The sequence below is a fragment of the Streptomyces sp. NBC_00286 genome, assembly GCF_036173125.1.
GTDB lineage: Bacteria > Actinomycetota > Actinomycetes > Streptomycetales > Streptomycetaceae > Streptomyces.
This window is the reverse complement of record NZ_CP108054.1, coordinates 2,976,273-3,091,615: the sequence shown is the minus strand read 5'-3', so window position 1 is coordinate 3,091,615 and position 115,343 is coordinate 2,976,273. Positions and strand designations below refer to the sequence as shown.

97 protein-coding genes and 2 riboswitches (1 of these 99 only partly in view) are annotated in these 115,343 nt (G+C 68.9%); of the genes, 50 read left to right on the top strand and 47 right to left on the bottom strand.

From position 1 onward, the window contains the following. Window positions 1-75: 75 nt before the first annotated feature. The gene (mce, locus tag OHT21_RS13785) at window positions 76-540 is read right to left on the bottom strand and encodes a methylmalonyl-CoA epimerase (protein ID WP_328768572.1); all 465 of its coding nucleotides are present in this window, start codon (window positions 538-540) and stop codon (window positions 76-78) included. Between the two features lie 146 nt (window positions 541-686). Here mce and OHT21_RS13780 point away from each other — a divergent pair, with 146 nt between their 5' ends. The 3 genes from OHT21_RS13780 to OHT21_RS13770 all read left to right on the top strand — a co-directional run bounded on the left by OHT21_RS13780 (window position 687) and on the right by OHT21_RS13770 (window position 3,679). Continuing rightward, window positions 687-1,889 carry an acetyl-CoA C-acetyltransferase gene (locus tag OHT21_RS13780; RefSeq protein WP_328768571.1) on the top strand — a complete coding sequence of 401 codons (1,203 nt, stop codon included), beginning with the start codon at window positions 687-689 and terminating at the stop codon, window positions 1,887-1,889. Between the two features lie 35 nt (window positions 1,890-1,924). After that, the gene (gene meaB, locus OHT21_RS13775; protein WP_165340632.1) at window positions 1,925-2,881 is read left to right on the top strand and encodes a methylmalonyl Co-A mutase-associated GTPase MeaB; all 957 of its coding nucleotides are present in this window, start codon (window positions 1,925-1,927) and stop codon (window positions 2,879-2,881) included. A gap of 111 nt (window positions 2,882-2,992) precedes the next feature. Next, window positions 2,993-3,679 carry a DUF4389 domain-containing protein gene (locus tag OHT21_RS13770; protein WP_328768570.1) on the top strand — a complete coding sequence of 229 codons (687 nt, stop codon included), beginning with the start codon at window positions 2,993-2,995 and terminating at the stop codon, window positions 3,677-3,679. 13 nt (window positions 3,680-3,692) lie between these two features. Here the strand turns inward: OHT21_RS13770 and OHT21_RS13765 are convergent, their stop codons facing one another. After that, the gene (locus OHT21_RS13765; protein WP_328768569.1) at window positions 3,693-3,986 is read right to left on the bottom strand and encodes an MTH1187 family thiamine-binding protein; all 294 of its coding nucleotides are present in this window, start codon (window positions 3,984-3,986) and stop codon (window positions 3,693-3,695) included. Then, window positions 3,983-4,327 carry a DUF3817 domain-containing protein gene (locus OHT21_RS13760; RefSeq protein WP_165340630.1) on the bottom strand — a complete coding sequence of 115 codons (345 nt, stop codon included), beginning with the start codon at window positions 4,325-4,327 and terminating at the stop codon, window positions 3,983-3,985. The genes OHT21_RS13765 and OHT21_RS13760 overlap by 4 nt, the downstream gene beginning before the upstream one ends. Window positions 4,328-4,578: 251 nt before the next feature. On the opposite strand from OHT21_RS13760, the gene OHT21_RS13755 reads away from it, so the two are divergent. From OHT21_RS13755 to OHT21_RS13740, 4 genes are all read left to right on the top strand, one after another. Next, window positions 4,579-5,211 carry an AIM24 family protein gene (locus OHT21_RS13755; RefSeq protein WP_328774076.1) on the top strand — a complete coding sequence of 211 codons (633 nt, stop codon included), beginning with the start codon at window positions 4,579-4,581 and terminating at the stop codon, window positions 5,209-5,211. Next, complete coding sequence (locus OHT21_RS13750) at window positions 5,211-5,861, top strand: AIM24 family protein (RefSeq protein ID WP_328768568.1); 651 nt, start codon at window positions 5,211-5,213, stop codon at window positions 5,859-5,861. Before OHT21_RS13755 ends, OHT21_RS13750 begins: the two co-directional genes overlap by 1 nt. Next, on the top strand, window positions 5,858-6,649 hold the full coding sequence (locus OHT21_RS13745) for an AIM24 family protein (RefSeq protein ID WP_328768567.1): 792 nt from the start codon (window positions 5,858-5,860) through the stop codon (window positions 6,647-6,649). The genes OHT21_RS13750 and OHT21_RS13745 overlap by 4 nt, the downstream gene beginning before the upstream one ends. A gap of 98 nt (window positions 6,650-6,747) precedes the next feature. Further along, a complete protein-coding gene (locus OHT21_RS13740; RefSeq protein ID WP_328768566.1) occupies window positions 6,748-7,224 on the top strand; it encodes a MarR family winged helix-turn-helix transcriptional regulator in 477 nt (158 codons plus the stop codon). 139 nt (window positions 7,225-7,363) lie between these two features. On the opposite strand, the gene OHT21_RS13735 is transcribed toward OHT21_RS13740, so the two are convergent. Beyond that, window positions 7,364-8,029, bottom strand: coding sequence for a response regulator transcription factor (locus tag OHT21_RS13735; protein WP_328768565.1), 666 nt, complete (start codon window positions 8,027-8,029; stop codon window positions 7,364-7,366). A gap of 124 nt (window positions 8,030-8,153) precedes the next feature. Between OHT21_RS13735 and OHT21_RS13730 the strand changes: the two genes are divergently transcribed. Then, window positions 8,154-9,068: a PepSY domain-containing protein gene (locus tag OHT21_RS13730; RefSeq protein ID WP_328768564.1), complete on the top strand. Its 915-nt coding sequence runs from the start codon at window positions 8,154-8,156 to the stop codon at window positions 9,066-9,068. Between the two features lie 52 nt (window positions 9,069-9,120). On the opposite strand, the gene OHT21_RS13725 is transcribed toward OHT21_RS13730, so the two are convergent. Then, window positions 9,121-10,347: an MFS transporter gene (locus OHT21_RS13725; protein ID WP_328768563.1), complete on the bottom strand. Its 1,227-nt coding sequence runs from the start codon at window positions 10,345-10,347 to the stop codon at window positions 9,121-9,123. Window positions 10,348-10,795: 448 nt separating this feature from the next. Between OHT21_RS13725 and OHT21_RS13720 the strand changes: the two genes are divergently transcribed. The 3 genes from OHT21_RS13720 to OHT21_RS13710 all read left to right on the top strand — a co-directional run bounded on the left by OHT21_RS13720 (window position 10,796) and on the right by OHT21_RS13710 (window position 13,486). After that, the gene (locus OHT21_RS13720) at window positions 10,796-11,305 is read left to right on the top strand and encodes a MarR family winged helix-turn-helix transcriptional regulator (RefSeq protein ID WP_328768562.1); all 510 of its coding nucleotides are present in this window, start codon (window positions 10,796-10,798) and stop codon (window positions 11,303-11,305) included. A gap of 66 nt (window positions 11,306-11,371) precedes the next feature. Further along, a complete protein-coding gene (locus OHT21_RS13715) occupies window positions 11,372-11,710 on the top strand; it encodes a DUF3817 domain-containing protein (RefSeq protein WP_328768561.1) in 339 nt (112 codons plus the stop codon). Window positions 11,711-11,785: 75 nt separating this feature from the next. Continuing rightward, the gene (locus OHT21_RS13710) at window positions 11,786-13,486 is read left to right on the top strand and encodes an acyl-CoA mutase large subunit family protein (RefSeq protein WP_328768560.1); all 1,701 of its coding nucleotides are present in this window, start codon (window positions 11,786-11,788) and stop codon (window positions 13,484-13,486) included. 305 nt (window positions 13,487-13,791) lie between these two features. On the opposite strand, the gene OHT21_RS13705 is transcribed toward OHT21_RS13710, so the two are convergent. Both OHT21_RS13705 and OHT21_RS13700 read right to left on the bottom strand, forming a co-directional pair. Next, a complete protein-coding gene (locus OHT21_RS13705) occupies window positions 13,792-13,926 on the bottom strand; it encodes a hypothetical protein (protein WP_328768559.1) in 135 nt (44 codons plus the stop codon). Window positions 13,927-14,360: 434 nt separating this feature from the next. Further along, window positions 14,361-14,990, bottom strand: coding sequence for a TetR/AcrR family transcriptional regulator (locus OHT21_RS13700; RefSeq protein WP_328768558.1), 630 nt, complete (start codon window positions 14,988-14,990; stop codon window positions 14,361-14,363). Between the two features lie 250 nt (window positions 14,991-15,240). Here OHT21_RS13700 and OHT21_RS13695 point away from each other — a divergent pair, with 250 nt between their 5' ends. The 4 genes from OHT21_RS13695 (at window position 15,241) to OHT21_RS13680 (ending at window position 19,649) form a co-directional block, all read left to right on the top strand. Further along, on the top strand, window positions 15,241-16,224 hold the full coding sequence (locus OHT21_RS13695) for a tetratricopeptide repeat protein (protein WP_328768557.1): 984 nt from the start codon (window positions 15,241-15,243) through the stop codon (window positions 16,222-16,224). Between the two features lie 641 nt (window positions 16,225-16,865). Next, the gene (locus OHT21_RS13690; protein ID WP_328768556.1) at window positions 16,866-17,498 is read left to right on the top strand and encodes a DUF6230 family protein; all 633 of its coding nucleotides are present in this window, start codon (window positions 16,866-16,868) and stop codon (window positions 17,496-17,498) included. A 218-nt stretch (window positions 17,499-17,716) separates the two neighbouring features. After that, a complete protein-coding gene (locus OHT21_RS13685) occupies window positions 17,717-18,253 on the top strand; it encodes a DUF6114 domain-containing protein (protein ID WP_328768555.1) in 537 nt (178 codons plus the stop codon). Further along, window positions 18,246-19,649 carry a hypothetical protein gene (locus OHT21_RS13680; protein ID WP_328768554.1) on the top strand — a complete coding sequence of 468 codons (1,404 nt, stop codon included), beginning with the start codon at window positions 18,246-18,248 and terminating at the stop codon, window positions 19,647-19,649. Before OHT21_RS13685 ends, OHT21_RS13680 begins: the two co-directional genes overlap by 8 nt. 347 nt (window positions 19,650-19,996) lie before the next feature. Here OHT21_RS13680 and pyk read toward each other — a convergent pair whose 3' ends face one another. The 3 genes from pyk to pta form a co-directional block, all read right to left on the bottom strand. Continuing rightward, complete coding sequence (gene pyk / locus OHT21_RS13675; RefSeq protein WP_328768553.1) at window positions 19,997-21,415, bottom strand: pyruvate kinase; 1,419 nt, start codon at window positions 21,413-21,415, stop codon at window positions 19,997-19,999. 107 nt (window positions 21,416-21,522) lie between these two features. Further along, complete coding sequence (locus OHT21_RS13670) at window positions 21,523-22,731, bottom strand: acetate kinase (RefSeq protein WP_328768552.1); 1,209 nt, start codon at window positions 22,729-22,731, stop codon at window positions 21,523-21,525. Then, window positions 22,728-24,851: a phosphate acetyltransferase gene (gene pta / locus OHT21_RS13665; RefSeq protein WP_328768551.1), complete on the bottom strand. Its 2,124-nt coding sequence runs from the start codon at window positions 24,849-24,851 to the stop codon at window positions 22,728-22,730. The genes OHT21_RS13670 and pta overlap by 4 nt, the downstream gene beginning before the upstream one ends. A 258-nt stretch (window positions 24,852-25,109) precedes the next feature. Here pta and OHT21_RS13660 point away from each other — a divergent pair, with 258 nt between their 5' ends. Further along, window positions 25,110-26,135 carry an ATP-dependent 6-phosphofructokinase gene (locus OHT21_RS13660; protein ID WP_328768550.1) on the top strand — a complete coding sequence of 342 codons (1,026 nt, stop codon included), beginning with the start codon at window positions 25,110-25,112 and terminating at the stop codon, window positions 26,133-26,135. A gap of 25 nt (window positions 26,136-26,160) precedes the next feature. Here the strand turns inward: OHT21_RS13660 and OHT21_RS13655 are convergent, their stop codons facing one another. Further along, window positions 26,161-26,787, bottom strand: coding sequence for a helix-turn-helix domain-containing protein (locus OHT21_RS13655; protein ID WP_443050362.1), 627 nt, complete (start codon window positions 26,785-26,787; stop codon window positions 26,161-26,163). 296 nt (window positions 26,788-27,083) lie between these two features. On the opposite strand from OHT21_RS13655, the gene OHT21_RS13650 reads away from it, so the two are divergent. The 4 genes from OHT21_RS13650 to OHT21_RS13635 all read left to right on the top strand — a co-directional run bounded on the left by OHT21_RS13650 (window position 27,084) and on the right by OHT21_RS13635 (window position 30,312). Further along, window positions 27,084-27,527, top strand: a complete 444-nt coding sequence (locus tag OHT21_RS13650; RefSeq protein WP_328768549.1) for a PPOX class F420-dependent oxidoreductase — start codon at window positions 27,084-27,086, stop codon at window positions 27,525-27,527. Window positions 27,528-27,771: 244 nt separating this feature from the next. Further along, entirely contained in the window at window positions 27,772-28,575 is an 804-nt protein-coding gene (locus OHT21_RS13645) for a hypothetical protein (RefSeq protein ID WP_328768548.1), read from the top strand. Window positions 28,576-28,742: 167 nt separating this feature from the next. After that, window positions 28,743-29,312: an RNA polymerase sigma factor gene (locus OHT21_RS13640; protein WP_328768547.1), complete on the top strand. Its 570-nt coding sequence runs from the start codon at window positions 28,743-28,745 to the stop codon at window positions 29,310-29,312. Then, window positions 29,305-30,312 carry a CU044_5270 family protein gene (locus tag OHT21_RS13635; RefSeq protein ID WP_328768546.1) on the top strand — a complete coding sequence of 336 codons (1,008 nt, stop codon included), beginning with the start codon at window positions 29,305-29,307 and terminating at the stop codon, window positions 30,310-30,312. Before OHT21_RS13640 ends, OHT21_RS13635 begins: the two co-directional genes overlap by 8 nt. 18 nt (window positions 30,313-30,330) lie before the next feature. On the opposite strand, the gene OHT21_RS13630 is transcribed toward OHT21_RS13635, so the two are convergent. The 6 genes from OHT21_RS13630 to OHT21_RS13605 all read right to left on the bottom strand — a co-directional run bounded on the left by OHT21_RS13630 (window position 30,331) and on the right by OHT21_RS13605 (window position 35,678). Beyond that, a complete protein-coding gene (locus OHT21_RS13630; protein WP_328768545.1) occupies window positions 30,331-30,486 on the bottom strand; it encodes a hypothetical protein in 156 nt (51 codons plus the stop codon). Further along, window positions 30,480-30,722, bottom strand: coding sequence for a hypothetical protein (locus tag OHT21_RS13625; RefSeq protein ID WP_328768544.1), 243 nt, complete (start codon window positions 30,720-30,722; stop codon window positions 30,480-30,482). Before OHT21_RS13625 ends, OHT21_RS13630 begins: the two co-directional genes overlap by 7 nt. Before the next feature lie 79 nt (window positions 30,723-30,801). Beyond that, a complete protein-coding gene (locus OHT21_RS13620; RefSeq protein ID WP_328768543.1) occupies window positions 30,802-30,993 on the bottom strand; it encodes a hypothetical protein in 192 nt (63 codons plus the stop codon). An 11-nt stretch (window positions 30,994-31,004) separates the two neighbouring features. After that, on the bottom strand, window positions 31,005-31,856 hold the full coding sequence (locus tag OHT21_RS13615) for a helix-turn-helix domain-containing protein (protein ID WP_328768542.1): 852 nt from the start codon (window positions 31,854-31,856) through the stop codon (window positions 31,005-31,007). 812 nt (window positions 31,857-32,668) lie between these two features. After that, a complete protein-coding gene (locus OHT21_RS13610; protein ID WP_328768541.1) occupies window positions 32,669-34,660 on the bottom strand; it encodes an ATP-binding protein in 1,992 nt (663 codons plus the stop codon). Window positions 34,661-34,778: 118 nt separating this feature from the next. Next, window positions 34,779-35,678 (bottom strand): 5'-methylthioadenosine/S-adenosylhomocysteine nucleosidase family protein, encoded by a 900-nt coding sequence (locus OHT21_RS13605; protein WP_328768540.1) that lies wholly within the window; start codon window positions 35,676-35,678, stop codon window positions 34,779-34,781. A 109-nt stretch (window positions 35,679-35,787) separates the two neighbouring features. On the opposite strand from OHT21_RS13605, the gene OHT21_RS13600 reads away from it, so the two are divergent. Next, entirely contained in the window at window positions 35,788-38,007 is a 2,220-nt protein-coding gene (locus OHT21_RS13600) for a tetratricopeptide repeat protein (protein ID WP_328768539.1), read from the top strand. Here OHT21_RS13600 and OHT21_RS13595 read toward each other — a convergent pair. The 3 genes from OHT21_RS13595 to OHT21_RS13585 form a co-directional block, all read right to left on the bottom strand. Continuing rightward, window positions 37,920-38,765: a carbohydrate ABC transporter permease gene (locus tag OHT21_RS13595; RefSeq protein WP_328768538.1), complete on the bottom strand. Its 846-nt coding sequence runs from the start codon at window positions 38,763-38,765 to the stop codon at window positions 37,920-37,922. The genes OHT21_RS13600 and OHT21_RS13595 overlap by 88 nt on opposite strands. 1 nt (window position 38,766) lies before the next feature. Continuing rightward, window positions 38,767-39,711 carry a carbohydrate ABC transporter permease gene (locus OHT21_RS13590; protein WP_328768537.1) on the bottom strand — a complete coding sequence of 315 codons (945 nt, stop codon included), beginning with the start codon at window positions 39,709-39,711 and terminating at the stop codon, window positions 38,767-38,769. Window positions 39,712-39,774: 63 nt separating this feature from the next. Continuing rightward, complete coding sequence (locus OHT21_RS13585; RefSeq protein ID WP_328768536.1) at window positions 39,775-41,154, bottom strand: extracellular solute-binding protein; 1,380 nt, start codon at window positions 41,152-41,154, stop codon at window positions 39,775-39,777. 212 nt (window positions 41,155-41,366) lie between these two features. On the opposite strand from OHT21_RS13585, the gene OHT21_RS13580 reads away from it, so the two are divergent. Next, window positions 41,367-41,906 (top strand): hypothetical protein, encoded by a 540-nt coding sequence (locus OHT21_RS13580; protein WP_328768535.1) that lies wholly within the window; start codon window positions 41,367-41,369, stop codon window positions 41,904-41,906. A gap of 78 nt (window positions 41,907-41,984) precedes the next feature. Here OHT21_RS13580 and OHT21_RS13575 read toward each other — a convergent pair whose 3' ends face one another. Together OHT21_RS13575 and OHT21_RS13570 are read right to left on the bottom strand one after the other, a co-directional pair. Continuing rightward, window positions 41,985-42,671 (bottom strand): response regulator, encoded by a 687-nt coding sequence (locus OHT21_RS13575; RefSeq protein ID WP_328768534.1) that lies wholly within the window; start codon window positions 42,669-42,671, stop codon window positions 41,985-41,987. A 16-nt stretch (window positions 42,672-42,687) separates the two neighbouring features. Next, entirely contained in the window at window positions 42,688-44,379 is a 1,692-nt protein-coding gene (locus OHT21_RS13570) for a sensor histidine kinase (protein ID WP_328768533.1), read from the bottom strand. 140 nt (window positions 44,380-44,519) lie between these two features. Between OHT21_RS13570 and OHT21_RS13565 the strand changes: the two genes are divergently transcribed. The 6 genes from OHT21_RS13565 to OHT21_RS13540 all read left to right on the top strand — a co-directional run bounded on the left by OHT21_RS13565 (window position 44,520) and on the right by OHT21_RS13540 (window position 52,589). Next, the gene (locus OHT21_RS13565) at window positions 44,520-45,890 is read left to right on the top strand and encodes a cation:dicarboxylate symporter family transporter (protein ID WP_328768532.1); all 1,371 of its coding nucleotides are present in this window, start codon (window positions 44,520-44,522) and stop codon (window positions 45,888-45,890) included. A gap of 378 nt (window positions 45,891-46,268) precedes the next feature. Continuing rightward, window positions 46,269-47,738, top strand: a complete 1,470-nt coding sequence (locus tag OHT21_RS13560) for an ATP-binding protein (RefSeq protein ID WP_328768531.1) — start codon at window positions 46,269-46,271, stop codon at window positions 47,736-47,738. Window positions 47,739-47,886: 148 nt separating this feature from the next. Continuing rightward, on the top strand, window positions 47,887-48,315 hold the full coding sequence (locus OHT21_RS13555; protein ID WP_328768530.1) for a MerR family transcriptional regulator: 429 nt from the start codon (window positions 47,887-47,889) through the stop codon (window positions 48,313-48,315). Next, window positions 48,312-48,644 carry a thioredoxin gene (trxA, locus tag OHT21_RS13550; protein WP_328768529.1) on the top strand — a complete coding sequence of 111 codons (333 nt, stop codon included), beginning with the start codon at window positions 48,312-48,314 and terminating at the stop codon, window positions 48,642-48,644. The genes OHT21_RS13555 and trxA overlap by 4 nt, the downstream gene beginning before the upstream one ends. Window positions 48,645-48,794: 150 nt before the next feature. Beyond that, complete coding sequence (locus tag OHT21_RS13545) at window positions 48,795-51,053, top strand: HelD family protein (RefSeq protein WP_328768528.1); 2,259 nt, start codon at window positions 48,795-48,797, stop codon at window positions 51,051-51,053. A gap of 111 nt (window positions 51,054-51,164) precedes the next feature. Beyond that, window positions 51,165-52,589: a cytochrome gene (locus OHT21_RS13540; RefSeq protein WP_328768527.1), complete on the top strand. Its 1,425-nt coding sequence runs from the start codon at window positions 51,165-51,167 to the stop codon at window positions 52,587-52,589. A gap of 494 nt (window positions 52,590-53,083) precedes the next feature. Here OHT21_RS13540 and glgB read toward each other — a convergent pair whose 3' ends face one another. The 5 genes from glgB to OHT21_RS13515 all read right to left on the bottom strand — a co-directional run bounded on the left by glgB (window position 53,084) and on the right by OHT21_RS13515 (window position 62,787). After that, on the bottom strand, window positions 53,084-55,420 hold the full coding sequence (glgB, locus tag OHT21_RS13535; RefSeq protein ID WP_328774074.1) for a 1,4-alpha-glucan branching enzyme: 2,337 nt from the start codon (window positions 55,418-55,420) through the stop codon (window positions 53,084-53,086). A 93-nt stretch (window positions 55,421-55,513) separates the two neighbouring features. Then, window positions 55,514-56,911 carry a maltokinase N-terminal cap-like domain-containing protein gene (locus OHT21_RS13530; RefSeq protein WP_328768526.1) on the bottom strand — a complete coding sequence of 466 codons (1,398 nt, stop codon included), beginning with the start codon at window positions 56,909-56,911 and terminating at the stop codon, window positions 55,514-55,516. A gap of 211 nt (window positions 56,912-57,122) precedes the next feature. Further along, window positions 57,123-58,823, bottom strand: a complete 1,701-nt coding sequence (treS, locus tag OHT21_RS13525) for a maltose alpha-D-glucosyltransferase (protein ID WP_328768525.1) — start codon at window positions 58,821-58,823, stop codon at window positions 57,123-57,125. Further along, window positions 58,820-60,811 (bottom strand): alpha-1,4-glucan--maltose-1-phosphate maltosyltransferase, encoded by a 1,992-nt coding sequence (locus OHT21_RS13520; RefSeq protein WP_328774073.1) that lies wholly within the window; start codon window positions 60,809-60,811, stop codon window positions 58,820-58,822. Before OHT21_RS13520 ends, treS begins: the two co-directional genes overlap by 4 nt. A gap of 776 nt (window positions 60,812-61,587) precedes the next feature. After that, the gene (locus OHT21_RS13515; RefSeq protein WP_328768524.1) at window positions 61,588-62,787 is read right to left on the bottom strand and encodes a S8 family peptidase; all 1,200 of its coding nucleotides are present in this window, start codon (window positions 62,785-62,787) and stop codon (window positions 61,588-61,590) included. 458 nt (window positions 62,788-63,245) lie between these two features. Here OHT21_RS13515 and glgP point away from each other — a divergent pair, with 458 nt between their 5' ends. After that, complete coding sequence (glgP, locus tag OHT21_RS13510; protein ID WP_328768523.1) at window positions 63,246-65,873, top strand: alpha-glucan family phosphorylase; 2,628 nt, start codon at window positions 63,246-63,248, stop codon at window positions 65,871-65,873. 193 nt (window positions 65,874-66,066) lie between these two features. On the opposite strand, the gene OHT21_RS13505 is transcribed toward glgP, so the two are convergent. The 8 genes from OHT21_RS13505 to OHT21_RS13470 all read right to left on the bottom strand — a co-directional run bounded on the left by OHT21_RS13505 (window position 66,067) and on the right by OHT21_RS13470 (window position 73,193). Beyond that, window positions 66,067-66,438 (bottom strand): DUF6188 family protein, encoded by a 372-nt coding sequence (locus OHT21_RS13505; protein WP_328768522.1) that lies wholly within the window; start codon window positions 66,436-66,438, stop codon window positions 66,067-66,069. A gap of 65 nt (window positions 66,439-66,503) precedes the next feature. Beyond that, the gene (locus OHT21_RS13500) at window positions 66,504-66,902 is read right to left on the bottom strand and encodes a DUF4440 domain-containing protein (RefSeq protein ID WP_328768521.1); all 399 of its coding nucleotides are present in this window, start codon (window positions 66,900-66,902) and stop codon (window positions 66,504-66,506) included. A gap of 65 nt (window positions 66,903-66,967) precedes the next feature. Continuing rightward, a complete protein-coding gene (locus OHT21_RS13495) occupies window positions 66,968-67,486 on the bottom strand; it encodes a DUF1990 family protein (protein ID WP_328768520.1) in 519 nt (172 codons plus the stop codon). A gap of 75 nt (window positions 67,487-67,561) precedes the next feature. After that, window positions 67,562-69,217 carry a M4 family metallopeptidase gene (locus OHT21_RS13490; RefSeq protein ID WP_328768518.1) on the bottom strand — a complete coding sequence of 552 codons (1,656 nt, stop codon included), beginning with the start codon at window positions 69,215-69,217 and terminating at the stop codon, window positions 67,562-67,564. A gap of 399 nt (window positions 69,218-69,616) precedes the next feature. Further along, on the bottom strand, window positions 69,617-70,252 hold the full coding sequence (locus OHT21_RS13485) for a response regulator transcription factor (RefSeq protein WP_328768517.1): 636 nt from the start codon (window positions 70,250-70,252) through the stop codon (window positions 69,617-69,619). Then, window positions 70,242-71,489, bottom strand: a complete 1,248-nt coding sequence (locus OHT21_RS13480) for a sensor histidine kinase (RefSeq protein WP_328774072.1) — start codon at window positions 71,487-71,489, stop codon at window positions 70,242-70,244. The genes OHT21_RS13485 and OHT21_RS13480 overlap by 11 nt, the downstream gene beginning before the upstream one ends. Before the next feature lie 19 nt (window positions 71,490-71,508). Continuing rightward, on the bottom strand, window positions 71,509-72,246 hold the full coding sequence (locus OHT21_RS13475; protein WP_328768516.1) for an ABC transporter permease: 738 nt from the start codon (window positions 72,244-72,246) through the stop codon (window positions 71,509-71,511). After that, window positions 72,243-73,193, bottom strand: coding sequence for an ABC transporter ATP-binding protein (locus OHT21_RS13470; RefSeq protein ID WP_443050361.1), 951 nt, complete (start codon window positions 73,191-73,193; stop codon window positions 72,243-72,245). The genes OHT21_RS13475 and OHT21_RS13470 overlap by 4 nt, the downstream gene beginning before the upstream one ends. A gap of 149 nt (window positions 73,194-73,342) precedes the next feature. Between OHT21_RS13470 and OHT21_RS13465 the strand changes: the two genes are divergently transcribed. From OHT21_RS13465 to OHT21_RS13450, 4 genes are all read left to right on the top strand, one after another. Further along, on the top strand, window positions 73,343-75,451 hold the full coding sequence (locus tag OHT21_RS13465; protein WP_328768514.1) for an ABC transporter ATP-binding protein: 2,109 nt from the start codon (window positions 73,343-73,345) through the stop codon (window positions 75,449-75,451). Then, window positions 75,448-77,352, top strand: a complete 1,905-nt coding sequence (locus OHT21_RS13460) for an ABC transporter ATP-binding protein (RefSeq protein ID WP_328768513.1) — start codon at window positions 75,448-75,450, stop codon at window positions 77,350-77,352. Before OHT21_RS13465 ends, OHT21_RS13460 begins: the two co-directional genes overlap by 4 nt. 253 nt (window positions 77,353-77,605) lie before the next feature. After that, the gene (locus tag OHT21_RS13455) at window positions 77,606-79,396 is read left to right on the top strand and encodes an ABC transporter ATP-binding protein (RefSeq protein WP_328768511.1); all 1,791 of its coding nucleotides are present in this window, start codon (window positions 77,606-77,608) and stop codon (window positions 79,394-79,396) included. Beyond that, window positions 79,393-81,189 carry an ABC transporter ATP-binding protein gene (locus OHT21_RS13450; protein ID WP_328768510.1) on the top strand — a complete coding sequence of 599 codons (1,797 nt, stop codon included), beginning with the start codon at window positions 79,393-79,395 and terminating at the stop codon, window positions 81,187-81,189. The genes OHT21_RS13455 and OHT21_RS13450 overlap by 4 nt, the downstream gene beginning before the upstream one ends. A 580-nt stretch (window positions 81,190-81,769) precedes the next feature. Here OHT21_RS13450 and glgX read toward each other — a convergent pair. Continuing rightward, the gene (gene glgX / locus OHT21_RS13445) at window positions 81,770-84,091 is read right to left on the bottom strand and encodes a glycogen debranching protein GlgX (RefSeq protein ID WP_443050360.1); all 2,322 of its coding nucleotides are present in this window, start codon (window positions 84,089-84,091) and stop codon (window positions 81,770-81,772) included. Window positions 84,092-84,247: 156 nt separating this feature from the next. Here glgX and OHT21_RS13440 point away from each other — a divergent pair, with 156 nt between their 5' ends. The 4 genes from OHT21_RS13440 (at window position 84,248) to OHT21_RS13425 (ending at window position 88,659) form a co-directional block, all read left to right on the top strand. Then, window positions 84,248-85,483: an Ig-like domain-containing protein gene (locus tag OHT21_RS13440; RefSeq protein ID WP_443050359.1), complete on the top strand. Its 1,236-nt coding sequence runs from the start codon at window positions 84,248-84,250 to the stop codon at window positions 85,481-85,483. Between the two features lie 197 nt (window positions 85,484-85,680). Continuing rightward, window positions 85,681-86,934 carry a L,D-transpeptidase gene (locus OHT21_RS13435; RefSeq protein ID WP_443050633.1) on the top strand — a complete coding sequence of 418 codons (1,254 nt, stop codon included), beginning with the start codon at window positions 85,681-85,683 and terminating at the stop codon, window positions 86,932-86,934. Between the two features lie 153 nt (window positions 86,935-87,087). Further along, the gene (locus tag OHT21_RS13430; RefSeq protein WP_328768506.1) at window positions 87,088-87,855 is read left to right on the top strand and encodes an enoyl-CoA hydratase/isomerase family protein; all 768 of its coding nucleotides are present in this window, start codon (window positions 87,088-87,090) and stop codon (window positions 87,853-87,855) included. A gap of 294 nt (window positions 87,856-88,149) precedes the next feature. Then, a complete protein-coding gene (locus tag OHT21_RS13425) occupies window positions 88,150-88,659 on the top strand; it encodes an ATP-binding protein (protein WP_328768505.1) in 510 nt (169 codons plus the stop codon). Window positions 88,660-88,792: 133 nt separating this feature from the next. Here the strand turns inward: OHT21_RS13425 and OHT21_RS13420 are convergent, their stop codons facing one another. Then, window positions 88,793-89,440: a GNAT family N-acetyltransferase gene (locus tag OHT21_RS13420; protein WP_328768504.1), complete on the bottom strand. Its 648-nt coding sequence runs from the start codon at window positions 89,438-89,440 to the stop codon at window positions 88,793-88,795. Window positions 89,441-89,590: 150 nt separating this feature from the next. Here OHT21_RS13420 and OHT21_RS13415 point away from each other — a divergent pair, with 150 nt between their 5' ends. Further along, window positions 89,591-89,803 carry an EF-hand domain-containing protein gene (locus OHT21_RS13415; RefSeq protein WP_165339153.1) on the top strand — a complete coding sequence of 71 codons (213 nt, stop codon included), beginning with the start codon at window positions 89,591-89,593 and terminating at the stop codon, window positions 89,801-89,803. A gap of 148 nt (window positions 89,804-89,951) precedes the next feature. On the opposite strand, the gene OHT21_RS13410 is transcribed toward OHT21_RS13415, so the two are convergent. Together OHT21_RS13410 and OHT21_RS13405 are read right to left on the bottom strand one after the other, a co-directional pair. Beyond that, entirely contained in the window at window positions 89,952-91,379 is a 1,428-nt protein-coding gene (locus tag OHT21_RS13410; RefSeq protein ID WP_328768503.1) for a non-reducing end alpha-L-arabinofuranosidase family hydrolase, read from the bottom strand. A gap of 276 nt (window positions 91,380-91,655) precedes the next feature. Continuing rightward, the gene (locus OHT21_RS13405; protein ID WP_328768502.1) at window positions 91,656-92,306 is read right to left on the bottom strand and encodes a TetR/AcrR family transcriptional regulator; all 651 of its coding nucleotides are present in this window, start codon (window positions 92,304-92,306) and stop codon (window positions 91,656-91,658) included. Between the two features lie 110 nt (window positions 92,307-92,416). On the opposite strand from OHT21_RS13405, the gene OHT21_RS13400 reads away from it, so the two are divergent. Further along, the gene (locus OHT21_RS13400) at window positions 92,417-94,618 is read left to right on the top strand and encodes an MMPL family transporter (protein WP_328768501.1); all 2,202 of its coding nucleotides are present in this window, start codon (window positions 92,417-92,419) and stop codon (window positions 94,616-94,618) included. A gap of 139 nt (window positions 94,619-94,757) precedes the next feature. On the opposite strand, the gene OHT21_RS13395 is transcribed toward OHT21_RS13400, so the two are convergent. Then, window positions 94,758-95,315 carry a glycoside hydrolase family 25 protein gene (locus OHT21_RS13395; RefSeq protein ID WP_328768500.1) on the bottom strand — a complete coding sequence of 186 codons (558 nt, stop codon included), beginning with the start codon at window positions 95,313-95,315 and terminating at the stop codon, window positions 94,758-94,760. Window positions 95,316-95,481: 166 nt separating this feature from the next. Between OHT21_RS13395 and OHT21_RS13390 the strand changes: the two genes are divergently transcribed. Beyond that, window positions 95,482-96,015 (top strand): NUDIX domain-containing protein, encoded by a 534-nt coding sequence (locus OHT21_RS13390; RefSeq protein ID WP_328768499.1) that lies wholly within the window; start codon window positions 95,482-95,484, stop codon window positions 96,013-96,015. Here OHT21_RS13390 and OHT21_RS13385 read toward each other — a convergent pair. From OHT21_RS13385 to gcvT, 4 genes are all read right to left on the bottom strand, one after another. After that, window positions 96,002-97,369, bottom strand: a complete 1,368-nt coding sequence (locus tag OHT21_RS13385; RefSeq protein ID WP_328768498.1) for an L-serine ammonia-lyase — start codon at window positions 97,367-97,369, stop codon at window positions 96,002-96,004. The two genes, OHT21_RS13390 and OHT21_RS13385, sit on opposite strands and share 14 nt — an antisense overlap. A 126-nt stretch (window positions 97,370-97,495) precedes the next feature. After that, entirely contained in the window at window positions 97,496-98,773 is a 1,278-nt protein-coding gene (glyA, locus tag OHT21_RS13380) for a serine hydroxymethyltransferase (protein WP_328768497.1), read from the bottom strand. A 14-nt stretch (window positions 98,774-98,787) separates the two neighbouring features. Then, entirely contained in the window at window positions 98,788-99,177 is a 390-nt protein-coding gene (gcvH, locus tag OHT21_RS13375) for a glycine cleavage system protein GcvH (protein ID WP_328768496.1), read from the bottom strand. Between the two features lie 151 nt (window positions 99,178-99,328). After that, window positions 99,329-100,507, bottom strand: a complete 1,179-nt coding sequence (gene gcvT, locus OHT21_RS13370; RefSeq protein ID WP_328768495.1) for a glycine cleavage system aminomethyltransferase GcvT — start codon at window positions 100,505-100,507, stop codon at window positions 99,329-99,331. Window positions 100,508-100,541: 34 nt separating this feature from the next. Beyond that, window positions 100,542-100,660, bottom strand: a riboswitch (glycine riboswitch). Next, window positions 100,661-100,775, bottom strand: a riboswitch (glycine riboswitch). It lies immediately after the preceding riboswitch. 208 nt (window positions 100,776-100,983) lie between these two features. On the opposite strand from gcvT, the gene OHT21_RS13365 reads away from it, so the two are divergent. The 3 genes from OHT21_RS13365 (at window position 100,984) to OHT21_RS13355 (ending at window position 103,694) form a co-directional block, all read left to right on the top strand. Continuing rightward, window positions 100,984-101,676, top strand: coding sequence for an AAA family ATPase (locus OHT21_RS13365; RefSeq protein WP_328768494.1), 693 nt, complete (start codon window positions 100,984-100,986; stop codon window positions 101,674-101,676). A gap of 271 nt (window positions 101,677-101,947) precedes the next feature. Then, the gene (locus OHT21_RS13360) at window positions 101,948-102,724 is read left to right on the top strand and encodes an enhanced serine sensitivity protein SseB (RefSeq protein WP_328768493.1); all 777 of its coding nucleotides are present in this window, start codon (window positions 101,948-101,950) and stop codon (window positions 102,722-102,724) included. 181 nt (window positions 102,725-102,905) lie between these two features. Then, the gene (locus OHT21_RS13355; protein ID WP_328768492.1) at window positions 102,906-103,694 is read left to right on the top strand and encodes an enhanced serine sensitivity protein SseB C-terminal domain-containing protein; all 789 of its coding nucleotides are present in this window, start codon (window positions 102,906-102,908) and stop codon (window positions 103,692-103,694) included. 128 nt (window positions 103,695-103,822) lie between these two features. On the opposite strand, the gene OHT21_RS13350 is transcribed toward OHT21_RS13355, so the two are convergent. Further along, the gene (locus OHT21_RS13350) at window positions 103,823-104,197 is read right to left on the bottom strand and encodes a hypothetical protein (protein ID WP_328768491.1); all 375 of its coding nucleotides are present in this window, start codon (window positions 104,195-104,197) and stop codon (window positions 103,823-103,825) included. 315 nt (window positions 104,198-104,512) lie between these two features. Beyond that, the gene (locus OHT21_RS13345) at window positions 104,513-105,067 is read right to left on the bottom strand and encodes a hypothetical protein (protein ID WP_328768490.1); all 555 of its coding nucleotides are present in this window, start codon (window positions 105,065-105,067) and stop codon (window positions 104,513-104,515) included. Window positions 105,068-107,076: 2,009 nt separating this feature from the next. Here OHT21_RS13345 and OHT21_RS13340 point away from each other — a divergent pair. The 6 genes from OHT21_RS13340 (at window position 107,077) to OHT21_RS13315 (ending at window position 114,285) form a co-directional block, all read left to right on the top strand. Continuing rightward, on the top strand, window positions 107,077-108,075 hold the full coding sequence (locus OHT21_RS13340; protein WP_328768489.1) for an ABC transporter permease: 999 nt from the start codon (window positions 107,077-107,079) through the stop codon (window positions 108,073-108,075). Window positions 108,076-108,134: 59 nt separating this feature from the next. Then, the gene (locus tag OHT21_RS13335) at window positions 108,135-109,883 is read left to right on the top strand and encodes an ABC transporter substrate-binding protein (RefSeq protein WP_443050358.1); all 1,749 of its coding nucleotides are present in this window, start codon (window positions 108,135-108,137) and stop codon (window positions 109,881-109,883) included. 68 nt (window positions 109,884-109,951) lie between these two features. After that, window positions 109,952-110,959, top strand: a complete 1,008-nt coding sequence (locus OHT21_RS13330) for an ABC transporter permease (RefSeq protein WP_328768486.1) — start codon at window positions 109,952-109,954, stop codon at window positions 110,957-110,959. After that, window positions 110,956-112,053 carry an ABC transporter ATP-binding protein gene (locus OHT21_RS13325; protein ID WP_328768485.1) on the top strand — a complete coding sequence of 366 codons (1,098 nt, stop codon included), beginning with the start codon at window positions 110,956-110,958 and terminating at the stop codon, window positions 112,051-112,053. The genes OHT21_RS13330 and OHT21_RS13325 overlap by 4 nt, the downstream gene beginning before the upstream one ends. Next, a complete protein-coding gene (locus OHT21_RS13320) occupies window positions 112,050-113,312 on the top strand; it encodes an ABC transporter ATP-binding protein (RefSeq protein WP_328768484.1) in 1,263 nt (420 codons plus the stop codon). The genes OHT21_RS13325 and OHT21_RS13320 overlap by 4 nt, the downstream gene beginning before the upstream one ends. Window positions 113,313-113,436: 124 nt before the next feature. Next, entirely contained in the window at window positions 113,437-114,285 is an 849-nt protein-coding gene (locus tag OHT21_RS13315) for a thioesterase family protein (protein ID WP_328768482.1), read from the top strand. 124 nt (window positions 114,286-114,409) lie between these two features. Here OHT21_RS13315 and OHT21_RS13310 read toward each other — a convergent pair whose 3' ends face one another. After that, window positions 114,410-115,027, bottom strand: a complete 618-nt coding sequence (locus OHT21_RS13310; protein WP_328768481.1) for a TetR family transcriptional regulator — start codon at window positions 115,025-115,027, stop codon at window positions 114,410-114,412. 125 nt (window positions 115,028-115,152) lie between these two features. Between OHT21_RS13310 and OHT21_RS13305 the strand changes: the two genes are divergently transcribed. After that, window positions 115,153-115,343: the 5' portion of a hypothetical protein gene (locus OHT21_RS13305; protein ID WP_328774460.1), read on the top strand. It continues 4 nt past the right edge of the window; the window shows 191 of its 195 coding nt (coding positions 1-191); the start codon lies at window positions 115,153-115,155; the stop codon falls past the right edge of the window.

Here is a 115,343-nt window from a genome sequence, read left to right as displayed (position 1 = left end):
GCTTTTCCGGCCGGGGGATCCGGGGTCCGAGGCACAGTGGCCGACGGAAAGTCCCCAGACCATGACTTACGGACTTCAGTGCCCGGACGACTCAACGGCCCCCTCACCAGTGGACTCCTTGGGCGCGGACGTCACCAGTTCGGTCAGTACGCCGTGGCAGTCCTTGGGGTGCAGGAAGGTGATGCGCGACCCCATCGTGCCCCTCCGAGGCTCGTCATAGAGCACGCGTACGCCCTTGTCCCTGGCGTCGGCCGCGTCCGCGTCGACGTCCGGGGTGCCGAAGGCGATGTGGTGCACGCCCTCGCCGTTCTTGGCCAGCCATTTCGCGACGGTGGAGTCCTCGCGGGTCGGCTCCAGGAGCTGGAGGTAGGTGGCGCCGCCGTCGGAGGTCTCGTTGATCTTGAGCATGGCCTCGCGTACGCCCTGCTCTTCGTTGACCTCGGAGTGGAAGACCTCGAAGCCGTACGTGGCACGGTAGAACTCGACGGTCTTGTCCAGGTCGAAACAGGCGATCCCGATGTGGTCGATTCGCGTCAGCATGGTGTTAGTGCAACGCTCCGCGCCCGGTTACGCAACGTGCGCGCGATCACACGCCCCGCCGGATGACGGTTGGCCTACCGCTCAGTACATTTTAGTAAACCCTCGTTCACTCCTCAGCTGTGCAAGCTGGAAGGGGATCGCTCCTCATGACTGGAACGAACAGCACCACCTCCGTGATCGTCGCGGGTGCCCGCACCCCGATGGGACGGCTGCTCGGCTCCCTGAAGTCCTTCTCGGGAGCCGACCTCGGTGGATTCGCGATCAAGGCCGCCCTGGACCGTGCGGGGATCAGCGGCGACCAGGTGCAGTACGTGATCATGGGCCAGGTTCTGCAGGCCGGGGCGGGGCAGATCCCGGCGCGGCAGGCCGCGGTCAAGGCCGGCATCCCGATGAACGTCCCGGCGCTCACCGTCAACAAGGTCTGCCTCTCGGGCCTGGACGCGATCGCGCTCGCGGACCAGTTGATCCGGGCCGGCGAGTTCGACGTCATCGTGGCCGGCGGCCAGGAGTCCATGACGAACGCGCCGCATCTGCTGCCGAAGTCCCGTGAGGGCTTCAAGTACGGCGCGATCGAGATGCTCGACGCGATGGCGTACGACGGCCTGACCGACCCGTGGGAGAACGTCCCCATGGGCCAGTCGACCGAGAAGCACAACACGAAGCTGGGCATCGCGCGCCCCGAGCAGGACGAGATCGCCGCCCTGTCCCACCAGCGCGCCGCGGCCGCCCAGAAGAACGGCGTCTTCGAGGCGGAGATCACCCCGATCGAGATCCCGCAGCGCAAGGGTGAGCCGGTCGTCTTCAGCAAGGACGAGGGCATCCGCGCCGAGACGACGACCGAGTCGCTGGGCAAGCTGCGCCCGGCGTTCGCCAAGGACGGCACGATCACGGCCGGTTCGGCCTCGCAGATCTCCGACGGTGCGGCGGCCGTCGTGGTCATGAGCAAGGCCAAGGCACAGGAACTGGGCCTCGAGTGGCTCGCGGAGATCGGCGCCCACGGGAACGTGGCCGGTCCCGACAACTCCCTCCAGTCCCAGCCCTCGAACGCCATCCAGCACGCCCTGAAGAAGGAGGGCATGGATGTCTCGGATCTTGACCTCATCGAGATCAACGAGGCCTTCGCGGCCGTCGCGGTCCAGTCAATGAAGGACCTCGGGGTGTCCACGGAAAAGGTGAATGTCAACGGCGGCGCGATCGCCCTCGGCCACCCGATCGGCATGTCCGGCGCCCGTCTCGTACTCCACCTCGCCCTGGAACTGAAGCGGCGCGGCGGCGGAGTGGGCGCGGCAGCCCTGTGCGGCGGTGGCGGCCAGGGTGACGCGCTGATCGTGCGGGTACCCAAGAGCTGAAGCCCTTCCTGTCCCATCCCAGAACGGAGCTGTTCATGCAGGACGTCCCCACACTGGTGGCCCAGGCCAGGGAAGGCCGGCCGCGGGCCGTGGCCCGGCTGATCTCCCTTGTGGAGGGGGCGTCCGAGCAGCTCCGCGAGGTCATGGCGGCGCTGGCACCGCTCGCCGGGAACGCGTATGTCGTCGGGCTCACGGGTTCGCCGGGCGTGGGCAAGTCCACGTCCACGTCCGCGCTCGTGACCGCGTACCGGCGGCAGGGCAAGCGGGTCGGCGTCCTCGCCGTCGACCCGTCCTCGCCGTTCTCCGGCGGAGCACTGCTCGGCGACCGCGTACGGATGTCCGAGCACGCCTCCGACTCCGGCGTCTACATCCGTTCCATGGCCACCCGCGGCCACCTCGGCGGACTCGCCTGGGCGGCGCCCCAGGCGATCCGGGTACTGGACGCGGCGGGCTGCGACGTGGTCCTCGTCGAGACGGTGGGCGTGGGCCAGTCCGAGGTCGAGATAGCGTCCGAAGCCGATACGTCGGTGGTGCTCCTGGCCCCCGGAATGGGCGACGGAATCCAGGCGGCGAAGGCGGGAATCCTGGAGATCGGCGACGTATACGTCGTCAACAAGGCCGACCGCGACGGCGCTGACGCCACGGCCCGCGAACTGAACCACATGCTCGGCCTTGGCGAATCCCGCGCCCCCGGCGACTGGCGCCCTCCGATCGTCAAGACGGTCGCCGCGCGCGGCGAAGGCATCGACGAGGTAGTCGAGGCCCTGGAGAAGCACCGCGCCTGGATGGAGGAGCGAGGAGTCCTCGCCGAACGCCGCCTCGCCCGCGCCGCCCACGAGGTCGAGACGATCGCCGTCACGGCCCTCCGGGAGCGCATCGGCGACCTGCACGGTGACCGCCGCCTGGGCGCTCTCGCGGAGCGGATCGTGGCGGGGGAGCTGGATCCGTACCGGGCGGCGGATGAGCTGGTGGCGGGCATTACGGAGGGCTGAGGGGCATCCTCAGGGGGCGGCGGCCACGAGTCGCAGGCTTCCGTGCCGCGTGCGAGCCTGAGTTCCTGACGGTGATCATCTCGACCGGGGGGACCGGAAGGAGCCCGCCACGTGACCGCGCCCCCTGCCCCCGCGTCGCCTGTCCGTCTCGAAGCCTCGCTCGATCCCCGGCTGTCCCGATGGCTGTGGCTGGTGAAGTGGCTTCTCGCCATCCCGCACTACATCGTGCTGTTCTTCCTGGGGATCGCGTTCGTGCTCGTGACGATCGTCGCGTTCTTCGCCATCCTGTTCACCGCCCGGTACCCGCGGTCCCTCTTCGACTTCAACGTCGGCGTGATGCGCTGGAACTGGCGCGTGACCTACTACGCCCACACCGCACTCGGCACCGACCGGTACCCGCCGTTCACTCTCGCGGACGTACCCGACTACCCGGCGCATTTCGACGTCGCCTATCCCGAGCGGCTCTCCCGCGGCCTTGTCCTGGTGAAGTGGTGGCTGCTGGCGATCCCGCAGTACATCGTCGTCGGGTTCCTGGCCGGCGGCTGGGGTTCGGGGGAGCACGGCTGGCGGGGCGGCGGCCTCATGCCGTTCCTGTCCCTGGTGGCGGTGGTCATCCTCGCGTTCACCGCCCGCTACCCGGGACACCTCTACGACTTCCTGCTCGGCCTCGCCCGCTGGACCGCCCGCGTCATGGCTTACGCCGCGCTGATGACCGACCAGTACCCGCCGTTCCGGCTCGACATGGGCGGGCAGGAGCCGTCGACGGCGAAGGTCCCGGCGCCCGACTTGAGCAAGTGACGGAAAGAACGCCTCAGGCGGACAGGTGCCGTTCGACCGTCTCCACCTTGGACGTGAGGCCGTCCGTCACGCCGGGACGGACGTCCGCCTTGAGGACGAGCGAGACACGCGGCGCGCGTTCCTCGACCGCCGCGACGGCGCGCTTGACGACGTCCATGACCTCGTCCCACTCGCCTTCCACGGACGTGAACATCGCGTCGGTACGGTTCGGCAGCCCCGACTCGCGTACGACGCGCACCGCGTCGGCCACGTACTCGCCCACGTCGTCGCCGACGCCCAGCGGCGTCACGGAGAAGGCGACGATCATGCGTTGACGATCCCTTCCTGGCGGGCGCGCGACGCGATGACCGCGTTCTCGGCCTCGCGCTTCAGCTTGCGCTCGGCGACGAAGCCGCCGGCCGGGAGGACGGAGAGGATGAAGTACAGGGCCGCCGTCTTCAGGGACCACTTCGTACGGTTCCACGCGTCGGCCCAGAAGAGCACGTACAGGATGAAGAGGACGCCGTGGATCATGCCCATCACGGGCACCGCGTTGAAGTCCGTGGTCCGCTTCAGCACCGAACAGACGAGCAGCAGCAGGAACGAGATCGCCTCGGGTGCGGAGACCAGACGGAGGCGGCGGAGGGCGGAGGCGGTCTTGATGTCCACGAGTCACCTTCGATGGCAGTGGCGGTAGAGGGTCACGCTTTGCGGCGGTTTGTGAACGTACGCACAAGCGGCTCCCATTGTGGCATCCGACGCCGACACGGACCGGCGTGGGGGGCCGAACCGCGTTCAGGGGTTCGACCACGCGTCCCGCACGGGTCGCCCAGCGGTGCGATCAGGGTGGGTTCAGGGTCGGGATCATCCCGGAGGATCTGTCACCGGCCGCGCCCGGCGGCTACCTTCACACCGTGGCGATGTTCCGACTCCAGGGCAGCAAGGTGCTGGCCGTCGACATGACCGGCGATGCCGTGAAGGCGAAGAACGGCTCGATGGTGGCGTACGACGGGCAGATGGACTTCAAGAAGATGAGCGGCGGCGGGGAGGGGATACGGGGGATGGTGACCCGGCGCCTCACCGGCGAGCAGATGACGCTGATGGAGGTGAAAGGGCACGGGACCTGCTGGTTCGCGGACCGGGCGAGCGAGATCAACCTCGTGACCCTCCAGGGCGACAAGCTCTTCGTCGAGTCGAGCAATCTGCTCGCGACGGACTCGGCGCTGCGTACGGGCACGTCCTTCACGGGCATGCGCGGCGCCTCGCAGGGCAACGGCCTCTTCACGACGACCATCGAGGGTCACGGCCAGGCGGCGATCATGTCCGACGGTCCCGCGGTGGTGCTGCGAGTGAGCTCGCAGTATCCGCTGACCGTCGACCCCGGGGCGTACATCGCCCACCAGGGCAATCTGCGGCAGTCGTTCCAGTCAGGTGTGACGTTCCGCACCTTCATGGGCGAGGGCGGCGGCGAGGCCTTCCAGATCCGCTTCGAGGGCGACGGGCTCGTGTACGTACAGCCCAGCGAGCGCAACACCATCGGCGGGGAGGTCTGATGCCGTTCCGCGAGGTCAACTCGAAGGTGATCGAGGCCACGGTCGCGCCGGGGCAGCGGCTGTTCAGCCAGCGCGGCGCGATGCTCGCGTACAAGGGCGAGGTCTCCTTCACCCCGAACATGCAGGGCGGCCAGGGCGGCGTCATGTCGATGATCGGCCGCCGGGCCGCGGGCGAGGCGGCGCCACTGATGACGGTGGAGGGCTCGGGCACCGTCCTGTTCGGACACGGCGGCCACCACGTCGAAGTGATCAACCTCACAGGCGACACCTTGTACGTGGAGGCGGACCGGCTGCTGGCCTTCGACGGGACGCTGGAGCAGGGCACGATGTTCATGGGCTCGCAGGGCGGGGTCATGGGCATGGTGCGCGGCCAGGTCACCGGCCAGGGCCTGTTCACGACGACCCTGAAGGGCCACGGCGCGGTTGCCGTCATGGCGCACGGCGGGATCATCGAGGTGCCGATCACTCCGCAGCGCCCCGTCCACGTCGACCCGCAGGCGTACGTGGCGCATCACGGCGACGTACGCAACAAGCTGTCCACCGCGCTCGGCTGGCGCGACATGGTGGGCCGCGGCTCGGGCGAGGCCTTCCAGCTGGAGCTGAGCGGCAGCGGCGCGGTGTTCGTCCAGGCCTCGGAGGAGAAGCTGTGACCGCCTACCCGGGGACGGGCCCCGTGATCCACGACCCGATGACGCTGCCGTCCGACGACAACGTCAACAACTACACCTTCTGTGTGGAGCTCAAGGGGAGCGAGTGGTTCCTGCAGAAGGGCAAGATGATCGCGTACTACGGCTCGATGGAGTTCAACGGCATCGGGCACGGGCGACTGGACCGTCTTGTCCGGACGTCATTTCATTCGCCGTTGCACGCAAGCGACTGGGTCGTGGCCTCGGGCTCGGGCAAGATGCTGCTCGCCGACCGGGCCTTCGACGTGAATTCGTACGATCTGGACGAGGGCAACCTGACCATTCGCTCAGGCAACCTCCTAGCTTTTCAGCCAAGTCTCGCGCTCAAGCAGTCGATCGTGCCGGGCTTTCTGACGCTCATCGGGACGGGCAAGTTCGTGGCCGCCTCGAACGGTCCGGTGGTGTTCATGGAGCCGCCGATCCGGGTGGATCCGCAGGCCCTCGTCGGCTGGGCGGACTGCCCCTCGCCGTGCCATCACTACGACCACGGCTATATGACAGGCCTGATGGGCGGTCTACGTGCCCTGACGGGCATGGGCGGGGCCTCGGGGGAGGAGCATCAGTTCGAGTTCGTGGGCGCCGGCACGGTGTTGCTGCAGTCCAGCGAGACGCTGATGGCCGAGCAGGTGACGGGGCTGACTCCGAACGAGCCGGGGGTACCCGGTGGTGGCGGGGCACACGGTGGGCAACCGTCCGGATCACCGCGCCTTCCCGGACAGCTGGGAGATCTACAGCGTCGCTTCGGGCTGTGAGCGGTAGTCTGCGGAGTGTGACATCGAACGCGTGCGCACCGACAGCTGAATAAAACCCTCATAAGTTCACCTTTCAACATCTTAGGTAGAATCCATTCATGGAGACCGAAACGGCCACGCCCTGGCTGACCGATGCGGAGCAGTGCGCCTGGCGCACCCACCTGGAGGTCAACAGGTTGTTGACGTACCAGCTCGAAAGGGACCTCCAGCCGTTCGGCCTGACAATGAACGACTACGAGATCCTGGTGAACCTCTCGGAATCGGAGGGCCTGCGGATGCGGATGAGCGACCTCGCGGCCGCCACCCTCCAGTCCAAGAGCCGCCTCTCGCACCAGATCACGCGTATGGAGAACGCGGACCTGGTGCGGCGGGAGAACTGCGAGTCCGACCGCCGTGGGCTGTACGCCGTGCTTACGGACCACGGCATGGACACGATGAAGAAGGTCGCGCCACACCATGTGGCGTCTGTGCGGCGGCACTTCATCGACCTCATCCCGCCGGAGGAACTGGAAGCACTCCACAAGTCCCTGACGCCGATCGCGGGACATCTGCGGGGGCAACGGGGTCGACCGTGACGGCGAGGCGCTGAGCGCTTGGCTGGGATGGTGTTCGAAGCTGCGGGTCCGGTTGTGGCTGGTCGCGCCCACGCGGCGGAGCCGCAAATGTCACAGCCCCGCGCCCCTAAGAGGCCTGCGGCCTCCTTAGGGGCGCGCCTCACCTCGCCTCCAGGCGGTAACCGGCCCCCCGTACGGTCCGGATCAGCGAGGCGCCCAGTTTGCGGCGCAGGGTGCTGATGTACACCTCGACGATGTTGGGGTCGCCCTCGTAGGCGAAGTCCCAGACGTGCTCCAGGATCTCGGACTTGGAGACGACTTCGCCGGCCCGCACCACGAGCTGCTCGAGGACCGAGAACTCCTTTGCGGTGAGGGCGATTTCTTCCTCCTCGCCCCGGAAGACGCGCCGCGCGGCGGTGTCCACCCTGAACTCACCGATCACATGCACGGGGGACGCGCCCGCGGATCCGCGCCGCCGGAGCAGCGCCTTCACACGGGCCACCAGGACGACGTACGAGAACGGCTTGGTGAGGTAGTCGTCGGCGCCCGTGTCGAGGCCCTCCGCCTCGTCGTACTCGCCGTCCTTGGCGGTGAGCATGAGTATGGGCACGTCGTGACCGGCGGCGCGCAGGGCGGCGCACACCCGGTACCCGTTCATGCCGGGCAGCATGATGTCGAGGATGACGAGGTCGTACGCGCCCTCGCCGGCCTGGTGCAGGCCGGCCCGGCCGTCATGGACGACGTCCACGGCGAAGCCCTCGGCTGTCAGTCCCTTGGCGAGGGACAGGGCGAGCCGCTTTTCGTCTTCCACGATCAACAGGCGCATGGGGTCAGCTTCGCAGGGCGAACCTGAAACGGTCTTCAGGGTGCTTCAGCTTCGCTTCAGCGGGCCTTCGGCAGATTGGTCCACGTCGAACACGGCGTAGCAGACCAACTCGGGAGGAAACCCCATGAAGCGCAACATCGTCATCGCCACCATCGCCGCCGCGGCCCTCGTGGGAGGCGGCACGGCGACGGCACTCGCGGTCACGAGCGACGACGGGGCGGCGACGACGAAGCCGTCGAGCGTGCGGCCGGCCGGGGACGGTCGCGATGACGACGGCCGTGACGAGGACGCGGGCGACACCGACGGCCGTGACGTGGACGGGCGTGACGCGGACGACGGTGGCACCGACGCCCGTGACGCCGACGACGGCCGTGACGCCGACGATGGCCGTGGCGACGACGAAGGTGGCACCGACGCCCGTGACGCCGACGACGGCCGTGACGATGACGGCCGTGACGCCGACGACGGCCAGGCCGGCGCCGGCCGGTCCGACGACGCCGCTCAGGGCGCGTCCGGCAAGGTCACAGCGGCCGAGGCCATCAGCTCCGCCCTCCGCCACACGCCCGGCACCGCGGTCTCGGCCGACCTGGACGGCCCGGACGACGGTGGCCCGGCGGCCTGGGACGTCGACGTCCTCGCCAAGGGCGGCACCTGGCACAGCATCCAGATAGACCCGGCGACCGGCAAGGTCCTCGGCTCGCACGTCGAGCAGGAGGACGGCGCCGACACCGCGCAGGTCCGCGCCGCCCTGAAGGGCTCGTCCGTCTCCGCGGAGGAGGCCGCGAAGGCCGCCGCCGCGAGGGGCACGGTCACGTCGGTCGACCTGGACGAGGACGGCAAGTCCAAGGCCTGGGACGCCGAGACGCGCGCCTCGGGCGGCACGGAGCGCGAGTGGAACGTAGACCTGAAGACCGCCAAGGTCACGGCGGACAAGTCCGGTGACCAGGACTCCGCCGACGCCGACGCCGACGCCGACGCCGACGCCGACGCGGACGCTGACGACGCGCACGACGCTGACGACGACGGCTCGGACAGCTGAGTCAGCCGACACGACGGGCTCAGCTGCCCTCTACCGACTCAGCGTCTGAACGTCAGCGGGAGACTTCCACAGCCTCCCCGGTGTGCACCGCCGGGGAGGCTTTGCCGCGCCAGGACGCGAGCGCCGCGACCAGCGCGGCACCGCCGGACGCGGCGAAGCACAGGGCGAGCGGCAGCTGTCCGACCAGCAGTCCCACCGCGGCGGCACCGGCCGAAGAGCCGGCGTTCACGGCGGTGTTGACCCACGCACCGGCCTGGGTGCGAAAGCCCGGCGGCGCGGCTTCGTCGGCGAGCAGGTACGAGGTGGTGAGTGCCGGTGCGACGAACAGCCCCGCCACAGCCATGGCGGCGGAGAGCGTCAAGAGGCCCGGTGCCCAACCGGCCGCGCCCAGGGCGAGGGCCAGGCCGACCGCGAGCAGCGGAAGCCGAACGCGGGCGGACACACGCCAGTTGACGGCACCGTTCAGGAGCCCGCCCACCGCACTGCCCGCCGACAGGGCGGCAAGTACCCAGGCGATGGCGTCGTCCCCGTGATGCCGCTGCTCGGCGAAGGCCAGCACCAGGAGTTCGACGGCTCCCAGCGCGAGCCCCACTCCTCCGGCGACCACGACGGGTTGGAGCAGCCCACGCCAACCCCGCATCCGCAGGCGTACGCGCGAGGCCCGTACGGTCACGCCTCGCACGGCCGGAGACATGGCGAACCCGAGGGTCCCGACCCCCACCAGCACGGCGCTGACGGCGACCCCGGCGGCGGGAGGCGCGAACCCGACGACCAGCCCCACCAGCAGCGGCCCGGTCACAAACGTCAGCTCCTCGGCGACCCCGTCCAGGCTGTAGGCACGCTGCAACAGCCGCCGGTCCGCGATGAGTTCACCCCATACGGCACGCATGGCGGCTCCGAGCGGCGGCGTACAGCTCCCGGCGGCGACGGCGACCACCCCCAACAGCACGGGCGGCGCCCCCGGCCGCCAGCTCACCGCGGCCAGCACGCCGAGCATCCCCGCGTACAGCCCGGCCATGGGCGGCAACGCCCGGCGCGGACCATGCCGGTCGATCAGGGCCGCCCGCAGGGGCGTCAGAACCACACTGGCGGCGCCGAAGAGCGCCATCACGGTGCCGGCCACGGCGTACGACCCGGTGGCCCGGCTCACCGCCAGCATCACGGCCAGCGAGACCATCCCGTACGAGAGTCGGCCGACGACGGCGGCGGTGAAGGTGCGCTTGGCATAGGGCATGCGCAGAACCGCGGCATACGAAGGCCGCGCTGAAGACGCAGCCATGCGAAGAGTTCCTCAAGAAGAGGGCGCCGAGACGGGCGCCCGGGCAAACAGGGACGCCTGATCCCCGCGACGGCGGCGTCGACACGCTGCCGATCGCGGGCCGGGTCGGGCCCTATGCCAAGAGGAGGAACACGCGGTCAACGTAACAGCGGGTGCCGGGAGTTGACCACCAGGGCCCTCGGGCCCCCGCGCAGCCAGCCGGGCGTGAATGCCATCGACGCGGCCGCCGGTGCCAGGTGCCGACGGCCGCCGGCCTCCAGGCCCGTCGAGCGCGGTCAGCACGGTGGTGGCTCAGTCGGGGTGCTCGGCACCGTCTGCTGCGTACTGCTGGCGCTGGAGGTGCGGCGTACGGGACGTACGGCGGGTGTCGGGGATCGATCCCGGGCGTCGGGGACCGATCCGCGAGACGGGGCTGACCAGGATATGACTGGCCGGTAGGGTCTTTGCCGTGCCGAAGCCGCTCAGTCTTCCTTTCGATCCCATCGCCCGCGCCGACGAACTCTGGAAGCAGCGCTGGGGGTCCGTGCCGTCCATGGCCGCGATCACCTCGATCATGCGCGCGCACCAGATCCTGCTGGCCGAGGTCGACGCGGTCGTCAAGCCGTACGGGCTGACGTTCGCGCGCTACGAGGCACTCGTGCTGCTCAACTTCTCCAAAGCCGGCGAACTGCCGATGTCCAAGATCGGCGAACGGCTCATGGTGCACCCCACGTCGGTGACGAACACCATCGACCGGCTGGTCAGGTCGGGTCTGGTGGACAAACGCCCCAACCCCAACGACGGTCGTGGCACGCTCGCCTCCATCACCGACAAGGGCCGCGAGGTCGTCGAGGCGGCCACCCGCGACCTGATGGCGATGGACTTCGGCCTCGGGGTGTACGACGCGGAGGAGTGCGCCGAGATCTTCGCGATGCTGAGGCCGCTGCGCATCGCCGCGCACGACTTCGAAGAGGCGTAGCAGCAGGGCGTACGGGGCCCGGGGGCGCCCGAAGATCGTACGAAACCGCCGGTTACGCTCGTACGCATGAAAAAAAGCGTGCTGACCCGCTACCGCGTCATGGCCTACGTCACCGGTGTCCTGCTGGTCCTGCTGGTGATCGGGATGGTCGGCAAGTACGTGCTCGACGTGGACGGCGCCGCGGACTTCACGCGCGTGGTCAGCATCGCGCACGGCTGGCTGTATGTCGTCTACCTGGTGTTCGCCTTCGACATGGGCTCCAAGGCGAAGTGGCCGGTGCCGAAGCTGCTGTGGGTGCTGCTCGCGGGTACGGTGCCGACGGCCGCCTTCTTCGTGGAGCGCAAGGTCACCCGCGAGCTGGAGGCCAAGGTCGTGGACGACCCGGCCGCGGTCGCGAAGGCCTGACCCATCACCGCCGTGGCGTAGTCCACGGCGGTCTCCCATCGACATTTACTTGGACGTCCTAGTAAATTCGAAGGTATGGACGCTGACGCCATCGAAGAGGGCCGCCGACGCTGGCAGGCCCGGTACGACGCTTCACGCAAGCGTGAGGCCGACTTCACGACGCTTTCCGGCGATCCGGTGGAGCCGGTGTACGGGCCGAGGCCCGGAGACACGTACGACGGGTTCGAGCGGATCGGCTGGCCGGGGGAGTACCCCTACACACGGGGGCTCTACGCGACCGGCTACCGAGGGCGGACGTGGACCATCCGGCAGTTCGCCGGGTTCGGGAACGCCGAGCAGACCAACGAGCGCTACAAGTCGATCCTCGCCAACGGCGGCGGTGGTCTGTCCGTGGCTTTCGACATGCCCACGCTCATGGGGCGCGACTCCGACGATCCGCGTGCGCTCGGCGAGGTCGGGCACTGCGGGGTCGCGATCGACTCCGCCGCGGACATGGAGGTCCTGTTCAAGGACATCCCGCTGGGTGATGTCACGACGTCGATGACGATCAGCGGGCCGGCCGTACCGGTCTTCTGTATGTACCTGGTCGCCGCCGAGCGTCAGGGCATCGACCCGGCCGTCCTGAACGGCACGCTCCAGACGGACATCTTCAAGGAGTACATCGCGCAGAAGGAGTGGCTCTTCCAGCCCGAGCCGCATCTGCGCCTCATCGGCGACCTGATGGAGCACTGCGCGTCGAAGATCCCCGCGTACAAGCCGCTGTCCGTCTCCGGCTATCACATCCGTGAGGCCGGCTCGACGGCCGCGCAGGAGCTGGCGTACACCCTTGCCGACGGCTTCGGTTACGTGGAACTGGGCCTGTCCCGCGGCATGGACGTGGACGTCTTCGCCCCCGGCCTGTCCTTCTTCTTCGACGCACACGTCGATTTCTTCGAGGAGATCGCCAAGTTCCGGGCGGCGCGGCGGATTTGGGCGCGGTGGATGCGGGACGTGTACGGCGCGAAGTCCGAGAAGGCGCAGTGGCTGCGCTTCCACACGCAGACCGCCGGTGTCTCGCTGACGGCACAGCAGCCGTACAACAACGTGGTGCGTACGGCGGTCGAGGCCCTCGCGGCGGTCCTCGGCGGTACCAACTCCCTGCACACCAACGCCCTGGACGAGACCCTGGCGCTGCCGTCCGAGCAGGCGGCCGAGATCGCCCTTCGTACGCAGCAGGTGCTGATGGAGGAGACCGGGGTCGCCAACGTGGCGGATCCGCTGGGTGGTTCGTGGTTCGTCGAGCAGTTGACCGACCGGATCGAGGCCGAAGCCGAGAAGATCTTCGAGCAGATCAAGGAGCGGGGGCTCAGGGCCCACCCGGACGGGCAGCACCCCATCGGCCCCATCACCTCCGGGATCCTGCGGGGCATCGAGGACGGCTGGTTCACCGGCGAGATCGCCGAGTCCGCCTTCCAGTACCAGCAGGCCCTGGAGAAGGGGGACAAGCGGGTGGTCGGGGTGAACGTCCACCACGGCTCCGTGACCGGTGACCTGGAGATCCTGCGGGTCAGCCACGAGGTGGAGCGGGAGCAGGTACGGGTGCTCGCCGACCGCAGGTCGGGCCGCGACGAGGCGGCCGTCCGCGGCGCCCTGGCCGCCATGCTGGCCGCCGCGCGGGACGGTTCGAACATGATCGAGCCGATGCTGGACGCGGTACGGGCGGAGGCGACCCTGGGCGAGATCTGCGACGCCCTCCGGGAGGAGTGGGGGGTTTATACGGAGCCGGCGGGGTTCTAGCGTCGGCGGTGCTGTCCGCTGAGGGCGGCGAGGGGTTGTTGTCCCCTCGCCGCCCTTTGTGTTCCGTGCCGACTTGATGCGTGGCTTGCTGCGTGATCCGTCCGGACGTTGCGCACGGATGGTGAAGTAGCCGTCACAGCAGGTGAGTTCGGGGCGGTAGACTTCAAGCCCGTGACGTGCCCGATGGGGCGCGTCCTCCCTTCACTCCGGGCCCCTTGCTTCCTCGGGGCCCGGCCCGACGAGTGCGGTCCCGGCACCGTGACTGGCCGCCTCACGTCGAAGGGAGGACGCCTCCGCATGGGCTGTCACGAGGAGCAGAAACCGACTCTCGTCATGCGGCTGATCCGGCTCTTGTCGGAGCGAGTGGCGAAGCACGCGAGGAGGTGGCTGCTCTGGTGGCTCACCAGGTAGCCGGATATCCCCACTCGGTCTGGGGACATCCGACTGGCTCCTGGTGAGCCGGGGCCTCGCTTGGAGTTGCTGCTCCGAGCGGGGCCCTCCTTCTCTGGTGGCTCAGCAGATAGTCGGATGTCCCCATACTAGGTAGGGACATCCGACAGGCTCCTGTGGAGCCGGGCCCCTCTCGGAGTACCCGCTCCGAGTGGGGCCCACCTGGTGGCTCAGCAGCTAGCCGGATATTCCCAACCAGGATGGGGACATCCGACGGGCTCCTGGTGAGCTTGGGCATCCGCTTGACTAAAGCATCACTGTCCTCAGGCGGCGCCCTCTCCGCATCCAAGTACAGCACACCAGCCCCCCGCCCAGCCCACGATCAGCCACCGTTCACGCAACCGCCCGCCGCGCGGACACGTCGCCGGCCACACCCAGGCCGAGGTGTTCGAACTGGGCGGCGGGATCCACTAGTCGAGCGGTCTCAGGTCGCCGCCGACGCCGTCAAGCCGTTCAGCAAGAGCCTCGTGAAGCTCCGCGTCCAGGCCGCGTCGACGGGCTCCGCGCTTACCAGGGCCCGATGTATCACCGCGCCCGCGATGACGTCGAAGATGAGGTCCGCGGTGCGGGCCGCGGCTTCGGGGTCGTTCTCCTCCGGGAGTTCGCCGCGTTGCTGAGCGCGGGCGCGGCCCTCCAGGACGAGGAGTTTCTGGCGTTCCACGATCGACGAGCGGATGCGGTCGCGTAGTGCGTCGTCGCGGATCGACTCCGCTACCACCGCCATCAGGCCGCTCTTCGCCTCGGGGCGGGCCAGGATCGCCGCGAACTGGAGGACGACGCCCTCGACGTCCGCCGCGAGGTTGCCGCGGTCGGGGAGTTCGAGTTCGTCGAAGAGGGCGGCCACCGCGTCCACGACCAGTTCGTTCTTGCCGGACCAGCGGCGGTAGAGGGTCGTTTTCGCGACGCCCGCGCGCATCGCCACATCGCCCAACGTCAGCTTGGACCAGCCCAGTTCGACCAGTGCCGCCCGCGTCGCCGCGAGGATCGCGGCGTCCGCGGCGGCGCTGCGCGGGCGGCCTCCTGTGGCGCGTGGGGCGCAAGTGCGGTTCTGCATCCGGTGACCATATCGGGCTGCTCCTGGGACTTGAGAAGGGCGGACAAGGTGAGGGAGATCACCGGGAGTTGGTTCCGTGGGGGTTCCCCGTCCAGTTACGCTACGGGTCGTAGCGAAAGCCTGCTTACGAGCGACGACCGCAGCGACGACCACGCGGCGCCAGGTGGGGACCCGGCGTCGAGCGCCTCGCGGCAGGCCCGGCTTTCACCGTGCTTTTCCGGTACGTACGCGGAAGGGGGAAGATGAACTCATGCAGCCACGGAACATGTCCATGAGCGGAGTCGTCGACCTCGCCGCGGTGAAGGCGGCCCAGGAGGCCAAGGCGAAGGCGGAGCAGTCGCGCGCCGAAGCGGCGAAGCAGGGCGGGGGAGGCGCTGTCGCCGCAACGAGCCTTGTCATCGACGTAGACGAGGCGGGTTTTGAGCGGGACGTCCTGCAGCGCTCCACCGAGGTGCCCGTCGTCATCGACTTCTGGGCCGAGTGGTGCGAGCCGTGCAAGCAGCTGAGCCCGCTCCTGGAGCGGCTCGCCGTCGAGTACAACGGCCGGTTCGTCCTCGCCAAGATCGACGTCGACGCCAATCAGATGTTGATGCAGCAGTTCGGGATCCAGGGGATCCCGGCCGTTTTCGCGGTGGTGGCCGGACAGGCCCTGCCGCTCTTCCAGGGCGCCGCCCCCGAGCAGCAGATCCGGGGCACCCTGGACCAGCTCATCCAGGTCGCCGAGCAGCGCTTCGGTCTGACCGGCCTCACGGTCGACGCGGACGCCGAGGCCGGGCCGGGCAGCGAGGCCGAGGCGGCTCCCACGGTGCCGGCCGGTCCGTACGACGCGCTGCTCGAAGCCGCCGTACAGGCCCTGGACGCGGGGGACTTGGGCGGTGCGGTGCAGGCGTACAAGAACGTGCTGAGTGACGACCCGGGTAATACGGAGGCCAAACTGGGCCTCGCCCAGGCCGAGTTGCTCCAGCGCGTGCAGAACGCCGATGCGCAGCAGGTGCGTAAGGACGCAGCCGAGAAGCCGGCTGACGTGCAGGCGCAAATCGCCGCCGCCGACCTGGACTTGGTGGGTGGTCATGTCGAGGACGCGTTCGGGCGGCTCGTCGACACCGTGGCGCGTACGGTCGGTGACGACCGGGACGCCGCGCGTGTACGGCTGTTGGAGCTGTTCGAGGTCGTCGGCAGTGACGATCCACGAGTGACCGCCGCACGCAGAGCACTTGCCCGTGCTTTGTTCTGACCGGTCCTGATCTGCGCATGATCCACCGGGGTAACCACTGTGACCCCTGTTGCGTGAGTGAGAGATTTGTCGACTGAGCGACCCCGCGGCCGCGTTTTACCAAATCTTGGTAAACGCGGCCGCTGTTACTTGGAGTAAGTGACGGGCGGTGATCTGTCGGATTCCGTCCAAGGATCAATGGTTTTGGTACTCACCTCGGGGGCACCCTGCGTCGTCGGCCGATACCGGCGGGTCGTTGAAGGGTTATCCGGCCGTTACTAGCCAGTAACGAACCCCCTTGCGGCGGCGGCGCGAATGGACCACGATCGGCCACGCTCGGTCCATTCCCGTTCCCGACAGCCAATCGGGGCAACGGGTTTCACTGGGTCCCCACCGAGTAGGAGCGGCGGCAGTGGCGTCACTCCTTGGACAGGGGGGTCTCTGCTTGCGAGCGGAGCCTGTCCGGCAGGTTGTGCGTGAAGTGTTCAGGCGCGACCAGTGGTTGTCGCTCGGGGGTGATCGCTTGTGTTGGGGCGCCCTTCGCGTCTCTGAGTACGGGCGCTCTCCTTCCCGAGGACGTAGCACTTCTCCCATCCCTGCCCGACTGAGCCGCCGACCGGGGGCCGTCAGGGCCGGAGATGTACGTCCGAGAAGGAGGAAATATGGAGTCCCATGTGCGTGGCGGGACGAGATGGAAGCGGTTCGCCGTGGTCATGGTGCCCAGCGTGGCCGCGACCGCCGCGATAGGCATGGCCCTGGCCAACAGCGCTCTCGCCGCGTCGTTCAGTGTGTCGGGTCAGTCGTTCAAGGTGACGACCGATCAGCTTGATGGCCAAGGCTTTTCGCAGTACGGCGCCATCGACGAGGGGTACACCCTCTCCGGCAAGAAGTCGATGCACCCCGTCGCCGTCTCGGCGTTCAAGACGGCGACGATCAAGAACCTGTGCCAGTCCGTCGTCACGCCGAACATCCCGGTGCTCGGCAATGTCAGCCTCGTCCTCAGGGCCGGTGCCGGTGAAACGCCGGTCGAGGCGGAGAACCTGTACATCGACGTCGCCGACCTGGAGGCCGACGCCGAGTTCCGCAACATCGACATCGGTGTGGCCGCCGGAGACGCCAACAAGGGTCCCGGCATCGCCAAGGGCGACAAGGCGAACCCGTACGGTTTCGCGCAGCAGGCTGACTCGGTCCAGCTCAAGGACGTGAAGCAGACGGCGTGGGCGACCACTGCCGGAACCTTCAAGCTGAGCGGGCTGACGATGAAGCTGTCCCCGGGCGTCAAGGAGTGCTACTAGGCACTCCGTGACGGGTGGGGGAGTCCCGCTTCCCCGCCCGTCACACCTCCTTCTCGTCTTTGAAGTCCGTATGTGAAGTCCGTACGCAGGTCCGTCGGATGTCGTCATTCGGCGTCCGTCCGGCGCCACCCGGTCCGTACACTCGCCACCCCCCCACATTCACACCACGCCCCAGCTTTCACCTCTCACAGCAACGCCGTTCCAGGGAGCTGTTTTCCATGAGCGCCGACACTCCAGCCACGCGCAGCCAGTTCACCGATAGGCGGCTGCAGTTCCGCGCCTGGAGGGGCACCCGGCCATTCTGGGCTGGGCTGTTCATCCTGCTCGGCGGGATCCCGATCATGTACTTCCCGTACGCGAATCTCCAGATAGGTCATCTGACCCTGGCGATGGCCACGACCGCGGGCGCGGGTTCCCTGATCATCGGCGTGCTGCTGATCGTGCTCGGGATCAGCCTGTGGTTCCAGAAGCATGTACGGGTTTTCGCCGGCGTGGCGGCGATCCTGCTGGCGCTGGTGTCCATCCCGGTGTCCAACCTCGGCGGGTTCCTCGTCGGCTTCCTGCTCGCGTTGTTCGGCGGCGCCATGGCCGTGTCCTGGGCGCCCGGCGAGGAGCCCGCGGCGGAGCCGGCCAAGACGGATCGTACGGACGAAGGAGGCGCTCCCGCGGCCATGACGCCGGGCGGAGCGAGCGAGCCGAACGATCTGTCAGGAACGAGCCCGAGCAACGGGGCGAATGGGAGGCACCGTGCCTGAGGAGGTCCACCGCGTGGAGTCGGGAGAGCTCCGGGCGAGAACCGGGCCGCGGCATGCAGCCCCCAAGAAGCCCTTGCTGACGAGGCTGCAGATGCCCGCGGGCAAGGCGATAGCCATCGCGTCGATGCCCACGGCGATCCTCATGGGCATGGGGATCACGCCCCTCGCCCGGGCTGATGACAAGCCGTCGCCGAAGAACCTGACGATCGACGAGTACAAGGAGTGCGTCGACGCGATCGAGGAGTCCGAGGAAGGCAAGGACGCCTCGCCCTCGCCGTCCCCCTCCACGAGCGACCCCGCGTCCGACGACAAGAAGGAGCAAGAGCCAGAGCAGGGCTCCTCAGGTGAGGGCGCTTCGGGCGACAACTCCGCGGGCGGCAACTCCACGGGCAACGGCTCGTCGGACAACGGCTCTTCGTCGGATTCAGGTTCCGACGACAAGCCCGAGACCGAGCCCGAGCCCGCCGAACCGGCTCCCGAGAAGCCGGACGAAGAGGAGCCGGCACCGTCTCCTTCTCCGTCCGAGAGCAACCACCCGCTCGACCCGCTGGGCCTCGGCAAGGCGCTGGAGGACCTCTTCACGCCCGACGACAAGGAGAAGGCGGAAGAGGAGGCGGCTGCCAGCCCGTCGCCCACTCCCTCTCCGTCGGCGAACGAGGACAAGGCGGACGACGAGACCGAGAAGGCCGAGGGTGCTGCCGGGGACGCCGCGGACAAGGCGACCGACACCGTCGGGGACGCCGCCAAGGACGTCACGGACACTGCGGGCGACGCGGCAGGGAAGGCCGAGGACGCGGCAAAGGACGTAACGGACAAGGCGTCCGAGGCGGCCGAGGACACCGCGGAGAAGGCGGAGGAGGCGGCCGGTGAGGCCACCCCGTCCCCCAGCCCGTCCGAGAGCGCGGCCCCCGAGAACTGCCCGACCGCCACGGAGGACGAGGGCGGCCTCGAGAAGGGCATCCCGCCGCTGGCCGACGACCCCTGGCAGCTGGAGGCCAGCTCACTGCTGCTCAAGGGCGCCGACTACCAGGGCGTCGTCAAGGTGAAGACCGCCAACGGCTCGGTCAAGGAGGTCCTCAAGTACGTGATCTCCGACGGCACCGACATTGGCGATCTGCACCAGACCGTCGACGACAAGCGGGCCGGCGCCAAGCACCATGTGCAGGCGGGCAAGGGCACCACGTCCACCATCCGTGACGGCAAGACGGTCATGTACACGGAGAGCATCTCCGGCAACCTGCTCGGTCTGATACCGGTCACGTTCAGCCCGGAGCACCCTCCGCCGCTGAACATCCCGCTGATCTACTTCACCAATGTGAAGGTGGTCCAGGCCGCCCAGTTCGGCGGAACGCTGACCGTCCCCGGCCTGCAGCAGTTCAGCACGCCGCTCGGCTAGGTCCTGTCTCTCCGATCTTCGCGGATCAGCGCGCGGCGTCTGGTGCTGGGGGCACCTCCCACGCCCTTCAGGCAGTGGGGGAGCATCGGTGTGCGGCCGCATCGCCCTCGTACTGGACGTACTTGGGTGATGCGGCCGTGCGGCGGTGGGGGCACCGCCCGCGCGAGCGAAGCCGAGCGTGGGGGAGCCGTGCCAGGCGTCGTGCGCCCGCGAAGATCGGGGAGACCGGGCCTAGTCCCGAAGGGCTCTCCGGGAGCCGCACACACCCTGAGGGCGCCCCCTGCGCGGCGGGGGGCGCCCTCAGTGGCGTACTCGCTTCGGATACGTATCCGGGAACGCGACCGGAGTCAGCCGCCCAGGTGGTGCACCCGCACCATGTTCGTGGTGCCGGCCACGCCGGGAGGCGAACCCGCCGTGATGATCACCGTGTCGCCGTCGTTGAACTGCCCCAGCCTGACCATCTCCTGGTCGACCAGGTCGACCATCGCGTCCGTGCTGTTCACGAACGGCACGACGTGCGGCTCGACGCCCCAGCTCAGCGTCAGCTGGTTGCGGGTGGACTCGTCCGTCGTGAAGGCCAGGATCGGCTGGACCGCGCGATAGCGGCACAGCCGACGGGCGGTGTCGCCGGACTGGGTGAAGGCCACCAGGCCCTTTCCGCCCAGGAAGTCCGCGATCTCACACGCGGCACGGGCCACCGAACCGCCTTGCGTACGCGGCTTCTTGCCCGGTACGAGCGGCTGCAGGCCCTTGGAGAGCAGTTCCTGCTCGGCGGCCTGGACGATCTTCGACATCGTCTTCACGGTCTCGAGGGGGTACGCGCCCACACTCGACTCGGCGGACAGCATGACCGCGTCCGCGCCGTCCAGGATCGCGTTGGCCACATCGGAGGCCTCGGCGCGCGTGGGGCGGGAGTTGGTGATCATCGACTCCATCATCTGGGTCGCGACGATCACCGGCTTGGCGTTGCGGCGGCACAGCTCGATCAGGCGCTTCTGCACCATGGGGACCTTCTCGAGCGGGTACTCGACGGCCAGGTCGCCGCGGGCGACCATGACGCCGTCGAACGCCATCACGACGTCCTCCATGTTCTCCACCGCCTGCGGCTTCTCCACCTTGGCGATGACGGGGACCCGGCGGCCCTCCTCGTCCATGATCTTGTGTACGTCGTTCACGTCGTCGGCGTCGCGCACGAACGACAGCGCCACCAGGTCGCAGCCCATGCGCAGCGCGAAGCGCAGGTCCTCGACGTCCTTTTCGGACAGCGCGGGCACGTTCACGGCCGTGCCGGGCAGGTTGATGCCCTTGTGGTCCGAGATGACGCCGCCCTCGATGACGACCGTACGGACCCGGGGGCCCTCGACCTCGAGGACCTTCAGCTCGACGTTGCCGTCGTTGATCAGGACCTGGTCGCCCTCGGCGACGTCGCCCGGCAGGCCCTTGTAGGTCGTGCCGCAGATCGACTTGTCGCCCGGTACGTCCTCGGTGGTGATGGTGAACTCGTCACCGCGCTCCAGCTCGACGGGACCCTCGGCGAAGGTCTCGAGGCGGATCTTCGGGCCCTGGAGGTCGGCGAGGACGCCGATCGCGCGGCCCGTCTCCTCGGCAGCGGCCCGGACACGGTCGTACCGCCCCTGGTGCTCGGCGTGCGAGCCGTGGCTGAAATTGAAGCGGGCCACGTTCATGCCGGCCTCGATGAGCGAGACGAGCTGCTCGTGGGAGTCGACGGCTGGGCCCAGAGTGCAGACGATTTTGGAACGGCGCATGGGGGGATCCTAACGGTTTGTTTCACTGCGGAATATTCCGTCTGGTGGAATGTACAAAGGGGCGGAATGCCGCTCAGTTGAGGGCCTGAATACCGCCCACGGGCGCCTCAGAGGCTGCCCACAAGTGCGTACGTCTGAGTCGCGATCTCCAGTTCCTCGTCGGTCGGTACGACGGCCACCGCGACCCTCGCCCCCTCCGGCGAGACCAGCCGCGGCTCGTCGGACCGGGCGGCATTGCGCTCGGCGTCGACCGCCAGGCCCAGCCCCTCCAGGCCCGCGACCGCAGCTTCGCGCACCGGGGCCGCGTTCTCACCGACCCCCGCCGTGAAGGCGATCGCGTCCACCCGGCCGAGCACCGCGTAATAGGCGCCGATGTATTTCCGCAGGCGGTGGATGTAGATGTCGAAGGCGAGCCGCGCCCGCTCGTCCCCTTCGTCGACGCGGCGACGGATCTCCCGCATGTCGTTGTCGCCGCACAGGCCGATCAGGCCGCTCTTCTTGTTCAGCAAAGTGTCGATGTCATCCATGGACATCCCGCCAACACGCGCCAAATGAAAGATGACCGCCGGATCCAAGTCTCCGGACCGCGTACCCATCACCAGCCCCTCCAAAGGCGTCAGCCCCATGGACGTGTCCACGCACCTGCCCGCCCGGACGGCCGAGGCCGAGGCTCCGTTGCCCAGGTGCAGCACGATGACGTTGACCTCGGAAGGGTCCTTGCCGAGGAGCCGGGCCGTCGCCCGCGAGACATACGCGTGTGAGGTGCCGTGGAAGCCGTAGCGGCGGATGCGGTGTTCATCGGCGAGCTCGACGTCGATCGCGTAGCGGGCCGCGGACTCCGGCATCGTCGTGTGGAACGCCGTGTCGAAGACGGCCACCTGCGGGAGGTCAGGGCGCAGTGTCTGTGCCGTACGAATGCCCGTCAGATTGGCCGGGTTGTGCAGGGGCGCCACCGGGATCAGCCGCTCGATCTCCGCGAGGACCCGCTCGTCGATGACCGTCGGCTCGGTGAACTGCCGGCCGCCGTGCACGACCCGGTGCCCGATCGCCGCCAACTCGGGGGAGTCCAGGCCGAGTCCGTCCTTGGCCAGCTCTTCGGCGACGGCCTTCAGAGCGGCCTCGTGGTCGGCGATCGGGCCGCTCTGCTCACGTGCCTGGCCGCCGTCGGTCAGCGGGGTGTGCTTCAGGCGAGACGTCTCCTCGCCGATGCGCTCGACGAGGCCCACGGCCAGACGGCTGCTGTCACGCATGTCGAGCAGCTGGTACTTCACCGACGACGAGCCGGAGTTGAGGACGAGGACGCGGGTGCCGGTCACAGGGCGGAAACCTTCGGGGTCGGAGCCGGGGTCGTGGGCGATGGGTTGGGAGTCTGGGCCTGGGCCTGGATCGCCGTGATGGCGACGGTGTTCACGATGTCCCCGACGAGCGCGCCGCGGGACAGGTCGTTGACCGGCTTGCGCAGGCCCTGCAGAACCGGGCCGACGGCGATCGCGCCGGCCGAACGCTGCACGGCCTTGTACGTGTTGTTGCCGGTGTTGAGGTCCGGGAAGATCAGCACGGACGCCTGCCCGGCGACCTCGGAACCCGGCAGCTTGGTCGCCGCGACCGACGGTTCCACGGCGGCGTCGTACTGGATCGGTCCCTCGATCTTCAGATCGTCGCGGCTCGCGCGGACCAGCTCGGTGGCCCGGCGCACCTTGTCCACTTCCGCGCCCGAGCCGGACGTCCCGGTCGAGTACGAGAGCATCGCGATCCGCGGCTCGACACCGAACTGCCGGGCGGTGGCGGCCGACTGGACCGCGATGTCGGCCAACTGCTCGGCGTTCGGATCGGGATTGACCGCGCAGTCCCCGTACACCAGGACCTTGTCTGCCAGGCACATGAAGAAGACCGACGAGACGATCGACGCGTCCGGCTTCGTCTTGATGATCTCGAAAGCGGGCCGGATCGTCGCCGCCGTGGAGTGCACGGACCCCGACACCATGCCGTCGGCCAGCCCCTCCTCGACCATCAGGGTGCCGAAGTAGTTCACGTCCGAGACCACGTCGTACGCCAGCTCCACGGACACGCCCCTGTGGGCGCGCAGCGCGGCGTACCGCTCGGCGAAACGCTCGCGCAGCTCGGAGGTCGCCGGGTCAATCAGCTGGGCCTTGACGAGGTCGATGCCGAGGTCCGCGGCCTTCTTGCGGATCTGGTCCACCGGGCCGAGCAGTGTCAGGTCGCAGACACCGCGCCGCAACAGCACCTCGGCGGCGTGCAGTACGCGCTCCTCGGTGCCCTCGGGCAGCACGACGCGACGCTTGTCCGAGCGGGCCTGCTCCAGCAGCTTGTGCTCGAACATCATCGGCGTGACGCGGTCGCTGCTCGGGGCCGAGACCCGGCCGAGGAGGCCGCCGGTGTCCACGTACCTCTCGAAGAGGCCGAGGGCGGTCTCCGCCTTACGGGGCGTCGCCGCGTTCAACTTGCCTTCCATGCCGAAGAGTTCGGCCGCCGTCGGAAAGCTGTTGCCGGCCACCGAGACGACCGGGGTGCCGGGGGCGAGCCGGGCGGCCAGCGTGAGGACGTCGTCGCTGGGGCGCTCGTCCAGGGTGAGCAGGACGCCCGCGATGGGCGGGGTGCCGGCGCTGTGCGCGGCGAGGGCGCCCACGACGAGGTCGGCGCGGTCGCCGGGGGTGACGACCAGGCAGCCCGGGGTCAGGGCGCCGAGGAAGTTCGGCAGCATCGCGCCGCCGAACACGAAGTTCAGCGCGTCGCGCGCGAGCCCCGAGTCGTCGCCGAGCAGCACCTTGCCGCCGAGCGCGTGGGTGATCTGGGCGACCGTCGGCGCGGCCAGCGCGGGCTCGTCCGGCAGCACGTAACAGGGCACCGGGAGACGGGAGTCGAGGCCCGCGTGGATCTCCGCGCGGTCCAGCGGGGCCACTCGGTTCACCACCATCGCGAGGACGTCACAGCCCAGGTGGTCGTACGCCCGGAACGCGTTGCGGGTCTCCGCCTGCACCGATTCCGCGGTCTGCTCGCGGCCGCCCACGACGGGGAGGACGGAGGCGCCGAACTCGTTCGCCAGCCGGGCGTTGAGGGACAGCTCGTCCGGGAACTGCGTGTCCGCGTAGTCGGTGCCCAGGACGAGCACCACGTCGTAGTCGCGCGCCACCCGGTGGAAGCGGTCCACCAGCTCCGAGACCAGCTCGTCGGTGCCCTGCTCGGCCTGGAGCGTGGACGCCTCGTGGTAGTCCATGCCGTAGACCGTCGCCGGGTCCTGGGCGAGCCGGTAGCGGGCCCGCAGCAGTTCGAAGAGGCGGTCGGGATTGTCATGGACCAGCGGGCGGAACACCCCCACGCGGTCGACCTGGCGGGTCAGGAGTTCCATCACTCCCAGCTCGACGACCTGCCGCCCGTCGCCCCGGTCGATCCCGGTCACGTACACGCTGCGCGTCACGTGTGCTCTCCGTTTCCTCACTGGTCGAAATCAGCCGCTATCGTGGGGGCCGTGCGTGCCCTCTTGACAATACCTCTGAGCATGGTTAGGGCACCCGTCCCGGCGGGGCGGGAAATCGCTGTCCGGCAACCGGCCGGCAAGGGCCACTCAGGTCCCCCGTGAAACAATCGGACCGGCTCACACGTACCGACAGCGCACGACAGTTCACAAGCACCGACAGCCCTTACGTACCAAGCAGCGAGCAGGAGAAACAGCACGATGCGTATCGGAGTTCTCACCGCAGGCGGCGACTGCCCGGGGCTGAACGCAGTGATCCGGTCGGTCGTGCACCGAGCCGTCGCGCACTACGGCGACGAGGTGATCGGCTTCGAGGACGGTTACGCGGGACTGCTCGACGGCCGCTTCCGCAACCTCGACCTGGACGCGGTCAGCGGCATCCTCGCCCGCGGCGGCACCATCCTCGGCTCCTCCCGCCTCCAGCGCGACCGGCTGCGCGAGGCCTGCGAGGGGGCCGAGGACGAGATGCGCGAGTTCGGCATCGACGCGCTCATCCCCATCGGCGGCGAGGGCACGCTCACGGCCGCCCGGATGCTCTCGGACGTCGGCCTGCCGGTCGTCGGCGTACCGAAGACGATCGACAACGACATCTCGTCCACCGACCGCACCTTCGGCTTCGACACCGCGGTCGGCGTCGCCACGGAGGCGATGGACCGGCTCAAGACCACCGCCGAGTCGCACCAGCGCGTCATGGTCGTCGAGGTCATGGGCCGCCACGCCGGCTGGATCGCGCTCGAGTCCGGCATGGCCGCGGGCGCCCACGGCATCTGCCTGCCCGAGCGGGCCTTCGACCCCGGCGACCTGGTCAAGATGGTCGAGGAGCGCTTCGCCCGCGGCAAGAAGTTCGCGGTCCTGTGCGTGGCCGAGGGCGCCCACCCCGCCGAGGGCACCATGGACTACGGCCACGGCGAGATCGACCAGTTCGGCCACGAGCGCTTCCAGGGCATCGGCACGGCACTCGCGTACGAACTGGAGCGGCGGCTCGGCAAGGAGGCCAAGCCGGTCATTCTCGGCCACGTCCAGCGCGGCGGCACACCGACGGCGTACGACCGCGTGCTCGCCACCCGCTTCGGCTGGCATGCCGTCGAAGCCGCCCACCGGGGCGAGTTCGGGCGGATGACGGCGCTGCGCGGCACGGAGATCGAGATGGTGCCGCTGGCGGAGGCGGTCACGGAGCTGAAGAGGGTGCCGAAGGACCGGATGGACGAGGCGGAGTCGGTGTTCTAGAGCGGGGTTCTGGAGCGGGCTCTGCTCATGGGGCGTGGCGCTGGACGGCGGACCAGAAGTGGTCGACGACCTGGTCCAGGTAGTCCCGGGCCGCGCCCGCTTCAACCGCGACCGTCCCGTTGCCCCAGCTCATGGTGGGCGCCATCTGCAGCTGGTACTCCATGTACAGCGACTCGAGTACGTCCTCCACGAGCCGCCGGTCCAGCGGTAACAGCTTGCTGACGGGACGTACGTACGCCTGCCAGCGTGTGGAGCACGCGTTGCGCAGCAGCTCGGCGAGCTTCGGGCGGCGTCCGCTGACGGTGACGAGATCCGGCAGCGCGAGGCCGAGCACCTCGGCGAGGGCCGCGGACGCACGCTCGTTGCCGCGCCACTCGTTTCTCTCCTCCATCCGCAGATACACGGCGAGTTCGAGCCCGACGGCCTGCGCGACATCCTCCGCCGGGATACCGCGCGCGAGCCGGAACTCCCGCAACGTCTGTGGCGCGCCGATGAGTTCGGCAGGCGAACACCACAACACGCCCGCGAGCGCGACGAGTTCGGCGTTGCCGGGCGCCGCGACGCCTCTCTCCCAGGCGGCGACGAGGTCGGGTGTCACGTAGGGCAGTCCGTACGAGGTCTGCATCCCGTACGCGACATGCTCTGGTCCCATACCGAGCGCGGTGCGGAGTCTGCGGGCGGCGGGAGCGTTGAAAGGGGGAATGGGTTCAGGGGGTGGCGACTGGTGCACGTGCACAACGTAGGGGTGCGGGACTGCGGTGACTACGGTCTGTTCGGCCAGGATCACGGATCGTCGGATTCTACGGTTTCGGAAGTCCGTCCGATCCTGTCCGATACGTGTCCGAGCTGGCCGAAGATCATCTGGCGAGCGCTTGCTCCCGGCCAGGAGGATGGCGCCGTACGTGCCCGTGCTCGCGGGCAGCGCAAGCGTGAAGGGACGGCACCGGTATGAGCAGCATCGACGGCCACATTCGCGAGCGGCTCCTGGCGCCGAACTTCTGGCATCTGGCGACGGTCGCACCGGACGGCACACCGCAGGTTTCGCCCATGTGGGCGGATATCGAGGACTCGTACGTCATGGTCAACACGTCGATCGGCCGCGTAAAGATCGACAACTTGCGGCGCAATCCGTACGTTTCGCTGTCCCATCATGACGCCGAGAACCCCTACGACCGGGTGGAGATCCGGGGGCGGGTCGTACGTTTCGTCGAGGGCGAGGTGGCTGAGCGGGCCATGGACCGGCTGGCCCAGAAGTACATCGGCGAGGACCGCTATCCGTGGCTGCTTCCCGGGGAGCAGCGGGTGATGCTGCTGATCGAGCCGACGCGGGTGCGGCATGTGGTGGGGGTGGAGAGGTTCCGGCCTGGGGTGCTGCCGGAGGGCTCCGCTTGAGGGCTGGTTGGGCGCGCGTCAGAGGGTTGTGGTCGGCCCGGAGCATGCGCCATGCGCCATGCGCCATGCGGCGCGGAAGTGATCGCCGGACTGCGCTCGGCTCACGAACCACCGACGACGAATCGTCGACGACGAACCACTGATGGCAGGACTCCTGAGTACAACCCTGGCCCGGCCACGCGGGTCTTGTTCGCGTGGACTCTGCGCCGCACCCAGGCGCAGGGCGTTGATCAGGAGATGCACCATGCGAGTCACTGCCATTCGTCGTACCGTCCTGACCGCTTCCGCGGTCTCCTTAGCGCTTCTGGTCACCGCCTGCGGTGGCAGCGAGCAGGGCGGTGAGGACAAGGAGGCGAAGGGCGGCGCCAAGTCCGAGAAGCCGGCGGCGAAGGCGCTCGCCGCCGCCGAGCTGGAGAAGCTCGTGGTCGCCAAGGGCGACGTCGAGGGCCACGAGATCACGGAGCCGGGGAAGGACGACGTTTTCGAACCCGACGCCCTCTCCTCCGTCGAAAAAGCCGAGTGCAAGCCCGTCGCTCAGGTGCTGTCCGCCCTGCCTGCGGGCGAGCCGGCGGCGACCGCCCAGCGGCTCGTCGTCCAGGAGCCCGAGGGGGCCAAGAAGGACATGCCCTCGACGGAGGAGCTCGCGGACATGACGGAGAAGGAGGCCGAGGAGGCGATGCTCGACTCGCTCGACGTCACCAAGACGATGACCTCCCTCTGGTCCTACGACGCCGACGGCGCCGAGCAGACCCTCGCCACACTGCGGGAGGCCGGCAAGAAGTGCGCCGGGGGCTTCACCATGACGATCGACGGGGAGAAGCAGCAGGTCACCAAGGTCAGCGAGGAAAAGCTCTCCGCCGGCGAGGACGCCGTCGCCTGGACCGTGGGTACGAAGCAGAGCGCCGCCGCCGACACCAAGGTCGTCGTCTTCCGGCAGGGCACCACGCTCGCAGGGTTCTCGTCCTTCAACATCGCGGCGATCACCCGAGGCGAGGCGTTCGAGCTGCCGACCGCCGTCATTGACGCGCAGGCGGCCAAGCTCGGCTGATCCGTACACCTGCTGAGCGGAGCGGGGTCGGGGACTGGAAACGGGGCGCAAGTCACTGCGCCAGCCTCGACCCTGCTCGCAGTAGGTGGTCCGGCCTTTCCGGAATCATCTGCCGTCCCGTGTGTAAGAAGCGTCCGCTGCCGGACACAGACACGGGTGGAGGGGATGTGGACACCAACGCAGACGAGCAGCGCTTCACCGAGTTGTACACCCGGCATCGCACTGCCGTGGAGCGCTACATACGCCGCCGGGTGGTGCCGGACGAGGTTGCCGACGTCCTGTCAGAGGTGTTCCTCGCAGCGTGGCGCCGACTCGATGAGATACCGCATGCCAAAGCCCTGCCATGGTTGTACGGCACAGCCCGGCGGACTCTCGCCAACGCCCACCGTGCCGACCGGCGTCGCGGCAGCCTGGTTGAGCTACTGGCATCCCAGCCGTGGCAGCACCCCCATGATCATGCCGAGTCGCAGAGTGAGCGCATGGCTCTGGCTCTGGCCTTCGAGGCACTCAGCGACTCCGATCAGGAGATCCTGCGTCTTTCCGTATGGGAGGCGTTGCCATCTCGTGAGGCCGCAGTAGTTCTTGGCTGCTCCCCCGCAACCTTCCACGTGCGCCTCCACCGGGCGCGATCCCGGCTGCGGCAGCGATTGGTGGACGTGCGGACCGCCGAACAGAACGACGGGGATCCGCCCGCGCAGCGAAGCACTCGGACGAGCATCGGGAGAGCAGATGCGTGACATGAAGGAAGCGCTGCGTGCACTGGATCCGGCCGGACTGGCGGGTGCGGACGAGACCGCCAGTCAGGCGCAGGCCCGACTGGAAGCGATCGTTGGTACACCGCGCCCGGTACTCGCAGCCCGTACTCGTGACCGCCGGTCGAGGCGCTGGGTGCTTGCCGGGGTCTCTGTGGCCGCCTCTGTGGCCATCGGGTTGGTCGTGGCCGACCCGTTCGGCTCAACAGCCCAGCCTGCCTACGCTGTTACACCACGGCCGCTGTCGTACCAGCCTGCCGACAGGCCAGCCGATCAGGTCCTCGAAGAGATCGCTCTTCGTGTCGCGAGCCTCCCGGACGACCGGCCCGCTACCTGGTCGGTCGAGCGCTTCGTCCAGGAGAGTTGGTCACTGTCCACTCGCGTCGATGGCCTGCAGGTCACCTCTGCGGTGATCCCGGAGTACCGAGTGACGTGGGAGAAGCCGGATGGCTCCAGCCGTTGGACCGTGAAGACGCTGCCACCGCAATTCCAGAACACCGAACAGCGGAAAACCTGGGAGGCTGCTGGCGCAGTCGGCGATGCCCCCGAGGAATCGTCCGGCAGCGCACCGTCCACGACACCAGCCGGTGAGCCGCCCTCCACTCCGGGGGGCATGCAGAAATGGCTGGCCACGGGGCAGACTTTATTGACCCCTGGCCTCGCGTTCGAGGTCGTGCCCGAGCGGTTCATGGATCACGTGTTCTCCCCTGCCCAGCGGGCCGCCCTGCTGCGTGTCCTCAAGAACATGGATGGAATCGTCTACGCAGGCGTGGTGCGGGACCGAGCAGGCAGGGAGGGGCAGGCCTTCTCCCTGACAAGCGACTTCGGCGGTCTCCCAAACAAGCGGACGCTGGTATTCGACCCCTCCACCGGATCTCTCCTCGCTTACGAGGAAGAGCTGACCAGCGATCCAGGCGCCCTCAACGTGAAGACGCCGGCAGTCATCGACTATTCGACGTTTCTGACAGCCGAGCGTCTCCCTTGAGCGCAGCCCGGCACTCGGTCAGACGGTTATCAGGCCGATCGTGGGCTCCCGCGGAAGATCCAGAGCCGCGGCGTGCCCGTCCTCGTCACCGTCGACGTGCAGGGACAGCCCCTGCGCGTCCAGCATGAGAGTGCCTCCGCTCTTGCCCTTGACCTTGAGGCGCTTGCTTACCACTCGGCCTCTGCAGGTCGCAGAGCCTCATCGCCCACCGGACCGAACTCGCGCTCGTCGGCCTCGATGACCTCGCGGAGCTTGGCCATCGCCAGCCACTGCTCCAGAGCCTCGGAGACAACGGCTGAGAAGCCGGTCTTCCCGGTGCGATCCTCGACCTCTTTTATCAACGACTGTGGCAGGGAGACGGACCGCTTGCCTGCCCGCTCCGGAATGGGGGGAACGGCTTGAGTGCTCACACGCAAAATGTAACGCCACTGGTAGGAAAGGAACTTGGGCATAACGGGGCGCGAGCCACCGCGCCAGCCCCGACCCTGCTCACAGTAGGTGGTCGGCCTTTCCGGCCTTGATGTCCCGGATGAGGGTGCGGAGGGCTTCGCGGGTGTCGGTGAGGTAGTGGTCTTCTTGGCCGGCCAGGGCTATGTAGGCGTTGCCTTGGGGGTCTGTGCCTATGCGGAAGCAGTTGTTTCCTTCGGCGCAGAAGGGCTCTTCCCAGGTGATCTCGGGCATGGTGGCTCTCCTCAGAGTTGGCGGACGATGGTCTGGATGAGGTCGCGCGAGTCCTTCGGGCTCAGCGTGTGAGCATGCCACCAGTCCATGTGAGCCCGGTACTTGGCGAGTTGGGCCTCGGAGTGGGTGAACTCGCCGCCGTGCGCGGAGTCCAGGTGGACGGTGTCCAGTTGGGGTACGGCGCCCTCGGCGTACAGCACCGCGTGCCCAGCACCGGGGAACGCCCCGGCCTCGACGGGAAGTACGCGCAACTCGACGTTCTCCCGCTCGGATGCCTCGCACACGTGCAGCAGCTGCTCGCGAGTCGCTCGGCGCCCGCCGAACTGCATTCGCAGGGCCCACTCGTGCACGTACGCGACGTACTCGACGGGCTGGTCGTTGTCGAGTACCTGCTGCCGTCGCATGCGCTGTACGACGCGGAGTTCGACCTCTGACTTGGGTAGCGGCGGCAGCGCGGCGGCGAAGATGGCGCGGGCGTACTCGCCGAGTTGCAGCAGCCCGGGGATGTGCACGGTCTGATAGCTCCGCAGTCGTGGGGCGAACCACTCCAACTCGGCGACGTCCAGCAGCCCTTGGGGGAGTGAACCCCTGAATTGCTCCCACCAGCCCCGCTTGCGTACGTCGGCCATGGCGACCAGCGCGTCGACGTACGCCTTGTCCGCGCAGTCGTAGTTGCTGGCGAGTATCCGGATCCGTTCGGGCGAGGTAGCACGGATACCCGACTCCATGTTGGACACCTTCGTGCGGTCCAGCCCGAGTAGCCCTGCGGCGTACTCCGTGGTCCGGCCGGCCGCGAGCCGCATCTTGCGCAGCTCGGCACCCAGCCGCTTCTGACGTTCCGTCGGCGCTGGCCGTGTCGGCATCGACACCTTCCTCCCCGATTGGTCGGGCTCAGTCTGCACCTTGCGCTGCGTACCGGTCCACTTCAGGAGGGGCAATGATTCCAAGCATGTGGCACGCGTACCACTGAAAGCTCTACAGTCGGTGACGCATCGCTTACGGCCTGACGCGGTCGGAGGTGCGTCGCGCGAGCCTGCCCAGGTTCTCCTTCCCTGGGAGGGGTGGGCTTGCGTCAGGGAGGCAGGCCACCGGTCGGGTCGAGACGTCGACGTCCGTCAATTCACCGAGTTCTCAAGGGAGTTCCGTATGCCCGCAACAGCTGTTTCGGTCTGTTCCGTCGTCGACGACGTGTCGGTGGCAACCCCGTCACCGTCACCCGACGCCCTCGCGTACAGCCTCACGCTTCCCGCCGATCTGACCAGCCCTCGCATCGCTCGGGCGACGACCAGGGCGGTCCTCCAGTTGCATCGGCTGGAGGACGTGACGGATGCGGCGGTTCAGGTGGTGGGTGAATTGGCCGCGTGTGCTTGCCGGTTCACGTCGGGGGCCGAGGTGTATCTGTCGCTGCGTTGCCGGGAGGAGGCGTTGCGGGTGATCTTCTACGACGGGCATCCACGGCATACGCATCCTCGGCTGGCGGCGGCTTGTGATGTGCGGCGGAGGGCGGCGTTGCGGGTGTTGGGGTGCGTGGTGCGGGCTTGTGAGGGGGAGTGGGGGTTCGGGGAGGCGCGGGAGCCTGGGGGCGGGACTCGGATGTGGGCGGTTTTGCCTTGGCGGGGGGCTCGGGGTTATGCGGGGGTGGGGGGTGAGGTGGGGTGAGATGCGAGCCGGGGCGCTATTCCTGATCTTCGGCCCAGATGCGGGCTTGGGTGGCTCGGTCGGGGGCGTCGGCGCGGGTGAAGGCTTCGGCGGCCTGGAGGTAGCAGGCGCGGGCGTCGGCGGGACGCTGGGCAACCTGGTGGGCGAGGGCCAGGTTGTGGAGGGTCTGGCCTGCCCCGTACCAGTCCTCGAACTCCCGGAAGATCTCCAGGGCCCTGCCGTGCGCCTCGACCGCCTCCTCCACCCGGCCCGCCTGCCGCAGGGCGAGGCCGAGGTTGTTCCACGCGATGCCCTCGCCGTGGCGGTCCCCGGCCGCCCGATACAGGTCGCGGGCGCGGGTGTGGGCGTCGACTGCCTCCTCCACCCGGCCCGCCATCCGCAGGGCGAGGCCGAGGTTGTTCCACGCGGCGGCCTCGCGGTGGCGGTCCCCGGTGGCCCGGTGCAGGTCGCGGGCGCGGGTGTGGGCGTCGATCGCCTCCCCCGCCCGGCCCGCCTCCTGCAGGGCAATGCCGAGGTTGTCCCACGCGCCGGCCTCGCGGTGGCGGTGCCCGGTGCCCCGGTACAGGTCGCGGGCGCGGGTGTGGGCGTCGATCGCCTCCCCCGCCCGGCCCGCCTCCCGCAGGGCGGCGCCGAGGTTGTTCCACCCGACCGCCTCGGCGAGGCGGTCCCCGGCGCGGTGGGCGGCCTCCCGGGCGGCACGGCCGACGGTGATCCAGTCGTCGAAGGACCGCCGCCAGGACAGGTACTCCGCCAGGCTTGCGGCCAGCCGCACCGCCGCATCCGCGTACCGCTCCTCCCCCGCCCACTGCACCGCCGCCACCAGCCCGGCCCGCTCCCCGTCCAGCCAGCCCAGCGCCTGCGCCCGGTCCGCGAACCGCTCCGGCTCCGGCATCCCCGGCAGCCACCGCAACCGGCCGTCGGCGGCTTTCGCCCATCGGTAGTAGAACTTCAGCACCCGGTCCCGCGCCGCCTCCCCCTCCTCCACCAACTCCGCATCCCCTGCCACCACACCCGCGCCGAACGCCCGCACCAAGTCATGCAACCGCCACCGCACACCGGAAGCCGAGCCCTCGCCGCCCTGGACCGGCGTAACCAGATGGGTGGCGGCGAGATCCTCCAGCAGGCCCAGGGCGGCCTCCATGTCGAGGTCGGCCAGGGCAGCCACGGCCTCCGCGCCCGTCTCCGTACCGGGGGCGAGGGCGAGCAGGCGCAGCAGCCGGGCCTGGTCGGGTGGGAGACGGCGGTACGACGTTTCCAGGACGGGGCGGAGCACGAGCGAACGGCCGTACAGGTCGGTGCCGCGACTGCCGTTGTCGAGTACGGCGGTGGGGTCGGCGGCCTCCTTGATCTCGGTCACCAGCGAGGCGATGTCGCGATGGCGGCGCCGGCGCAGCATGGCGGCGGCGATCTGGAGGGCGAGGGGCAAGTGGCCGCAGAGGGAGGTCAGTTCGCGGAGGGCGTCCTGTTCCCGGGACGGGCGGTCGTCGCGTTCGTCGGCGTTGTGGAGGGCGCGGGTCACGAGGGCGGCGGAGTCGTCCGGGGCGAGTGTTTCGAGGTCGATGAGGCGTACGGGGAGGGCGTCCGGGCGGTCTCGGGAGGTGATCAACACCCGGTGGTCGTTCGTCCGGGGCAGCAGGGGGAGGAACTGGGACGGGTCCGAGGTGTTGTCCAGGATCAGCAGCGTCCGATCCTGTCGCTCGGCGAGGAGGGCGTGGTACGTGTCGTACTGGCGTGCCGTCGTCTGTGGCAGATCCGGGCCACGTACGCCGAGGGCGTCGAGGAGGGCGAGGACGGCTTGGTCGGCGGTGACGGGGGCGTCGTCGTAGCCGCGCAGGTCGACGAAGAGCGTGCCGCCGGGGAACCAGCCCTTCGTGCAGGCCTGGTGGGCGGCCTCCACCGCCAGTGCCGTCTTGCCGATGCCGCCCATGCCGGTGACGGCGAAGATGAGGAGAGGGAGCGCGGGGGCTCCGTCCGGGGCGGGTTCGAGGCGGGGGAGCAGGCGGCCCATTTCCGCCGATCGGCCGGTGAAGCCGAGGGGGCGGGGCGGGAGGGTGGTGGTCGCGGTGGGTACCGGGCCGTGGGACTGCTGCGGCGTACCGGTTCCGTGGTGCGGGCCTTCGCCTGGGTTACTGTCCGTCGCCGTGCGGTGGTTGGCCGACCGACTTGGCGGTGAAGGGGCCGGGGAAGGTGCTCCCCCGGAAGTCGATGTGGTCTCCGCTGTACGTGGGGGCGTCCGTGGAGCTGCGAAAAGGGCGCTCCTGGGAGGCGGAGTCATGAGGCTGCGGGGCAGTCGGCTTCGGTTGCAGCTCGTGGAGTACGGCGACCGCCGCCCTGGCCGCGTTCGCGGCGGCCCGGGGCTGTGAACCCCCGGCGTCCGCACGGGACTTGTCCGCGTCGGCCTTGTCGCTGATGCCCCGGATGATCAACGCGCCCCCCTCACCTGCGAGGTGAACCGCGTGGGCGACGCCGGAGCTTTCCATCTCGATGGCGACGGCGTCGTTGTAGCTCGCCCTGATGCGTTGGGCGAGTTCGGAGTCGCTGTCCGCGAGGACGACGTCCCCGACCGCGATCGGCTTGAAGTGGACCTTCCCGTTGAAGTGGGCCTTCCCGCGCAACGCCTCCTTGGCCGCCTGCTCCAGACGGAACGAGGCGCGCCATGCCTCCGGCCGGTCGAGGAAGCCGTCGGGCGTCTGCTTGCCGCCGTGGATGGCGTACACCTTGGTCGCGACCACGACGTCGCCGATGCCGATGTCGTCCTTCAACCCGCCGGCGACGCCCACGAAGAGCACGGCCTCGGGGGTGAGCCACGTCATCACCCGCTCGGTGATCGTGGCGGCCGTGAGCGTGCCCTCGCCGATGTCGACCAGGGCGACGTGCCAGGGGGTGCCGGGGAGCTTCCCTCGCCTGGCCCGCGTGCCGGTGCGCTCATGCGTGAGCTTCTCGACATCCGTGAGGTGGTCGAGTACGGCGTCGTATTCGAGGGACAGCGCGGTGAGGATCGCTACGGTGGGCATTGTCTCCGGCACGCTCTCAACGGTACTGCCAAGTTGCGTGTCCAGAGCGTGTGTTGGACGGGGAGGGCGCGGCGTACCGTGATGTCACGCGAGGTTCGAAGGCGGCACGGGGGACGGCGCGATGACGAACGGGTACGACGGGGACCACCTCGACTTCCGGGGAGTCAAGGTCACCGGTCCCTTCACCGCGAAGGCGGAGTACCACCAACACGGGCCCGCGCCCACCGCGCTGGACGCCCTGCCCGCGAGAGCGGTCGGCTTCACCGGCCGGGATGGCGAACTGCGTGCGCTGCTGGACGCGTTCGACCCGTCCGCGCCCGAGCGGCCGGCTGCCGTGCTGGTCGCGGCGGTGTCCGGGCTCGGCGGCATCGGCAAGACGGCGCTCGCGGTGGAGGCGGCGCACGAGGCGTGCGAGCGAGGGTGGTTTCCCGGCGGGGTGCTCTTTGTCGACCTGCACGGATACGACGATGATCCCGTTACGGCGGATCAGGCTCTTCAGGCCTTGCTGCGGGCCCTGGGCATCGAGCCCGAGCACATTCCGGCCACGGCGGATGAGCGGGCTGCGCTCTATCGTTCGACGCTCGCCCAGCGTGCCCAGGAGCGCGGGTCCGTGCTGGTCCTTGCCGATAACGCGTCCTCGCCGGCGCAGATACGTCCGCTCCTCCCTGGGCGCGGCGAACGGCACCGTGTTCTCGTCACCTCCCGTGACCGGTTGCCCCAACTGGGCGCGAGGCTCCTGCCGTTGGACGAGCTGACGCCGGAGGAGGCGTACGACCTACTCGACCTCGCCTTGCGAATCGCCAACCCCGATGACAGCCGATGCGCGGACGAAGCCGAGGTGGTCTCGACTCTCGCCGAACGCTGCGGCCATCTTCCGCTGGCCCTGCAGATCGCCGCCGCGCTGCTGGTGGCCGAGCGGGACAAGCCTGTTGCGGAGCTCGTCGCCGAACTGACCGAGTTTCGCGACAGACTCGATCACCTCGACGACGGCGAGCGCAGTGTTCGCGCGGCCTTCGACCTTTCGTATCGCCGTCTGCCGCCCGATCAGGCTCGCCTGCTGCGGCTGCTGGCGCTTGCACCGGGCTCGGACACGAGCGCTGAGGCGGTCACGGCTCTCGCTGCGACGAATGTGTTTCCAGCGCGCGCCCTGGAAGCCTTGGCCCGTGCGCATCTCGTGGAGAGGGGAAGTGGTCGGCGGCGGTGGCGGCTGCACGGACTGGTGCGGGCGTATGGCGCGAGTGTGGTGGCCGGAGATCCGGATTTGACGGAGGAGGGGGAGGCGGCGAGGGAGTGGTTGCTGGAGTTCTACTGGCGGTGTGCGGATGCCGCCGACGACCATCTGCGATGGTTGCCGGGAATGCCGGAGCCGGGGCGTTTCGCGGGGCGGGCGGAGGCGTTGGCGTGGCTGGACGCGGAGCGGGCGGGGTTGATTGCGGCGGTGCAGTGGGGGGTGGAGGAGCGGTACGCGTTCACCGCCGTGATGCTGGCCGAGTGTCTGGTGAATTACCTGGAGTGGCGGCGTTACTTCGACGACTGGATCACCGTCGGCCGTGTCGGTCAAGAAATCACCCACCGTGCGGGGGACCGTCTCCGGGAGGCCGTGGCGTGGAACAGCCTGGGTATCGCCCTGTGGGCGGCGGGCCGGGTGGCGGAGGCCATTGACGCCCTTACATGTGCTCGCGACCTGTTTCAGGCCACCAAGGACCGCCGTCGCGAGGCCGAGGCGTGGAACAACCTCGGCGGCGCCTTCCGGGAAGCGGGTCGGGTGGCCGAGGCGATCGACGCCCTTACACGCGCCCGCGACCTGCACGAGGCCGTCGGGGACCGCCACGGCGAGGCGTTCACCTGGAACAACCTCGGCCTGACTCTGCAGGGGGCGGGCCGGGTGGCGGAGGCCATTGATGCCCATACCCGCGCCCGTGACTTGTACCAGGCCGCCGAAGATCGCCGCCGCGAGGCTGCCGCATGGAACAACCTCGGCTGCGCCCTGCGGAAGGCGGGGCGTGTGGCGGAGGCCATCAGGGCATTCGGCCAGGCCATGGAGATCCACCGGGAGTTCGGGGACTGGTACGGGGCGGGCCAGACCTTCGAAAACCTTGCCCTCGCCCACGCATCGGCCCACCGCCCGACCGAGGTCCGCACCGCCTACCTTCAAGCCGCCGACGCCTACACCCGGGCCGAGGCCCTGGACGAAGCCGACCGAGCACGCGTCCGCGCGGAGGCGACAGACCCCAGGCCCGCCTCCTCCAATTCTCACCCCTTAACAGCCCCACCCAAAGCAAACCCCCCACCCAACCTCCGCGCGACGAGCACATACAACAAAATCACCGGCGTCGAGTAAATAACCGAAAACGCAGCCAACTGCCCATAAACCACCGTCCCCCGATTCCCGAAGAAATCATTGATGCTCACCGAAGCCGGCATCTGATCCGGACTCAGCAGCAGCATGAACGGCACAAAGAAGTTCCCCCACATCATCACGAACGAGAAGACCGTCACCACTCCCACACCCGGCCCCATCAGCGGCAGCACAATCCGCAGCAACGACTGGAAGCTGGACGCCCCGTCCGTCCAGGCCGCCTCTTCCAACTCCTTCGGCACCCCGTCCATGAAATTTTTCATCAGCCAAATGGCAAAAGGCAGTTGAGAAGCCGCGAAGAAGAAGATCGTGCCCTGCATGGTGTCGATCAGGTCCACCTGTACGAACAACGCGTACACCGGAACCATGATCGCCGTGATCGGCAGACTCGTGGCGAAGAGAATCGTCAGCAGGAACGGCCGGTTGAGCCGGGACCGGAACCGTGACAGCGGGTACGCCGCCAGAGCCGCGCAGACGACCGTCAGCAGGGTCGCCCCGCCGCACAGGATCAGGCTGTTGAGCAGGGGCGTGAAGGTGATGTCGGGTTCGAGTACGGCGTCGAAGTTGTCCAGGGTGACGCCGTCGGGGATCTTCACCTGCAGGCCGGCGTCCGGGTCCAGGGCGGAGAGGACCACCCAGGCCAGTGGCAGGACGAAGGCGGCCGCTACGACGAGGAGGCCGGCGTCGGCGGCGTAACGGCGGTTGGCGCGGCGGGACTTGAGGGTCGGAGGCACGGGCATCTCAGACCTCCGTCCGCAGCAGTCGCAGATAGACGACCGAGAACAGCGAACCGACCACGAGAAGCAAGAGCGCCACGGCAGTCCCGTACCCGATCATGCTCTTCTGGAAGGCCTGTTCGTACATGAAGAGGGGGAGGGTCTGGCTGCGGTTTCCCGGGCCTCCTCTCGTCATGACCCAGATCAGGCCGAAGACCGACAGCGTCTGCAGCGTGTTGAGCATCAGGTTCGTACCGATGGAACGTCTGATCATCGGGAGCGTGATGTGCCACATGCGGCGCCAGCCGCCCGCCCCGTCGACCTCCGCGGCTTCCGTGATCTCCTTCGGGATCTCATTCAGCGCCGCCGAGTACACCAGCATCGAGAAAGCCGTGCCCCGCCATACGTTGGCGAAGGAGACGGCCAGGATCGGGAGCGTGAACAGCCAGTTCTGGGACGGGAGATGCAGCCAGTCCAGAATGGCGTTCAACGTGCCTTCGCCGCGGAAGAAGGCGTACAGGAGGAAGCCTGCTACGACTTCCGGTAGTACCCAGGCCGTGATCACGATGCCGCCCGTGAGCGTGCGAACGGGCTTTGACGCGCGCTGCATCAGCGAGGCGAGGGCCAGGCCCAGGGTGTTCTGGCCGATGAGGGAGCTGAGGACGGTGAACACCAGCGTCAGCCATACGGCGTTGAGGAACGCCGCGTCCTGGAAGGCCTCGCGGAAGTTGTCGAAGCCGACGAACGACGACTCGGCCTGGCCGGTGAGCTGGAGGTCCGTGAAGGCGATGTAGGCGCAGTACGCGATGGGGCCCGCGAGGAAGAGGACCAGGAGGACGACGGCGGGGGAGACGGGGAGCGCACGGGTGAGTGCGTGGCGCAGGGAGCGGCTCTTCGGCGTGGGCGGTGGTGCGGTCGGTCCCGGCGCGGTCTTGGCGACGCCGGGACCGGCCGGGGGCGCGGCGGTCATGAACGGCTGCTCACTTCTCGCTCGACCTTCTCGCTCAACTCCCGCTTCTCGCTCACTTCTCGCTCACTTCTTGATCACTTGGTTGTCCGTGGCCGACTTGAGTTCCTCGTCGTAGCCGCTCGCCGCCTCCTCGACCGAGCTGTCGCCCGTCGTCACACCCTCCATGGCCTCCTGGATCGCCGTCGAGACCTTCGGATACGCGGGGTAGGCGGGACGGTAGTGCGTACTGGACACCAGGTCCGTGAAGAACTTGATGCCGGGCTGCGCCTTCACGTACTCCGGGTCCTCGGCGACGTCCTTCCGCACCGCGATACCGGAGTTGGCGATGTACCACTTCTGGGCGTTCGCCTTCGTCTGCATCGTCTCGATGAACTTGAAGGCGAGGTCGGGATTGGCCGCCTTGGAGGGGATCGACCAGGTCCAGCCGCCGGACATGCTCACCTTGCCGGGGGCCTGGCCGTTCTGGGTCGGCATGGCCGCGAGGCCCAGCTTCTCCGACCACTCCGGCCATTCGTGACCGCTGCCCTCCAGCCAGTCCTGCGGGAGCCAGGAGCCGTCGAGGTTGATGCCGAGCTTGCCCTCGGGGAGGAACTCGCCGCGGACCCGGGTCGCGATGTTCGGGTCGAGGGCGTCCGACACGTCGGGGCCGAGCTTCTCCTTGTAGACGGTCTCCACGAAGGTGAGGGCGTCCTTGAAGGCCTGGCTGCCGGTGATCCACTTCTTGGACGCGGTGTCGTAGAGGGGGTCTTCGTCTTTGCTCGCCGAGTTGCCCGTCCCGTACAGGAGCATTTCGAAGCCCTGCATGGCGGAGGCTTCGCCAGCCGGTTTGCCCGTGTAGACGTTGAGCGGGATGACACCGGGGACCTTCTGCTTGATGGTCCGGGCGGCTTCGAGGACGTCGTCCCATGTCTTCGGCTGCCAGTTCTCCGGTAGGCCCGCCTTCTTGAAGATGCCCTTGTCGAACCAGAGGCCCCGAGTGTCGGTCCCGTCCGGTACGCCGTACGTCTTGCCGTCCTCGGCCTTGGCCGCCGCCTTGGCCGTGTCGATGAACTGGTCCCAGTCCTTCCACTTCTCCAGGTACGGGTCCAGGGGCTTCAAGTACCCGCTCGTGATGTCCGAGTTGATGAGGAACGTGTCCTCGTACACCAGGTCCGGGGCCGTCTTGGGGGAGCGGAGCATCTGCTGGAGCTTCGTGTAGTACTCCGAGTCCGGGGCCTTGATCGGGACGAGCTTGACCTTCTTGCCCGGATTCGCCTTCTCGAACTGCTTCTTCATGTCGGCTAAGTAGGTGTCCAGGACCTTGATCGAGTTGTCCGTGGACTGTTTGAAGGAGACCTCGAGGGTGTCCGGATCGCTTCCGGAGCCGCCGCCGCAGGCGGAGAGCGTGGTGGCGGCGAGCAGAGTTGCGAGGAGGAGAGGAGCGGCGGTGGGGCGCACGGGCACGACCTCCTACTGGCCGACGTCGTTGTGGCCGAGTTTGGCTGCATCGTGAACGTAAGAGCGGTGGTCCGGCCAGGTCAATGACCTTGCAGCGGCTTGGGGTTGGGCTTGGCACGGACATTCCCGCGGTGTCTCCCGCCCGCGGCACACGCTTAAGGTACTGCCGAGTCGCCTGACCAGCAGGGACGTTGGGCGCCGAGAAGGGGGACAGAGACGTGCCGGGACAAGACGTCACCACAGGCCAGTTGCTGATCGCCGAGTACGAGAGCGTGAAGGACGAGCAGAAGGCGCGGATCGGGTTCCGGGACAACCTGCTGTACGTCACCCTCGCGGTCGTCGCCGCCGTCATCGCCGCGGCCGCCCAGGCCGAGCAGGCATCGATGCTGCTCGCGCTGCCGCCGGTGTGTGTCGTTCTCGGGTGGACCTACCTCGTGAACGACGAGAAGATCTCGGCGATCGGAGCCTACGTACGGGGCGAGTTGGGGCCCCGGCTGGCCCAACTCGCTGGTACTGAAGGCGCCTTCGGCTGGGAGACCGCCCACCGCGTTGACTCCCGAAGGGCCTCCCGCAAAGCCATCCAGTGCGGGATCGATCTACTCGCCTTCTGCGTCGTGCCGTTGGCGGGGCTCGTCGTGTACTGGGCCGGTGGTCAGGTCACTGGGGGCCTGCTGGCGGTGTCCGTGATGGAGGCGCTCGCTGTCGCGGGGCTGGGTGCCCAATTCCTGGTGTACGCAGGGGTGTTCAACTCTGCTTGACGGTACGTCGATGGCCTTCGGGCGATCCGGGAGCGATCCGGACCGGGGGCCGCAGCCGTGCCCACCGCCCCTCGCCGCCTACCCCTTGATCCATCGATACTGCAACTCCGGTCTCCCCACCTGCCCGTACTGAGGATTCCGTCCCGCCCGTCCCGCATCCACCAGATGTTCCAGATACCGCCGGGCGGTGATCCGCGATATCCCGACCGCCTCCGCCACGCCCGCCGCGGTCAGCCCTTCCGTGGAGTCCCGCAGCGCCCGGGTCACCCGCTCCAGCGTCGGCCCGCTCAGCCCTTTGGGCAGCTCCGCGGGTCCCGGTGCGCGCAGGGTCGCGAGCGCCCGGTCCACCTCGTCCTGGCCGCTGGCCTCGCCGGCCGCCGCGTGGAACTCCGCGTACCGTACGAGCCGGTCCCGCAGAGTTGCGAACGTGAACGGCTTCAGGACGTACTGCACGACGCCCAGCGAGACGCCCTCCCGTACGACCGTGAGATCGCGCGCGGAGGTGACCGCGATGACGTCCGCGTGATAGCCGGCGGCGCGGAGCGAGCGCGCGAGCTGCAGTCCGTGCGCGTCCGGGAGATGGAGATCGAGGAGCAGCAGGTCCACCGGCATCCGGTCCAGCGCCCGCCGTGCCTCCGCCCCGGTGTGCGCTTTGCCCACCGCGATGAAACCGGGCACGCGTCCCACGTACATGACATGTGCGTCGGCCGCGACAGGGTCGTCCTCGACGACCAGGACGCGGATGTCCTTGGAGGGCGTGCTCATACGGTGCCTCCGTGGCTCATACGGTGCCTCCGTGCGGAGTGGGCTGAGGAATCGGCTCTGGCTCGGCGTGGACCTTATCCCCCTTGTCCGAAATCCGCCCCTCCGGAGCCTGCCCCACTTCCGCCGTCGGCAGCGGCAGCCGCACCTCGAACTCCGCCCCGCCCCCCTCCGCATCCGTCACGGTCAGCGTCCCGTCATGACGGCTGACGGCCTGCCGTACGAGTGCCAGTCCGAGCCCCCGGCCCCCCGGACCCGCCGGTTTTGTGGACCAGCCGCGCTCGAAGACCGCCTCCGCGTGGGCCGGGTCCACGCCGTCCCCGGTGTCGGTGACCCGCAGGACCAGAACCGCCTCGTCGGCGAGCGCGGTGACCGTGACACGGGCGCCGACCGAACCCTGTGCAGCGTCCACCGCGTTGTCGATCAGGTTGCCGAGCACCGTGACCAGGTCGCGTGCGGGGAGCGAGTCCGGGAGCAGGCCGTCGTCGATGCTGCTGTCCTCGGAGACGACCAGCTCGACGCCCCGCTCGTTCGCCTGCGCCGCCTTGCCCAGCAGCAGGGCCGCGAGCACCGGCTCGCTCACCGCCGCGACCACCTGGTCCGTCAGCGCCTGGGCCAGTTCCAGCTCGGCCGTGGCGAAGTCGACCGCCTCCTCCGCGCGGCCCAGCTCGATCAGGGAAACCACCGTGTGCAGGCGGTTCGCGGCCTCGTGTGCCTGCGAGCGGAGTGCCTGAGTGAAGCCGCGCTCCGAGTCCAACTCGCCCATCAGGGACTGGAGTTCGGTCACATCGCGCAGGGTTACGACCGTGCCGCGGCGTTCGCCGCCCGACACCGGCGAGGTGTTCATCACGAGCACCCGCGAGGCGGTGAGATGCACTTCGTCCACGCGTGGCTCCGTCGACAGCAGCGCCCCCGTCAGCTGGGCGGGCAGCCCGAGGTCCGCCACCGAGCGGCCGACCACATCGCCGGTCACCCCGAGCAGTTCGCGCCCGCCGTCGTTGATCAACGCCACCTTGAACTGCCCGTCGAGCATCAGCAGCCCCTCGCGCACGGCATGCAGCGCGGCCTGGTGGTAGTCGTGCATCCGGCTGAGCTCGCCCGCGTTCATCCCGTGCGTGGAGCGCCGCAGCCGGGCATTGATCACGTACGTACCTACGCCGCCCAGCGCCAGCGCGCCCACCGCGACGCCGAACAGCGCCGTCACCTGGTCCTGCACCCGCTCGCTTATGGCGTCGACCCGGATGCCCGCGCTGACCAGGCCGACGATGCGGCCTCCGTCGTAGATCGGCGTGACGGCCCGTACGGACGGGCCGAGCGTGCCCGTGTACACCTCCGTGAACGGCTCGCCCTTGAGGGCAAGCTCCGTGTGCCCGAGGAAGGGCCGGCCGATCTGGTTCTTGTCGGGGTGCGTCCAGCGGATGGCCTTGGTGTTCATGATCGTGACGAAGTCGACCTGGGCATGGCGCCGCACCTCGTTCGCATACGGCTGGAGGGTCGCCGACGGATCGGGAGTGCGGATAGCCTCCCGTACGGAAGGGGAGTCCGCTACGGAACTGGCCACGCCCAGGGCCTGACGGCGCGCCGCGTCCTCGGCCTGCCTGCGGTCGCTGACGTACGTGAACAGGGCGCAACCGGCCACCACGACGGCTACGAGGACTGCCTGCATGGCGAAGAGCTGGCCCGCCAGGCTGCGGGGCCGGGGGATACGCATGGAATCAGTCTGCATCGTTGCGTCCACGTGAACTCAATGAACGGAAGGGTGACCGGCCTCACAGCCCACGGGATAGTCACCGCAACCCCCGGACGTGAGCCGCACGCCGGTGATGCGACGATGACGTCAAGGAGGCAGCCGTGACGAGTACGGCAGCTACCAAGCCCGCCGGCAAGCGGGACCGCACCCACTATCTCTACATCGCGGTGATCATCTCGGTGGTGCTCGGCATCACCGTCGGACTGGTCACCCCCGACTTCGCGGTCCAGCTGAAGCCGATCGGCACCGGCTTCGTGAACCTGATCAAGATGATGATCTCGCCGATCATCTTCTGCACCATCGTGCTGGGCATCGGCTCGGTACGGAAGGCCGCGAAGGTCGGCGCGGTAGGTGGCATCGCACTCGCCTACTTCACGGTGATGTCGCTGGTCGCGCTCGGTATCGGCCTGGTCGTCGGCAACATCATCGACCCGGGTACGGGCCTCGCGGTCACCGACTCGGTCAAGGAGACCGGTCAGGCGCAGGTCACCGAGGCCAAGAGCACCGAGGAGTTCCTGCTCGGCATCATCCCGACCACGATCGTCTCCGCCTTCACCGGCGGCGAGGTCCTGCAGACCCTCCTGATCGCCCTGCTCGCGGGCTTCGCGCTGCAGGCCATGGGCGACGCCGGCCAGCCGATCCTGCGCGGTGTCGAGCACATCCAGCGTCTCGTCTTCCGCATCCTCGCCATGGTGATGTGGGCCGCCCCGATCGGTGCCTTCGGTGCCATCGCCGCGGTCACCGGCTCCGCGGGTCTTGACGCGCTCAAGAGCCTCGCCGTGCTGATGCTCGGCTTCTACACCACCTGCTTCCTCTTCGTGTTCATCGTGCTGGCCGCGCTGCTGCGCGTGGTGTCGGGCCTGAACATCTTCACGTTCTTCAAGTACCTGGGCCGTGAGTTCCTGCTGATCCTGTCCACCTCCTCCTCCGAGTCCGCGCTGCCGCGACTCATCGCGAAGATGGAGCACATGGGCGTCAGCAAGCCCGTCGTCGGCATCACCGTCCCGACCGGCTACTCCTTCAACCTCGACGGCACCATGATCTACATGACCATGGCGTCCCTCTTCATCGCCGACGCCATGGGTACGCCGATGTCGATCGGCGAGCAGATTCCGCTGCTGCTGTTCCTGCTGGTCGCTTCTAAGGGTGCGGCCGGCGTCACCGGTGCGGGTCTCGCCACCCTGGCCGGCGGTCTCTCCTCTCACAAGCCTGCGCTGGTCGACGGCATCGGTCTGATCGTCGGTATCGACCGCTTCATGAGCGAGGCGCGTGCGCTGACGAACTTCGCGGGTAACGCGGTGGCCACGGTGCTGATCGGTACGTGGACGAAGGAGATCGACCGAGGGCGGGTCGATCAGGTGCTGGCCGGCCGGCTGCCGTTCGATGAGAAGACGCTTCTCGACGACGCCCCTGCCGGGGAGGGGGCCGACTCTTCTCCCGAGGGTTCGGAGAAGGAGCTCGCCAAGGCGTAGTCGCTCCGCGGGTTCGCCGCCGTAGGGCTGAGGGCTGGCACCCGGCTGCGGGTTCGTTGTGGCTGGTCGCGCCCACGCGGCGGAGCCGCAAATTGATACAGCCCCGCGCCCCTGAAAGAAGGCCTGCGGCCTATTTCAGGGGCGTCGGGGCCCCTCGAAAAGCCACAAGGGCCCGCGATCGACCCCCGGGCGGCTGAATGTCTCCCCCTCGCCAGCCGTCCGGTTCACAAGCTCAGCCCGACCATCCCCCCCGGGTGGCCGGGCTGAGCCCTTGTTGTCACTGGCTCAACTCACTTCGCCGGAAAAGCCTTTGACCCCTCCCTTCTCAAGTCCCAGGCTGGGAAGCCGCAAATGCTGCGGGACTGTACGGAGGTACGCATGGGGGACGACTCGATGGTTGTCGGTACGGAGGACGCGGAGGAGCCGTACTCGTTGGACGAGATCGGCGGTCTCTTCCACGAGTTCCTGCTGGCGGTCGCTCGGCCCAAGCGCCGGGAGGGCTACCGTGATCTGACCAAGCGGCTCCGGGCGCATCTGGGTACGACCCCTGGGGATCAGCCGGTGGTCAAGGCCGCTTATCCCCCGTACGAACTGCCGAATGTCCATCTGGCACTGGAGCGCTGGTTCGCCGTCGAGGGGCGGACGCACGAGCTGATCGGGATGACCGGCTCGGAGAGCCGCGGCGACCTCACTCTGGGCGAGATCCTCGAATCGGCGAACCTGTACGACCGGTTCGTGGTCGGAGCCGTCGACTACGCGCATCTGCCGGTCTCCCCGGACGACGAACTCGCCTGTGTCTCCTTCGGTTTCTACCTCGGGCAGGAGGGTGAGGAGCGGTTCGCGCTGCTGCTGCGCGGCCCGGCGGACGAGTACGGACGCAACAAGGTCGAGCTCGAAGTCCTCGCCCCCGACAAGGCGTTCGCGGACCGGCTGCTCGCCGACATCGACGCGCTGATGCTCGAGCACAACATCTTCCGCGGGCAGATCCTCTCCTTCGACGGCTCGGAGTTCGACAACGGCCTCGGACCGTTCCGCTTCCACCGCAGGCCCGCGCTGACGCGCGAGGAGATCGTGCTGCCGCCCGGTCTTCTGGAGCGGGTGGAGCGGCAGGTCGTCGGGGTGGCCCGGCGCCGCGAGCGGCTGCGCGTGGCGGGTCAGCATCTGCGCCGAGGACTGCTCCTGTACGGGCCGCCCGGCACCGGCAAGACCCACACCATCCGTTACCTGCTCTCCCACCTGCCGGCGTTCACGGTCGTCGTCCTCTCCGGTACGAGCATGGGCGCGATCGGCCCCGCGTGCCGGCTCGCCCGGATGCTCCAGCCCGCGCTGGTGGTCCTCGAGGACGTCGACCTGGTCGCCGAGGCGCGCGACCTGGACGGTGGCGTGCAGCCCCTGCTCTTCCAGGTGCTGAACGAGATGGACGGCCTCGGCGACGACGCCGACGTGGCCTTCCTGCTCACCACCAACCGGGCCGACCTCCTCGAACCGGCCCTCGTCCAGCGCCCCGGCCGCGTCGACCTCGCCGTCGAGATCCCTCTGCCGGACGCCGACGGGCGCGCCCGGCTCCTCAGCCTGTACGGAGCCGGCCTCGACCTCGGCAAGGACATCACCGAGGAGATCGTCACCCGCACCGAGGGTGTGACGGCCTCCTTCACCAAGGAGCTCATACGCCGCGCCGTACTGATCTCGGCGGAGCGGGACGCGGACCACACGGAAACGGCCGACCTCCGGCAAGCGGTCGACGAACTCCTCTCCGACCGCGACCGCCTGACCCGCCGCCTCCTGGGTGTGAAGCACCCGGATGACGAGACCGACGAGGACTGGCTGACCGAGGAGAGCGACGACTAACCCGGACTTGCCGAAGTCCGCTGCGGTGCCGCGCCCCGTCAGGGGCGCGGGGAACTGCGCGACCAGCCACGAGGGACCCGCAGCTTCAAACCGCATCTCCAGCGCAGCGTCTTGCTTTGACGTCGGCGTCAAGGATTACCGTCGCAGCATGCGAATCGGCGAGCTGGCCGCACGGGCCGGGACCACGACGCGGACGCTGCGTTACTACGAGTCGCGTGGGCTGCTGCCCGCGCGGCGTGGCAGCAACGGATACCGGACGTACGACGAGGACGACCTGAAGCTGCTTCGGCAGATCAGGACCTTGCAGGACTTCGGGTTCGAGCTGGAGGAGACACGGCCCTTCGTGGAGTGTCTGCGGGCCGGGCACCCGGAAGGTGACCTGTGCCCCGCATCGCTCGCCGTGTACCGGCGCAAGCTCGGTGAACTGGACGCGCTGATCGGCGAGTTGCAGGCCGTACGGGCGCAGGTCGGATGGCAGCTGGTGAAGGCGGAGGCGGCGCGCGACGAGCTGGCGGCCGGCGCGGAGGTTCCGGGCGGCCCGGAACCCGTATGCGAACTGGGAGGGCGGACGCGGTGATCAAGGCAGACGGTGTGGCCGAAGTAACCGACGCGGACTTCGAGGCGGAGGTGATCGGGGCGGAGCTGCCCGTACTGGTGGAGTTCACGGCCGACTGGTGCCCGCCGTGCCGGCAGATCGCGCCGGTACTGAGCGCCGTCGCCTCCGAGGAGGGCGACCGGTTCAAGGTGGTCCAGCTGGACGTGGACACGAACCCGGAGATCACGAACGCGTACGGCGTGCTGTCGATGCCCACGCTCATGGTGTTCCGGGGCGGCGAGCCGGTGAAGTCCATGGTGGGAGCCAGGTCGAAGCGACGGCTCCTGGAGGAGCTGTCCGACGTGCTGTAACCAGCAGGCGAACAAGACAGGCGAACAAGAAATCCCCCGCGGGAATTGCCCGCAGGGGATTTCTTTGCGTATATTGAATGGTTCGCGACTTCACTCGAATTAGGTCGCGAAGAAGTTCAGTAGGCACAGTATATCGGGCCGGGAGTGGAATTGTCAAACAACGATTTTCCGGACGATGAATTCCGCCGAGAGCAGGAATTCATCGACGGGTTGTACGCGCGCGTCGACGCCCTGCGCGGCGGCACCGAGTCCGCCGTGGCGGACGCGCTCGCGCAGGGCAGTACGCCGATGCAGGCGCGCCTGGAGCGGGACATCCTGGTCGCCGAGCGCTCGGGGCTGCTCGCCGCGCTGAACGCGGTGGACGGTTCCCTCTGCTTCGGCCGAATCGACCTCACCAACGGAATCCACCACCACATCGGCCGAATCGGAATCCGCGCCGACGACACCGAACACACCCCGATTCTGATCGACTGGCGGGCCCCGGTCGCCCGCCCGTTCTACCTCGCCACCGGCCATATGCCCATGGGCCTGCGCCGCCGCCGGCACATCACGACCGAGGGCCGTGCCGTCACCGCCCTGCACGACGAGATCCTCGACCTGGGGGACCAGGAGCGCACCGGGCACGAGGACCCGAGCGGTGACGCCGTGTTGCTCGCCGCCCTCAACTCCGCGCGCACCGGCCGTATGGGCGACATCGTGCGGACCATCCAGGCCGAGCAGGACCGCATCATCCGCGCTCCGCACCGCGGGGTCCTCGTGGTCGAGGGCGGCCCGGGTACGGGCAAGACGGCCGTGGCGCTGCATCGCGCCGCGTATCTCCTGTACGAACACCGGGAGTTGCTCGCCAAGCGGGCCGTCCTGATCGTGGGCCCGAACCCGGCGTTCCTCGGCTACATCGGCGAGGTCCTGCCCTCGCTCGGCGAGACGGGCGTGCTGCTCTCGACGGTCGGCGAGCTGTTCCCCGGCGTGCACGCGACCGCGACCGACACCTCCGAGGCCGCCGCCGTGAAGGGCCGCGCCGACATGGCGGACGTTCTGGCCGCCGTCGTACGCGACCGTGAGGCGCTGCCCGACCCGGTGATCGGCATCGAGCACGACCGGGACATCCTGCTGCTCGACGACGGTCTCGTACGCGTCGCCCGTGAGCGCACCCGTGAGGCGCTGCTGCCGCACAACGCCGCCCGCGAGACCTTCGAGGGCCACATCCTCAACATCCTCACCGACATGGTCGCCGAGCGGATCGGCACGGATCCGTACGACGGCTCGAACCTGCTCGACGTCAGCGACATCACCCAGATCCGCGACGAGCTGGCCGAGAACCCCGAAGTCTGGTCGGCCATCGACCAGTTGTGGCCGCGCCTCACCCCGCAGCGGCTCGTCGCGGACTTCCTCGCGGAGCCCGACGGTTATGTCTCCGAGGCGGATGCCGACGCCATCCGGCGCCCGGTGACGCGCGCCTGGACCACCTCCGACGTCCCCCTCCTCGACGAGGCCGCCGAACTCCTCGGCGAGGACGACCGGCCGGCGCGGGCCGCGGCCGAGAGGGAACGCGAGGAGCAAGTGGCGTACGCGCAGAGCGTGCTGGACATCTCCTACGCCTCACGGACGTACGAGTTCGAGGACAAGGAGGAGGACGACCCCGAGGCGGGTGAGGTCCTCTCCGCGCACGACATCATCGACGCCGAGCGGATGGCCGAGCGGCATGAGGAGGACGACCACCGCAGCGCCGCCGAGCGCGCCGCGGCCGACCGGACCTGGGCCTTTGGGCACATCATCGTGGACGAGGCGCAGGAGCTGTCGCCGATGGCGTGGCGGCTGCTGATGCGGCGCAGTCCGACGCGGTCGATGACGCTGGTCGGGGATCCGGCGCAGACGGCCGACGCGGCGGGCGTCGGCTCCTGGTCCGGCATCCTCGACCCCTACGTCCAGGACCGCTGGGAGCACACCCGGCTCGCCGTCAACTACCGCACCCCGTCCGAGGTCATGGACGTCGCGGCGGCCGTGGTGCGCGCCGAGGATCCCGGCTTCGAGCCGCCGAGTTCGGTGCGGTCGACGGGCGTACGGCCCTGGGTGCGGGCCACCGACGACCTGCCGGGAGCCGTGGCGAAGGCGGTCGCGGAACTGACCCCGGAGGAGGGGCGGTTGGCGGTGATCGCGCCCCGCGATCTCCACCGGGCGCTGGCCGCACGGCTCGACGGCGTCACGGCGGGCGAGGAACCCGACCTGACGCGGTCCGTCGTACTCCTCGATGCACGTCAGGCCAAGGGCCTGGAGTTCGACTCGGTGCTGGTGGTGGAGCCGTCGCGGTACGGCACGAGCGATCTGTACGTGGCGCTCACCCGGGCCACGCAGACACTCGGAGTCGTCCACACGGGGGAGCTGCCGCAGGCGCTGGCGACGGCCTTCTGAACGGCCCGGCTTTGCGGGTCTAATCCGGCATCTGCGGCATACATCACCGAGTCGTAACAGTTGGCGTCATGGTCACAGCTTGTGTACGCGCGGTGCGGTATGCGTGTTCGCATGAACCCTCAACCATCCGCCGCGGCCCCGGACGGGGCGCCCCCGCTCGAGTCGCTGCGCGTCGAGCCGTTGCTGACGTCGGCGTTCGACACGGACCCGGCCGGCGTGTACGCGCACCTGCGGCGTACGTACGGTCCGGTGGCGCCCGTCGGTCTCATGGGCGTACCGGTGTGGCTGGTCCTCGACTACCGCGAGGTCCTGGAGGTGCTCCGCAAGGAGAGCCTGTGGCGGCGGGACATCCGGTACTGGCGGGCGCGGGCCGAGGGGCGGCTGCCGCAGGACTGGCCGCTGCTCGCCGGGTACGAGGTGCGGCAGACGATGTTCATGGACGACGAGGAGCATCTGGCCGCGCGGCAGACCTATCACTCGGCGCTCGGTCCGTTCCAGGACGCCCGTACGCCGCAGGGGTGGGAGCTGCGCTCGGCCGTCGTGTCGTACGCGGACGAGCTCGTCGCCATGCTGGCTGCGGAGTCCGGTACCGCGGGGTTCATGGACCTGGCCGCGCAGTACACCAGGCCGCTGCTGCTGATGGTCACGACCCGGTTGTTCGGCTGTCCCGTCGAGCTCGGGGACGAGCTGGTCATAGACATGTGGCGGATGCTCGACGGCGGAGCCGACGCGGGGCCCGCCACCGGGCGGGCGCTCGCGGCCATGACCAGGCTCGCCGCGCATCGGCGGGCCGTGCCCGGCGACGACCTCACGTCCTACATGCTCCTCGCCGATCCCTCTCTGTCCGACGAGCAGCTCGGGCGGGAGCTGTTCATGAACGCGGTGTACCTCAACGACATCACCGGCAACATGGTGTGCAACACGTTGCTGGAGGTGTTGCGCGGCAACGCCACGGTCCGGCGGAGCCTGTCGGCCGGGCTGATCGGCGAGACCGTCAACCGGGCCGCGCTCGCCAACGCGCCCGTGGCCAACATGTGCTTCCGCTTCGCGGCGCATGATGTGCGCCTCGGCAACTTCTGGATCCGGGCGGGTGATGTGGTCTCGCCGTCCGCGGCGGCGGCGCATCAGGATCTGATGGCGATCGGGTCGCACCTCGTGGACTCCACGGTGAGTACGCGGGCGCATCTGGGGTGGGGGGCCGGGCCGCACCAGTGCCCGAGCGCTGCCCGCGAGCTGGCGGGTGCGGTGGTCGCCACGGCGGTCGGCCGAATCTTCGACCACTTCACGAAGGTGGAACTTACGCTGCCTGCCGATCAGTTGCCTTGGCGGTCGGGGCCGGTGGTGCGGGGGTTGCGGCTGCTGCCGGTCCGGTACGAGCTTGGCGCCGGGCATCCCGTCGCCGGGCAGGCGCCGGCGCCGCGGGCCGCCGCGAACGGGGCGCCGCGGGCGGACGCCTCGCAGGCGTCCCGGAACCATGCGCGGGGGTTGCTGTCGGCGCTGCGGAATCTGATGTGGGGTACGCGGAAGGGGGGTTGAGGGGGTTGTTTCGCCCCCGCCGCCCTTACCCGTCCCATACCAAGGGGCTCCGCCCCTGGACCCCGCTGGGGGCTGCGCCCCCAGACCCCCACCAGGGCTGCGCCCCGGACCCACCAGGGCTGCGCCCCCAGACCCCCACCAGGGCTGCGCCCCGGATCTACCAGGGCTGCGCCCCGGACCCCGTTTCGGGGGCCAGCCCCCGGGCCCCCGCTCCTCAATCGCCGGAGGGGCTGAATTGCGCGGCCATCGCCCGAGGGCTGATTTGGCGCGCCCGAACTTCATCAGCGCAGGCCCGCATCAATCAGCCCGTCTGGGGGCACCCCCAGAGGTAGCTGGGGGAGGTAGCTGGGGGAGTTTGAGGACGAGGCCGCCAGGCCCATAGCGGGGTCTGGGGCGCAGCCCCAGCGGGGTCCAGGGGCGGAGCCCCTGGTGGGGTTCGGGGCAACGCCCCGAGGATGGGACGGGTAGGGGCGGCGGGGGCGAAACCATCCCCCCTACGCCGGCCGCAGCCACACCGTAGAAAGCGGCGGCAGCGTAAGCCGGATGCTCGCCGGGCGCCCGTGCCAGCCCTGGGCGTCCGGCTTGAGCGGGTCGGGGGTGGTGACGTCGCTGCCGCCGTACGCAGCGGCGTCCGTGTTCAGGCACTCGTGCCAAGCAGGGACGTCGGCCGGAACCCCGACCCGGTACTCGCGCCGGACCACCGGCGAGAAGTGGGACACCACCAGCAACGGCGAACCCGCCGCGTCGAAGCGCAGGAACGCGAACACGTTGTCCTCCGCCGCGTCACCCGTGACCCAGGAGAACCCGGTCGGATCCGTATCGAGCTCCCAGAGGGCCGGAGTCCGCCGGTAGACCGAGTTCAGGTCGCGCACCAGGTCCCGTACACCTCGGTGGTCCGCCTCCGCCCCGTACGCCGGATCCAGCAGCCACCAGTCCGGCCCATGCGCCTCCGACCACTCCGCCCCTTGCGCGAACTCCTGCCCCATGAAGAGGAGTTGCTTGCCGGGGTGCGCCCACATGAAGCCCAGATACGCCCGATGGTTCGCCCGCTGCTGCCACCAGTCACCCGGCATCTTCGACACCAACGACCGCTTGCCGTGCACGACCTCGTCGTGCGAGATCGGCAGCACGTAGTTCTCGCTGTAGGCGTACACCATCGAGAACGTCATCTCGTTGTGGTGGTACTTCCGGTGCACCGGCTCCTTCGAGACATAGCCGAGCGAGTCGTGCATCCAGCCCATGTTCCACTTCAGCCCGAAGCCGAGGCCGCCGAAGCCGCCGGGCCCGATGTGGTCGGTGGCGCGCGTGACGCCGTCCCAGGCCGTGGATTCCTCGGCGATGGTGACGACGCCGGGCACCCGCCGGTACACGGTGGCGTTCATCTCCTGGAGGAAGGCGACGGCGTCGAGGTTCTCGCGGCCGCCGTGCACGTTGGGCGTCCACTGGCCGTGCTCGCGGGAGTAGTCCAGGTACAGCATGGAGGCGACGGCGTCGACGCGCAGGCCGTCGATGTGGAACTCCTCGCACCAGTACACGGCGTTGGCGACCAGGAAGTTACGTACCTCGCGGCGGCCGTAGTCGAACTCCAGGGTGCCCCAGTCGGGGTGCGCGGCCCGCAGGGGGTCCTCGTGCTCGTACAGGGGGCGGCCGTCGAATTCGGCCAGGGCCCAGTCGTCGCGCGGGAAGTGCGCGGGCACCCAGTCCATGATCACGCCGATGCCGGCCTGGTGCAGGGCGTCGACGAGGTATTTGAAGTCGTCGGGGGTGCCCAGGCGGGCGGTGGGTGCGTAGAAGCCGGTGACCTGGTAGCCCCAGGAGCCGCCGAAGGGGTGCTCGGCGACCGGCATCAGCTCGACGTGGGTGAAGCCCAACTCGGAGACGTAGGCGGGGAGTTGCTCGGCGAGCTGGCGATACGTCAGCCCGGGGCGCCAGGACGCGAGATGGACCTCGTACACCGACATCGGCGACTCATGGGCGGGCCTGGCCGCCCGGCGGGACAGCCACTCCTCGTCCTGCCACTCGTGGTGCGAGGCGGTGACGACGGAGGACGTCTTGGGCGGTTCCTCGGTACGCCGCGCCATCGGATCAGCCCGCATCGTCTTCGAACCGTCGGGCCGCGTGATCTCGAACTTGTAGAGCTCGCCCTCGCCGAGCCCCGGCACGAACAGCTCCCACACCCCGGACGAGCCCAGCGACCGCATGGGGTAAGCCGTGCCGTCCCAGAAGTTGAACGATCCGGCCAGCCGCACTCCGCGCGCGTTCGGCGCCCAGACCGTGAAGCGGGTGCCACTCACCCCGTGGTGCTCCATCGGCTCCGCGCCGAGCGCTTTCCACAACTGCTCATGGCGCCCCTCACCGAACAGATGCAGATCAAGGTCGCCGATGGCGGGCAGGAAACGGTACGGGTCCTCGACGTCCTGGACGGTGTCCTCGTACTCCACCAGCAGCCGGTACGCCGGCACCTCCCGCAGCGGCAGCACGGCGGAGAAGAAGCCCTCCCCGTCGTCGTGCAGCTCGGACCGCAGCTCGTCCGTCACCACGGTCACCGAGCGCGCGTACGGGCGCAGCGCCCGGAAGACCACACCGTCCGCCACCGGATGCGCCCCGAGCACGGAATGCGGATCATGATGCGCCCCGCCCAGCAGCCGCTCCCGGTCACCGCGATCGAGTACGGCCAGGGGGCGCACCTCGGCACCGGGCGGCACCGCGGCCGCCGCACCGGGCTGCACCGTGGCCGCCGCGTCGGACGGCTCGGTCGGGGCCCCCGCGGGCCGCACGTCCTCCCCCGGGGCGGACTGAGGGCTGACACCTGGCTTGGGTACCTCGTTCATGGCCTTGGCCTTCGTGCTCTTCGGCTGCTGGTCGGCTGGGTCCGGGCGGGATGTCACAGGCGGTGTCTCCTCGGCGGGGTGAGGTGGGGCGGTTCAGGGAGCCGCGAGACCGCCGGCCAGTCGGTGCACCGCGGCCAGCGGTACGGGCAGCCAGTCGGGCCGGTGCCGGGCCTCGTACACGACCTCGTAGATCGCCTTGTCCGTCTCGTACGCCCGCAGCAGTACGGGCTCGGAGCGCGGGTCACGCCCGCTGACCTCGGCGTATCCGGCGCAGTACGCGGACCGGCAGCGATCGGCCCAGTCGGAGACGAGCGGCTCGTGGGAGTGCGCGGCATAGTCGAAGGACCGGAGCATGCCCGCGACGTCGCGTGCGGTCGGCTGGGGCAGCCGGCGCTCGGTGAGCGGCTTCGACGGCTCGCCCTCGAAGTCGATCAGCGACCAGTCTCCGGCCGGGGCCCGCAGGCACTGCCCGAGGTGCAGATCGCCGTGTATCCGCTGTGCGGTCCAGGTTTCGCCCTCCGCCGCCAGCTCGGCGAGCGCCGCGAACGCGGACCGCAGCCCGGGTGCGTGCGGACGCAGCGCGGGCACCGCCTGGACCGCCGCCTCCAGCCGCTCGATCATGCCGTCGACGAGTGTCTCCATCTGGGTGTGGCCCAGCGTGACCGTCGGCAGCGCACGGGCCAGCGCCGTGTGCACCTCGGCGGTGGCCCGCCCCAGCGCCCGCGCCTCGCCGGTGAAGTCCTCGCCCTTGGCCAACTCACGCAGCGCGAGATCCCAGCCGTCCGTGGCCCCGCGCACAAAGCGCTGCAGCACACCCAGGACGTACGTATCGCCGTCCAGGTCCCCGATCATCCAGCCGGCCGGCGCGGGCACCCGCGGGCAGTGCTCGCGGGCCAGCGCCATCGGCAGCTCCAGATCGGGGTTGACGCCGGGCAGGATGCGGCGCAGCAGCTTCAGAATGAACGTATCTCCGTAGACGATCGAGGAGTTGGACTGCTCGGCCGTCACCACCCGTGGCACCAGATCGTCCCGGAGCTCCTGCCGGGTGTCGCGCTCGAAGCGCAGCGCACCGACCTGCGTCCTCGTCCGCAGCGCCTCGAGGAGCAGATCGGCGGCGCGCGGGTCGTGCAGCGCCTCGTACACCGTCCGCCCGGCCAGTGGCCCCTCTTCGGGGTGGCCGATCAGCGCGGGCGCCAGCCGTGGCGGCAGCGTCTCGCGGACGCCGATCAGAAGCTGGTAGCAGTCGCTTGGATGTGGCTGGGTGCCGTGGGAGGCAGTGAGCGGCTGATGGGCCCGTACGAGCAGATGCAGCAGCCCGAGTCTCGCGTTCCACGGCAGCAGCTCGACCGCCGCGACCTGCGAGAAACCGGTGACCGGTCGCCCTTTGCCCGCGAACCACCGCTGTCTCGGCAGCCACTCCCGCAACAATGGATCCAGGGACGCGAGGAGACCCGGGCTCGTGGTGGCGGGGCGGGTGACGGCTTCCGACATGGCGTCGCGTCCTTTCCCCTGTTTCTTCGGGTCGCCTCCGGGGCGCGCCGGTGCGCGGGGTGTTACTGATGCGTGCCCAGGGCGGGGCGGTGAAAACCGCCCCCGCCTGTCGTTTTCGCGCAGTTCCCCGCGCCTCTCGCGGACTCCGGTGGTGGGGTCCGCGCGGGGCACGGGTCTACGTTTCTACGCCATCTGTTCTACGTCCTCTGTTCTACGCCATGTCCTTGCGCAGGCGGAACCAGTAGAAGCCGTGGCCCGCGAGGGTGAGGAGGTAGGGCAGGTCGCCGATGGCGGGGAAGCGGACGCCGCCGATGAGTTCGACGGGGTGGCGGCCGTTGAAGGCTTGCAGGTCGAGTTCGGTGGGCTGGGCGAAGCGGGAGAAGTTGTGCACGCACAGCACCAGGTCGTCTTTGTATTCGCGCAGGAAGGCGATGACGGCGGGGTTGGTGGAGGGCAGTTCGGTGTAGGAGCCCAGGCCGAAGGCGGGGTTCTGTTTGCGGATCTCGATCATGCGGCGGGTCCAGTGCAGCAGCGACGAGGGGCTGCTCATGGAGGCTTCGACGTTGGTGACCTGGTAGCCGTAGACCGGGTCCATGATCGTGGGCAGGTACAGCCGTCCGGGGTCGCAGGAGGAGAAGCCGGCGTTGCGGTCGGGGGTCCACTGCATGGGGGTGCGGACCGCGTCGCGGTCGCCGAGCCAGATGTTGTCGCCCATGCCGATCTCGTCGCCGTAGTACAGGATCGGCGAGCCGGGCAGCGACAGCAGCAGCGCGGTGAACAGTTCGATCTGGTTGCGGTCGTTGTCCAGCAGGGGGGCCAGGCGGCGGCGGATGCCGATGTTGGCGCGCATGCGGGGGTCTTTGGCGTATTCGGCCCACATGTAGTCGCGTTCTTCGTCGGTGACCATCTCCAGGGTGAGTTCGTCGTGGTTGCGCAGGAAGATGCCCCACTGGCAGCCCGACGGGATGGCGGGGGTCTTGGCGAGGATCTCGGAGACGGGGTAGCGGGACTCGCGGCGCACGGCCATGAAGATCCGCGGCATGACGGGGAAGTGGAAGGCCATGTGGCATTCGTCGCCGCCGACGCTGTAGTCGCCGAAGTAGTCGACGACGTCCTCGGGCCACTGGTTCGCCTCGGCCAGGACCACTGTGTCCGGATAGTGCTCGTCGATCTCCTTGCGCACCCGCTTGAGGAACTCATGGGTCTGCGGGAGGTTCTCGCAGTTGGTGCCCTCCTGCTGGTACAGGTACGGCACCGCGTCCAGGCGGAAGCCGTCGATGCCCAGGTCCAGCCAGAACCTGAGCGCGGAGATCATCTCCTCCTGGACCGCCGGGTTCTCGTAGTTGAGGTCCGGCTGGTGCGAGAAGAAGCGGTGCCAGTAGTACTGCTTGCGGACCGGGTCGAAGGTCCAGTTGGAGGCCTCCGTATCGACGAAGATGATCCGCGCGTCCTGGTACTGCTTGTCGTCGTCCGCCCATACGTAGTAGTCGCCGTACGGGCCGTCGGGGTTGCTCCTCGACTCCTGGAACCACGGGTGCTGGTCGCTGGTGTGGTTCATGACGAAGTCGATGATCACGCGCATGCCCCGCTGGTGCGTGGCGTCCACGAACTCGACGAAGTCGGCCAGGTCCCCGAAGTCGGGCAGCACGGCGGTGTAGTCGGAGACGTCGTAGCCGCCGTCCCTGAGGGGTGATTTGAAGAAGGGCGGCAGCCAGAGGCAGTCGACGCCGAGCCACTGCAGATAGTCCAGCTTGGCGGTGATGCCTTTGAGGTCGCCGATGCCGTCGCCGTTGCTGTCCTGGAAGGAGCGGACGAGGACTTCGTAGAACACCGCGCGTTTGAACCACTCCGGGTCGCGGTCCTTGGCGGGGGTGTCTTCGAAGGTGTCCTGAACGGGCTCGTTGACGATCATGGTGTGGGTGACCCTCCGATCGGTGAGGACGGTCGCAGAACCTTGAAGATGTGCGCCGGCTGCCTGCCGGGCTCGAGGCGCACATAGTTGGCCCTGCCCCAGTGGTAGGTGGCGCCGGTGAGCTCGTCGCGCACCGGCACGGTCTCGTGCCAGTCCAGGCCGAGTCGCGGCATGTCCAACGAGACCGTGGCCTCCTGGGTGTGGTGCGGATCCAGGTTCGCCACCACGAGCACGATGTCCGTCCCCGCCCGTTTGCTGAACACCAGCACCTCCTCCTTGTCCGCCTGGTGGAAGTGGAGATCCCGCAGCTGGCGCAGGGCCGGGCTGGCACGCCGGATCTCGTTGAGCCGGGTGATGAGGGGGCTGATGCTACGGCCCTCGCGCTCCGCCAACTCCCAGTCTCGCGGACGCAGTTGGTACTTCTCCGAGTTCAGGTACTCTTCGCTGCCCTCCCGCACCGGGGTGTTCTCGCACAGCTCGAAGCCGCTGTAGATGCCCCAGGTGGGGGAGAGGGTGGCGGCCAGCACCGCCCGCACCTCGAACGCCGGCCGGCCGCCGTGCTGCAGATAGGCGTGCAGGATGTCCGGGGTGTTCGCGAAGAAGTTCGGCCGCATGTAGGAGGCGGCCTCGCCGGACAGTTCGGTCAGGTAGTCGGTCAGCTCCTGTTTGGTGTTGCGCCAGGTGAAGTAGGTGTACGACTGCTGGAAGCCGATCTGGGCGAGGGTGTGCATCATCGCCGGCCTCGTGAACGCCTCCGCCAGGAAGATCACATCCGGGTCGGTGCGGCCGATGTCCGCGAGCACTCGCTCCCAGAAGACGACCGGTTTGGTGTGCGGATTGTCCACGCGGAAGATCCGTACCCCGTGGGCCATCCAGAACCGCAGCACCCGCAGCGTCTCGGCGATCAGGCCGTCCATGTCGGCGTCGAAGGCGATGGGGTAGATGTCCTGGTACTTCTTCGGCGGGTTCTCCGCGTACGCGATGGTGCCGTCCGGGCGGTGATGGAACCACTGCGGGTGCTTGTCCACCCAGGGGTGGTCCGGGGAGCACTGCAGCGCGAAGTCCAGCGCGATCTCCATCCCCAGCTCGCCGGCCGTCGCCACGAAGGCGTCGAAGTCGTCCAGGGTGCCCAGGTCGGGGTGGACGGCGTCGTGGCCGCCCGCCGGGGAGCCGATCGCCCACGGCACGCCCACGTCGTGCGGGCCGGCGTTCAGGGTGTTGTTGGGGCCCTTGCGGAAGGTGGTGCCGATCGGGTGGATGGGCGGCAGGTAGACCACGTCGAAGCCCATCGCGGCGATCGCCGGCAGCCGCCGGGCGGCCGTTTGGAAGGTGCCGCTGACCGTCGGCTTGCCGGTCTCGACGATGGCGCCTTCCGAGCGCGGGAAGAACTCGTACCACGAGCCGTACAACGCCCGCTCCCGCTCCACCAACAACGGCAACTGCTCGGAGGACGAGACGAATTCGCGCAGCGGGTGGCGGGCCAGGACATGGTCCACGTCCGGGGTCAGGGCGGCGGCGAGGCGGGCCGCGGCGGGGCGAGCGGTGTCGCGCAGGGCTGCCGCGGCGGCGAGGATCGTGTCACGGCGGCCCCGGCTCTCCGGAACTCCGGCGGCGGCCCGCTCGTACAGCTGCGCGCCCTCCTCCAGGACCAGCTCGGTGTCCATCCCCGCCGGGATCTTGATCTGCGCGTGATGACGCCACGTGCTGATCGGGTCGCCCCAGGCCTCCACGGTGTAGGTCCAGCGGCCCTCCTTCGATGCGGAGACGGTGGCGCCCCATCGGTCCGTACCGGGCGTCAGCTCCCGCATGGGGGTCCAGGGACCGGCCTGGCCCTCCGGGTCCCGCAGTACGACGTTGGCGGCGACCGCGTCGTGGCCCTCCCGGAACACCGTCGCCGAGATCTCGAACGCCTCGCCCACGACGGCTTTGGCGGGGCGGCGCCCGCAGGCCAGTAGGGGGCGGACGTCCAGGACGGGGATACGGCCGATGAGGGCGCCGTCGCCGAGTGGTGCGGCGTTCGGTGCGGTGACGTTCGGTGGCGCGGTGTTCGGTGTCGTGACGTCCGGTACCGAGGCGTCTGGTGCCGTGGTGTCCAGTGGCGTGGCTTCTGTGGGTTCGGCCTGGGCCAAAGGCTCGGCTTGTGGCGACTCGGGTTTCGGCGGCGCGGTCTTCGCCGATTTGGCCTTCGCTGATTTGGCCTTCGCCGTCGTGGCCTTGGCGGTCTTCGCTGCTTTCGCAGGCTTGGCAGCCTTGGCAGCTTTCGTAGCCTTCGTGGCTTTGGCGGGTGTGGCCTTGGTGGGTGTGGCTTTCGCCCGTTTGGCTGCCGCCTTCTTCGCGGGTGTGGCTTTGGCTGTCTTCACCGGTTTGGCCGCTGCCTTCTTCGTGGGTGAGGCCTCCGCCGCCTTCGCGGGGGAGGGCTCGGCCGTGGCGGGCTTTTCGGCCGCTGCCTGGTCCGGCTTCTCGGCCGCCGCCTGCTGCGGAGGACCGGCATTCGCCCCGTTTGCGGGAGGCGTGGTGGCGCTGTGCGTCGGAGGTGATGACGAGTGGTGCGTGGCGGGCATGACCGCTCCTGTCCGCGTCAACGTTGGTGGGCGGATGGGGGTGTGGGGAGGTGGGTCCTGCTGGGCGTACGGGGGAGCCTTCCCACCCTAATCGGGTGGGCAATCCGGCACGTTGTTAACTACTCGCGCGTATCTCCGCGCACACGAACGGCCCCGTCCAGTGATACATGGCGGACGAGGCCGGTCGGTGAATGCACAACTACTTAGGGGTTGCTGACCTGCAAGAGCTTGTTCGGCGAGCCGAGGCCGGCGGTGGATATCTTCCCGGACGCCGCCTGCGAGACAAGCGCCTTGCTCACGTCGGCCGGACTCGCCGTGGCGTGATCGGCGAGGTACAGTGCCGCCGCGCCCGCGGCGTGGGGCGACGCCATCGACGTACCGGAGAAGGTGGCTTTCGCCGTGTCGCTCGCGTTCGACGCGGAGGTGACGTCCACGCCGGGCGCGAACAGGTCGAGCCGTGCGCCCCAGTTCGAGAAGCTCGCCCGCGCGTCCGCCGGGTCGCTCGCGCCGACCGTGACGGCTTCCTGGACCCGGGCCGGCGAGTACAGGCTGGCCGGAAGTCCGTCGTTGCCGGCCGCGACCGCGTACGTCACGCCGGACGCGATGGAGTTGCGTACGGCGGCGTCGAGTTGGGCGTTCGCGAAGCCGCCCAGGCTCATGTTGGCGACGGCGGGCTTCTGGGCGTTCTTGGTCACCCAGTCGATGCCCGCGATCACCTGGGCCGTGGTGCCCGCACCCTCGTTGTCGAGTACGCGGACCCCGACGACCTTCGCCTTCTTCGCGACGCCGTACGTCGTGCCGGCGATCGTGCCCGCCACATGTGTGCCGTGGCCCTGGCCGTCCTGCGCGGTGGCGTCGTTGTCGACGAAGTCCCAGCCGGAGCTCGCCCGGCCGCCGAAGTCCTGGTGCGTGGTGCGGATTCCGGTGTCGATGACGTACGCCGTCACACCCTGCCCCGCGGACTCCGGCCACGTGTAGCTCTTGTCCAGCGGCAGGTTCGGCTGGTCGATCCGGTCGAGGCCCCACGGCGGGTTCTTCTGCGTGTGATCGAGAGTGACTCTGGTGTCCTGCGTGACCGCGGCCACGCGTGAGTCGGCGGCCAGCCGCTTGGCCTGCTGCTCGTCGACCTTCACCGCATAGCCATTGATCGCGGTGCTGTAGGTGTGGCTGATTTTCGCCCCGTACTTTTCGACGAGGCCCTTGCCCGCGTTCGACGGGGCCTTCGTTCCGCCCTTGAGCGTGACGATGTAGCTGCCACTGACGGAACCGGGGGCGTCGGCGCCGAGTATCTGCCCCAGTGGGGCGGCTTGTGCGGGCAGGGTGGTGGCCGAAAGCACCGCGGCCGTAACGACCGCGGTGAGGCCTCCTGCCCAGGACAGACGCCTTTTGTGCGTCACTGCCATGTGTGAGTTCCCCTCCTCAACTCGACGTACTCCGACCGCAGTTGCGCGGTGCCCTGACAGGTGCAGGTCGGATCGCCTCTGGCAGCCTCTCGTGCGCTGTGACGTGCCACAAGGCCGCGCGACGTGGCGGAATCGGCCATATCTCGCGTGCTTTACGTGTGAAGGTTGCGGCGATTTCAAGCCGGGTTCTGTACGGGCACAATGCGAGACGGTGCCGTCTGCAACTCCGGTGCAGGAGGAGCGCCCCTTCAGGGGCGCGGGGCTGTGACATTTGCGGCTCCGCCGCGGGGCGCGACCAGCCACGTCGGGCCGGCAGACGAAGAACTGCCCCACCCGCGGAGCGACCGGCGCCGTGGTTACGGCGGCACCGCCCCGCTACCGTCATGGATGACAAAAGGCGCGCACGCGTAAGCATGTGCGCACCGCTGCCGCGTAGGCCCCCGTGAAGGTGGAAGCTCGTGAAGGCCATCCGCAGGTTCACCGTGCGTCCCGTACTCCCCGAAGCCCTTCACCCGCTCAGTGATCTGGCGCGCAATCTGCGCTGGTCCTGGCATGCCGAGACCCGTGATCTCTTCCAGTCCGTGGACCCCGAGCGCTGGGCCGCCTCCGAGAACGATCCCGTACGCCTCCTCGGGAACGTCTCGCCCGGACGGCTCGCCGAGCTGGCCGAGGACCGGCGCTTCCTGCGGCGGCTCGCCGCGGCGGCCGACGACCTGAAGGACTACGTGACCGGCGCCCGCTGGTACCAGACCCAGTCCCAGTCGTCCGAACTGCCCGCCGCCATCGCCTACTTCTCACCCGAGTTCGGCATCACGGCCGCGCTGCCCCAGTACTCCGGCGGCCTCGGCATCCTCGCCGGGGACCATCTCAAGGCGGCCAGCGATCTCGGCGTACCCCTGATCGGTGTCGGACTGCTCTACCGGCACGGTTACTTCCGGCAGACGCTGTCGCGGGACGGCTGGCAGCAGGAGCACTATCCGGTACTCGACCCGAATGAACTCCCGCTGTCGCTGCTGCGCGAGGAGGACGGCACGCCCTCCCATGTCTCCCTGGCCCTGCCCGGCGAGAAATCGCTCCGGGCCCGTATCTGGGTGGCGCAGGTCGGCCGGGTTCCGCTGCTGCTCCTCGACTCGGACGTCGAGGAGAACGACCTCGGCGAGCGCGGTGTGACGGACCGGCTGTACGGGGGCGGAAGCGAGCACCGGCTGCTCCAGGAGATGCTGCTGGGGATCGGCGGGGTGCGGGCGGTCCGTACGTACTGCCGGCTGACCGGGCACGCGAGGCCGGAGGTCTTCCATACGAACGAGGGGCACGCCGGGTTCCTCGGTCTTGAACGTATTCACGAACTCTCTTATGACGACCTGGACTTCGACGCCGCGCTGGAGGCGGTCCGCGCCGGAACCGTCTTCACGACCCACACCCCCGTGCCCGCCGGAATCGACCGCTTCGACCGGGAGCTGGTGGCCCGGCACTTCGGCCCCGACGCGGAGCTTCCGCGGATCGAGGTGGAGCGGATTCTCCAGCTCGGGATGGAGACGTATCCGGGGGGCGAACCGAACCTCTTCAACATGGCGGTGATGGGCCTGCGCCTCGGCCAGCGCGCCAACGGGGTGTCGTTGCTGCACGGGCACGTCAGCCGGGAGATGTTCTCCGGGCTCTGGCCGGGCTTCGACGCCGACGAGGTGCCGATCACCTCCGTGACGAACGGGGTGCACGCGCCCACCTGGGTGGCGCCCGAGGTCTTCCGGCTCGGCGCCCGCCAGATCGGCGCGCAGCGCACGGAGGACGCCATGACGGTCGGCGCCTCGGACCGCTGGGACGCCGTGGCGGAGATCCCCGACCAGGACATCTGGGAGTTGCGCCGGGTACTGCGCGAGCAGCTGGTCACGGAAGTACGGGAGAGGCTGTACGCGTCCTGGCGCCAGCGCGGCGCCGGCACGGCCGAACTCGGCTGGATCGACGGCGTGCTGGACCCGGACGTACTGACGATCGGCTTCGCGCGCCGCGTCCCCTCGTACAAGCGCCTGACCCTGATGCTCCGCGACCGCGACCGGCTGCTGGACCTGCTGCTGCACCCCGAGCGCCCCGTCCAGATCGTGGTGGCGGGCAAGGCGCACCCGGCGGACGACGGCGGCAAGCGCCTCATCCAGGAACTGGTGCGCTTCGCGGACGACCCGCGCGTACGCCACCGGCTCGTGTTCCTCCCGGACTACGGCATGGCGATGGCCCAGAAGCTCTACCCCGGCTGCGACATCTGGCTCAACAACCCGCTGCGCCCCCTGGAGGCCTGCGGCACGTCCGGCATGAAGGCGGCGCTGAACGGCTGCCTGAACCTGTCGGTCCTGGACGGCTGGTGGGACGAATGGTTCCAGCCGGACTTCGGCTGGGCAATCCCCACGGCGGACGGCACGGAGGCGACGGACGAGGACCGCCGCGACGATCTGGAGGCGTCGGCGCTGTACGAGCTGCTGGAGCAGCGCGTGGCCCCCCGCTTCTACGACCGCGGCCCCGCCGGCCTCCCCGACCGCTGGATCGAAATGGTCCGCCAGACCCTGACCCTGCTCGGCCCGAAGGTCCTAGCCGGCCGCATGGTCCGCGAGTACGTAGAACGCCTCTACGCCCCCGCAGCCCGCGCCCACCGCTCCATGGACCCCTCTTCCGCCCGCGAGTTGGCGACGTGGAAGTCCCGCATCCGCACGGCCTGGCCACGCGTAACGGTCGACCACGTGGAGACATCGGCAGCCACGACGACGGCAGAACTAGGCACAACCATGTCCCTACGCGTCCAAGTGGGCCTGGGTGACCTGGCCCCCGACGACGTCGAGGTCCAGGCCGTCTCAGGCCGAGTAGACGCGGAGGACCGCATCACCGACGGCACAGCGATCCCCCTGAAACCAGCAGGCGGCCCGGACCAGGAGGGCCACTGGCACTACGAGGGCCCCCTCTCCCTGGACCGCACAGGCCCCTTCGGCTACACGGTCCGCATCCTGCCTACGCACCGACTCCTGGCGTCGAGCGCGGAGTTGGGGTTGGTGGCGGTTCCTTCGGAGGAGTTGGTGGAGGCGGCGGGGGTTTTGATGCGGTGAGCGTGGCCGCCCCGGTTGTGGTTGAGCGGCCGGCCGGCGCACCGTGCTGCGCGGCAGCCGACGCTGCGGGCCCCAGGTAGGCGATCCGGGAATTGTGACACTTGCCCCGGCAAGTGTCACAATTCCCGGACCAACCCCCTGCCCGGTGAGGCTTGGCCGACAACATCGGGAGCTTCCCGACCCCTGCGTTCCTTCACTCCTCGCTCCACACCGCGATCTCCCCTCCGGGCGTGCAGACAACTCGCCTTCTCTTCGGCCCGACAAGTCCCCAGGCCTCATAGTCGTCATCGGGCTGGACAGTCAGTTTCACGCCGCTCTCGAATTCCATCGCAAGCTCCCCGGAATTTCCCACCTCGGCCTGAGAAATCACGTCACGAGCCAGTCGGACGAGAGAGGGAGCCACAATGTCCGGCGTACACGGATCGAAAGCCACACGATCCCCGACCGGAACGTGAAGAACCGCCTCACCCTCGACGCGCAGTTCACAATCCCCATTGGTCAGGATGGTGAGAGCCGCGTCAAAGCAGACGCGGATGACTGCTTCACCTCGAAGGTTCAGATTCATCGGACATCCTCGAAGTAGAGCGCCAGCGCCTCGCGTAGGTTTCGTGCGCGGTGCGGCTTGTGACCTCAGGGCCGGTCACACCAGGAGATCGCAGCGATCCGCCAGCCATCCGGGGTGAGTACGAACTGCATCGCCTTCGTCCCGCCGCCCTCGAAGGGCACGCCATCGAAGACCCCGGATTTCCGGTACTCGCTGAACCGCGATGCGATGGCGCCGACCGTCTCGGTGCGCTCCGCAGTCTCCCACTCGTTGAAGTTCACCAGTCGGCCCCCGGCCAGCAGCTGTTGGCGTGGCTCGATGAATTCCTCCACGGTGTACACCATGAACTCCGGCCCTGCCTTGATGAGGATGCCCCCAGGCACTACCAGTCGGCGGACCCGATCCACATCTGCGGCCTTGCCGCCCCTGTTGTCGAACGCACTGAAGAACTCGGCGGTGACGCCGTCGATCTCGGCCTTGGACATACGGGGACCGTAGCACCGGCACCGGTTCGCCCTGCCGCCACCAGTGAATGCGGAGAGTGGCCGTACTAGACCTCGTCACCCCCGTGCAACCGCCGCAACACCGCCCCGCACCTCCGTGCATACGCATGCTGCAGCCCCCGCGTAGCCGGGCCCCCCGCTCGCGCGTACCACTTTGCCGCGCGGCTGAAGGCCCTGACCGTCAGCCAGACCGTGCCGTCGCCTGTCATTTCGACCAGGAAGGCTTCCTCGCCGGATTCGGGGTGGCCGGGGAGGGTGCCGTAGGCCCAGCCGGCTTGGCGGGGTTCTTCTACCGTCCAGACGATTCGGCAGGGGGCCTTGATCAAGCCGGCGAGGGTGACCGTCAGTTCTACGCCGGGGGCCGCCTTGGGGGCTTCTGTGGTGATGCCTACGCCCATTGCTCGGTGGAGTTCCCAGGTGAGGACTGCCTGGTATGAGGCCTCGAAGACCCTGCGGCCCTCGCCGATGCGGGTTCTGACGTGTAGGGGGTGGTAGCCGGGCGGGGTGCGGTTCTCGCGGGTCGCGCCCACGTCCTCGTACGTGAAGGGCGTTTCCGTGGAGGGCATGGGGAGCAGCGTAGGGCAGCCCCCGGAACGCCTTCTTTTCGGGGGCTGCCCATGTGTGTGCGTGAGTGGCTGGGATCAGTTCACGTTGACCGCGGCCCAGGCTGCCTGAACCGCCTTGTACTCCGTGCTCGTTGCGCCGTACAGGTCGCTTGCCGCGCTCAGTGTCGCCGTGCGGGCGCCCGCGTACTTCGTTGTCGACGTCATGTACTCGGTCAGCGCCTTATACCAGATCTGGACCGCCTTGTCGCGGCCGATGCCGGTGATCGTGGAGCCGTTGGAGGTGGGGGAGTCGTAGGTGACTCCGTTGATCGTCTTGGTGCCGCTGCCCTCGCTCAGCAGGTAGAAGAAGTGGTTCGCCGGGCCCGACGAGTAGTGGACGTCCAAGCCGCCCAGGCTGGAGGACCAGGCGTCGGCCGATTTGCCGTCCTTGCTGGGCTTGTCCATGTAGCGCAGCGGCGTGCCGTCGCCGTTGATGTCGATCTTCTCGCCGATCAGGTAGTCGCCCACGTCCTTCGAGTTGTCGGCGTAGAACTCCACCGCCGCGCCGAAGATGTCGGACGTCGCCTCGTTCAACCCACCTGATTCACCGCTGTAGTTGAGGCCCGCGGTGTTGGAGGTGACGCCGTGCGTCATCTCGTGGGCCGCCACGTCGATCGACGTCAGCGGCTTCGCGTTGCCCGCGCCGTCGCCGTACGTCATGCAGAAGCAGCCGTCGGACCAGAAGGCGTTGACGTACGCGTTGCCGTAGTGGACGCGGGAGTAGGCGGCCTTGCCGTCGTTCCTGATGCCGCTGCGGCCGAGGACGTTCTTGTAAAAGTCCCAGGTGACCTGCGCGCCGAAGTGCGCGTCCACGGCGGCGGTCTGGGCGTCGGAGGCCGCGCCCGTGCCCCAGGTGTCGTCAGCGTCGGTGAAGAGGGTGCCGGTGCCGGACGTACCGCGATTGAGGTTGTACGTCTTGCCGGCGCCCCGGGTCGGGTCGTTGAGCTGGTACGTCGAGCCCGACAGCGAGGTGCCGATGGTGACGTCGCCGCTGTACTGGCTGTGGCCCGTACCGGTCTGGATCGCCTCCCACTCGTACAGCTTCTCGCCCGTGGTGGCGTCCGTGATGACGTGCAGTTCCTGCGGGGTGCCGTCGTGCTGGAAGCCGCCGACGACCGTCTCGTACGCGAGGGCCGGCTTGCCGCTCGCCGCCCAGATGACCTTACGGGGCGCCTTGTCGGCCGCGGACTTCTTGCTGCCCTCCGCCTTGGCGGCCTTCAACGCCTGCTTCTCCGCGGTGGACTTGGCGATGTCGGGCGTGACGTCGGTGACCTTGATGTCGGCCTTCGTCGCCCTCGTCACGCCCTCCGTCTTGCCGGACTTGGTCTCGTGGATCACCAAGTCGCCGCCGAGGACGGGGAGTCCGTCGTACGTCCGCTCGTAGCGGGTGTGCGTGGCGCCGTCGGCGTCCTTGACGACGTCTCTGACGACCAGCTTCTCCTTGGTGCCGAGGCCTATGTCGTCTGCCGTTTCGGTCGTCGCCGCGTCGGCCTTCTTGATCAGGCTTGTGCGAGCTGCTGGGGTCAACTGGACGGGGGCGGCCGCGAGTTGCGCGCCGGTGGAGCCGGACGGCTCGGCGGGGGACTGGGCGGTGGCGCCGGTGGTCAGACCGGCGGTGAGGAGGGCTCCGGCCGCGACGGCGGTGGCTATGGCCAGAGTGGTGCGCTTGTGACGCGCGTAGAGGGGGGTCACGCAAGCTCCTTTGTGGGGGGTCTCGACAGGCGTGGGTGGCCCGTCGGACGGGGGAAGGGGCGGTGCGGGGTGCCTGCGGCAGCTGTGCGGGAGTGCCGCGTGAGGTGAAGAGTGCCAGGTGGGACGCGTACATGTCAGTGGGGCGAACGGATGTTGGCCAGAAATCGTCCAGGCCCTTCGCCCTGCGGCGCGCGCCTGTATTCGCCTGCGGCGGCGCCTACCGGGGTGGGGAGTTGGGTTCGTGGGCGCGTGCGGGTTCGTTGTGGCTTGTCGCTCCCCCACTCTCGGCTGCGCTCGAGCGGGGGGGGACCCCCATCGCGGCGGAGCCGCATATGTCACAGCCCCGCGCCCCTAAAGGGCGCTCCCGCCCCCGGCGGCGGAGGGGATGCCGTCCTGCACTCAGCCCAGAATGCCCCGGTCGTACCCAACCGCCACAGCCGCAGCCCTGTCCTTGACCCCCAACTTGGCGTACAGGTGGGTGAGATGTGTTTTGACTGTGGCCTCACTGATGAAGAGGACTCGGGCGATCTCTCGGTTTGAGGTGCCCTTCGCCACCAGTGTCAGGACCTCGCGTTCGCGGGTCGAGAGGGGCTCGCCCGCGGGAGTTCGGACTGCTGAGACCAGGCGGGACGCCACCGCTGGAGACAGGACCGTACGGCCCTCCGCCGCCGCGCGGACCGCCGTGAAGAGTTCGTCCCTCGGGGCGTCCTTCAGGAGGTAACCCGTCGCGCCCGCCTCGATCGCGGGGAGGGTGTCGGAGTCCGTGTCGTACGTCGTCAGGACCAGGATCCTGGCGCGGGCGCCCTGCCTGGTCAGCTCGGCGATGGCCTCCACGCCGTTGCCGCCGGGCATGCGGAGGTCCATCAACACGACGTCGGGGTCGAGGGATTGGGCCAGGGTTACGGCTTCCACGCCGTTCGACGCCTCGCCCAGCACCGTGAATCCCGGTGCCGATTCGAACATGCCGCGCAGACCGTCCCGTACGACGGGATGGTCGTCGACGATGAGGAGCGTGATGGTGGCGTCATCGGTCATGGCGCACCAACGGTACGCGAGCCGACACCGCCGTACCGTGCCCTGGTTCGGACTCCACCGTCAGTGAGCCCGCGATGCGTTCGGCGCGGGCGCGCATACCGTCGAGGCCGAAGCCGCCGTGGCCGTTGCGGGAGGGGAGCGTCAGGGGGTCGAAGCCGCGGCCGTCGTCCCGTACGTCGAGGACGACCTCGTCGCCCATGAAGGAGAGGGTGACGCCGAGGCGGCCGGCTTGGGCGTGCCGGGAGGCGTTGGACAGGGCCTCCTGGGCGATGCGCAGCAGGGTCGCCGAGACCTCCTCGTGCAGGTGCTCGGCGGTGCCCGTGGTGGTGAACTCGGCGCGTACGCCCGTCCGTTCGGCCCATTCGGCGACCGTCTTCTTCAGCGCCTGGGGCAGCCCGTCGTGCTCCAGGGCCACGGGCGCGAGGTTCTGCACGGAGCGGCGGGCCTCGCCGAGGCTGTGGCGGGCCAGGGCGGAGGCGCGATCGAGATGGGTGCGGGCGGTCGGCAGGTCGGGGGCGTTCGCGACGACCTGGAGCTGGGCGATGATGCCGGTCAGGCCCTGGGCGATGGTGTCGTGGATCTCGGCGGCGAGCCGGCGTCGCTCGTCGGCGACGCCTGCTTCCCTTGCCTGGACGAGGAGTTGGGCGTGGAGCGCGGCGTTCTCGTCGAGGGCCTGCTGCAACGCCGCGTTGGTGCGCTCGAGTTCGGCGATGGTGGCGGCCTGAGCGTCGGCCTGCTCTTGTTCCTTCTCGGCGAACCGGGAGAACACGGCGGTCAGCCCGATGTGCGCGCCGAGCACCGCCGCGAACACCGCCCAGGCTGCCCACGACCGCAGATTGGACATGCCGCCGATGTTCGAACCTGCCATGACGACGGCGGTGGCGAAGAGCCCCGCCTTCACCAGCGGCCGGGGCAGCAGCCGGTCCGCGGTGAAGTAGCCGAGGATGGCGTAGAAGGCGAAGAACGGGTTGAGCCAGGTGAGGACGAAGGCGATGGTCCAACGCGCGAAGAAGTAGCAGATGCCGGCGACGGACGGGCCGCGCACCACGCGCCCGGACCAGACCTCAAGGCCCAGCGCGGCGAGGACCAGCAGCGCGACGGTGGTCCACGCCACCCGGTCCATGGGGATCACGTCGCTCGTGGCGCCGGAGATGACGAGCCCGGTCCCCAGCAGGGCGTACGGCCCCCACCGCTCGAACCGGGCCCACCACTGCTCGCTCCCCCGCACCGCCGCCATACGCTCAGTCTGCACAGCCCTACTCCCAGCGGAACCAGCGCGTGGCCCCCGCCGTGAGCAGCACCGTCCACCCGACGAGCACCCCCAGGTGGTCCCAGCCCGGCCAGTCCCCCGCCGCCGCCTCGTTCAGAGCCTGGACCGCCGCGCCGAACGGGGTGAACTCGACGATGCGGACGAGGACATCCGGCATCGTCTGCACCGGGATGTAGACACCCGCGCAGAACATGCTCGGGAAGAACGCCGCGGTACCGACGGCCGTCGCCGCCTTCGAGGTGCGGGCCAGCGCCGAGATCAGGGCGCCCATGGCGAGGGCGACCGCCACGGCGAGCAGCAGCGCCAGCACGTATCCGAAGGGCTGGCGCGGCAGCGCCACGTCGAACGCGATCCGGCCCACCGAGAGCGCCAGCAGCGCGGACACTATGGCGGCGGCGCCGTGCAGTCCCATGTGTGCGGACAGCAACGCGCTCGGGCGTACCGGAGTCGTCGACATACGGCGCAGGATGCCGCGTTCGCGGTAGCCGGTGATGCCCGGCGGCAGGGACTGCAGGCCGGCCACGATCATGCCGAGCAGCACCGCCACCGGTACATACAGGTCGATGATCCGGAGGCCGCCGAGGTCGTCCTGGGTGGCGCGGAACGCCGGGATGCTGCCGAGGATCACCAGGACCAGGGTGGGGAACGCCAGGATCCAGAAGTTCGCGCCGGGTTCGCGGCCGAAGAGCCGGGCCTCGGTCTTCAGTACGGCGGTGCTGCTCATCGTGCGACTCCCGTCAGGTCGAGGAACGCGTCGTCCAACGTGGCGTCGGTGACACGGAGTTGATGGGCCGTGATGTGCCGCCGGGCGAGCAGTGTGATGACCGCGTTGACGGTCTCGTCGGTGCCGCCGAGCGTGACCCGGCCGTCCTTGCACTCGACGGAGGCCACGGCGGGCAGAGCGGCCAGCTCGCCCTCGTCGAGCGGGACCGAGGGCGTGAAGCTGATGAGGGTGGCGCTCGTGGCGCGGGCGATCAGGCCGCGGGGCGTGTCCAGCGCGGCGATCCGGCCCTGGTCGATGACCGCGATCCGGTCGCAGAGGCGCTGCGCCTCCTCCATGAAGTGGGTGACGAGGAGGACGGTGACGCCGTTCGCGCGGATGTCCTCGATGAGCTCCCAGGTGTCACGGCGGGCCCGCGGGTCGAGTCCGCTGGTCAGTTCGTCCAGTACGACGACCTTCGGATCGCCGATCAGCGCGAGCGCGATGAACAGGCGCTGCTTCTGGCCGCCGCTGAGCTTGCCGAAACGGGCGTCCAACTTGCCGGTGAGGCCCAGGCGTTCGGCGAGCGGGCGCCAGTCGGCGGGCCTCGGGTAGAAGGCGGCGTACAGTTCCAGCGCCTCACGGACGGTGAGTTTCTCCTGGAGTTCGCTCTCCTGGAGCTGGGCGCCGAGGACGCGGCTGACGGCGTCGTGGTCGGCCACGGGGTCGAGGCCGGTGACGCGTACGCGGCCCGCGTCCGGGATCCGCAGGCCCTCCACGCATTCCACGGTGGTCGTCTTGCCGGCGCCGTTCGGGCCGAGGATGCCGAAGATCTCCCCCTCCTCGACGGCGAAGGAGATCCCGTCGACGACGGCCCTTCCTCCGTACGACTTGCGCAGTCCGCTGACTTCGATGACGGGTCGGGTGGTGGTCATGCCTCGAGGGTCCCGGGCGGCCGGGGTGCCGCACATCGGCCGTCTCGCTCGAACAGACATCAACCGATCGGTTGATACGGGCCTACGACTGTGCAGGTCGGGCCGGTCCTAGGTCCTCCGGACGAGCGCAGGACCGGCCGAAACTCGGTGGGCGGTGTCAGTGCCGATCCGTAGGCTCACTACTGATGGCCACCACACCCACAGCCCCCAATGACCAGGACCTCACGGACAAGGACCTCAAGGACCCCGAGGATCCCAAGGACCCCGAACTCGCCGGTCGCCGCGACGGCGACCGTTCCGTCGTACGGATTCTGCTGCGCCTGTGGCCGTACGTACGGCCCGTGCGGGCGCGGCTGTTCACCGCGGCGTTCGTCGCGATCCTCGCCTCGTGCATGGGGCTGGTGATCCCGCTCGTCCTGAAGTGGATCGTGGACGGTCCTGTGGCCGGCCGGGATCCGCACGGGGTGTGGCTGGGGGCGCTGGTTCTGCTGGCGCTCGGGCTCGCCGAGGCGCTGCTGTTCGGGCTGCGGCGGTGGCTGGTGGCCCGGCCGCTGGCCGGTGTCGAGGCGTCGATGCGGGCGGCTCTGTACCGGCATCTGCAACGGCTGCCGGTCGCCTTCCACGACCGCTGGCCCTCGGGCCAGCTGCTGTCGCGGGGCACGACGGATCTGATGCTGCTGCGTATGTTCCTGGCCTTTCCGTTGACGTTCCTGCTGGTCAACGGCGTGACCATCGTCGTCGGCGTGATCATCATGCTGTGGCAGGACTGGACGCTCGGCCTTGTGATCCTGGGGCCTGTCGTGCCCGTGATCGTCGTGTGCTCCGTCTTCGAGAAGCGGTACGCCGATGTGGCGCGGCTCGCGCAGGACCAGGTGGGCGATCTGACGACGGTCGTCGAGGAGAGCGTCCTCGGGATCAGGATCATCAAGGGGTTCGGACGGCACCGCAGCCAGTCGCGGGCCTTCCGGGAGCTGTCGGGGACGCTTCGCGGCACCGAGCTGCGCAAGGCCCGGCTGCTCGCCGCGATCTGGGCCGTCATCATGACGCTGCCCGAACTGGCCATCGGGGCTGCGCTGGTCCTCGGGACGGTGCAGGTCGCGGACGGCGCGCTGTCCGCGGGCACGCTCGTCGCCTTCCTCTCCACCGCGCTGGCGCTGCGCTGGCCGGTCGACTCCATCGGGTTCCTGCTGGCCATGACGCAGGAGGCGGCTACGGCGACGGAGCGGTACTTCGAGGTGATGGACGCGGAGCCGGAGAGTACGGGGAGCCCGAAGAGCGAGGGGAGTGGGGTCCCGTCCGCGGCCGCCGTAGCTGCGGGCAGTCGTGCCGCTGGGGCGGAACCCGTCCCACAGAAAGCGGCACCTCGTGGCGCCGAGCTGCGCAAACTCCCCGCGGTCGGCACCAACTCGGGGCGCGCAGACGGCCTACGGTTCCACCAAGTCACCTTCCGTTACCCCGACGCCCCGCCCAACTCCCCTCCCGTACTCGACCGGATCGACCTCCACATCCGGTCCGGTGAGTCCATGGCTCTCGTCGGCGCGACCGGCTCGGGCAAGACCACCCTCACTGCCCTCGTCCCCCGTCTCCACGAGGTGACGTCGGGCCGGATCGCGCTGGACGGCGAGGACATCACGGCGATGCCCCGTGAGGAGCTGCGCTCCAAGGTCGCGGTGGCCTTCGAGGAGCCCACCCTGTTCTCGGCTTCCGTCGGGGAGAACGTCCTCATGGGCGCCCAACCTGACGCGGGAGAGCGGGAGTTGGAGCGGGCCCTCGCCATCGCGCAGGCCGACTTCACCCACGCCCTCCCGCACGGCACCGACACCCAGGTCGGCGAGCAGGGCCTCAGCCTCTCCGGCGGTCAGCGGCAACGGCTCGCGCTGGCCAGGGCGGTCGTGGGCCGCCCCCGTTTCCTCGTGCTCGACGACCCGCTCTCCGCGCTTGACGTGCACACGGAGGCCGCGGTCGAGGCCGCCCTGCGCCGCGTACTCGCGGAGACGACCGCCTTGATCGTGGCGCACCGCCCCTCCACAGTCCTGCTCGCCGACCGCGTGGCCCTGCTCTCCGAGGGCCGGATCGCCGCGATCGGCACCCACCACGAACTGCTGCGCACGAACGCCGAGTACGCCCGTCTGATGTCCGGCACGGAACACCCGGAGGCCGAACCTCCGGAAGCCGATCACAGGGAAGTCGGCGACCCGGAAGTCGGCCACCCGAAAGCGAACGGCGAGAGCGGCGCGTACGACGAGACCGGCGCGTACGGCCAGACCGTCGCGGAAAAGGAGGACCACCGATGACCGCGGCGCCCACGACCACCGCGCCGGACCAGGAACCGCGCAAGGACCAGCCCGCGGGCAACCCCCCGGAGGCCGCCGATGCCTTCGACCGCGACGCCCTCCCCACCCCACCGGGCGCGACCGCCGCCCTGCTGCGCTCCCTGCTCGCCCCGATGAAGGCGCGCGTCGCCCTCACCTCCCTGCTGCTCCTGCTCCAGCAGGCGGCGGTGCAGGCGGGCCCGCTGCTCGTGGCGTACGCCATCGACAGTGCCGTACCCGCGTTCCGCGACAACCGGCACGGGCCCCTGATCGCGGTCGCGGTCGGGTATCTGCTGTGCGCGCTGGCCTCGGGCGGGCTCCAGTACGCGTTCATCACCGCGTCCGCGCGCGTCAACCAGGACGTACTGCTCGACCTGCGCGGCCGGATCTTCCGCCACGCCCAGGCGCTGAGCATCGACTTCCACGAGCGCTACACCTCGGGCCGCCTCATCTCCCGCTCCACCACGGACGTCGAGTCCCTGCGCGAACTCCTCGACGAAGGCCTCCAGGAACTCATCACCGTCATCATCTCCTTCGTCTACATCTCGGCGATGCTGCTCTGGCTCGACCTGGGCCTCGGGGCGGTGGCTGTGGCGTCGTTCGCGCCGCTCTACCTGTTCATCCGGCAGTACCGGCGCCGCGCGGGCCGCGTCTACGCTGTCCGCTCGACCGCGATCGCCGCCGTGATCGTGAAGTTCGCCGAGACGATGAACGGCATCCGGCCGGTACGGGCCTTCCGCCGCGAGGACGCCAACGACAAGGAGTTCCGGGTCCTCAACCACCGGCACGAGCGCAAGAACGGCGACGCCCTGCTGGAGATGGCCCGCTACGTCGTCAAGTCCCGGCTGGTCGCCAACACGACGGTCGCGGCGATCGTGCTGTGGGGCGCGTACCGGGTGGCATCGGAGTCGCTGGCGCTCGGCGTACTGGCCGCCTCGGTCCTCTATCTGCGCCGCCTGTACGACCCCATCGACCGGCTGGGCATGTTCCTCAACTCCTACCAGTCGGCCGCCGCCTCACTGGAGAAGATCGCGGGCCTGCTCGCCCAGACCCCCACCGTGCCGGAGCCCGCCGAGCCGAAGCCCCTGCCCGCGCTCGCCTCCGCACAGCCGGGCCGCGAGGTCGTCTTCGACGGCGTGCGGTTCGGCTACCGCACGGGCGGCGAGGTGCTGCCGCGCTTCGACCTGACGCTGCCCGCCGGACAGACCGTCGCCGTCGTCGGCTCGACGGGCGCCGGCAAGTCGACGCTCGCCAAACTCCTGGCCCGCTTCTACGACCCCACGGCAGGCCGCATCCTCCTGGATGGCGTCGACCTGCGCGACCTCGCCATGCCCGAACTCCGGCGCGGTGTGGTGATGGTGACCCAGGAGGCCTTCCTCTTCTCCGGCACCGTCGCCGAGAACATCTCCATCGGCCGCCCCGATGCCACCCGCGAGGACATCGAGCGCGCCGCGAAGGCCCTCGGCGCCCACGACTTCATCGCCGCCCTGCCCGACGGCTACGACACCGACGTACGTAAGAGGGGCGGCCGTATCTCGGCAGGTCAGCGCCAACTCGTCGCGTTCGCCCGGGCGTTGCTCGCCGACCCGGCGGTCCTGATCCTCGACGAGGCGACCAGCTCACTGGACATCCCCGGTGAACGGGCCGTCCAGCGCGCCATGTCGACCGTCCTGAAGGGCCGCACGGCGGTCGTCATCGCGCACCGCCTGTCGACGGTGGAGATCGCCGACCGGGTGCTGGTGATGGAACACGGGCGCATCGTCGAGGACGGCTCGCCCGCCGAACTCGTCGCCGCGCCTGGCAGGTTCGCGGACCTGCACCAGGCGTGGCGGGACAGCGTCTCTGACTGGCGTAGGGATCCCCCATGTTCCTCAGGGATGTGAGCCAATCGCCTTCGTGCCCTGGTGCTGAACGGCGGGAGCCGTCAGCCCTCGTGGCACGTCCCTCCGGACGCTGGTCGGTGAGGTCGCGAGACCTCACCGAGGAGGGTGCCCGACGTCGCCTGGGCGCCGGGCGTGCGCGTGACAGCCTGCCACAGGATCGCTACGGAACGCTAATCCGACTGATGAGCCTGGTCTGCTGCAGAGCGGTGGCGGGGCATGTCAGCGGACGGTCGATGGGGAGGGTGGTCGAGGGGTGGGGCAGATCGATGCGTACGGGGATCCGGGTACGCCCGATTGCCGAAGCGGCGGCCGGTATCTGTGGTGGCTGGTCAGGGTCCAGCCCGGCCGGTCTGCCGCCGGGGCGCTGCTGGCCAGCGTGTGGCTAGTGCTGATGGCGCTCGCGCCGTATCTGGTGGCCCGCGCGATCGACGACGGTCTGGAGCCGGGCGACCGGGCCGCGTTGATCGGATGGTCCGCGGCCCTGCTCGGCATGGGGGCGTTCAACTCGTGGCTGAGCATCATCAGGCACCGCACGATGACCAGGCTCCGGATGGACGCCAACTTCCGCACGGTAAAGGTCGTGGTCGGGCACGCGGTCCGGCTGGGCGCCGCGCTGTCCCGCCGGGCCGGTGCCGGGGAGGTCGTCACGATCGGCGTCGGTGACGTGCAGACGATCAGCGGCTCCCTGACCGTCGTCGGCCCCGGAGTCGGCGCGATCGTCGCCTACCTGGCCGTCGCCGGGCTGCTGCTGACGCTCTCACCCCTCCTCGCCGGAGTCATCCTCCTCGGCATCCCGGTCATCGCCGTCATCGCCGGCCCGCTGCTCGGGCGGCTGCAGAGCACGGAGACCACGTACCGCGAACGGCAGAGCGTGCTGACCGCGCGCATCGGCGACCTCGCGAGCGGACTGCGCGTCCTCAACGGCCTGGGCGGCAAAGGCCTGGTGGCCGACGCCTTCCACCGCGACTCGCAGCGACTGCGGGCCCAGGGTTACCGGGTCGGGGCGGTGACCAGCTGGCTCCAGGCACTCGGCATCGGACTGCCGACGGTGTTCCTCGCCGTGGTGACCTGGCTGGCGGCCCGGCTGACGGCTCAAGGGCAGCTCAGCGTGGGCGAGTTGGTATCGGTGTACGGCTATGTCGCCGTCCTGGTGCCGATGGTGGCGTTCTTCGTGGAGTGCGGCTACGGCATCAGCCGCGGACTGGTGGCCGCACGACGCGTCGCAGCCTTCCTCCGCCTGGAACCGGCCGCCGACCACGGCACCCGGGACGCCCCCGCGGAACCCTCGGCGCTGCACGACCCGGAGTCCGGAGTACGCGTGGCACCCGGCAGGCTGACTGCGCTGGCCGGCGCCCGCCCCGCCGACTCCGCGGCCGTCATCGACCGCCTCGGCCGGTACGTGGAGTCGGCGGCGACCTGGGGCGGCGTACGCCTCGACGAGATCCAACTGGCCCAGATCCGCGAGCGCATCCTGGTCGCGGACAACGAGGCGGACCTGTTCGCGGGAACACTGCGGGAGCTGGTGTCCGGCAGCCGGGACCTCGCCGACGAGGACATCGCACGCGCCGTGCACACGGCCGTGGCCGACGACATAGTCCAAGGCCTGCCCGACGGACTCGACTCGCCCGTCGACGCCCAGGGCCGCAGCCTGTCCGGCGGCCAGCGCCAGCGCGTACGACTCGTACGGGCGCTGCTGGCCGACCCCGAAGTGCTGCTCGCCGTCGAACCCACCTCGGCACTCGACGCCCACACCGAGGCCGCCGTCGCGGACCGGCTGCGGGCCGAACGAGCGGCCCGTACGACCGTCGTGACCAGCACTTCGCCGCTCGTACTGGACCGGGCGGACACGGTGTTCTACCTGGTCGAGGGCAAGGTCGTGGCGAGCGGGAGCCATCGCCGGCTGCTTGATGAGGAGCCGGGATACCGGGCGCTGGTGGCTCGCGATGCGGACGAGGACGGGGACGGGGACGCGGATATCGACGGAGAGGCGGCTGTGGGCGCGGTCGGGGACTTGGATGCAGGCATAGGGGAGGCCGTTCGGTGACTTCGGTGACCTCGAAGAAGTCCACCGGGCAGGACTCCGAGCAGCCCAGCGGTCAGCTGCCCATCGCCGAACCGGCCGATGTGCGGCGGGCGGCCGGGCGGCTGATCCGGGCCGACGGGCGCGCCTTCACCGCCGTGCTCGCCGTGAACTCGCTGGCCGCCGCCGTCGGACTCGTCGGCCCCTGGCTTCTCGGCCGCATCATCGACGAGGTCAGGGCGGGCGGCGGCGTGGACGTCGTGGACCGGCTGGCCCTCGCCATCCTGCTGTGCGCGCTGGCGCAGTTGCTGCTCGCGCGGTGGGCCCGCTACGTGGGGCACCGGTTCGGGGAGCGGACGCTGGCACGGGTGCGCGAGCAGTTCGTCGAGCGGGCCCTGTCGCTGCCCGCCTCGGTCGTGGAACGGGCGGGCACGGGTGACCTGACCGCGCGGGGCACGGCCGATGTCGCCCAGGTGGGTACCACACTGCGCGACGCCGGTCCCGAGCTGCTGATCTCCACGGTGCAGTGCCTGTTCATCCTCGGCGCGGTCTTCTTCCTCGATCCGCTGCTCGGTGCCTGTGCGGTGCTCGGGCAGGTCGGCATTTGGTTCGTACTGCGCTGGTATCTGCGTCGGGCGCGCGCCGCGTATCTCGCTGAGGGTGCCGCCACGTCGGAGGTCGCCGAGATCGTGGCGGCCACCGCCGCCGGGGCCCGTACGGTCGAAGCCTTCGGGCTGCAGGGGCGGCGGATCGCGGCGAGCCGGGATGCGCTGGAGACGTCCCGTCGCACCCGGATGTACACGCTGTACCTGCGCTCCGTGTTCTTCCTCGTCGTGGAGTTCTCGTACGTCGTTCCCGTGGCCGGGGTGCTGCTGGCGGGCAGCTTCCTGCATGAGCGGGGGCTGCTGAGCCTGGGTGCGGTGATCGCGGCGGCGCTGTATCTGCGTCAGCTCGAGTCGCCGCTCGACACGATTTTGATGCGGCTCGAGCAGTTGCAGAGCAGTGGCGCTTCGTTCGCCCGCGTGGAGGGGTTGGGGCGGGCGCCGCAGGCCTCGACGGCGGTCTGTCCCACGCCGGAGGACGACCGGATCGATGTCACGGGGGTGCGGTACTCGTACGACCGTGGGGGCGAGGTGTTGCGCGGGGTGGACCTGACGGTGCGGCCGGGGGAGCGGCTGGCGATCGTCGGTCCTTCCGGGGCGGGGAAGACGACGTTGAGCCGGTTGCTTGCGGGGATCGATGCGCCTAGTTCTGGGGCGGTGACTGTGGGCGGGGTGCCGGTTGCTGCGCTGGGGCCGGAGCAGTTGCGGCGGCAGGTGGTGCTCGTTACTCAGGAGCACCATGTGTTTCTCGGTACGGTCCGCGACAATCTGCTGATTGCCGAACCGGGCGCTGGTGATGGGGAGTTGTGGGCGGCGCTTGAGGCGGTGGGTGCGGGCTGGGTGTCCGAGCTGGGCTCTGGGCTCGACACCGAGTTGGGGCCCGACGGGCATCGGCCGGATGGGTCACAGGCCCAGCAACTGGCCCTGGCGCGGGTGGTGTTGGCGGATCCGCACACGTTGATCCTTGACGAGGCGACTGCGCTTCTTGATCCGGCTACGGCTCGTCATACGGAGCATGCGTTGGCGGCCGTGCTGGCTGGGCGGACGGTCATCGCGATTGCCCATCGGCTGCATACCGCTCATGACGCGGATCGGGTGGCCGTCATGGAGGCGGGGCGTCTTACGGAGGTGGGGACGCACGACAGTTTGGTGGCGGCGGGTGGGGCGTATGCGGCGCTGTGGGGGTCGTGGCATGGGCAGGCGTCCGGCGGCTGAAGGTGGGGAGGGTTACTTTTCCCCAGCCCCGCCCCTTCCCGAAACGGGGGCTGCGCCCCCGGCCCCCGCCAGGGGGTGGTGGGTGACACTGCGTGTCGCGGCTGCGGGTGCGTTGTGGCTGGTCGCGCAGTTCCCCGCGCCCCTAAACAGCCTGCGACTGCCCGCACCCCCGAAGAGCAAGCGAACCGAAAAAGCCCGCACCCCGACGAAACCGGCACCCTCCCGCCGGCGGGAGGGGACGTGGGCCGGTGCGTCGTATGCCCGTCGCTTAGCTTCGGTCTGGGCACACCAGAACCCTGTGGAAGCAAGGGGCCGTATGCCCTGTTGGCGACGGGCTGACGCACCGGACCGCGGCCCCGCACCCACCAACCACCCAAGGGGCGCGGGGAACTGCGCGACCAGCCACACTCGACCCGCAGCCGCCCAACCGCCGGAGGCACCCCGCGGGGTTGGCGCGACCAGCCACAACGGCGCCGCACCCGCCCAACCGCCGGAGGCACCCCGCGGGGAACTGCGCGACCAGCCACAACGGCGCCGCAGCCGACAACGAACCCAATCCGCCCAACCGCCGGAGGCAACGTCACCCGACCACCTTCAGCAACAGCACCGCCCGCCCCGGCACCGAGATCCGTACCCCCGCGCGATGCACCACCCCGGGCGCCACCCCCTGCTCCTCCAGCGACGTATCCACCAACACCTCATAACTCCCCGCCCAAGGCGGCCCAGGCAGGACGAAGTCCACCGGCCGCTCCCCGGCGTGGAGGACAGCCAAGAAGCTGTCGTCCACGATCGGTCGGCCCTGCCCATCCCGGCCAGGGATGTCCCGGCCGGAGAGATACATCGCGACCGTCGCGGACGGCGCGTACCAGTCGCCCTCCGTCATCTCCGTGCCGGCCGCCGTGAACCAGGCCAGGTCACGGAGCCCGTCCGTCGAATGCGCCCGGCCCGAGAAGAACGCCCGCCGCCGCAGCACCGGGTGCTCATGCCGCAAGGCGATCAGACGCGACGTGAGGTCGAAGAGGGGCCGCCACTCGGGGTCGTCCAACAGCTCCCAGTCGACCCAGCTCAGCTCGTTGTCCTGGCAGTACGCGTTGTTGTTGCCCCGCTGGGTCCGGCCCAACTCGTCGCCCGCGACCAGCATGGGCACGCCCGTCGAGAGCAGCAGAGTCGTCAGCAGGTTACGGAGCTGACGGCGCCGCAGCGCACGTATCGACGCGTCATCCGTCTCCCCCTCCACACCCCCGTTCCAGGAACGGTTGTCGTCCGTGCCGTCCCGGTTGCCTTCGCCGTTCGCCGCGTTGTGCTTCTGCTCGTACGACACCAGGTCGCGGAGGGTGAAGCCGTCGTGGGCGGTCACGAAGTTCACGGAGGCATAGGGGCGGCGGCCTCCCCAGGCGTACAGGTCGCTGGAGCCGGACAGGCGGTAGCCCAGGTCGCGTACGTCTGGCAGGGCGCCCCGCCAGAAGTCGCGTACCGCGTTGCGGTAGCGGTCGTTCCACTCCGTCCACAGGGGTGGGAACGCCCCCACCTGGTAGCCGCCAGACCCCACGTCCCAGGGTTCCGCGATCAGCTTCACGCGGCGCAGCACCGGGTCCTGCGCGATGACCGCCAGGAACGGGGACAGCATGTCCACGTCGTGCATCGAGCGGGCCAGCGCCGCCGCCAGGTCGAAGCGGAAACCGTCCACGCCCATCTCCGTCACCCAGTAGCGGAGCGAGTCCGTGATCAGGCGCAGGACGTGCGGCTGGACGACGTGCAGGGTGTTGCCGCAGCCCGTGTAGTCGGCGTACCGGCGGGCGTCCTCCTGGAGCCGGTAGTAGCCGCGGTTGTCGATGCCGCGGAGCGACAGCGTGGGGCCCAACTCGCTTGCCTCGGCCGTGTGGTTGTAGACCACGTCGAGGATGACCTCGATCCCGGCGGCGTGCAGCGCGCGCACCATGCGCCGGAACTCGCCGACCTGCTGGCCCCTCGTCCCGGAGGCCGCGTACGCCGCGTGGGGCGCGAAGTAGCCGATGGAGTTGTAGCCCCAGTAGTTCTTCAGGCCCCGCCGCAGCAGATGGTCCTCGTGCGCGAACTGGTGCACCGGGAGGAGTTCGACCGCCGTCACGCCCAGTTTCACCAGGTGCTCGATCGCCGCCGGGTGCGCCAATCCCGCGTATGTGCCGCGTAGTTCCTCGGGGATGTCGGGGTGCCGGCGCGTGAAGCCGCGCACGTGGACCTCGTAGATCACCGAGTCCGCCCACGGTGTCTTCGGGCGGCGGTCGTCCGCCCATTCGTCGTCGGGTGCGTCGTCGTGGACGACGACGCCCTTCGGGACGTACGGCGCCGAATCCCGGTCGTCGCGCACGGTGTCCGCGACCTGCTGCTGAGGCCAGTCGCGCACGTGCCCGTACACCTCGGGCGGCAGACTGAACTCGCCGTCCACGGCACGCGCGTACGGATCGAGGAGGAGCTTCGCCGGGTTCCAGCGCGCGCCCGTCCACGGGTCCCAGCGGCCGTGCACCCGGAATCCGTACCGCTGCCCGGGCCGCACGCCCGGCACGAAACCGTGCCAGATCTCGTGCGTCAGCTCGGTCAGCGGCGCCCGCGTCTCCACACCCTCCTCGTCGAAGAGGCACAGCTCGACCGACTCCGCGCCGCCCGCCCACAGCGCGAAGTTGGTGCCCGCGACACCGTCGGGTCCGACCCTGAAGCGCGCCCCCAGCGGGGTCGGGGCACCTGGCCATACGGGCATGACGGGCGCCGTACGCGCCGCGCCGTTCAGCACGGCGGACGGGGCACGCCCCTCGGGAGCGGAAACGGGCAGCCCGTTGGCAGGAGCGCGGTCCTGCTCACCGGGCACCCCGTCGCCCGGTACGCGCTCCTCCTGCTGCTCAGCCTCCTGCTCGGGTGCGCTCGACACCTGTTCAACCTCCAGCGGCTCGGTTGAACGGCGCCAAGAAGAGCTCACGGCGTCCCTGCCATGTCGGCTCATCGTCGCGTCGTCCTTCCCACTGTTCTGCCCAGAGCGGGGCTCGCACTCACGTTTCCCCACGACCGGACAGATCGTTGAGTGCACGTGATGGATGCACACAGGCGCGCGCGACGCGCAGGGTCGGCACTGGCCGTCGTACTGACCTGGGCAGCGCTGCTGGCCACGACCTCGGCCTGCACGGCCGACGGGCTCGACAGCCTGCGCGGCAAGCCCCGCTCACCCGAGGAGGCGATCCACATCCGGCCCGGCGCCGGCAGCGGACCCGTACGCCCCGACCAGGAGCTGGAGGTGGGGGTCACGTCCGGGCGCCTGGAGTCCGTGAAGGTCGCCAAGTCCCGGGGCGCGCGGGCTTTTCGAGTGCCCGGGCGCATCGAAGCAGATGGCATGACCTGGCGGCCGGACGGCGACAGGAGGCTGGAGTCGGCGACCGCGTACACCGTGGACGCGGTCGCCCTCGACGGGCACGGGCGGCGGCTGGTGCGGCATGCGAGGTTGCGGACGTACGGCCCCGGCGAGCGGCTCATCGGACGTGTCACCCCGGAGCACCGGTCGACCGTCGGCACGGGAATGATCGTCTCGCTGGAGTTCAACCGCCAGGTCCAGAACCGGGCGGCCGTCGAGCGCGCCATCCAGGTGCGGGCGCGTCCCGCCGTCGAGATCCGCCCGCACTGGTTCGGCGGGAACCGGCTGGACTTCCGGCCCGAGAAGTACTGGAAGCCGGGTACGAAGGTCACCGTCGCCCTGCGGCTGCGGCACGTCGAAGCGGCGCCCGGCGTGTACGGGCTCGGGAACCGGACGTACTCCTTCACCGTCGGCCGCGACCAGACCAGCGTCGTCGACGCCGCCGAACACACCATGCGGGTACACCGCGACGGCGAACTCCTCGCCACGGTGCCGATCACGGCGGGCGCCCCCAAGACGACGACGTACAACGGGAAGATGGTGGTCACCGAGAAGCTCGAGGTGACCCGGATGAACGGCGCCACGGTCGGCTTCGAAGACGCCGACGGCAAGGGCGAGTACGACATCCCGGACGTCCCGCACGCGATGCGGCTCACCGACTCCGGGACCTTCCTGCACGGCAACTACTGGGCGCGGGGCGTGTTCGGCAACGCCAATGTCAGCCACGGCTGTGTGGGCCTGCGCGATGTGAAGGGCGGCAGCTCCGCGAGCCCGGCGGGCTGGTTCTTCGACCGCAGCCTGATCGGTGACGTCGTCGAAGTCGTGCACAGCGACGACAAGATGGTCGCGCCAGGCAACGGACTTGGCGGTTGGAACATCTCATGGAAGGAGTGGAAGGCGGGCTCTGCCGTGAATTAGGCGGAGACGGGTGGGACATAAGAAGGACATAGGTGGGAGAACACGAGATCAATTTCAGCTGAACTTGGGACTGAAAAGTGACAATTACGGGGAGCCACCGCTGCTGGTCATATGGTTGATTGGCGCGGTGCGCGCGTGCGACGCGCAGGAGTGCGGGCCCGGTTGACGGGCCGTGCGAGGGGAGAAGCAAGTTGAAGATCGGGCGACCGATATCGGGGGCGTCGGTTGGCGCACGGGGGCGCGGACGAACAGGGCGTACGGGGCTTCTGGCGCTGATACTCGGCGTGCTGCTGATCGCCGTGACGGCGTGCGGTGGCGGAGGGGGTTCCGACTCGAACTCGGGCTCCGGCGGTGACAAGAACGGGGGCAAGGGCGGCTCTGACCAGGCCGAGTCCAGAACCTCGCAGGCGGTCGTGACCATAGCGCCCAAGGACGGCGCCGACGATGTGGACACCAACGGCGCCCTGAAGATATCCGCGGCCAAAGGCAAGCTGACCGAGGTCAAGGTCGCGGACTCGAAGGGCAAGGCCGTCGAGGGCAAGATCACTGACGGCGGGGCGAGTTGGACGCCCACCTACCACCTGGCGTCCGACACCAAGTACAAGGTGCAGGCGACGGCCAAGGACTCCGAAGGCCGCGAGGCGACCGAAGAGTCCAGCTTCACGACGCTGACCCCGAAGAACACCTTCATCGGCATCTTCACGCCCGAAGACGGTTCCAAGGTGGGCGTCGGAATGCCCTTCTCGCTCAACTTCAACCGGGGCATCACCAAGCCCGAGGACGTCGAGAAGGCCATCCGTATCAAGACGGAGCCCGCGGTGGAGGTCAAGGGCCACTGGTTCGGCAACGACCGGCTGGACTTCCGCCCGGAGAAATACTGGAAGCCCGGCACGAAGGTCACGGTCGACCTCAACCTGGACGGCGTGGAGGGACGGCCCGGCGTTTACGGCGAGCAGGCCAAGACCGTGTCGTTCACCATCGGCCGCAGCCAGATATCCACCGTGGACGTCAAGTCCAAGAAGATGACGGTCAAGCGCGACGGCAAGGTCATCAAGACCATTCCGGTCACGACGGGCAAGCCGGGCTACGAGACCTGGAACGGCCAGATGGTCATCACCGAGCGCCACGAAATGACCCGTATGAACGGCGAAACGGTCGGCTACGGCGGCGAGTACGACATCAAGGACGTCTCACACGCCATGCGCCTGTCGACCTCGGGCACCTTCATCCACGGCAACTACTGGGGCGGCGACGCCTTCGGCAACTACAACGCCAGCCACGGCTGCATCGGCCTGCGCGACCTGAAGGGCGGCAGCTCCTCAAGTCCCGCGGGCTGGTTCTTCGACCGCTCGATGGTCGGCGACGTGGTGATCGTGAAGAACTCCAACGACCGGATCATCGACCCGGACAACGGGCTCAACGGCTGGAACATGCCGTGGGACAAGTGGTAGGCGAGTGAGTCGTACGGGCCTGGCGTGACGGGTCCGGATGGGCTGTGACGGGGCCGGTGTGCTGTGGGAGCACGCCGGCCCCGTTGTCGTTGGTCCCCGTGCTGCATCTTCCCTCGGGGGGCGACCCCCAGGCCCCCCCGATACGGTTCCTTCATGACTGTGCATCTCGAAGTCGCCGAAGGTGTCGGCACGATCCGTCTCGACCGTCCGCCCATGAACGCGCTGGACGTCGCCACGCAGGACAGGCTCAAGGAGCTCGCGGAGGAGGCCACGCGTCGCGAGGACGTGCGCGCCGTGGTTCTCTACGGCGGCGAGAAGGTGTTCGCGGCGGGCGCGGACATCAAGGAGATGCAGGCCATGGACCATACGGCGATGGTCGTACGGTCCCGGGCCCTGCAGGACTCCTTCACCGCCGTGACCCGTATCCCCAAGCCGGTGGTGGCCGCGGTCACCGGCTACGCGCTGGGCGGGGGCTGCGAGTTGGCACTCTGCGCGGACTACCGCATCGCCGCGGACAACGCAAGGCTGGGCCAGCCGGAGATCCTGCTCGGGCTGATCCCCGGGGCGGGCGGCACCCAGCGGCTGTCCCGGCTGATCGGGCCCTCGCGCGCCAAGGACCTCATCTTCACCGGCCGTATGGTCAGGGCCGACGAGGCGCTCACCCTCGGCCTGGTGGACCGGGTGGTGCCCGCCGCCGAGGTGTACGAGCAGGCGCACGCGTGGGCCGCGGGGCTCGCGAAGGGACCGGCGCTCGCGCTGCGCGCCGCCAAGGAGGCGGTGGACGTGGGCCTTGAGACGGACCTGGAGACCGGGCTCGCGGTGGAACGCAACTGGTTCGCGGGGCTGTTCGCGACGGAGGACCGGGAGCGGGGGATGCGGAGCTTTGTGGAGGAGGGGCCGGGGAAGGCCAAGTTCCTCTGACGAAGCTGTCGAGTGATCAACTTTCCCTGATCAACTGGCAGTTGACGCGACGTCGTACGCCGGTGTCCCCCGATGGGGCGGTTTATATGAGCCTTGAGTCGAACTCGAGGTCGCCTGCTCGGGGGCCGTCGGCGATTGCCCTCAACTGGGCTGTCTTTGCTGGTCAATCGGTGTGCACCGCCTCGCGTACTACCCGTGGCATATGCCTTCAGGGTGGCTTGGAACGGAAGGTTCCCGGGGGCGTATTCCTCTGGAACGGCCCCGAAAGGCGTTCTGGGCGGCCATGATGGGGGCATGGCGGGGCTGGAGGGTATGGAACAGCCGCGGCGGCACGCGAGTGCGACCGCGGCGCGTTGGTCACCCGGAGTCGAGGACGAACGCGCACTGAAGGCACTGGAGTTGTACGGCAACCCGACACAGGCCGAGGTTCCGTTGCCGTCCCGCCCGGAGTCGGCGGCCACGGCGCGCCGGCTGACCCAGGTGGTCGTCCTTCGCGAGTGGGGACTCTCCCCGAAGATCACCGAGGACGCCGTACTCCTGGTCTCCGAACTCGTCGGCAACGCCGTACGCCACACCGGCGCCCGCGTCTTCGGCCTCCGCATGCGCAGCCGCCGCGGCTGGATCCGCATCGAGGTCCGCGACCCCTCCCGCGGCCTGCCCTGTCTCATGCCCGTCCGCGACCTGGACGTCAGCGGCCGAGGCCTGACCCTCGTCGACAAACTCTCCGACCGCTGGGGAGTCGACCTACTGCCTCGCGGCAAGACGACGTGGTTCGAGATCCGGGTGACTCCGGACCACCACTGACGAGCGTCGCACGGGCGACTGCCGCACGGGGCTCCGCCCCGGACCCCGCTTCGGGGGCCAGTCCCCGTACCCCCAGTCCTCAATCGCCGGACGGGCTGAATTTTTCAGCGAGCCCCACGGGCGACCGCCCGGCTCACTGCCCGACGAGCAGCGCCTCCGCCCCGACCGGGCGGAACCCCGCCGCCTGGAACGCCCGTACGCTGCGGGCGTTGCCGGCGGCCAGCTGCGCCCAGACGGGTTCGCCCGCGCTGAGGTGCCGTGCCGCCGAGGCCAGAGCACGTCCCAGCCCTCGGTGCCGTACGGACTCATCCACCTCGACCGCGACCTCAAGCCGCCCCGCCACCCCACGCCCCAGGACGAGTACGCCACCGTCGGCGGCCCACACCCGCACCTCGTCACGCCGCTTGCGGGCGCGGGCGACCCGGGGATGGTCGGGGTCGCGAAGCTCGGACAGCGCGAGCGACGGGGGACGCGGCGGACCCGGCACGGGTGTGGCGACGGTCAGCAGATCGATGGTGTCCGTCGTACGCCCCGTCCGGTCCATGAACGCGGCCAGGAACCGCGGGTTCATGGTCGCCGCGAGGGCATCGCAGTCCAGGGACCGCAACAGCGTACGCACCCACTCCGGATCCTCGTCCGTGAAGACAACGGAGTGCGCGGTGAAGGCGATGACGCCGGCGTCCCGCCGATCATGCTGCGGTACGACGGTGACGCCGCCGTCCGCGGGCGGGAACTTCCCACGGGTCGCCGCGTCGAGAATGTCCCGCAGAGTGTCACGCATGAGGTCCCCTCTCACCGGCTTCAGTCTCCACCCGCTGGAAGGCCCGGACTCCACCGCGGTGGTCGCCGCGCTCCGTTCCCAGCCCGCCGGTTAATCTGACCTCCGACAGCAGGACATGGTTGACAGTGACATAGCAAGAAGGGGCACCCGGTGGCGGACATCGAGGAAGCACGTAAGCAGTTCCAGCGGATTGACACGGATGGTGACGGCTTCGTCACCGCCGCCGAGTTCAAGACCGCCCTGGCCCAAGGCGGCGACTGGAACGTCACCGAGTCCGTGGCGGAGACCGTGATCGCCGACCGGGACCTCAACGGCGACAAGCTCCTCTCGTTCGACGAGTTCTGGGCGAACCTGAACAAGTGAGCCGAGGATGGGGAACCCCAGCCGACGCGCGGCTGGGGTTCCTCAAGGCGGTGGGTATCGGTCAGCAGGTGGAGTTGCTCACGCCGAAGACAGCTCGTCTACGCGTCGGCGGACCGCACCCCATCGCGATCACCGGGGATCAGGCGGGTCAGCGCTGCAGGGTGAGCAGGCCCGGCCGGTACGGCAGTTTCTGGTAGTCGGTGCCCCCCGGTGTGTTGGTGGGGAGGCCCTGGTAGAGGAACTGCAGGTTGCAGGGATCGATGGTCATGGTCTCGTCGGGGTTGTTGCGGACCAGATCACCGTGGCTGACGCCCTGGGCCCAAGTGGAACCGCTGTTGGCCTGGCCCGCGAAGGGGCTGCTCTCGCTGCCGGCCTGGACGGTCCACGGACCGTTCAGACTGGAGGCGGTGAACGAGCGGAAGTAGCGGTTCGAACCCTGCGCCTCAACGATCATGAGGTACTGGTTCTGGCCCTGGACCTTGTAGACCTCCGGCGCCTCGAACAGAAGGTCCCTGTTCGCTTCGCTCATGATCGTCGTGTACGAGGAGCCGAAGTTGCCCGGGAAGTTCCCGATCGGCATGCTCGCCCGGTAGATCTTGCCGTTGTCACCGGCGAAGAACAGGTACATGTTCTGGTCGTCGGCGATCATGGTCGGGTCGAGTGGGGCGCCACCTTCGCCGGCGGGGAAGCTGCCGGTGAACAGCGGCTGCCGGGCGGACCAGCCGTTGGGGTTGGTGGGGTCGCTGGACGTGCGGTAGTAGAACGGCCACTGACCCCACTGGTCCACCATCACCCAGATGTTCTTGGGCGCGAAGTAGAACAGTTCGGGCGCCACCGCCACGGGCTCGTTCATCGCGGTCTGGGTGGCCGCCCCCATGTCCGACCAGTTCGTGAAGGGACTGAACGCCGTCGAGCCCCACTTCGTTCCGTCGGAGGTGGTCGCGTAGACCAGGTGCTTGCCGTTGTACGTGGTGGTGGCGAAGTCCTTCAGCGCGACCTGCCCGTTCGCCGGCTCTGCCAGCGGACCCGTCGAGGTCCACCGGTAGGTCGACGGAAGAGCACACGCGTTGCTCGCCCCGGACAGGCCGGTCCACTTCTGGTTGGCGCCGCCGTGGCACGACCAGATATGCACCCCCGTGCCGTTGGCCGTACCCCAGCCCGAGACGTCCAGGCACAGCCCGGACCGCACGCTGACGATCGTGCCGTCGGCGTTCACCCGCCACTGCTGGTTCGTAGTGCCGGTACACGTCCAGATCTGCACCGGGGTCCCGGACGTGGTGCCGCCTCCCCGGACATCCAGGCACTTGTTGCCGTACACGGTCAGCTGGTCGCTGTCCGTCAACGTCCACTTCTGGTTGGTTCCGTCGTGGCAGTCCCAGATGTGCACGTTCGCGCCGTCGGTCTGGCTGAAGCCCGCCACATCGAGACACCGGCCGGAAGCAACACTGCGCAAGTCGTTGGTGGTGGCCGCCTGAGCCGGGCCGGCGACGAGCAGCGCCGCCAACGCGGCCAGGGCCGCAACCACGGCGGCGAGCACCGCAGAGGGATGTCTGTGGCTGAAACTACGTCTGTGCATAAGGACCTCGTCATCCTTGAGCATGCGGCTCCGGTTTGTCCCGTGAGGCTGTTCGGACGCCGGTGTGGTGCGGCCCTTGACGTTCGATATGTCGAACTAGGGTCGAAGTGTCGAGCAATTGGGATGATTGAGGTTCCGGTGAACAGCGTCAATACCTCTCGCGCAATTCGCGAGCCGAAACATTCGCATTGAACCAGGTGGCTTCAACTTCCGTGGTTGTACGGGTCTTTGGCGTGAGGGGCGGGGCCGTGGAACCAACCCCCTGAGGCACGGCACCTACCGGACAAGACCCGCCACGATCGTGCTGATGGTGCGTTCGACGACCGCGTCGCGCTGATCGGCGGGGAGGCGGGCGAGGGGCCCGTCAAGGATGAGCAGCGAGAGGCCGTGGACGGTCGACCAGGCGGCGACCTCGGCGGCGGGCCGGTTCTCCGGCCGCATCCGGCCCGTGGCCACGAGCGCGTCGAGCGTGTCGGAGAGCTCTACGAACGCCGCGAACTCCGGCCTGTCGTCGGGGGCTTCGAGGCCGGTGAAGGCATCGGGCTCCTCCGTGGTCGTACGGCAGAAGGCGGTGCGGAAGAGCCCCGGGTGCTCGATCGCGAACCGTACGTACCCGCGCCCGATCGCCTCCGCCCTGCGCACGGCCTCCTCCCCGGGGTCGTCGAGCCGGGGTCGTGCGTTCAGGGTCTCGGTCATCGATGCGGCGAGCGCCTGCTGGCCACGGGCCTTCACGGCATGGAGGAGATCTCCCTGGCCGCTGAAGTGGCGGTATGCGGCGGTGGGTGACACGCCGACGCTGCGGGCCGCCTCACGCAGGACGACCCGCTCGGGGCCGCCTTCGGCCGCGAGTTCCACGGCGGCCCCGATCAGCGCGTTACGGAGATCGCCGTGGTGGTAGCGGGACTTGCCGCCAGTGATCGCTCCCATGACTCCATCCTGCCCGATGACTCCATCCGGCTCCGAAAGCCGAAGTTGACGCCGTTAACATCCTGTGCCATCGTCAATGTTAACGGCATAAACATCTGGGGGAGATCACCGTGTTCGATCGAATTTCCGAGCTGGCCCTCCATCGGGGCCGACTCCTACTGACACTGACCGCGGTGGCCGTGGTCGCCATGGCGGCCATCGGCTTCGGGGCGTTCGGCAAGCTCCTGGGCGGCGGCTTCGAGGATCCGAACGCGCCCTCGACCCGCGCCCAGGAGCTCATCGACGAGAAGTTCGGCGGCGAGACCAATCTGGTCCTGCTGGTACGGGCCGACGATGGCGACCTCGGTTCCCCCGAGGCCGAACGCGCGGGCCGCACCCTCACCTCGGAGCTCAAGGGTGAGCCCACCGTGGCGAACGTGATCTCGTACTGGGACACCGGCGCCGCCACGCTGACCTCCCGGGACGGCGACGCGGCCCTGGTGCTGGCCCACGTCAAGGGCGACGACACCGAACAGGGCGACAACGCCTCGGCGCTCATCGACGCGTACACCGGCGACCGGAACGGGCTGAGCGTGCAGGCCGGCGGAAACGCCGCAGTCGGCGACGAAGTACCCAACCAGGTAGCCAAGGACCTCGCGCTGGCCGAGGCGATCGCCGTACCCCTGATCCTCATCCTGCTCGTGATCGCCTTCGGCAGCCTCGTCGCGGCACTGCTGCCCCTGGTCATCGGGCTGATCGCGATCGTCGGCACCTTCGCCGAGCTCTATGTGCTCGGCAGCATCACCAACGTGTCGGTGTTCTCGATCAACCTCACCACCGCCCTCGGTCTTGGCCTCGGTATCGACTACGCCCTGCTCATGATCAGCCGGTTCCGCGAGCACCTCGCGGAGGGCGCCGACGTTCCCGAGGCACTCCGGCACACCGTACGGACGGCCGGGCGGACCATCGTCTTCTCGGCGGCGACCGTCGCCGCCGCACTCGCCGCCCTGCTGGTCTTCCCGCAGTTCTTCCTGCGCTCCTTCGCCTACGCGGGCATCGGCGTGGTGATCATCGCCGCCGTCAGCGCCCTGCTCGTCGTCCCGGCGCTGCTCGCCGTGCTCGGCCACCGGGTCAACAACGGCCGCCTGCCCTGGGCGCAGACCGTACGCAGCGCCGAGGCGCCCTTCTGGGGCCGGCTGGCCCGCACGGTCATGCGCAGGCCAGCGCTGACCGCACTTCCGGTCCTCGGGATCCTGCTGCTCGCCGCGAGTCCACTGCTCGGCGTCACCTTCGGCACGCCGGACGAGCGGGTGCTGCCGGAGAGCGCCCAGAGCCGACAGGTCGCCACCGAAATTCAGCGCGACTTCACAGGCAGCGACGAGTCGGCGGTTCAGATCGTCACGACCGGGCCCGTGGCCGCGGACGGGCTGCGCTCGTACGCGACCGAACTGTCGCGGCTCGACGGCGCCGTGCGGGTCGAGACGTCCGCCGGCACCTTCAGCGAGGGTCGCGCCACCCCGCCAGGGCCTGCGAATGCCGTACTCGGCCGCCCCGACGCCCAGCGGATCACGGTCGTCACCGGCCTCACCCCCAAGTCGGACGAGGCCCAGGACCTGGTCAAGGACGTACGGGCGGTGGATCCGCCCGCCGGGACCGAGACGCTGGTCGGCGGCACCGACGCGCGGCTCGTCGACTCCAAGGACTCGATCGCCGACCGGCTCCCGGCCGCCATCGCTCTCGTGGCGGTCACCACATTCGTACTCCTCTTCCTGTTCACCGGCAGCGTGGTGCAGCCGCTCCGAGCGCTGGTCCTCAACGCCATCAGCCTCACCGCGGCCATCGGCGTGATGGTGTGGATCTTCCAGGACGGCCACCTGTCCTCTCTGCTCGGCTTCACGCCACAGCCGATGGACACCTCCATGACGGTGCTCATGTTCTGCATCGCCTTCGGCCTGTCCATGGACTACGAGGTCTTCGTGACCAGCCGGATCAAGGAACTGCACGACGCGGGCGCCGACACCGAGACCGCCGTCACCAGCGGGCTCTCGCACACCGGGCGAATCGTGACCATGGCCGCCGGGCTGCTCGCGGTGAGCTTCTTCGCCTTCGGCACGGCCCAGGTCAGCTTCATCCAGATGTTCGGGCTCGGCAGCGGCCTGGCGATCCTGATCGACGCGGTGGCCGTACGCGGAGTACTGGTACCGGCCGCCATGCGCCTCCTCGGCCGTACGGCCTGGTACTCGCCGAAGCCGCTGCGCGCGGTGCACGGTCGGCTGGGCCTCACCGAGGGCGCGCCCGCCGAGAAGGAGGAGCGGACGCCCGCCAAGGTCTGACCCTCTGGCGGCGTGCAGTCGACGCAGGCGCTCGGCCGGGACTCCCGGCCGAGTGCCTACGTCGGGACGTCGGGACGTCGGGACGTCGGGACGTCGGGACGCGGCACCAACTCTGAACCCTGTCGCATGAGTAGGCGGGTCAGCCGCCCTGAGCCCACTCCTTCAGCGCGGCCTTGCTGCTGAAGTCGGCCACGTTCTTGTCCAGCGGGTTGTCGGTGTACTGGTGGAAGCGCCACTTGGCCTGGATGCGGGGTTTGCCGGCGGTCACGTAGTCGGCGATCCACAGGCCGTCGCCCGCGTACGAGGTGCTGTCGTGGTTCAGCCAAAAGTTCCGGTTGCAATACAGGATGGTGCGGTGATTGGGCCGCAGTTCCTTCACCTTCCGGATGAACCGGTCCTTTTCCGAGTTGCTCGCACGCGTGCCCTCACTCGTCGTTTCCCAGTCCACCGCGAGGATGTCGCCCGCTTTTTCCGGGGCCTTGCTGACGAAGTACTCGGCTTGGGTCGTGAGGTTGCCCGGCCAGAGGAAGTGGTAGAAGCCGACCACACAGCCGGCGTCGCGGGCTCTCTTCGTCTGGGCGGCCAGCTTGGGGTTGGTGTACGTACGGCCCTCCGTCGCCTTGACGAAGACGAAGGACAGGCCATCGGTGTCGTACGAGGACGACTGGTGGGAACTGACATCGATGCCGCGCAGCATGGGGGGATCCTCCGTGCGGTGGGGGAGAGGGGCGAGGGGGCGAGGGAAATAGCAACTACCTTGCGTTTTCCCTTACTTCAGATGCCTCACCCTCGTATGGATGTTCTGCCGAACGCAGGCGCAAAGCCTAAACTGCCCATCCACCGGCCGACGAAGGGACGTAACCGTGGCTCAGCGGTCAACCGAGGACGAGCCCATTGCCCTCAAGCCCGCCCTCGAATCGATGACCCGGCTCGTCGCCGCCGTCATCGTCCACGACAAGGCCACCAACCGCGTCGTCCTCCTCCAGCGCGGCCAGAACGCCAAATTCGGCCAGGGCATGTGGGATCTCCCCGTCGGCAAGAGCGAACCCGGCGAACCCATCACCGAAACCGCCGTACGCGAGCTCTACGAGGAGACCGGCCTCACCGTGAAGCCGGAGTCGCTGAAGGTCGCCCACATCATCCACTGCGCCTGGGGCGTCGAAGCCCCCAACGGCTTCCTCACCGTGGTCTTCACCGCCCACGAATGGACCGGCGAACCCGAGAACCGAGAACCGCGCAAGCACGCCCAGGTTCGCTGGGTTGACGTCGAGGCCATCCCCGACGAGTTCGTGAGATCCACCGCAAGTGCCCTCCACAACTACCTCAAGGGTGGCCCTCAGGTGTTCCTGGACGGCTGGACGGCAGGGAAGGGGGCGAGCACCCTCAGCACTCGATGATGTTCACCGCGAGTCCGCCCCGGGCGGTCTCCTTGTACTTCACGCTCATGTCGGCGCCGGTGTCCTTCATGGTCTTGATGACCTTGTCGAGGGAGACCTTGTGGGAGCCGTCGCCGCGCATCGCCATCTTCGCGGCGGTGACGGCCTTGACGGCGGCCATGCCGTTGCGTTCGATGCAGGGGATCTGGACCAGGCCGCCGACCGGGTCGCAGGTCAGGCCGAGGTTGTGTTCCATGCCGATCTCGGCGGCGTTCTCCACCTGTTCCGGCGAGCCGCCCAGGACTTCGGCCAGCGCGCCGGCGGCCATGGAGCAGGCGGAGCCGACCTCGCCCTGGCAGCCGACCTCGGCGCCGGAGATGGAGGCGTTCTCCTTGAAGAGCATGCCGATGGCGCCGGCGGCGAGCAGGAAGCGGACGACTCCGTCTTCGTCGGCGCCGGGGACGAAGTTGAGGTAGTAGTGCAGGACGGCCGGGATGATGCCCGCCGCGCCGTTCGTGGGGGCGGTGACCACGCGGCCGCCCGCCGCGTTCTCCTCGTTCACGGCCATCGCGTACAGCGTGATCCACTCCATGGCGTGGGCCAACGGGTCGCCCTCCGCGCGGAGTTGGCGGGCTGAGACGGCGGCGCGGCGGCGGACCTTCAGGCCGCCGGGCAGGATGCCTTCGCGCGACATGCCGCGGGCCACGCATGCCTGCATCACCCGCCAGATCTCCAACAGCCCGGCCCGGATCTCGTCCTCGGTGCGCCAGGCCCGCTCGTTCTCCAGCATCAGTGCGGAGATCGACAGGCCGGTCTCCCGGGCCAGGCGCAGGAGTTCGTCGCCGGTACGGAAGCGGTACTTGAGGACCGTGTCGTCGAGCTTGATGCGGTCGGCCCCCACCGCCTCCTCGTCGACGACGAAGCCGCCGCCCACCGAGTAGTACGTCCTCGTCAGGAGTTCGGCGCCGGCAGCGTCGTACGCCCAGAGGGTCATGCCGTTCGCGTGGTACGGCAGCGTCTTGCGGCGGTGCAGGATCAGGTCGTCGTCGAAGGAGAAGGGGATCTCACGCTCGCCGAGCAGGTTCAGGAGCTTCTCGGAGCGGATCGCGTCCACGTGCTCGTCCGCCGTCTCGACGTCCACGGTTCCCGGGGAGGCGCCCTCCAAGCCGAGCAGTACGGCCTTCGGGGTGCCGTGGCCGTGCCCGGTCGCGCCCAGGGAGCCGTACAACTCGGCGCGTATCGAGGCGGTCGGGGCCAGCAGGCCCTCGTTCTTCAGGCGGTGGGCGAACATGCGTGCCGCGCGCATCGGGCCGACCGTGTGGGAGCTGGACGGGCCGATGCCGATCGAGAAGAGGTCGAAGACGGAGATGGCCACGGTGACTCCTCAACTACAAGGTGGTGCATGGGGTGGGGCACCGCGCACGTACGTCTCAGTGTGCGCGGTGCCCCGAAGAAAGCGCCCGAAGATAGCGCCCCAACTAGTCGTACGGAACGTACGGACCTACTTCAGGCCCGCGTACAGCGGGTGCTTGTCGGCCAGCGCCGACACCCGTGCCTTCAGCGACTCGGCGTCGGCCTCCCCGAAGGGAGAAGCCGCCTTCAGCGCCTCGGCGATGATGTCCGCGACCTCGGCGAAGTCCTCGGCCGTGAAGCCGCGGGTGGCGAGGGCCGGCGTACCGATCCTGAGGCCGGACGTCACCATCGGCGGGCGCGGGTCGTTCGGGACGGCGTTGCGGTTGACGGTGATGCCGACCTCGTGGAGACGGTCCTCGGCCTGCTGGCCGTCGAGCTCGGAGTGGCGCAGGTCGACCAGGACGAGGTGTACGTCCGTGCCGCCGGACAGCACCGAGACGCCGGCCGAGGTGACGTCGTCCCGCATCAGGCGCTCGGCGAGGATCCGCGCGCCCTCCAGCGTGCGCCGCTGGCGCTCCTTGAACTCCTCCGAGGCCGCGACCTTGAAGGAGACGGCCTTCGCGGCGATCACATGCTCCAGGGGACCGCCCTGCTGACCGGGGAAGACAGCCGAGTTGATCTTCTTCGCGAGTTCCGCCGTGGACAGGATCACGCCACCGCGCGGACCGCCCAGCGTCTTGTGCGTGGTGGTCGTGACGACATGCGCGTGCGGGACGGGGTTCGGGTGCAGACCCGCCGCGACCAGGCCCGCGAAGTGCGCCATGTCGACCATCAGGTACGCGCCGACCTCGTCCGCGATGCGGCGGAAGGCGGCGAAGTCGAGCTGGCGCGGATACGCCGACCAGCCGGCCACGATCAGCTTCGGCTGGGACTCCTTGGCCAGCTTCTCGACCTGGGCCATGTCGACCTGGCCGGTCGCGTCGTCCACGTGGTACGCGACGACGTTGTACAGCTTGCCGGAGAAGTTGATCTTCATGCCGTGGGTCAGGTGCCCGCCGTGCGCGAGGTTCAGGCCCATGATCGTGTCGCCGGGCTTGAGCAGGGCGAACATCGCGGCGGCGTTGGCCTGGGCGCCCGAGTGCGGCTGGACGTTGGCGTGTTCGGCGCCGAAGAGCTCCTTGATCCGCTCGATGGCGATCCGCTCGACGACGTCGACGTGCTCACAGCCGCCGTAGTAGCGGCGACCCGGGTAGCCCTCGGCGTACTTGTTGGTGAGGACCGAGCCCTGGGCCTCCATGACCGCGACCGGAGCGAAGTTCTCCGAGGCGATCATCTCCAGGGTGGACTGCTGACGGTTCAGCTCGGCGTCGACGGCGGCGGCGACGTCCGGGTCGAGTTCGTGCAGGGGCTGGTTCAGAAGCGACATCAGTCAGGAGTCCTTCAGGAGGCGGAGTCGGAGCCGGAGAATTCGGTGTACTCGGCCGCGGAGAGCAGGTCCTTCGGCTCCTCGGCGATACGCACCTTGAACAGCCAACCGCCCTCGAACGGGGCCGTGTTCACCAGCGCCGGGTCGTCCACGACGTCCTGGTTGATCTCGGTGACCTCACCGGTGACGGGCGAGTACAGATCGCTGACCGACTTCGTCGACTCCAGCTCACCGCAGGTCTCGCCCGCGGTCACCGTGTCGCCGACCTCGGGGAGCTGGACGTACACGACGTCGCCGAGCGCGTTCGCCGCGTACTCGGTGATGCCGACCGTCGAGACGCCGTCCTCGGCGACCGACAGCCACTCGTGCTCCTTGCTGTAGCGCAGCTGCTGGGGAATGCTCATGGCCTGAATTCTCCTGTACGCGGGGGAAGGGTGATGAACGGGTTGTCGTGCGTGACGAGACCGCGGATACGACACGACACACGACACGCGGATACGAGACGGCACACGGGAACGTACGCCACGTCGCCGCGCCGCCGAACCGCCGGCGGGACTACTTCTGACGCTTGTAGAACGGCAACGCCACGACCTCGTACGGCTCGTGACTGCCCCGGATGTCCACGCCGACACCCGGCGTGCCGGGCGCGGAGTGCGCGGCGTCGACGTACGCCATCGCGATCGGCTTGCCGAGGGTCGGCGACGGCGCGCCGGAGGTGACCTCGCCGACGACCTTGCCGTCGGCGACGACCGCGTACCCGGCGCGCGGGACACGGCGGCCCTCGGCGACCAGGCCGACCAGGACGCGCGGCGGGTTCTCCTGAGCGCGCTCGGCGGCCTCGGCGAGCGCCTCGCGCCCCACGAAGTCGCCCTCCTTCTCGAACTTCACGACCCGCCCGAGCCCCGCGTCGAAGGGGGTGAGCGAGGTCGACAGCTCATGCCCGTACAGCGGCATGCCCGCCTCCAGACGCAGCGTGTCCCGACAGGACAGGCCGCAGGGGATGAGGCCCGCCGAGGAACCCGCCTCGGTCAGCGCCTGCCACAGCTTCTCCGCGTCGGCCGGGGCGACGAACAACTCGAAGCCGTCCTCACCGGTGTAGCCGGTCCGCGCGATCAGCGCCGGGACACCGGCGACCGTGCCGGGCAGACCCGCGTAGTACTTCAGGCCGTCCAGGTCGGCGTCGGTGAGCGACTTGAGGATGCCGGGGGACTCGGGGCCCTGGATCGCGAGCAGGGCATACGCGTCACGGTCGTCGCGTACGACGGCGTCGAAACCCCCACGAGCGGCGGCGCGCTCGGCCAGGGCGTCAAGGACCACCTCGGAGTTGGAGGCGTTCGCCACCACCATGTACTCGGTCTCCCCGAGCCGGTACACGATCAGGTCGTCGAGGATGCCGCCGTCCTCACGGCAGATCATGGTGTAGCGGGCGCGGCCGACCTTGACGCTCCCGAGGTTCCCGACCAGCGCGTAGTCGAGCAGCGCGGCGGCCTCCGGTCCGGTGACGGTGATCTCGCCCATGTGGGAGAGGTCGAAGAGACCCGCTTTCGTACGGACGGCCAGGTGCTCGTCGCGCTCGGAGCCGTACCGCAGCGGCATGTCCCAGCCGGCGAAGTCGGTCATCGTGGCGCCGAGCGAGCGATGCAGGGCTTGAATTGGGCTGTGGCGCGAAGCGCCTTCCGATAGGGCGGTGGTGGGTGACGGGTGGGCTGTGTGGCGTGGAGTGGTGCTGCTCATCGGACGGGCTCCCAAGGCATGACGGCGAGGTCGTTCCTCCCCATCTGTCATCGGAACCTGAGAGGTTCGCCATGACCTGTACGGTCAGTGGCTTGCACCGTGGGTGGAGCCGCCGCCCTGACTACCAGGAGACGACCCGCTTTTCAGATGTGCCTCGCCCGCGCGGTAACGGGGCCTGAGAGATTCAAGGGAGGGACTTGCTCCTTCGGCGCCCGGACACCCGTACACCTTCGTGTACACGTACCCGGAACTCTCCCGCGCGGATTCAAACGGCCGGTATGCAGTTGGCGCGCACATCATCGCACGCATCGGTGCGGCACGGCAGGGGGGTCATTCACAGCGGGCCCACAGGCGTTCACAGTGATCTGTGACGGGGCTGTGGCAGGGCAAGAACGAAAACGGAAGGCTGCGCGCATTACCTTCTCTTTACACTCGACGGGGATGGGTCTCCCGACCCGATGGGGAGGACGAACAGCGTGAACAGGACCACTGCGTACGCGACCGGTGCCGCCGTCGCACTGCCCAAGCAGCCCGCTGTCCCGGCTGCCCCGGCCAGGGAGGCGTGCGGCCCGTTCCCGGCGCCCGTCGTCCGTGATCTACGGGAGCGTGCGGGACACAGTCCGCACGGCCTGCGCTTCGGCGCGGCTGATCTCGTCGTCGTCACGGGCCTGCCGGGCAGCGGCAAGTCGACTCTGATGCGCCGCGCCGTGACGGGCGTGCGCATCGACTCGCAGGACACCCGCGACCGCTGGGACCACCGCCTGTCCCGCTTTCTGCCGTACGCGGTCTACCGCCCCCTCGTACGGGCCGCGCACTACGCGGGCCTGCGCCGTGCCCTGCGCTCCGGCGAGGGCGTCGTCGTGCACGACTGCGGCACCCAGGCCTGGGTACGCAACTGGATTGCCCGCGAGGCCCGCCGCCGCGGCGGCACGCTGCATCTGCTGCTGCTCGACGTCCCGCCGGACACGGCCCTCGACGGCCAGCGCGAGCGGGGCCGCGGCGTCTCCCGGTACGCCTTCGCCCGGCACCGGGCCGCGGTCGCCCGACTGCTGCGCTCCGTGGAGAAGGGCGACCTGCCGGAGGGCTGCGGCTCGGCGGTCCTCATCGACCGGTCGGCGGCGGATGTGCTGCGGCGGATCGACTTCGGTGACGGGCGCTCCGCTGGGTGAGGCGGGTCCAGGCTGCGGGTGCGTTGTGGCTGATCGCTCCCCCACTCTCGGCTTCGCTCGAGCGGGGGGACCCCCATCGCGGCGGAGCCGCAAATGTCACAGCCCCGCGCCCCTCAAGGAGGGACTGCGGCCTCCTTGAGGGGCGCGGGGCCGCACCAGAAGGGGCGCGGGGCCGCACCGGACGTCGGCAAGTCCGCGTAGGCGGGCGCTAGGGTTTTCCGGCGCAGCGGTTGCTGTGCAGCAGTGGTTTTCGAGCAGGTGGTAGAGGCAGATGGACTTCCCGGCACAGGCGCACCCTCATCCCCATGTCGGTTGGCCCGGCAACGAGTTGGAGGAGGTGCTCGCCGCGTCCCTGGGCGCCCCGGCGGGGCCGTCGGCCGGGGCCCGGATCGTGGAGGTCCTCGGCCGGAGCTTCCTCTGGGTGCCACTGCCGAACGGCGGGGGCCCGCACAGCGGTCCGCTGGACCTGCCCGCGATGGAGCTCGACGGACAGGCGTACGTCCCGGTCTTCAGCTCGGAGCAGCAGTTCCGGCAGATCGCCGGCGACTACATGCCATACACGATCGCGCCCGCAGTCGAGTTCGCGCGCGGCCTGCCACCGCAGGTGGGCATCGCCGTGAACCCGGAGGGCACGGTCGGCGTCCCGCTCCCTCCGCCCGCCGTAGCCGAACTGTGCCGAGCCGGCCGCACCGAACTGGACGGTCTCTCAGGCGGCGGCCGAGTCCGCCTGTACGAGCCCGACTGGCAGCACGACCCGGTGGACTTCCTCAACGCCGCAGCGACCGAGTTCGAAGCCACCGGCACCGTAAGAACGGCCCGCCGCTGCCTGGCAGCCATCGAAACAGCGGACCCGGTCCTGTTCATAGGCGTAGAACTGACCTCCTGGGACCCGGAAGCCCGAGCCCGCCCCCTGGACGCCTTGGACAGAGCCCTAAGCCGGGCCCCATCGCCCTGGCCAGTAAACCTGGTCTTCCTGGAAGCAGCAGTAGACCCAGTAACCACCTGGCTACGAGAAAGGGTCCGCCCCTTCTACACAGCCCCGCTGTAGGGGCCCCCGTAGGGGCGCGGGGAACTGCGCGACAAGCCACAACGGACCCGCAGCCCGCAATCAACAAGGAGCCCCGAGCTCAAATCGGCCCGTACAGCGGAGGCCAGCTCACAACGGTTCAGCCAGCGCAGCGCATAAGCTGGTTTCATATCCGAGTCAACTTCTCGAAGGGGCGGTACAGGTGAGCGCCAGCGGCATCGCGGCCGGGCAGGTCGAGCACATGCTGCGCCAGGTGACGCCCGGGCGTTACGACGCCTACGAGGCGCTCCTGCGGGCGCTCGCGACCCCCGGCGGTGGCCAGATCTGGATGCTGCTCTGGCACGGCCAGGCCGGCTCACCGGACGCCCAGTACGGGAACATGGAGGTGGAGGGCTTCAGCTACGCGCCCTGCGTCACCTCCGCCCAGGAGCTCTCGGCCAGCGGCTGGAACCGTTCGTACGAAGTCGTCGACGGCCTCGATGTGGCCCGCACCCTCTACCCCGACCACTACGGCCTGTGGCTGAATCCGCACGCTCCCGGCGGAGGCGTCGGCGTCCCCTGGCTCGACCTGCGCCGTCTCGCCACCGGCCTGGAGCGGCAGCCTGCGGGCCCGCTCCGGATGGCCGAGCCGAGCATCGAACTCCCGCAGTTCTACGCCCTCCTCGCGCAGAACGCGCATCGCACCGCCGCCGTCCGCTCGCTGCGCCGCGCCTGGGTGCAGCCCGCGCTCGGGGCGCCGTATCTGGCCATCGGCCTCGACGTGTACGACACGAGCCCGCCCGCCGTGGACTCGGTGCGGGCGATGATGCAGCAGTCGATCAGCGCCGTACCGGAGGGGCTGCCGGTGTCGACCGTCGCGATGTCCGACGAGTACGACCCGGTGGCCATGTGGATGCGGGCCATGACGCGCCCGTTCTACGACCGCGAGGCCCACGCGGCCCCCGCGCAGGCACCGGTGGCGGGCGGCTACGGCTACCCGGATTCTTACTGACCTGGCAGGGTCCGGCTCGCACCGGCGGAACCGTGGGTGCATGCAGAGCAGCCGGTCCAGTCTTCGGACTGGACCGGCTGCTCAGTCGCCGTGAGTTCGGGTGCGTGCACACCGTCCCGGTGGGCGTATCAACCGCGGCAATACTTCGCCCGGGCCTTGGCCGCGAGGGAGTTCACGCTGACCCGGTCCGTGCAGTTCACCGCCCCCTTCGCAAGACTGGTCCAGCTGACGGCCTTCCCGGTCATGGGTGAGCCGTAGCCCGTGCCCTGCGCGTTGCAGGTCTTCGGGGTGTACGAGCCTGAGGCCTTCGTGGTTCCCGCGAAGAACACGGTGGGACCGGCCTTGACGCGAGCAGTGACGGTAGCCGAGGCCGGCGTGACCTTGCCGGCAGCGACCAGATTGAGGCGCGTCTTCGCCTTGAGGCTCGCGAGTGCCTTGGCAGGCTTGACTGATCCGCTGACGGAAGCCTTGACCGTGGCGATGCGGGCCGACTTGACCGTCACCGTGGCGGTCTCCCCGTGCGCCGGCGTACCGAACCATGTTTCAGCACAAGTGCCTTGGTCGCGTCGCGCCAGGTGATCGAGGTCTTGCCCGGAGTGCACACCTTCACTGCTTCGGTGCTGCTGTGGCCGAGGTGGCTCCAACGACAGGAAGCGCCAGGGCGCCCGCCAGCAGGATTGCTCTCACTGTTCGCTCCCGCATCGTTCCCCGTTATCATTCTGTTTTTGATTTCCCGGGTCCCGATTGGGTGACAGAGATTTTTCCGTCACCCAATCGAAATTCCTCGGTTCTTATGTTTTCTGGAGCTCAGATCGCCATCAGGGCTTGGGTGTGCAGCCGTTCGTGCTCCTGGTCTGACATTCTGCCCAGTGCATCGAGGAAGTGATGGCGGTCAGCTTGCCCATGGTCCCGACGAAATACTGCTTGCAGTCGCCACCCTCTCGCCACTTTTCGATGTTGAACCTGCGGTACTCGACCATGGGGCGCGTGTATCCGCGCTTCTTGGAGTCGACGACCATCTTGTTGGTCACGGTGACGCCCTTGGTGACGCTCTTCGTCACATCGTAGGAGGTCTTGGCCTCGACCTGGCCGATGCCCCAGTTCACGCTGCCGCCGGCCTCGGCCCCCCAGGTCGACGAGCGAGTGGTGCTCCTCGTTACCGAAATCGACAGAGTGGACTTGGAGGAGCTGCTGTTGTACTTGCTGTTCGTCGGGCCCGTGGCCTTGTACGTGGGCGAGCCGAACCTCTCCACCTTGTAATAGGTGGAGGGCTGGCAGGCCGCCGCGGCGGGCGTTGCGGTTGCCGGAATGATGGCGAAGCTGCCGACAACGAGAGCGGCGCTAGTTCCCACTGAGTAGAGCGCACGCTTCATGGCCGTATTCATTTGATCCCCGTTTCCACTGATTGGCGCTTCCGGTCAATTGGTTGCGCTGACGAAGAAGAAATTAATCACTCCCTGCGGACCCAGCAAGCGTATTGCTTGGAAAGCTTGTTGCCATCCTCAAGGGATCCTCAAATTTGCATGAGTGAAATCTGGTCGGTTTTCTAGTAAATCTTTCGATTTGTTCGTTCTGCGGCGTGGGGTGAAAGGTGGATGTGGGGGTGATTCGGACGCGTACAGGGGCCTATGTGATGTCAGTCACATGGTGTTGCGTACTGGGGTCCGGGGGAGGGAGACGTGCCTGTGCCTTTCGGTGAGCGAAGCGGAGGAGGGGCGGGCGGCTCGTGTATTCGGCTTGCTGGTTGCCGTCTTCGGGCGCATATTCGCCGTGGGATCCGAGGTCCCGAAGGATGCGCTGCGGGGGCGAGAATGGCGTAGCAGGCCAGGTGCGCGGGCGGTTCGGTGACGGGATGGTGACGTCCAGGGTTCCCAAGGGAGCGGCGGCCTGCTCGTCGATCGCGTCGACTCGCTGTTGCGTGGCTGTCTATCGGGGGACCTTCTCGCTGCCCTGGGCGAGTCCGCGCTGTGACAGGGACTCTTGCCCATTGCCCGGCCGGGGAGTGCTGACGGCGTTGGGGCTGTGCAACCTGTCTCTCTGGTCCTGGCACAGGCCCCGGCGGGCGGTACGGCTACCCTCCGGCACGCGGCGGTTACCGAGCCACAGGGCCGCGCACTGGAGGGCCGGCCGGATTCTGATTGCCTTTGCCGGCAGCTCACTTGGAACGCCTGGCTCCGGAACCGGCGGTGGGTGCCAGGCTCTGTATGTCAGGGCATGGCCACCGGACCTTGGTCGGGGCGGGAGGTCGTGATCGGTTACACCGCGAGAGGGGGTGCCATCACAACCAGCGCCACTGCCCGCACAACCGCACGGGTAGGAAATGGCAGTCGTCTGCGCACTGGTCGCTCGTGGCGTCGTCTGGTGTCGATGCCGCTCCGGCAGGATCGGTGCGCTTCCGGATCCCGCCACCATGCGACTCGGCACGGGCAAGCCGCTCAGTCCTGACCAAATTCGGCGGGCACCCTGCAGTGCACCTGCTCCCCGATGGCGACTTCTGTACGTGCCCTCCCGGTGCGAGGAGGTCGCTCAGACCGAGTCCGCTTCCGGTCTCTGCCTCCGAGCTGTCGAACGGCGTCGTTCGGCGCCTGGGGGGGGGCGCCCGGGTCCGGGTCGTGGACGTTCACAGCGACGCCGTACAACGTCACGTAGACCTCCACCACAAGCGATACGTAATCGCCGTAGGCGCGCACCGAGTTGCCGACGCGTTCGGAGAGGGCGAGTTGCGCGGAGTCGACAGCGTCGGCCTCGATGCCCTGCGCCGGCAGTCCTGCTCGGGTCAATTGCCGTACGGCGCACAGGTTCTGCGCGGAGGCAGGGACGTGTGCAGCAAAGCCGTGGGGCCGCAGACAAGGGTAGAAGCCGAGGGAGGCTGGTGTGGGAGGCGAGGTGAGGTGGGTGAGGGGTCGGATGGAACGCGCAACGGTGGCCTCCTTGGCGTCGGTTGGAATGGCACCGGTGGAATGGCACCGGCCGTCGCGCCTGCGTGATCGTCCGGACCGTCTGGCGCCACACTTGCCGAGCCTGCTGCGGCTGTTGAAAGTGTGACGGGCGGTCGACGTCCCGCTGTGGTCTCCGCGTAACGTCCATACTTCTTCGCGCGTAGATGGCGGCGGATGGTAGAGAAATTCAATGATTTAGTAACTATGTCTTAACTGTCCCACGTTCGGGGGGCGTTACCCGGTGTTCGGATAACGGAATCTCCAGTACTGCATCACGGTTGTGCATACTTTCTTCGCCAGGCCTGGCGAGTGATCGCGACGACGTTGAAGACTCCCCAGTCAGGCATGGGATCGATCGATCCCATGATCGAGCACATGTCGACAAAGCCGTAATCCACGGCAGTTGTAGGCCGGTCACCACCGGCGAGAGGGGTCGGGCCACTGTGACCGCACCGATCGAGACCACCGGCGCGCAGGCCGAGGCGCGGCCGGAGGCTGTACTCGTCGGCGCCGAGAAGGGGCAGATCGAGGGTCGTTCCCTGGGACAGATCGCCTGGTCCCGTTTCAAGAAGGACAAGGTGGCCGTCGCTGGCGGGATCATCGTGATCCTGCTGATTCTTCTCGCGATCCTCTCCCGTCCCATCCAGGCCCTGTTCGGTCTGGACCCCAACGCCCTCAACCAGGACCTGATCGACCCCAACACCTCGCTGCCCGAAGGTGACTTCGGCGGCATGAGCTGGGATCACCCGCTCGGTGTGGAGCCGAAGTTCGGCCGGGACATCGCCACCCGCATCCTTGAGGGTTCCTGGGTCTCGCTGGTCGTCGCCTTCGGCGCCACGATCCTGTCGAACGTGATCGGCGCGGTCCTCGGGGTGGTGGCCGGCTACTACGGCGGCCGGGTCGACACGATCATCAGCCGGCTGATGGACACCTTCCTGGCGTTCCCTCTCCTCCTGTTCGCCATCGCCATCTCGGCCACCCTGCAGGGCGGTGCCTTCGGGCTGGAAGGCCTGCCGCTGCACATCAGCGTGCTGGTCTTCGTCATCGGCTTCTTCAACTGGCCCTACCTGGGCCGTATCGTGCGGGGCCAGACGCTGGCCCTGCGTGAGCGGGAGTTCGTCGACGCCTCGCGGGGAATGGGGGCCAAGGGGCCCTATATCCTCTTCCGGGAGCTGCTGCCGAACCTCGTCGGCCCGATCATCGTCTACTCGACGCTGCTCATCCCGACCAACATCCTCTTCGAGGCGTCCCTGAGCTTCCTCGGCGTCGGCATCCAGCCCCCGCAGGCATCCTGGGGCGGCATGATCAACCAGGCGGTCGACTACTACCAGGTCGACCCCCAGTTCATGATCGTGCCTGGTCTGGCCATCTTCGTGACCGTCCTGGCGTTCAACCTGCTCGGCGACGGTCTCCGTGACGCTCTCGACCCGCGCAGCCGCTGACCCGCGGCTGCGGTGCGAGTCCAACAGGTTTTCCAACAATGGAGGGGAAGCGGACCATCATGCGAAGGTCAACGCTGGCCGCGGTCGCGGCAATCGGCAGTGCGAGCCTGCTGCTCTCGGCATGCAGCAAGGCCGATGACGGCAATGAGAACGGAAAAAAGTCGGCTGGGGCCAACGCAGCGACCAAGGGCGTCGTCAACGCCTCCACCCAGAAAGGGGGCACGGTCACGTACGAGTACTCGGACGTGCCGGACTCCTTCGACCCCGGCAACACGTACTACGCGTACATGTACAACCTCAGCCGGCTCTACGCCCGCCCGCTGATGACCTTCAAGCCCGGGGCGGGCGAGGCGGGCAACGAGCTCGTCCCGGACCTCGCCGAGAGCGCGGGTGTGCCCGGCGACGGCGGCAAGACCTGGACGTACAAGCTGCGTGCGGGCCTGAAGTACGAGGACGGCACGCCGATCACCTCGAAGGACGTCAAGTACGCCGTCGAGCGCTCCAACTTCGCGCGTGACGTGCTCTCCCTCGGCCCGAACTACTTCCAGCAGTTCCTCGACGGCGGCGACAAGTACAAGGGCCCCTACAAGGACAAGAGCGACGAGGGCCTGAAGTCCATCGAGACGCCCAACGACACCACGATCGTCTTCAAGCTCAACCGCGCCTTCCAGGAGTTCGACTACCTGGTCGCGACACCGCAGACGGCTCCGGTGCCCAAGGCCAAGGACAAGGGCATCGACTACGTCAAGAGCATCGTGTCCTCGGGCTCGTACAAGTTCGAGAGCTACGACGAGGGCAAGCAGGCCGTCCTCGTCCGCAACGAGAACTGGGACCCGAAGACGGACCCGCTGCGCAAGCAGTACCCGGACAAGATCGTCGTCAAGCTCAAGGTCAACGCCGAGACGGTCGACCAGGACGTCCAGTCCGGTGACGCGATCGACCTCGGTGGTACCGGTGTCCAGGCCGCGACGCAGGCCAAGGTCGTCAACAACGCGGACCTGAAGGCGAACACCGACAACACCTACGGTGGCCGTCTCGTCTACATGGCGATCAACAACCAGGTCGCGCCGTTCGACAAGCTCGAGTGCCGCAAGGCCGTCCAGTACGCCATCGACAAGGTCTCCGTGCAGACCGCCGAGGGCGGCCCGATCCGCGGTGACATCGCCACCACCGTCCTTCCGCCGGACATCCCGGGCTACCAGAAGTCGGACGTCTACGCCACGGACGGCAAGAAGGGCGACGTCGCCAAGGCCAAGGAGCAGCTGAAGGCCTGCGGCAAGTCGACCATCAGCACCAACATCTCGGCGCGCAGCGACCGTCCGCAGGAGATCGACGCGGCCACCGCGATCATCGCCTCGCTGAAGAAGGCCGGCATCAACGCCTCCCTCAAGCAGTACCCGTCGGGCAAGTACTTCACCGACTATGCGGGTGTGCCGAGCTTCGACAAGAAGCAGAACATCGGTCTGCACATGATGCAGTGGGGTGCTGACTGGCCGTCCGGCTACGGCTTCCTCCAGCAGATCCTGCACGGTGACGCGATCGGTGCGTCAGGCAACACCAACCTCTCCTACATCAACGACAAGCAGATCAACGAGATGCTGGAGAAGGCCATCGCGACGGAGAGCGACACCGAGCGCAACAGCCTGTACGCCCAGATCGACAAGCGTGCGATGGACCAGGCCGCCCTCGTGCCGCTGACCTACTTCAAGGTCCTGCTCTACCGCCCCGCCAACTTCACCAACCTGGTGTCCTCGGCGGCCTTCAGCGGTCAGTACGACTACCTCAACATCGGCACGACCAAGAAGTAGCCCCGGAAGGCAGGTGAAGGCATTGGTGCCCGCGGGCTTCGCGGCCCGCGGGCACCAGCGCCGGTCCCGTGATCTCGTACATCCTCCGTCGGACGCTCGCGGCAGTGATCCTGCTGCTGGTCGTCACCGCGGTCACCTTCGCGATCTTCTTCCTGCTGCCACGGCTGGCCGGCCAGACCGCCGACCAGCTCGCGCAGCAGTACATCGGAAAGAGCCCGACGAAGGCCGACATCGCCGCGGTCAAGCAGAACCTCGGTCTGGACCAGCCCCTGTACGTCCAGTACTGGCACTTCATCAAGGGGATCGTGGCCGGCGCCACCTATGACCTGGGCCCCACCACGGCGCACTGCAACGCGCCGTGCTTCGGCTACTCCTTCAAGAACCACGTCGAGGTCTGGCCGCAGCTCACCTCGCGCCTTCCGGTGACCCTCTCGCTGGCTGCCGGTGCGGCCGTGCTGTGGCTGGTGTCCGGTGTGCTGATCGGCGTGATCTCCGCGCTCAAGCCCCGCAGCTTCTTCGACCGCACGTTCATGGGCGTCGCGCTCGCCGGCGTCTCGCTGCCCATGTTCTTCACGGGCAACCTGGCGCTGCTGCTCTTCACCTTCCAGTGGCCGATCTTCGGCCGTACCTACGTACCGTTCACCGAGAATCCGGCCCAGTGGGCCAACACGCTTTTCCCGGCATGGTGTTCGCTCGCTCTGCTGTACTCCGCCATTTATGCGCGGCTCACCCGTTCGGGCATGCTGGAGACGATGAACGAGGACTTCATCCGCACCGCCCGCGCCAAGGGCCTGCGTGAGCGCAAGGTTGTGGCCCGGCACGGGCTGCGGGCCGCGCTGACTCCGATCATCACCGTCTTCGGTATGGACCTGGGCCTGCTGCTCGGCGGCGCCGTGATCACGGAGACCGTGTTCTCGCTGCCCGGCATCGGCCAGTACGCGGTGCAGGGCATCACCGACAACGACCTGCCCCCGATCCTCGGCGTCACCCTGTTGGCCGCCCTCTTCGTCGTGATCGCAAATCTCCTGGTGGACCTGCTCTACGCCGCCGCCGACCCACGCGTGAGGCTCTCGTGACCGAACTCTCCAAGACCGGCGCCGCCGTGGGCGAGCCCACGAGCTCACTCTCGAACGGGCCCGACGCCTTCCTCGCGGTCCGCGACCTCAAGGTGCACTTCCCCACCGACGACGGCCTGGTCAAGTCCGTCGACGGGCTCAGCTTCGAGGTGGAGAAGGGCCAGACCCTCTGCATCGTGGGCGAGTCGGGCTCCGGAAAGTCCGTCACCTCGCTGGCGATCATGGGCTTGCACCGGCTCGGGGCACGCGGCAAGAACGTCCAGATGTCCGGCGAGATCTGGCTTGGCGGCAAGGAGCTGATCTCGGCCGAGCCGGACGAGGTGCGCCGACTGCGCGGCCGCGAGATGGCGATGATCTTCCAGGACCCGCTGTCCGCGATGCACCCGTACTACACGATCGGCAACCAGATCGTGGAGGCGTACCGGGTCCACCACGACGTCAACAAGAAGACCGCGCGCAAGCGGGCCGTCGAGATGCTCGACCGGGTCGGCATCCCCGAGCCCGGCAAGCGCGTCGACGGCTATCCGCACGAGTTCTCCGGCGGTATGCGTCAGCGCGCGATGATCGCCATGGCGCTGGTCAACAACCCTGAACTGCTCATCGCGGACGAGCCGACGACCGCCCTCGACGTGACCGTCCAGGCGCAGATCCTCGACCTCATCCGGGACCTGCAGAAGGAGTTCGGCTCAGCGGTTGTCCTCATCACCCACGATCTGGGCGTGGTCGCCGAGATCGCCGACGACGTCCTGGTGATGTACGGCGGCCGGTGCGTGGAGCGCGGCTCCGTCGATGACGTCTTCGAGCGTCCGCAGCACCCGTACACCTGGGGTCTGCTGGGCTCGATGCCGCGCATCGACCGGGAGACCTCCGACCGACTGATCCCGGTCAGCGGCCAGCCGCCGAGCCTGATCAACGTCCCCTCGGGCTGCGCCTTCCATCCCCGCTGCCCGTACGCGGACATCCCCAAGGGCGATGTCACCCGTACCGTGCGTCCGGAGCTCCAGCCGGTCGGCAGCGGACACTTCTCCGCCTGCCACCTCTCGGCGGAGGACCGTACGCGGATCTGGACCGAAGAGATTGCGCCGAAGCTGTGAGTGAGACGAAGAAGACGGACGAGGCGAAAGCGGGCGTGGCCACGGCGCCTGCCCAGGCCTCCGCTTCCGACAACCGGGAGGTGCTGCTCAAGGTCGAGGGCCTGCAGAAGCACTTCCCGATCCGCAAGGGCGTCCTCCAGCGCCAGGTCGGCGCGGTCAAGGCGGTCGACGGCATCGGCTTCGAGGTACGCAGGGGCGAGACCCTCGGCGTGGTCGGCGAGTCCGGCTGCGGCAAGTCGACCATGGGCCGGGTCATCACGCGGCTCCAGGACCCGACGGGCGGCTCGATCCACTTCGAGGGCAAGGACATCACGCGCCTGGACACGGCCGGGATGCGTCCGCTGCGGCGGGACATCCAGATGATCTTCCAGGACCCGTACGGCTCCCTGAACCCGCGGCACACCATCGGTGGCATCGTTTCGGCGCCGTTCCGGCTCCAGGGCATCGAGCCCGAGGGCGGCGCGAAGAAGGAGGTCCAGCGGCTCCTGGAGCTGGTGGGTCTGAGCCCCGAGCACTACAACCGCTACCCGCACGAGTTCTCCGGCGGTCAGCGCCAGCGCATCGGCATCGCCCGAGCGCTCGCACTGAAGCCGAAGCTGGTCGTGGCCGACGAGCCGGTCTCCGCGCTCGACGTGTCGATCCAGGCGCAGGTCGTGAACCTGCTGGACGACCTCCAGCAGGAGCTGGGCCTGACGTACGTGATCATCGCGCACGACCTGTCCGTCGTACGCCATGTCTCGGACCGTATCGCGGTGATGTACCTCGGCAAGATCGTCGAGCTCGCGGACCGCGACTCGCTCTACAAGGCGCCGATGCACCCGTACACCAAGGCGCTGATGTCGGCCGTGCCCATCCCGGACCCCCGGCGCCGGGCCGCCAAGAGCGAGCGCATCCTGCTCAAGGGCGATGTGCCCTCGCCGATCTCGCCGCCGAGCGGCTGTCGCTTCCACACCCGGTGCTGGAAGGCCACGGAGATCTGCGCCACCAAGGAGCCGCCGCTCCTCGAGCTGAGGCCGGGTCAGCAGGTGGCCTGCCACCACCCGGAGAACTTCGAGGACCAGGCCCCGCAGGACACCGTCCTGCTGACCGCCGCGAAGGAAGCGGCGGAGTTGGTGGCCGACGAGGTGCTCGCGGAGTCGGCGGAGACCTCGGCTGCGGTCGCGGCGCAGGTGGGGGACACGTCGGGCGAGGAGCGCGAGGATTCCGGTGCCGAGAAGGATTCCGGTACCACCAAGGACTCCGGGTCCTCCAAGGAGTAACTTCCGCGGTGCGACAGGACGGGAGAGCGCGTGTGCGCTCTCCCGTTTCTGTGTGTGGGGAGATGTCACGTGGCCGAAATCTCAAAAGCTACTGCTTAGTAGTTAGTTGTTGTACCGTTCAGGCATGTCAGAAGCAGCTCTCGTACAGGCAGCGATCGGCGACAGCGAGTTCGACCGCGACACCGCGGTCACGCGCCGCGCACCCGGCGTCTACGACATCGACCTGTCCGCCGGTTGGACGATCATCAACGCCGTCAACGGCGGTTACCTGCTGGCCGTTCTGGGCCGCGCCCTCGCGGACACCCTGCCGCACGGCGACCCGTTCACGGTCTCCGCGCACTACCTGACCGCATCCGAGCCGGGTCCGGCGGTCGTCCGCACGGATGTCGTACGCACCGGCCGTACCCTGTCGACAGGTCAGGCCTCCCTCTTCCAGTACGACGAGGCAGGCCGGGAGGTCGAGCGGATCCGCGTACTCGCCTCCTACGGGGACTTGGACGCGCTCCCCGACGACGTACGCACGTCGGCGAAGCCGCCCGCGATTCCGCCGCTGGATCAGTGCTTCGGGCCCGCCGACTCGCCCGCTCCCGTCCCCGGCAGCTCCGCCATCACCGACCGGCTGATGCTCAAGCTCGACCCCTCCACCCTGGGCTGGGCTCTCGGTTCGCCGTCCGGCAAGGGGGAGATGCGGGCGTGGTTCGGGCTCGCCGACGGCCGGGACGCCGACCCCTTCTCGCTGCTCCTCGCGGTCGACGCGCTGCCGCCGACCGCCTTCGAACTGGGCCTGTCCGGCTGGGTTCCGACCGTCGAGCTGACCGTGCACATCCGCTGCCGCCCGGCGCCGGGTCCGCTGCGGGTCTCAATCACCACGCGCAACCTCGCCGGCGGTTTCCTGGAGGAGGACGCCGAGGTCTGGGACAGCGCGGACCGGCTGGTGGCGCAGTCTCGACAGCTTGCGCGGGTCAGGCTCTGACCTATTGCAGGTAGGCCTGTTGCAGGTAGGCCTGTTGCACGCAGGCCTGTTGCTCGCAGGACGGCGAAAGGGCGCGTACGGCAGCTTCGTACGCGCCCTTCGTGTGCGTCCTGCTGAGGGGATGTCACCCCAACCAGTGCCGGCGGCCGACCGCGATCAGGCGCATTCGGCGGGTCGCCACCCGGAGGACCTGGTCCTGCTCCTCGGGGGACGCGTCCAGGAGGTTGGAGGCGGTCATCAGCATCTGGTCGACGTACAGGCCCGCGAGCATCAGCAGGTCGTCGTCGCTCCAGTCGGCCGACTCCGGGTGCTTGGCCAGTGCGGTCCTCACCTCCTCGGTGAACCGCGTGAGTTGCTCCGCGATCGCGGCCCGGACTTTCTGGACACCACCATTCCGTTCGCGGGCGATAAAGCGGATGTGGGCTGGGTACTCGCGCACGTGACGGGCGATCAGCTCGACGGCGCGCTCGATACGTTCGTCGCCGTCGCCGGCCGCTGACACCGTGCCGGCGATCATCGTGTGCAGGCTGCCCAGTGCCTCCTCTACCAGGGCCACCCCGAGATCGGCCGTCGAGGGGAAGTGCCGGTAGAAGGCGGTCGGGGCGACGCCCACGGCCCTGGTGACCTCACGCAAGCCCAGACTGCTGAGGCTCTGCTCCTCAAGCAGGGCCAGCGCGGCGTCCAGGAACGCCTGCCTCGTCTTCTGCTTCTGGGCCTGCCGGACGCCGAGGGTGTGACTCATGCCATGCAGTTAACAACTGTTCTCTGTGATTTGGAAAGTCCTGCACGCGCTAGACTCGCAAGTCAGTGAACAACTGTAGCTACAATCGTTCACCGAACCGAACGGTGACCTTCATCCAGCAACGAATGCGCCCCCACGATCACGAGAGGCATCCCATGCTGTTCCTCGTCGCGGCACTTCTGCTGCTGGGCGTCGTCCTGGGCACCGTGGCCCACGCGCCGCTCCCCTTCACTCTCGTCGCCGCCGCGGTCATCGGCGCCTGGCTGGCCGTCTTCGCGGTCCGCGAGCGTCATTCGCGCCGCCGCGAGAACACCAA

Excerpts from the sequence above, each read along its gene's own strand:
- mce (WP_328768572.1), bottom strand. The coding sequence starts at position 540 with ATGCTGACGCGAATCGACCACATCGGGATCGCCTGTTTCGACCTGGAC.
- OHT21_RS13780 (WP_328768571.1), top strand. The coding sequence starts at position 687 with ATGACTGGAACGAACAGCACCACCTCCGTGATCGTCGCGGGTGCCCGC.
- meaB (WP_165340632.1), top strand. The coding sequence starts at position 1,925 with ATGCAGGACGTCCCCACACTGGTGGCCCAGGCCAGGGAAGGCCGGCCG.
- OHT21_RS13765 (WP_328768569.1), bottom strand. The coding sequence starts at position 3,986 with ATGATCGTCGCCTTCTCCGTGACGCCGCTGGGCGTCGGCGACGACGTG.
- OHT21_RS13755 (WP_328774076.1), top strand. The coding sequence starts at position 4,579 with ATGTTCCGACTCCAGGGCAGCAAGGTGCTGGCCGTCGACATGACCGGC.
- OHT21_RS13750 (WP_328768568.1), top strand. The coding sequence starts at position 5,211 with ATGCCGTTCCGCGAGGTCAACTCGAAGGTGATCGAGGCCACGGTCGCG.
- OHT21_RS13740 (WP_328768566.1), top strand. The coding sequence starts at position 6,748 with ATGGAGACCGAAACGGCCACGCCCTGGCTGACCGATGCGGAGCAGTGC.
- OHT21_RS13735 (WP_328768565.1), bottom strand. The coding sequence starts at position 8,029 with ATGCGCCTGTTGATCGTGGAAGACGAAAAGCGGCTCGCCCTGTCCCTC.
- OHT21_RS13730 (WP_328768564.1), top strand. The coding sequence starts at position 8,154 with ATGAAGCGCAACATCGTCATCGCCACCATCGCCGCCGCGGCCCTCGTG.
- OHT21_RS13725 (WP_328768563.1), bottom strand. The coding sequence starts at position 10,347 with ATGGCTGCGTCTTCAGCGCGGCCTTCGTATGCCGCGGTTCTGCGCATG.
- OHT21_RS13715 (WP_328768561.1), top strand. The coding sequence starts at position 11,372 with ATGAAAAAAAGCGTGCTGACCCGCTACCGCGTCATGGCCTACGTCACC.
- OHT21_RS13710 (WP_328768560.1), top strand. The coding sequence starts at position 11,786 with ATGGACGCTGACGCCATCGAAGAGGGCCGCCGACGCTGGCAGGCCCGG.
- OHT21_RS13705 (WP_328768559.1), bottom strand. The coding sequence starts at position 13,926 with ATGTCCCCAGACCGAGTGGGGATATCCGGCTACCTGGTGAGCCACCAG.
- OHT21_RS13700 (WP_328768558.1), bottom strand. The coding sequence starts at position 14,990 with ATGCAGAACCGCACTTGCGCCCCACGCGCCACAGGAGGCCGCCCGCGC.
- OHT21_RS13695 (WP_328768557.1), top strand. The coding sequence starts at position 15,241 with ATGCAGCCACGGAACATGTCCATGAGCGGAGTCGTCGACCTCGCCGCG.
- OHT21_RS13690 (WP_328768556.1), top strand. The coding sequence starts at position 16,866 with ATGGAGTCCCATGTGCGTGGCGGGACGAGATGGAAGCGGTTCGCCGTG.
- OHT21_RS13685 (WP_328768555.1), top strand. The coding sequence starts at position 17,717 with ATGAGCGCCGACACTCCAGCCACGCGCAGCCAGTTCACCGATAGGCGG.
- pyk (WP_328768553.1), bottom strand. The coding sequence starts at position 21,415 with ATGCGCCGTTCCAAAATCGTCTGCACTCTGGGCCCAGCCGTCGACTCC.
- OHT21_RS13660 (WP_328768550.1), top strand. The coding sequence starts at position 25,110 with ATGCGTATCGGAGTTCTCACCGCAGGCGGCGACTGCCCGGGGCTGAAC.
- OHT21_RS13655 (WP_443050362.1), bottom strand. The coding sequence starts at position 26,787 with ATGGGACCAGAGCATGTCGCGTACGGGATGCAGACCTCGTACGGACTG.
- OHT21_RS13650 (WP_328768549.1), top strand. The coding sequence starts at position 27,084 with ATGAGCAGCATCGACGGCCACATTCGCGAGCGGCTCCTGGCGCCGAAC.
- OHT21_RS13645 (WP_328768548.1), top strand. The coding sequence starts at position 27,772 with ATGCGAGTCACTGCCATTCGTCGTACCGTCCTGACCGCTTCCGCGGTC.
- OHT21_RS13635 (WP_328768546.1), top strand. The coding sequence starts at position 29,305 with ATGCGTGACATGAAGGAAGCGCTGCGTGCACTGGATCCGGCCGGACTG.
- OHT21_RS13620 (WP_328768543.1), bottom strand. The coding sequence starts at position 30,993 with ATGCCCGAGATCACCTGGGAAGAGCCCTTCTGCGCCGAAGGAAACAAC.
- OHT21_RS13615 (WP_328768542.1), bottom strand. The coding sequence starts at position 31,856 with ATGCCGACACGGCCAGCGCCGACGGAACGTCAGAAGCGGCTGGGTGCC.
- OHT21_RS13610 (WP_328768541.1), bottom strand. The coding sequence starts at position 34,660 with ATGGGCCGCCTGCTCCCCCGCCTCGAACCCGCCCCGGACGGAGCCCCC.
- OHT21_RS13600 (WP_328768539.1), top strand. The coding sequence starts at position 35,788 with ATGACGAACGGGTACGACGGGGACCACCTCGACTTCCGGGGAGTCAAG.
- OHT21_RS13595 (WP_328768538.1), bottom strand. The coding sequence starts at position 38,765 with ATGCCCGTGCCTCCGACCCTCAAGTCCCGCCGCGCCAACCGCCGTTAC.
- OHT21_RS13590 (WP_328768537.1), bottom strand. The coding sequence starts at position 39,711 with ATGACCGCCGCGCCCCCGGCCGGTCCCGGCGTCGCCAAGACCGCGCCG.
- OHT21_RS13575 (WP_328768534.1), bottom strand. The coding sequence starts at position 42,671 with ATGAGCACGCCCTCCAAGGACATCCGCGTCCTGGTCGTCGAGGACGAC.
- OHT21_RS13570 (WP_328768533.1), bottom strand. The coding sequence starts at position 44,379 with ATGCGTATCCCCCGGCCCCGCAGCCTGGCGGGCCAGCTCTTCGCCATG.
- OHT21_RS13560 (WP_328768531.1), top strand. The coding sequence starts at position 46,269 with ATGGGGGACGACTCGATGGTTGTCGGTACGGAGGACGCGGAGGAGCCG.
- OHT21_RS13555 (WP_328768530.1), top strand. The coding sequence starts at position 47,887 with ATGCGAATCGGCGAGCTGGCCGCACGGGCCGGGACCACGACGCGGACG.
- OHT21_RS13540 (WP_328768527.1), top strand. The coding sequence starts at position 51,165 with ATGAACCCTCAACCATCCGCCGCGGCCCCGGACGGGGCGCCCCCGCTC.
- glgB (WP_328774074.1), bottom strand. The coding sequence starts at position 55,420 with ATGAACGAGGTACCCAAGCCAGGTGTCAGCCCTCAGTCCGCCCCGGGG.
- OHT21_RS13530 (WP_328768526.1), bottom strand. The coding sequence starts at position 56,911 with ATGTCGGAAGCCGTCACCCGCCCCGCCACCACGAGCCCGGGTCTCCTC.
- treS (WP_328768525.1), bottom strand. The coding sequence starts at position 58,823 with ATGATCGTCAACGAGCCCGTTCAGGACACCTTCGAAGACACCCCCGCC.
- OHT21_RS13515 (WP_328768524.1), bottom strand. The coding sequence starts at position 62,787 with ATGGCAGTGACGCACAAAAGGCGTCTGTCCTGGGCAGGAGGCCTCACC.
- OHT21_RS13505 (WP_328768522.1), bottom strand. The coding sequence starts at position 66,438 with ATGAATCTGAACCTTCGAGGTGAAGCAGTCATCCGCGTCTGCTTTGAC.
- OHT21_RS13500 (WP_328768521.1), bottom strand. The coding sequence starts at position 66,902 with ATGTCCAAGGCCGAGATCGACGGCGTCACCGCCGAGTTCTTCAGTGCG.
- OHT21_RS13495 (WP_328768520.1), bottom strand. The coding sequence starts at position 67,486 with ATGCCCTCCACGGAAACGCCCTTCACGTACGAGGACGTGGGCGCGACC.
- OHT21_RS13485 (WP_328768517.1), bottom strand. The coding sequence starts at position 70,252 with ATGACCGATGACGCCACCATCACGCTCCTCATCGTCGACGACCATCCC.
- OHT21_RS13480 (WP_328774072.1), bottom strand. The coding sequence starts at position 71,489 with ATGGCGGCGGTGCGGGGGAGCGAGCAGTGGTGGGCCCGGTTCGAGCGG.
- OHT21_RS13475 (WP_328768516.1), bottom strand. The coding sequence starts at position 72,246 with ATGAGCAGCACCGCCGTACTGAAGACCGAGGCCCGGCTCTTCGGCCGC.
- OHT21_RS13470 (WP_443050361.1), bottom strand. The coding sequence starts at position 73,193 with ATGTGCGGCACCCCGGCCGCCCGGGACCCTCGAGGCATGACCACCACC.
- OHT21_RS13465 (WP_328768514.1), top strand. The coding sequence starts at position 73,343 with ATGGCCACCACACCCACAGCCCCCAATGACCAGGACCTCACGGACAAG.
- OHT21_RS13460 (WP_328768513.1), top strand. The coding sequence starts at position 75,448 with ATGACCGCGGCGCCCACGACCACCGCGCCGGACCAGGAACCGCGCAAG.
- OHT21_RS13430 (WP_328768506.1), top strand. The coding sequence starts at position 87,088 with ATGACTGTGCATCTCGAAGTCGCCGAAGGTGTCGGCACGATCCGTCTC.
- OHT21_RS13425 (WP_328768505.1), top strand. The coding sequence starts at position 88,150 with ATGGCGGGGCTGGAGGGTATGGAACAGCCGCGGCGGCACGCGAGTGCG.
- OHT21_RS13420 (WP_328768504.1), bottom strand. The coding sequence starts at position 89,440 with ATGCGTGACACTCTGCGGGACATTCTCGACGCGGCGACCCGTGGGAAG.
- OHT21_RS13410 (WP_328768503.1), bottom strand. The coding sequence starts at position 91,379 with ATGCACAGACGTAGTTTCAGCCACAGACATCCCTCTGCGGTGCTCGCC.
- OHT21_RS13405 (WP_328768502.1), bottom strand. The coding sequence starts at position 92,306 with ATGGGAGCGATCACTGGCGGCAAGTCCCGCTACCACCACGGCGATCTC.
- OHT21_RS13395 (WP_328768500.1), bottom strand. The coding sequence starts at position 95,315 with ATGCTGCGCGGCATCGATGTCAGTTCCCACCAGTCGTCCTCGTACGAC.
- glyA (WP_328768497.1), bottom strand. The coding sequence starts at position 98,773 with ATGTCGCTTCTGAACCAGCCCCTGCACGAACTCGACCCGGACGTCGCC.
- gcvH (WP_328768496.1), bottom strand. The coding sequence starts at position 99,177 with ATGAGCATTCCCCAGCAGCTGCGCTACAGCAAGGAGCACGAGTGGCTG.
- gcvT (WP_328768495.1), bottom strand. The coding sequence starts at position 100,507 with ATGAGCAGCACCACTCCACGCCACACAGCCCACCCGTCACCCACCACC.
- OHT21_RS13360 (WP_328768493.1), top strand. The coding sequence starts at position 101,948 with ATGGACTTCCCGGCACAGGCGCACCCTCATCCCCATGTCGGTTGGCCC.
- OHT21_RS13345 (WP_328768490.1), bottom strand. The coding sequence starts at position 105,067 with ATGAAGCGTGCGCTCTACTCAGTGGGAACTAGCGCCGCTCTCGTTGTC.
- OHT21_RS13335 (WP_443050358.1), top strand. The coding sequence starts at position 108,135 with ATGCGAAGGTCAACGCTGGCCGCGGTCGCGGCAATCGGCAGTGCGAGC.
- OHT21_RS13315 (WP_328768482.1), top strand. The coding sequence starts at position 113,437 with ATGTCAGAAGCAGCTCTCGTACAGGCAGCGATCGGCGACAGCGAGTTC.
- OHT21_RS13310 (WP_328768481.1), bottom strand. The coding sequence starts at position 115,027 with ATGAGTCACACCCTCGGCGTCCGGCAGGCCCAGAAGCAGAAGACGAGG.